The organism is Rufibacter roseus, from assembly GCF_001647285.1.
GTDB lineage: Bacteria > Bacteroidota > Bacteroidia > Cytophagales > Hymenobacteraceae > Nibribacter > Nibribacter roseus.
On record NZ_LRML01000005.1, the window covers coordinates 230,685 to 346,027 of the forward strand.

Annotated in this window: 88 protein-coding genes and 1 tRNA gene (2 of these 89 cut by a window edge); 55 read left to right on the forward strand and 34 right to left on the reverse strand. The window is 46.9% G+C overall.

Annotated features, from left to right (window positions below; all coding sequences use genetic code 11):
- Positions 1-1,050 carry the 5' portion of a M16 family metallopeptidase gene (locus tag A8O23_RS09430; protein ID WP_066620087.1) on the reverse strand. Its footprint begins 276 nt before the window's first position, so 1,050 of the gene's 1,326 nt are visible here — the first part of the coding sequence; it begins with the start codon at positions 1,048-1,050; the stop codon falls past the left edge of the window.
- A gap of 203 nt (positions 1,051-1,253) precedes the next feature.
- Between A8O23_RS09430 and A8O23_RS09435 the strand changes: the two genes are divergently transcribed.
- The 27 genes from A8O23_RS09435 (at position 1,254) to A8O23_RS09570 (ending at position 35,850) form a co-directional block, all read left to right on the forward strand.
- Positions 1,254-1,646: a hypothetical protein gene (locus A8O23_RS09435; RefSeq protein WP_066620091.1), complete on the forward strand. Its 393-nt coding sequence runs from the start codon at positions 1,254-1,256 to the stop codon at positions 1,644-1,646.
- 173 nt (positions 1,647-1,819) lie between these two features.
- Positions 1,820-4,234: a penicillin acylase family protein gene (locus A8O23_RS09440; RefSeq protein ID WP_066620449.1), complete on the forward strand. Its 2,415-nt coding sequence runs from the start codon at positions 1,820-1,822 to the stop codon at positions 4,232-4,234.
- A gap of 19 nt (positions 4,235-4,253) precedes the next feature.
- Positions 4,254-5,027 (forward strand): hypothetical protein, encoded by a 774-nt coding sequence (locus tag A8O23_RS09445; RefSeq protein ID WP_153042141.1) that lies wholly within the window; start codon positions 4,254-4,256, stop codon positions 5,025-5,027.
- Between the two features lie 54 nt (positions 5,028-5,081).
- Positions 5,082-5,414, forward strand: coding sequence for a hypothetical protein (locus A8O23_RS09450; RefSeq protein ID WP_066620097.1), 333 nt, complete (start codon positions 5,082-5,084; stop codon positions 5,412-5,414).
- A 168-nt stretch (positions 5,415-5,582) separates the two neighbouring features.
- Complete coding sequence (locus tag A8O23_RS09455) at positions 5,583-6,764, forward strand: hypothetical protein (RefSeq protein ID WP_066620099.1); 1,182 nt, start codon at positions 5,583-5,585, stop codon at positions 6,762-6,764.
- A 255-nt stretch (positions 6,765-7,019) separates the two neighbouring features.
- Positions 7,020-7,529, forward strand: coding sequence for an RNA polymerase sigma factor (locus A8O23_RS09460; protein ID WP_066620102.1), 510 nt, complete (start codon positions 7,020-7,022; stop codon positions 7,527-7,529).
- Entirely contained in the window at positions 7,519-8,460 is a 942-nt protein-coding gene (locus A8O23_RS09465; protein WP_066620105.1) for a HEAT repeat domain-containing protein, read from the forward strand. The genes A8O23_RS09460 and A8O23_RS09465 overlap by 11 nt, the downstream gene beginning before the upstream one ends.
- A gap of 19 nt (positions 8,461-8,479) precedes the next feature.
- The gene (locus A8O23_RS09470) at positions 8,480-9,316 is read left to right on the forward strand and encodes a DUF4097 family beta strand repeat-containing protein (RefSeq protein WP_074988352.1); all 837 of its coding nucleotides are present in this window, start codon (positions 8,480-8,482) and stop codon (positions 9,314-9,316) included.
- Positions 9,317-9,346: 30 nt separating this feature from the next.
- Positions 9,347-10,054 carry a hypothetical protein gene (locus A8O23_RS09475; RefSeq protein WP_066620107.1) on the forward strand — a complete coding sequence of 236 codons (708 nt, stop codon included), beginning with the start codon at positions 9,347-9,349 and terminating at the stop codon, positions 10,052-10,054.
- Positions 10,055-10,596: 542 nt separating this feature from the next.
- The gene (locus A8O23_RS09485) at positions 10,597-13,038 is read left to right on the forward strand and encodes an outer membrane beta-barrel family protein (protein WP_066620111.1); all 2,442 of its coding nucleotides are present in this window, start codon (positions 10,597-10,599) and stop codon (positions 13,036-13,038) included.
- A 206-nt stretch (positions 13,039-13,244) separates the two neighbouring features.
- On the forward strand, positions 13,245-14,390 hold the full coding sequence (gene nagA / locus A8O23_RS09490) for an N-acetylglucosamine-6-phosphate deacetylase (RefSeq protein ID WP_066620112.1): 1,146 nt from the start codon (positions 13,245-13,247) through the stop codon (positions 14,388-14,390).
- Between the two features lie 129 nt (positions 14,391-14,519).
- Positions 14,520-15,458: a 1-phosphofructokinase family hexose kinase gene (locus tag A8O23_RS09495; protein ID WP_066620113.1), complete on the forward strand. Its 939-nt coding sequence runs from the start codon at positions 14,520-14,522 to the stop codon at positions 15,456-15,458.
- 329 nt (positions 15,459-15,787) lie between these two features.
- The gene (locus tag A8O23_RS09500; RefSeq protein WP_066620114.1) at positions 15,788-17,431 is read left to right on the forward strand and encodes a TldD/PmbA family protein; all 1,644 of its coding nucleotides are present in this window, start codon (positions 15,788-15,790) and stop codon (positions 17,429-17,431) included.
- Positions 17,432-17,522: 91 nt separating this feature from the next.
- Positions 17,523-17,918, forward strand: a complete 396-nt coding sequence (locus A8O23_RS09505) for a four helix bundle protein (protein WP_066620116.1) — start codon at positions 17,523-17,525, stop codon at positions 17,916-17,918.
- 51 nt (positions 17,919-17,969) lie between these two features.
- Positions 17,970-19,286 carry a TldD/PmbA family protein gene (locus A8O23_RS09510; protein WP_066620118.1) on the forward strand — a complete coding sequence of 439 codons (1,317 nt, stop codon included), beginning with the start codon at positions 17,970-17,972 and terminating at the stop codon, positions 19,284-19,286.
- A 225-nt stretch (positions 19,287-19,511) separates the two neighbouring features.
- Entirely contained in the window at positions 19,512-20,132 is a 621-nt protein-coding gene (locus tag A8O23_RS09515) for a DUF4159 domain-containing protein (protein WP_066620120.1), read from the forward strand.
- Between the two features lie 46 nt (positions 20,133-20,178).
- Entirely contained in the window at positions 20,179-22,485 is a 2,307-nt protein-coding gene (locus A8O23_RS09520; protein WP_066620121.1) for a S41 family peptidase, read from the forward strand.
- A gap of 18 nt (positions 22,486-22,503) precedes the next feature.
- On the forward strand, positions 22,504-23,499 hold the full coding sequence (locus tag A8O23_RS09525; protein ID WP_066620128.1) for an AAA family ATPase: 996 nt from the start codon (positions 22,504-22,506) through the stop codon (positions 23,497-23,499).
- A 52-nt stretch (positions 23,500-23,551) separates the two neighbouring features.
- On the forward strand, positions 23,552-23,926 hold the full coding sequence (locus tag A8O23_RS09530) for an endonuclease domain-containing protein (protein WP_066620131.1): 375 nt from the start codon (positions 23,552-23,554) through the stop codon (positions 23,924-23,926).
- On the forward strand, positions 23,898-24,218 hold the full coding sequence (locus A8O23_RS09535; RefSeq protein ID WP_066620134.1) for a hypothetical protein: 321 nt from the start codon (positions 23,898-23,900) through the stop codon (positions 24,216-24,218). The genes A8O23_RS09530 and A8O23_RS09535 overlap by 29 nt, the downstream gene beginning before the upstream one ends.
- The gene (locus A8O23_RS09540) at positions 24,199-25,083 is read left to right on the forward strand and encodes a DUF58 domain-containing protein (RefSeq protein ID WP_066620135.1); all 885 of its coding nucleotides are present in this window, start codon (positions 24,199-24,201) and stop codon (positions 25,081-25,083) included. Before A8O23_RS09535 ends, A8O23_RS09540 begins: the two co-directional genes overlap by 20 nt.
- A gap of 441 nt (positions 25,084-25,524) precedes the next feature.
- A complete protein-coding gene (locus A8O23_RS09545; RefSeq protein ID WP_066620138.1) occupies positions 25,525-26,010 on the forward strand; it encodes an RNA methyltransferase in 486 nt (161 codons plus the stop codon).
- Between the two features lie 72 nt (positions 26,011-26,082).
- Positions 26,083-27,672: a BatA domain-containing protein gene (locus tag A8O23_RS09550; RefSeq protein WP_161486713.1), complete on the forward strand. Its 1,590-nt coding sequence runs from the start codon at positions 26,083-26,085 to the stop codon at positions 27,670-27,672.
- Positions 27,669-28,283, forward strand: a complete 615-nt coding sequence (locus tag A8O23_RS09555) for a hypothetical protein (RefSeq protein WP_066620144.1) — start codon at positions 27,669-27,671, stop codon at positions 28,281-28,283. Before A8O23_RS09550 ends, A8O23_RS09555 begins: the two co-directional genes overlap by 4 nt.
- A gap of 13 nt (positions 28,284-28,296) precedes the next feature.
- Entirely contained in the window at positions 28,297-30,522 is a 2,226-nt protein-coding gene (locus A8O23_RS09560) for a DUF4175 family protein (protein WP_153042142.1), read from the forward strand.
- A gap of 2 nt (positions 30,523-30,524) precedes the next feature.
- Positions 30,525-32,309, forward strand: a complete 1,785-nt coding sequence (locus tag A8O23_RS09565; protein ID WP_066620148.1) for a hypothetical protein — start codon at positions 30,525-30,527, stop codon at positions 32,307-32,309.
- Between the two features lie 550 nt (positions 32,310-32,859).
- A complete protein-coding gene (locus A8O23_RS09570; RefSeq protein WP_066620150.1) occupies positions 32,860-35,850 on the forward strand; it encodes a T9SS type A sorting domain-containing protein in 2,991 nt (996 codons plus the stop codon).
- A 615-nt stretch (positions 35,851-36,465) separates the two neighbouring features.
- Here the strand turns inward: A8O23_RS09570 and A8O23_RS09575 are convergent.
- From A8O23_RS09575 to A8O23_RS09625, 10 genes are all read right to left on the reverse strand, one after another.
- Entirely contained in the window at positions 36,466-38,499 is a 2,034-nt protein-coding gene (locus A8O23_RS09575; protein WP_082882976.1) for an OmpA family protein, read from the reverse strand.
- A 38-nt stretch (positions 38,500-38,537) separates the two neighbouring features.
- Positions 38,538-39,494 carry a PorP/SprF family type IX secretion system membrane protein gene (locus A8O23_RS09580; protein WP_066620153.1) on the reverse strand — a complete coding sequence of 319 codons (957 nt, stop codon included), beginning with the start codon at positions 39,492-39,494 and terminating at the stop codon, positions 38,538-38,540.
- Between the two features lie 13 nt (positions 39,495-39,507).
- Positions 39,508-46,239: a T9SS type B sorting domain-containing protein gene (locus A8O23_RS09585; RefSeq protein WP_082882977.1), complete on the reverse strand. Its 6,732-nt coding sequence runs from the start codon at positions 46,237-46,239 to the stop codon at positions 39,508-39,510.
- Between the two features lie 1,210 nt (positions 46,240-47,449).
- The gene (locus A8O23_RS09590) at positions 47,450-48,832 is read right to left on the reverse strand and encodes an ABC transporter permease (RefSeq protein ID WP_066620157.1); all 1,383 of its coding nucleotides are present in this window, start codon (positions 48,830-48,832) and stop codon (positions 47,450-47,452) included.
- A gap of 3 nt (positions 48,833-48,835) precedes the next feature.
- On the reverse strand, positions 48,836-50,257 hold the full coding sequence (locus tag A8O23_RS09595) for an ABC transporter permease (protein ID WP_066620159.1): 1,422 nt from the start codon (positions 50,255-50,257) through the stop codon (positions 48,836-48,838).
- A gap of 1 nt (position 50,258) precedes the next feature.
- On the reverse strand, positions 50,259-50,969 hold the full coding sequence (locus tag A8O23_RS09600) for an ABC transporter ATP-binding protein (RefSeq protein ID WP_066620160.1): 711 nt from the start codon (positions 50,967-50,969) through the stop codon (positions 50,259-50,261).
- A gap of 406 nt (positions 50,970-51,375) precedes the next feature.
- Positions 51,376-53,811 carry a TonB-dependent receptor gene (locus A8O23_RS09605; protein ID WP_066620162.1) on the reverse strand — a complete coding sequence of 812 codons (2,436 nt, stop codon included), beginning with the start codon at positions 53,809-53,811 and terminating at the stop codon, positions 51,376-51,378.
- An 84-nt stretch (positions 53,812-53,895) separates the two neighbouring features.
- Positions 53,896-54,933 carry a succinylglutamate desuccinylase/aspartoacylase family protein gene (locus A8O23_RS09610; RefSeq protein ID WP_066620165.1) on the reverse strand — a complete coding sequence of 346 codons (1,038 nt, stop codon included), beginning with the start codon at positions 54,931-54,933 and terminating at the stop codon, positions 53,896-53,898.
- A gap of 281 nt (positions 54,934-55,214) precedes the next feature.
- Positions 55,215-55,487 (reverse strand): hypothetical protein, encoded by a 273-nt coding sequence (locus A8O23_RS09620; RefSeq protein WP_066620170.1) that lies wholly within the window; start codon positions 55,485-55,487, stop codon positions 55,215-55,217.
- Between the two features lie 192 nt (positions 55,488-55,679).
- Complete coding sequence (locus tag A8O23_RS09625; RefSeq protein WP_066620172.1) at positions 55,680-56,129, reverse strand: hypothetical protein; 450 nt, start codon at positions 56,127-56,129, stop codon at positions 55,680-55,682.
- 349 nt (positions 56,130-56,478) lie between these two features.
- Here A8O23_RS09625 and A8O23_RS09630 point away from each other — a divergent pair, with 349 nt between their 5' ends.
- The 13 genes from A8O23_RS09630 (at position 56,479) to A8O23_RS09695 (ending at position 72,836) form a co-directional block, all read left to right on the forward strand.
- The gene (locus tag A8O23_RS09630; protein WP_066620174.1) at positions 56,479-56,895 is read left to right on the forward strand and encodes a hypothetical protein; all 417 of its coding nucleotides are present in this window, start codon (positions 56,479-56,481) and stop codon (positions 56,893-56,895) included.
- Between the two features lie 1,558 nt (positions 56,896-58,453).
- Entirely contained in the window at positions 58,454-59,350 is an 897-nt protein-coding gene (locus A8O23_RS09635) for a TolB family protein (RefSeq protein ID WP_082882978.1), read from the forward strand.
- A gap of 6 nt (positions 59,351-59,356) precedes the next feature.
- Positions 59,357-60,676, forward strand: a complete 1,320-nt coding sequence (locus A8O23_RS09640) for an N-acetylmuramoyl-L-alanine amidase (protein WP_066620179.1) — start codon at positions 59,357-59,359, stop codon at positions 60,674-60,676.
- Between the two features lie 1,066 nt (positions 60,677-61,742).
- Complete coding sequence (locus A8O23_RS09645) at positions 61,743-62,633, forward strand: TolB family protein (RefSeq protein WP_066620181.1); 891 nt, start codon at positions 61,743-61,745, stop codon at positions 62,631-62,633.
- A 6-nt stretch (positions 62,634-62,639) separates the two neighbouring features.
- Complete coding sequence (locus tag A8O23_RS09650) at positions 62,640-63,953, forward strand: N-acetylmuramoyl-L-alanine amidase (protein WP_066620182.1); 1,314 nt, start codon at positions 62,640-62,642, stop codon at positions 63,951-63,953.
- Positions 63,954-64,724: 771 nt separating this feature from the next.
- The gene (locus A8O23_RS09655) at positions 64,725-65,132 is read left to right on the forward strand and encodes a hypothetical protein (protein WP_153042143.1); all 408 of its coding nucleotides are present in this window, start codon (positions 64,725-64,727) and stop codon (positions 65,130-65,132) included.
- 383 nt (positions 65,133-65,515) lie between these two features.
- On the forward strand, positions 65,516-66,853 hold the full coding sequence (locus A8O23_RS09660; RefSeq protein WP_066620186.1) for an MFS transporter: 1,338 nt from the start codon (positions 65,516-65,518) through the stop codon (positions 66,851-66,853).
- Between the two features lie 93 nt (positions 66,854-66,946).
- Positions 66,947-67,675 carry a DedA family protein gene (locus A8O23_RS09665; RefSeq protein ID WP_239693376.1) on the forward strand — a complete coding sequence of 243 codons (729 nt, stop codon included), beginning with the start codon at positions 66,947-66,949 and terminating at the stop codon, positions 67,673-67,675.
- Positions 67,676-67,779: 104 nt separating this feature from the next.
- Entirely contained in the window at positions 67,780-68,103 is a 324-nt protein-coding gene (locus A8O23_RS09670; protein ID WP_153042144.1) for a hypothetical protein, read from the forward strand.
- 105 nt (positions 68,104-68,208) lie between these two features.
- Positions 68,209-68,709, forward strand: a complete 501-nt coding sequence (locus A8O23_RS09675; RefSeq protein WP_066620192.1) for a hypothetical protein — start codon at positions 68,209-68,211, stop codon at positions 68,707-68,709.
- Between the two features lie 491 nt (positions 68,710-69,200).
- Positions 69,201-70,157 (forward strand): calcium/sodium antiporter, encoded by a 957-nt coding sequence (locus tag A8O23_RS09680; protein ID WP_066620194.1) that lies wholly within the window; start codon positions 69,201-69,203, stop codon positions 70,155-70,157.
- Between the two features lie 834 nt (positions 70,158-70,991).
- On the forward strand, positions 70,992-72,368 hold the full coding sequence (locus A8O23_RS09690) for a site-specific integrase (RefSeq protein WP_066620200.1): 1,377 nt from the start codon (positions 70,992-70,994) through the stop codon (positions 72,366-72,368).
- A gap of 171 nt (positions 72,369-72,539) precedes the next feature.
- Positions 72,540-72,836: a hypothetical protein gene (locus tag A8O23_RS09695; RefSeq protein WP_066620202.1), complete on the forward strand. Its 297-nt coding sequence runs from the start codon at positions 72,540-72,542 to the stop codon at positions 72,834-72,836.
- 81 nt (positions 72,837-72,917) lie between these two features.
- Here the strand turns inward: A8O23_RS09695 and A8O23_RS09700 are convergent, their stop codons facing one another.
- Positions 72,918-74,312, reverse strand: coding sequence for a hypothetical protein (locus A8O23_RS09700; RefSeq protein WP_066620205.1), 1,395 nt, complete (start codon positions 74,310-74,312; stop codon positions 72,918-72,920).
- 616 nt (positions 74,313-74,928) lie between these two features.
- Between A8O23_RS09700 and A8O23_RS09705 the strand changes: the two genes are divergently transcribed.
- Positions 74,929-76,599, forward strand: a complete 1,671-nt coding sequence (locus A8O23_RS09705; protein WP_153042145.1) for a hypothetical protein — start codon at positions 74,929-74,931, stop codon at positions 76,597-76,599.
- Positions 76,600-76,946: 347 nt separating this feature from the next.
- On the opposite strand, the gene A8O23_RS09710 is transcribed toward A8O23_RS09705, so the two are convergent.
- From A8O23_RS09710 to A8O23_RS09740, 7 genes are all read right to left on the reverse strand, one after another.
- Positions 76,947-77,657 (reverse strand): hypothetical protein, encoded by a 711-nt coding sequence (locus tag A8O23_RS09710; RefSeq protein WP_066620209.1) that lies wholly within the window; start codon positions 77,655-77,657, stop codon positions 76,947-76,949.
- 18 nt (positions 77,658-77,675) lie between these two features.
- Positions 77,676-78,173, reverse strand: a complete 498-nt coding sequence (locus A8O23_RS09715) for a hypothetical protein (RefSeq protein WP_066620212.1) — start codon at positions 78,171-78,173, stop codon at positions 77,676-77,678.
- Between the two features lie 66 nt (positions 78,174-78,239).
- Positions 78,240-78,917 (reverse strand): recombinase family protein, encoded by a 678-nt coding sequence (locus A8O23_RS09720; RefSeq protein ID WP_066620214.1) that lies wholly within the window; start codon positions 78,915-78,917, stop codon positions 78,240-78,242.
- Positions 78,918-79,009: 92 nt separating this feature from the next.
- On the reverse strand, positions 79,010-79,966 hold the full coding sequence (locus A8O23_RS09725) for a restriction endonuclease subunit S domain-containing protein (RefSeq protein ID WP_066620217.1): 957 nt from the start codon (positions 79,964-79,966) through the stop codon (positions 79,010-79,012).
- Positions 79,967-79,970: 4 nt separating this feature from the next.
- Positions 79,971-81,554 carry an HsdM family class I SAM-dependent methyltransferase gene (locus tag A8O23_RS09730; protein ID WP_066620219.1) on the reverse strand — a complete coding sequence of 528 codons (1,584 nt, stop codon included), beginning with the start codon at positions 81,552-81,554 and terminating at the stop codon, positions 79,971-79,973.
- 219 nt (positions 81,555-81,773) lie between these two features.
- Positions 81,774-81,850 (reverse strand) — tRNA-Met (locus A8O23_RS09735).
- A 75-nt stretch (positions 81,851-81,925) separates the two neighbouring features.
- Positions 81,926-83,722 carry a BamA/TamA family outer membrane protein gene (locus A8O23_RS09740; protein WP_082882979.1) on the reverse strand — a complete coding sequence of 599 codons (1,797 nt, stop codon included), beginning with the start codon at positions 83,720-83,722 and terminating at the stop codon, positions 81,926-81,928.
- 80 nt (positions 83,723-83,802) lie between these two features.
- On the opposite strand from A8O23_RS09740, the gene hemW reads away from it, so the two are divergent.
- Both hemW and A8O23_RS09750 read left to right on the forward strand, forming a co-directional pair.
- Positions 83,803-84,945 (forward strand): radical SAM family heme chaperone HemW, encoded by a 1,143-nt coding sequence (gene hemW / locus A8O23_RS09745; protein WP_066620223.1) that lies wholly within the window; start codon positions 83,803-83,805, stop codon positions 84,943-84,945.
- 65 nt (positions 84,946-85,010) lie between these two features.
- Entirely contained in the window at positions 85,011-85,472 is a 462-nt protein-coding gene (locus A8O23_RS09750) for a DUF4304 domain-containing protein (protein ID WP_066620226.1), read from the forward strand.
- Between the two features lie 85 nt (positions 85,473-85,557).
- Here the strand turns inward: A8O23_RS09750 and A8O23_RS09755 are convergent, their stop codons facing one another.
- Entirely contained in the window at positions 85,558-86,073 is a 516-nt protein-coding gene (locus tag A8O23_RS09755) for a hypothetical protein (RefSeq protein ID WP_066620229.1), read from the reverse strand.
- Positions 86,074-86,212: 139 nt separating this feature from the next.
- On the opposite strand from A8O23_RS09755, the gene A8O23_RS09760 reads away from it, so the two are divergent.
- Positions 86,213-87,019 (forward strand): hypothetical protein, encoded by an 807-nt coding sequence (locus A8O23_RS09760; RefSeq protein WP_153042146.1) that lies wholly within the window; start codon positions 86,213-86,215, stop codon positions 87,017-87,019.
- Between the two features lie 138 nt (positions 87,020-87,157).
- Here the strand turns inward: A8O23_RS09760 and A8O23_RS21965 are convergent, their stop codons facing one another.
- Together A8O23_RS21965 and A8O23_RS09770 are read right to left on the reverse strand one after the other, a co-directional pair.
- On the reverse strand, positions 87,158-89,239 hold the full coding sequence (locus tag A8O23_RS21965; RefSeq protein ID WP_066620234.1) for a M56 family metallopeptidase: 2,082 nt from the start codon (positions 89,237-89,239) through the stop codon (positions 87,158-87,160).
- On the reverse strand, positions 89,214-89,621 hold the full coding sequence (locus A8O23_RS09770; protein WP_066620241.1) for a BlaI/MecI/CopY family transcriptional regulator: 408 nt from the start codon (positions 89,619-89,621) through the stop codon (positions 89,214-89,216). Before A8O23_RS09770 ends, A8O23_RS21965 begins: the two co-directional genes overlap by 26 nt.
- Positions 89,622-90,328: 707 nt before the next feature.
- Between A8O23_RS09770 and A8O23_RS09775 the strand changes: the two genes are divergently transcribed.
- Positions 90,329-90,826: a hypothetical protein gene (locus A8O23_RS09775; RefSeq protein ID WP_153042147.1), complete on the forward strand. Its 498-nt coding sequence runs from the start codon at positions 90,329-90,331 to the stop codon at positions 90,824-90,826.
- A 123-nt stretch (positions 90,827-90,949) separates the two neighbouring features.
- On the opposite strand, the gene A8O23_RS09780 is transcribed toward A8O23_RS09775, so the two are convergent.
- Entirely contained in the window at positions 90,950-91,141 is a 192-nt protein-coding gene (locus A8O23_RS09780; RefSeq protein WP_066620246.1) for a hypothetical protein, read from the reverse strand.
- 379 nt (positions 91,142-91,520) lie between these two features.
- On the opposite strand from A8O23_RS09780, the gene arfB reads away from it, so the two are divergent.
- Positions 91,521-91,931, forward strand: a complete 411-nt coding sequence (gene arfB, locus A8O23_RS09785) for an alternative ribosome rescue aminoacyl-tRNA hydrolase ArfB (RefSeq protein ID WP_066620461.1) — start codon at positions 91,521-91,523, stop codon at positions 91,929-91,931.
- Between the two features lie 138 nt (positions 91,932-92,069).
- Here arfB and A8O23_RS09790 read toward each other — a convergent pair whose 3' ends face one another.
- Together A8O23_RS09790 and A8O23_RS09795 are read right to left on the reverse strand one after the other, a co-directional pair.
- Positions 92,070-92,795, reverse strand: a complete 726-nt coding sequence (locus tag A8O23_RS09790) for a DUF481 domain-containing protein (protein ID WP_161486714.1) — start codon at positions 92,793-92,795, stop codon at positions 92,070-92,072.
- A 324-nt stretch (positions 92,796-93,119) separates the two neighbouring features.
- Positions 93,120-94,457: an MBL fold metallo-hydrolase gene (locus tag A8O23_RS09795; protein WP_066620251.1), complete on the reverse strand. Its 1,338-nt coding sequence runs from the start codon at positions 94,455-94,457 to the stop codon at positions 93,120-93,122.
- Positions 94,458-94,756: 299 nt separating this feature from the next.
- Here A8O23_RS09795 and A8O23_RS09800 point away from each other — a divergent pair, with 299 nt between their 5' ends.
- A complete protein-coding gene (locus A8O23_RS09800; RefSeq protein ID WP_066620253.1) occupies positions 94,757-95,590 on the forward strand; it encodes a cyanophycinase in 834 nt (277 codons plus the stop codon).
- Positions 95,591-95,842: 252 nt separating this feature from the next.
- Here A8O23_RS09800 and A8O23_RS09805 read toward each other — a convergent pair whose 3' ends face one another.
- A complete protein-coding gene (locus tag A8O23_RS09805; protein ID WP_066620255.1) occupies positions 95,843-96,736 on the reverse strand; it encodes an NAD(P)/FAD-dependent oxidoreductase in 894 nt (297 codons plus the stop codon).
- Positions 96,737-97,014: 278 nt separating this feature from the next.
- Here A8O23_RS09805 and A8O23_RS09810 point away from each other — a divergent pair, with 278 nt between their 5' ends.
- The 4 genes from A8O23_RS09810 to A8O23_RS09825 all read left to right on the forward strand — a co-directional run bounded on the left by A8O23_RS09810 (position 97,015) and on the right by A8O23_RS09825 (position 100,836).
- Positions 97,015-98,262 carry an OmpP1/FadL family transporter gene (locus A8O23_RS09810; RefSeq protein WP_066620258.1) on the forward strand — a complete coding sequence of 416 codons (1,248 nt, stop codon included), beginning with the start codon at positions 97,015-97,017 and terminating at the stop codon, positions 98,260-98,262.
- A gap of 22 nt (positions 98,263-98,284) precedes the next feature.
- A complete protein-coding gene (locus A8O23_RS09815) occupies positions 98,285-99,724 on the forward strand; it encodes an SGNH/GDSL hydrolase family protein (RefSeq protein ID WP_066620262.1) in 1,440 nt (479 codons plus the stop codon).
- Between the two features lie 125 nt (positions 99,725-99,849).
- On the forward strand, positions 99,850-100,305 hold the full coding sequence (locus tag A8O23_RS09820; protein WP_066620265.1) for a lipocalin-like domain-containing protein: 456 nt from the start codon (positions 99,850-99,852) through the stop codon (positions 100,303-100,305).
- Positions 100,306-100,422: 117 nt separating this feature from the next.
- A complete protein-coding gene (locus A8O23_RS09825) occupies positions 100,423-100,836 on the forward strand; it encodes a lipocalin-like domain-containing protein (RefSeq protein ID WP_161486715.1) in 414 nt (137 codons plus the stop codon).
- Positions 100,837-100,938: 102 nt separating this feature from the next.
- Here A8O23_RS09825 and polA read toward each other — a convergent pair whose 3' ends face one another.
- Positions 100,939-103,806, reverse strand: a complete 2,868-nt coding sequence (gene polA, locus A8O23_RS09830) for a DNA polymerase I (protein ID WP_066620269.1) — start codon at positions 103,804-103,806, stop codon at positions 100,939-100,941.
- A 187-nt stretch (positions 103,807-103,993) separates the two neighbouring features.
- Positions 103,994-104,137: a hypothetical protein gene (locus tag A8O23_RS21570; RefSeq protein WP_161486716.1), complete on the reverse strand. Its 144-nt coding sequence runs from the start codon at positions 104,135-104,137 to the stop codon at positions 103,994-103,996.
- A 483-nt stretch (positions 104,138-104,620) separates the two neighbouring features.
- Here A8O23_RS21570 and A8O23_RS09835 point away from each other — a divergent pair, with 483 nt between their 5' ends.
- Together A8O23_RS09835 and fbaA are read left to right on the forward strand one after the other, a co-directional pair.
- The gene (locus A8O23_RS09835) at positions 104,621-104,902 is read left to right on the forward strand and encodes a 2TM domain-containing protein (RefSeq protein WP_066620272.1); all 282 of its coding nucleotides are present in this window, start codon (positions 104,621-104,623) and stop codon (positions 104,900-104,902) included.
- Between the two features lie 52 nt (positions 104,903-104,954).
- The gene (gene fbaA, locus A8O23_RS09840; RefSeq protein WP_066620275.1) at positions 104,955-106,019 is read left to right on the forward strand and encodes a class II fructose-bisphosphate aldolase; all 1,065 of its coding nucleotides are present in this window, start codon (positions 104,955-104,957) and stop codon (positions 106,017-106,019) included.
- A 132-nt stretch (positions 106,020-106,151) separates the two neighbouring features.
- Here fbaA and A8O23_RS09845 read toward each other — a convergent pair whose 3' ends face one another.
- The 3 genes from A8O23_RS09845 to A8O23_RS09855 form a co-directional block, all read right to left on the reverse strand.
- Complete coding sequence (locus A8O23_RS09845; RefSeq protein WP_066620278.1) at positions 106,152-106,709, reverse strand: hypothetical protein; 558 nt, start codon at positions 106,707-106,709, stop codon at positions 106,152-106,154.
- A 12-nt stretch (positions 106,710-106,721) separates the two neighbouring features.
- The gene (locus A8O23_RS09850) at positions 106,722-109,115 is read right to left on the reverse strand and encodes a TonB-dependent receptor (protein WP_153042148.1); all 2,394 of its coding nucleotides are present in this window, start codon (positions 109,113-109,115) and stop codon (positions 106,722-106,724) included.
- A 173-nt stretch (positions 109,116-109,288) separates the two neighbouring features.
- A complete protein-coding gene (locus tag A8O23_RS09855) occupies positions 109,289-109,618 on the reverse strand; it encodes a hypothetical protein (protein WP_153042149.1) in 330 nt (109 codons plus the stop codon).
- Between the two features lie 519 nt (positions 109,619-110,137).
- Here A8O23_RS09855 and htpG point away from each other — a divergent pair.
- Positions 110,138-111,964 carry a molecular chaperone HtpG gene (htpG, locus tag A8O23_RS09860; RefSeq protein WP_066620289.1) on the forward strand — a complete coding sequence of 609 codons (1,827 nt, stop codon included), beginning with the start codon at positions 110,138-110,140 and terminating at the stop codon, positions 111,962-111,964.
- Positions 111,965-112,097: 133 nt separating this feature from the next.
- Here the strand turns inward: htpG and A8O23_RS09865 are convergent, their stop codons facing one another.
- The 3 genes from A8O23_RS09865 to A8O23_RS09875 form a co-directional block, all read right to left on the reverse strand.
- Positions 112,098-112,526: a hypothetical protein gene (locus A8O23_RS09865; protein WP_066620292.1), complete on the reverse strand. Its 429-nt coding sequence runs from the start codon at positions 112,524-112,526 to the stop codon at positions 112,098-112,100.
- Positions 112,527-112,783: 257 nt separating this feature from the next.
- On the reverse strand, positions 112,784-113,698 hold the full coding sequence (locus A8O23_RS09870; protein ID WP_066620295.1) for a hypothetical protein: 915 nt from the start codon (positions 113,696-113,698) through the stop codon (positions 112,784-112,786).
- An 80-nt stretch (positions 113,699-113,778) separates the two neighbouring features.
- Positions 113,779-114,855, reverse strand: coding sequence for a serine hydrolase domain-containing protein (locus A8O23_RS09875; protein WP_239693377.1), 1,077 nt, complete (start codon positions 114,853-114,855; stop codon positions 113,779-113,781).
- A 236-nt stretch (positions 114,856-115,091) separates the two neighbouring features.
- On the opposite strand from A8O23_RS09875, the gene A8O23_RS09880 reads away from it, so the two are divergent.
- Positions 115,092-115,343 carry the 5' end (the start) of an exo-beta-N-acetylmuramidase NamZ family protein gene (locus A8O23_RS09880; protein ID WP_066620301.1) on the forward strand. 1,035 nt of this gene lie beyond the right edge of the window, so 252 of the gene's 1,287 nt are visible here — the first part of the coding sequence; it begins with the start codon at positions 115,092-115,094; its stop codon lies beyond the right edge, outside the window.

Genomic DNA, 115,343 nt, shown 5'->3' on the forward strand with positions numbered 1-115,343 from the left:
CTCAATTTCGGCATCCAAAGCACGCTCCAGGTCCTCAACCGTTACGCCCATGTTCGCTACTGCCAAATTAATGAACAGCCCTGGGTCTTCCATTGACAAAGGCACGGAGGCCACCGTTACTGCTTTTTGCTGGTTGTCTACCAAAGCCTTGTTCAGGCGGGAGCTCTGCCCACCAGAAAGTAGGGTAGTGAGCATATGAATGGCGTACGAGTCTTCTGTTCCCTGCGCTGGAATGTGGTAGGCCTGAATAACAGCCGGCAACTGAATGTTATCGAAAATAACCCGACGGTTTTCTTCTATCTGCTTCGGCTCTTCTACGCTAGGGCGAATGATAGGCGTATTGCTTTTCGGGATGCCGCCAAAGTACTGTGCTACCAGTTTCTTTGTTTGCTCCACATCAAGATCACCGGCAATGGTAAGGGTGGCGTTGTTTGGCACATAGAACGTTTTGTAGAACTGCCGGAATTCCGCCATATTAGCCATGTCTATATACTGCGCCGACCCAATGGGCACCCAACGGTACGGGTGCACCGCGTATGCCGTAGAGAAGGTGTTCTCCAGCAAAGTACCGTAGGGCTGATTGTCAATGCGCTGCTTTTTCTCCTCTTTCACCACCTGGCGCTGCGTCTCAACTCCTTGTGGGTCAATTTTAGCGGCACGCAAACGGTCTGCTTCCATCCAAAGACCCAGAGCCAGTTGGTTGGAGGGCAGAATCTGATAGTAGTACGTGCGGTCAAAAGAGGTATTTGCATTTACTGCCCCGCCCGCTGATTGTATCATGTTGATATACTGCCCCCGCTCCACATTTTCAGAACCTTCAAACATGAGGTGCTCAAAAAAGTGTGCGAAACCAGTACGTTCAGGATCTTCATTTTTAGAACCCACATGGTACATCATGGTTACGGCCACGGTAGGGGTGCTTTTGTCTTGGTGCAGAATCACGTGCAGACCATTGGGCAGGTCATACTCCGTAAACTCAATCTTGTTGCTATGCGCGGCAGCGGTTAAGCTGGCACCCAACAACAGGGTACTTAGCAATTTACGTTTCATTCAAAAAGCATTAAAAAATAAAAAGGGTCGTTTGTCTAGTTCGGTTAGTTTTTAGAAAACTCCATAAAATTAAGCCATTTTTTTGGAAAACCGTTCCAATTAACTGTCTGCCAGGGCATGGTATCAAAATATTTTTAAAAGCTGATTAAACCAAACCAAATAATTCCACTCAAAAGGAAAACCCTTAAACATTAGAGATTAGAATGAAAATCCTGAAAAACATTTCTCGGCTGGCCCTCCTGTTTGTAGGCTTATTGGCTGCCACTTCCGCTTTTGCCCAGCAAGGCCAAGGCGCACGTTTAACTGCTGCAGAAAGAGCTCAGATGCAGGTTGACCGTTACCAGAAACAACTGGATCTAACTCCTGAGCAAACGGTTAAAATCAAAGAGATAGTATTGGCCGGCGCCGAAGAACTAGACAAGATGCGCGCCAGCGGTGCCCGCCCAGACCGCGAAGCCATGCAGGCTACGGCTCTGAAACGTAACGAGGAAATCAAAGCGATTCTTACTCCTGAGCAACAAGCCAAATTTGATAAACTGCTGGCTGATCAATTAGAACGCCGAGGCCAGGGTGGCCGTGGCCAAAGACGTAATTAGTAAGCATTCCCCTTGCTTGTGTTGAAGCCGGAGCCCCTCCTCCGGCTTCTTTTTTTGCCGTTTTGAGGCTGTTTTTCTAAAAACAGACCTAAAAGACATTACCAGTGGCATTTGGCTTTACTAACAGAAGATTCTATCTTTCAAAAAGAATCACACCTTCTGCTCCGCTGACTATGAAATGGCTCAAAGCTGCTCTGGCAACTGTTTTAACTCTGTTGATCATCTACGCGCTTAACCGCACCTTTGGCATAGTACCAGCTTTAGGACCTTTTCTAAGCCCTTATGAAGGGTTCTGGCGAAACGGAGAACAGGTAGGTGACTTTGAGTCTGAGGAGCTCACGTTGCACGGACTGCAGCAACCGGTGCAGGTGCGGTTAGATTCTCTCCGGATTCCGCACGTGTTCGCGCAGAACGACCACGACCTGTACTTTGCCCAAGGCTATCTCACCGCCAAAGACCGTCTCTGGCAGATGGAGTTTATGACGCACGCCGCAGCAGGACGTTTGTCTGAAGTAGTGGGTGATATGGCGCTGGAGATGGACCGCTACCAACGCCGCATGGGCATGTTAGAATCAGCAAAAGCTTCTTTGAAAAAACTGCAAGCCAACCCCAAAAGCCGATTGGCCATGGATGCCTACAGTGCTGGGGTAAATGCCTATATCAGCCAACTCTCGCCAGCAGATTATCAGGTAGAATACAAGCTGCTGCACTACAAGCCCGAGCCTTGGAGCCCACTCAAGATTTCATTGCTACTCAAAATGCTGGCCATGGATATGACGGGATATTCTGATGACCTTCGCATGACCAACGTGCTCCGGAAGTACGGCCCTGAAGTAATTAAAGACCTGTTCCCCGATTATCCCTTCCGTGAGGAGCCTATTATTCCGGAAGGTATCAAACCAGACTTCACACCTCTGCCTGTACCACCCACTCCCGCTGACTTTATGGCTCAGGCCTTGTCTCACGCACTGGAACGGCAGAAGCCCGAAAATTTAGGCAGTAACAACTGGGCAGTGGCCGGCACTAAGACGGCTAACGGATATCCTTTACTGGCGTCTGACCCGCACCTGGGCTTGAGCTTGCCTTCCATCTGGCACGCCATACAGCTGCACGCGCCTGGCGTGAACACCTTTGGCGTTACAATTCCGGGCGCACCTGGCGTAGGCATTGGCTTTAACGAACATATTGCTTGGGGCATGACCAACGTGGGCGCCGATGTGCTGGACTGGTACGAAATTACGTTCAAAGACAGCACTTTTCAGCAATACAGGCACAACGACCAATGGAAACCGGTGCGGCTGGTGGTAGAGGAAATAAAAGTGAAAGGAGGCGGCACTGTGGTCGACACAGTGCTGTACACGCACCACGGCCCTATTGCTTATCTGCCAAATGAAACTGCCTTCCGCAGCCGCAACACACCCGTTGGCCACGCCCTCCGCTGGACCGGCCACGACACCCAAAATGAGTTGCTGGCTTTATATGAGATAAACCGTTCGCAGAATTTCCCAGAGTTTAGAAAAGCTATCACGCATTGGGCCGCGCCCGCTTTCAACTTTGTGTACGCCGACAGTAGCAACATTGCCATTGTCTCCAACGGTCTGTTCCCGCTCAAATGGACTGGGCAGGGCAAATTTCTGCTGAACGGCGCCAACCCCACCCACGACTGGCAAGGCTGGGTTCCCATGGACCAGGTGCCAGCCGTGCTGAACCCCGACCGTGGCTTTGTAAGTTCTGCCAACCAGACGCCGGTGAGCCCGAAAGATTATCCTTATTACTTAGGCTCCAGCTTTGCCGGATATGAGCGCAGCGCCCGCATCAACCAGCGTCTCACCAGCATGACCCAAGCCACGCCAGACAGTTTCCGGCTGCTGCAAACCGACACCTATAGTTTTGTTCCCAAAAACGTTCTGCCCACGCTGCTGCAGCTCATAGATCAAGCCTCGCTTACAGCAGAACAGAAGAGAGTCTACCAAACCTTAGCCAGCTGGAATTATCATTATGATGCAAATAAAATAGCGCCTTCCGTTTTCGAGGAATGGTGGCAGAACTTCGCCCAAGCCGTCTGGTCAGATGAGTTCCCGGCAGACCAATTCAAAGCCCCTGCCCGCGACCGCCTGGTGCAAATGATTTTACAGGAGCCAACAGCCCGCTGGTTTGATGATGTGACCACGCCGATAAAAGAAACCATGGCAGACCTAGCCAACGCCACCTTCAGAGCCGTGGCTGATAGCGCAGCCTCTGGCGAAGAAAAAGAGTGGGAGTGGGGTCATGCTAAAAACTCCAACATACGGCACCTGGCACAGCTACCAGGTTTCGGACAGAAACTCTACAGCGGCGGCAGCGCCAACTCCATCAACGCCCTCAACGGCAGCCACGGCCCTGCTTGGCGAATGGTGGTACAGATGGGGCCAACGGTAAAAGCCTGGGGTGTGTACCCCGGCGGCCAAAGCGGAAACCCCGGCAGCCCGTTCTATGACAACCAGCTGGAAGACTGGCAAAAAGGCAACCTGCACCAGCTGCTGTTTCTAAGAAGCGCAGAGGATAGGCCAGAGCAGACGGGGGTGGTGTGGAAGTTGAAGGGAAAATAGTTTTTAGCATTACTTAATAATGAAGGCAGCATTCCGGATGATGATTTTATGCCTGTTTTTCTCCTGTTCACAACAGGAGAAAAACTCTGTTTCTCCCCAAGCTGTATCAATCAATGATGTAACTGAAGACAAAGCAGCAACAAAAAACACAGCCAAAGAAGTGGAGAAGCCAGCAACTCCTGTTTGTAATTATGACAATGATGTTTCGGACTTAGGATTGGGCCTTGTTCAAGCTCCAACCACCTTTGAGTTGTTCAATGATAGCCTCCTCACCAATTTGTTTTTACAATGGGACATGCACTCCAGTGACACGCCTCCCAAACCTTTATGCTCTAAATATTACATGCCAGAGTACGGCATTATGCACTTTATATGCCTTCAAAAGACAAGTACGTATTTTAAAGTGCTTGTAAACTTCAATGAAGTAAAATATTTCCCCGCTACTACTGAATATCAGTTCCAAACTTGGGAGAACTATATTCTCTCTTCTTATGGTATTAGGAGAACAACTAGTGAAGATGGGAGCATTGCTTATCATCAGTCTCTAAGAAGTTCTCCTTCTGAATCAGCAAAATCAATAGAAATTCCAGAGGGACTAGAGAACTTTTGCCCTAGAGAAATAAAAGGTGACTGGGTTAAAGTAACATATGATTGCTTTTACAATGTAGAGGAGCCAATGAACGAAGGAGAGCCATGTCACAATTACATTAACAAATGTAAAAACCCAACCTCAGGTTGGTTAAGGTGGCGCCAAAAGAACAAAATTTTGATAGATATATTTTTGATGCCCTAATCCTTTGCGTTTTCCGCCTCTTTTCCCAAAAACAGCTCTAAAACACCAACGTCTATGCTCTTTCTCCTCATACTGCTCCTCAGCCTGATTGCCCAGCTTTTCCTGCCTTGGTGGAGCTTGGCTGTTGTCTGCTTTTTGATAGCCGCCTGGAAAGCCCGGCACGGCGGGCACGCTTTTTTAGCGGGTTTCGGAGCAATTGCGCTTTTATGGTTGGGAGCGGCGTTGTTCTGGCACTTTGCCTCTGAAGGAATTCTGACCGAACGCGTGGCAGCCATGATGACAGCCAGTTCCACCATTTTACTGTTCGTGGCTACAGTGGCATTGGGTGGTTTGGTTGGCGGCCTAAGTGCTATGTCCGGCTTTTATGTTAGGCGGGCGCTGGGGTAGCGTTTTAGGCTTATTTTTTAAAAAACATGGCAAAAATGTAGTTAATAACTAGATCAAACCCGCTTTTATTCTACCATATATTGATAATTATCAGCGCCTTTAAGGACAAATCAAAATTATATCTGCAAAAGCAGATATTTTTATCTTGCGGTAAATCTGCCCCTAATCATGAAACTCCTGCTCGCTCTTATAGTTGTTTTCTTGCTGTCATTTTCGGTAAAAGCCCAAACAGACCAGCCGCCTTACCGGCTTTCCGCTGAGTTGCAAAGGCAAATAGAACAGGATACTGTTCCATGGAAAATGCAGAAAGCCGCCTGGGCTTATTCGTTCATGGGCGACTACCCAAAAGCGTTAGAGGCGTGGGCTACACAGTACGGTAACATGAATCGCAAAGTCACCGCCCAAGACAGCGCCACCTTCGCCGCCTACACCCCCAGAAACGCCACCGAGTATATTCTGCAACAGGCCCCTCAGGAGCAGATTCTCATCATCAATGAAGCGCACCACAACCCGTTGCACCGCACATTTACGCAATCTTTACTGGAAGATTTGCACAAGCAGGGCTACCGGTATTTAGGCTTAGAAGGACTTTACCAGCAAGACAGCCTAATTAACCAACGAAAATATCCGGTGCAGGAAAGTGGCTACTACGCCAAAGAACCGCAGTTCGGAAATTTGATCAGAGAAGCCATGCGTCTGGGCTTTACAGTGTTCGGCTACGATGCCGAGGGCAACGGCAAAGTGCGGGAAATTGGGCAGGCGCGCAACATCCAAAAAGTACTTCAGCGCGACCCGAAGGCCAAAATCATCCTCCACTGCGGGTTTGACCACATCAACGAAGGCCCTTCTCAGGCTTGGGAGAAAGCCATGGCTGGCCGTCTGAAGGAATTCACCGGCATTGATCCCTTCACAATTGACCAGGAAGCTTACACCGAAACCAGCGACAACCGTTTTGACCAGCCGTTCTTTCAGCTTTCGCGCTTAGATTACCCAGCGGTGTACGTGCATAAAGACACAGGCAAGCCCTTTGCCGGAAGCGGCCAGTACCGTACTGTAGATGCCGTAGTGGTGCACCCCAGAACCACCTACGTTTCCGGCCGACCCAATTGGCTTTGGTTTGGTGGGAAAAGAAAATCTTACCAAATTCCGCCAGCTAAAATAAAACTTGGTTTCCCTTGCCTGGTGATGGCCTACAAAGCCGGAGAGAATGAGTTAGCCGTACCTATGGATGTGGTAGAATTCAACAGCGCGCAAGACATAAAGCCGCTGGTGCTGCCCAAAGGCTCATACCGCGTAAAACTCAAAGACAGCACCGGCAAAGAACAAGAACTGCAAGTACGGGTGAAGTAGTTGTTTTCGTTATCCGTTACTCGTTGTTCGTTATTCGGTAATCCCGCTGAAGTCACCATCCTGTTTTCGGCCTCTTTTTCAGAAAACAAGCCAAAAACATTTCTCACATCCCCCCCAACTTGTAGCTAGCTCAAAAGACCTCGTAGCGTCCGGAGGACCTGCGACCTCTGCGCCAGCAACCACTGAAAATCCCACACCAGAATTTTTTTTCAAATTGCTGTAATGTTCTCTTACCGTCGCCGTCTCTGTTATTGAATGGACTTACAAGAGTTTAAAATCAAGGTACTCCCCAGCAAGCAAAAGCTGTACAGGCTGGCGCTTTTCATGCTCCAGAACAAGGAGGAGGCCGAGGATATTTTGCAGGACGTGTTCCTGAAACTCTGGACCATTAAGCACAAGCTGCACGCCTACGCCAGCATTGAGGCGCTGGCCATGAGCACTACCAAAAACCTATGCCTGGACAAACTCAGAAGCAAGCGCAACAAACACATGGTAGATGTGGTGGACCTGGAACTGGACTCTCACGAAACCAACCCCTACCAGCGCTATGAGCAGGCCGACCAGGTAAGCAAGGTGCAGGAACTACTGAAGGATTTGCCCGAGCAACAGCGGCTGGTACTGCACCTGCGCGACGTGGAGGGTTATTCTTACGAAGAAATTGAACAGGTAACGGGCATTCAGGTAAACGCGCTGCGGGTAACCTTGTCCAGAGCCAGAAAAAGTGTGCGCGACGGTCTTTTAAAGATGGAAAACTATGCCCTTTGAGCAGATAGAGACTTTACTGGAGAAATACTACAACGGCGATACGTCTTTAGAGGAAGAACGCCAGCTAAAAGATTATTTCAAACAAACCAAGCTGCTGCCAGACCACCTAAAGGTTCACGCCATCCAGTTTGAAGCTTATGACCAAGAGCAAAAGGTTGAGCTAGACAAGTTTCTGAATGACGACTGGCTGTTTGAGAAAATTGAAGGACCAGCCTTGGCGAGCCAAACAATATTGGCAAAGCCGAAGAGCAGAAACTTCTTTAGCCAATACAGCTGGCAAATAGCTGCGAGCATCAGCTTGTTGTTGGTAGCTTTCTGGGCGGGTAATTATTATAACAGCGCAACTGAAGTTGTGACTGCACCAACCCCTACCATAGCGGTTCAGGCGCCAACTCAAGAGCAAGAACCTGCTGCAGCAAACCAAATTCAGGCAGAACCTACAGAAACAGCCTCCGCGAGTACAGAAACTCAACTTCCACCGAGCGTTGAGCCAGAAGAACGCTTAACTCCTTCGCCACGGCGGCAAACAAGAACAGTACTAGCCGCCGCTACCACCGTGGCTGACGCCTCGGCCAGTGAGCGTTTGCAGATGGTGCGTCAGGAGTTGGAGACAGATGGCCTTACCCCTGAAGAGAACCAAAAAGTTATTCGGCAGCTGGTGAAAACCATGAACCAAGACAACAACGTGAACGTGCGACTAGCCGCCTGCGAAGCCTTGTACAAGTTCAGAGAGCACCCAGAGGCGCGCAAGGCTTTTATTCAGGCGCTGGGCACGCAGACAGACCCCATCATGCAAATCACGCTGATTGAAGTAGTGACCAGCCTGAAAGAGAAAACTGCGGTGCCGCAGCTGCAAAACCTTGTGGGCCGCGACGATTTATTACCCATTGTAAAATACAAAGCACAAGAGGGTCTGGGCACCCTCATATAATCTTCAAAACCTTTACAACATGAAAAAATTAGTAGTAATGGCGTGGGCCTGCCTCATGCTTACCGGAACCTCCTTTGCACAAGTAGCCGCTGGCGGCGGCGGGAGCACAAAAGAAAAAACCAACGCCAATGCTGTTAAAACTTATAAAATCAAATTAGGCAACGGCAAAGACAAAAAGGTGTTGTTCACCATGTTCAACAGCGGCGTAGATATTATTGGCTACAACGGTGACGAGGTCATTATTGAAACCAGTGACTACACCCCACCACCCAAACGCGCCGAAGGCCTGAAGCCGCTCTACAATCAAACAGAAGACAATACAGATTTAGGTCTATCCGTACAGAAGGAAGGCAACACCGTTACTATCACCAAAGCGTCTAGAACCGATGGAAATTATACAGTAAAAGTGCCAAGAAATGCTTCCATTGTGTACAAAGAAGCCAATTGGACCGGCGGCGACCTCTCCATCAAAGACTTGGACGGTGAAATTGAAGCCAAACTCAATAATGCTGAAGCTACCTTCACCAACGTCTCTGGCCCCGTGGTAGCCAACACCACCGCTGGCTCTATTAAAATTGTTTTTTCCTCACTAAGCCAAGGTAAACCCAGTAGCCTATCTGCCGTGGCCGGTGACATAGACATTACGCTCCCAAGCAATGCCAAAGCTGACTTCAAGCTCAAATCTTTGCAGGGTGAAATCTACACTGATTTTAACATGGAGGTGAAGCGGGAAACAAAAGAAGACCTGCCCCTGATTGGCGGCGGCGGCAACATAGACGGCAAAATAAACGGCGGCGGCGTAGAAATTGCCGTGCAGAGCGTTACCAGCGACATCTTCATCCGGAAAAAGAAATAATTCACCTCCCCTAAAAAACACCTACTTCTTATGAAAAATCTATTGATGGCGGCCCTGCTGCTGTGGGGCTCCCTGGCTGCGTATGCCCAAAAAAAAGTAGTAGAAAAGACTCTACCTGTTCCTGCTACTAACAAAGTAAAGTTGAATTTCAAGTTCGGAGACAACATCAAAGTCACTGCTTGGGACAAAAAAGAAGCTTACGTGAAGGTAACCTATGAGATTAACGGCGGAACGCTGAACGAGGCTCTTCAACTTACCTTCACTCCCGGAAAAGACCAACTGCAAGTGCTCGCTGACCTGAACGAGGACCTCCTGAAAAACAGCAACTTTACCGGAGACTGCCCCGAAGGCTACAGCATGACCTTCAGTACCTATGTCAAAGAAAAAATTGAGAAAGGCTCCTGTACTCGCATTGACTACGAGGTTTTCCTGCCCCGCAACACAGACTTAACATTAGAAACCATCAACGGCGACATAGAATTGCGCGGCTTCACCGGCCCCATCAACGCCAAGTCCATCAGCGGGTTTGTAGACATGGACTGGTTCCAACAGAAAGGAGCCACCGTGGCACTTAAAACCATTACCGGCGAAGTTTTCTCTGACGTCAACATTGAATTCACCGGCAAACGCGAAACCATGCCCATTGTAGGTTACCAGCTCAAAGGCAACGTCAACAAAGGCGGGCCAGCCATCAAACTAGAAACCATCAGCAACAACATCTATTTCCGGCAGAAGTAGTTGCGACTGCGGTTGAAAAGAGTAGCTGAGGCAGAAGACTTAAGTTTCAAAGCGCATAAAGCATATCCCTCTACCTCCCCGCTTATTCTAGCAGATTCCCCCTTTGAAGGGGGCAGGGGGATGTTACACAGGAGAACCCACACATTTCAGATGATTTATAATGTACGGACAGGTCGCGACCTGTCCAAAGACACTGGCCTGAAATGAAACTCTTGCTATGAAAAGAAAGGGCAAAAAATTCTTTGGCAGAGGCTGCACCCATGCATAAATGAGACTGCCAGGGCAACCGCCAAGGACAGGTCGCGACCTGTCCCTACGAGTGAATGCCATCATCTGCTTGTGTAAACATCCCCCTGCCCCTTCAAAGGGGGAGTATCTGGTAGAGTAGCAAAATCCTCCCCAGCGTTTTAGGCCCGCTTTCCAGAAAACAAGCCGGAAACAGGAAAGCACCTAGTCTCGAAGAATTCTGATAGACGTTAAGAACCAAGGCGGCAGCAGCCGTCATTTCACCACCAAATCCTACAATCTTATCCTTTATTACCATGAAAAAAAGAGCCCTCTTTTTGCTGGGTCTGCTATGCCTTTGCCTGAACGTTTCTGTTGAGGGCTGGGCCCAATCCGCCTCCCAACCCATAGCATTAGCCGAGGTGAAAGGCCCAGGCAAAATTTCCGGTGTCCTCACAGATTCATTAACTGGCAAACCAGTAGAATTTGCGACAGTGGCGCTGCTGCAAAACGGAAAGAATCTAGACGGTACCCTCACCGATAGCCGCGGCCACTTTACCTTTTCCCACCTCCGCACCGGCACTTATGAACTGAATTTCTCCTTCATCGGCTACAATGCCAAAAATTTAAAATCTATCATTATCACGGAAAAAGATCCGGAGGTAATAGTGGGCAATACCAAGCTGAGTCCGGCGGCCACTAAGCTGCAGGAGGTAACGGTGGTGGGCCAGAAGCCTCTGATTGAAGACAAAATTGACCGCCTGATCTATAATGCTGACCAAGATTTGACCAATACCGGTGGAAACGCCGCCGATGTGCTGCAGAAAGTGCCCTCGCTCACCGTTGACGCCGACGGAAACGTGCAGCTGCGGGGCTCCGGCAACGTGCGGGTGCTGCTGAATGGCAAACCGTCTCCTTTCTTGGCTAATAATCTGGCTGAAGCCCTGAAGCAAATCCCTTCGGACCAGATTAAAAGTGTAGAGGTCATCACCAGTCCATCGGCGAAATATGACGCAGAGGGCACCGCCGGCATCATCAACATCATCACTAAAAAGAGTTTTGTACCCGGCCTGAACGGGAACGTAGGCCTTACTCTTGGCAACAGGAACAGCAGCCTGAGCAGCAGCCTTTACGCCCGACGCGGCAAGTTCGGCACCAACTTGTCTTTGAGTGGCTTTCAGTATAACGTGCCCAAAGGCTTCGGCATGTACCGGAAGGAGTTTAGGGAAGGCGAAGACGTGGTGACCACCCAAACGGGCGGCGGCCGGGTGTACGGCGGCGGCGGAAACGTACAGCTGGGGCTTGAGTACGATCTGGATTCTGTGAACCTACTTTCTGCGGGCGTACAACTAAACACCGGCCGTTACAAAGGCGACGGAAGCCAGAAAACCATCACCTCAGAATCTGGACCTTACCAACAAATTGGCAATAACACCCACAATCAGTTTTCTCCCCTCAGCGCTGATATCAACTTTGGTTACACCCGCATAATCAAACCCAAGCAGGAACTAACGGTGCTGGGGCAGTTCAGCCAGTTTAAAATGGAAAGCTTTATTGACCAGAACCGGCACACGCTGGGTGACCAGCAACTGTACTACCTGCAGCACAATACCAACCAGAGCATGAACCGCGAAACCACGCTGCAAACCGATTACGTGCATCCGTTCACCGACAAATCAACGCTGGAAGTGGGTGTAAAAAGTATTTTCAGGCGGGCCTACAGCAATACGCAGTACCAGGTGCACTATCCGCTGGAAGACCGACAAGATTTGGAAGACAACAACTTTAACTATACCCAAGATGTGGCGGCGGGCTACCTCTCTTATAAAGTAACTTTGCTCAAGAACTACGCCGCCATTATCGGAGTTCGGTATGAACATACTCGCCTGAAAGGAGCGTTCACCAGTACGCAAACGAATCTGGATGAATCGTACCAGCACATTATCCCGAGCCTGGCCGTGTCACGCACGTTCAAGGAAAACCACACGCTCAAACTAAGTTACACGCAACGGCTGCAGCGCCCGCACATTTTCCTGCTCAACCCTTACCGCGACATACGCGACCCTAAAAGCGTGTTCTATGGCAACCCCAAACTAGCCCCTGAACTGTCGCACCTGTACGAAATTGGCTATAGCACTTTCTTCAAAACCAGCTCGGTTTCTACTGCTCTCTATGTTAGAAAAATCAACAACGCCATTCAGCAGGTGACGCCAGAAATTATTGATGGCATTTCGCAGAACACCTTTGCCAACGCCGGAAAACTGCTGAGCTACGGCCTCAACGTATCAGGGTCTACCAAGCCAGTGCCCGCCCTGAACCTGAACGGAAACCTGAACCTTTACTACAACCAAATTAACGGTTTGGGCATGCACAACAGCGGCTGGCAGTACAACCTCAGCTTCTCCACCGGCTATGATTTCGGGAAAGGTTTTAGCGGCCAGTTTTCCGGTGGTTTCAACTCGCCCCGGGTGCTGCTGCAGGGCCAGTCACTTTCCTGGAGCTACTACAACTTGGCTGTAAAGAAAGAGTTGTTTGACAAACGAGGCAGCGTGAGCTTGGGCGTGAACAATCCGTTCACCAAGAGCATTAACTACGGTCAACAAATCAGCACCGCCGTTTTTGAGCAAACCAACGACAACATCAACTTTAACCGCGGCATCCGCATCAGCTTCGACTTTAAGTTTGGGCAACAAAGTGGCAGCAAACCTCCTAGAAAGAAGAAGACCATTAAGAATGACGACATGAAGGAGGGGGCGTAAGTAGAGAGACTCAATACATTTACGCCAGAAGGTATTGAACAGCAATAAGATTTGGATTTTTGGTTTAATACTCAGCAGCGCACGGTTCTTTGGGCCGTGCTTCTGTTTTTAAGCCTTTTTTAGAAAACTAGCCCGCAAACAGAAATATTCTTGCCGTTTTCGGCCTCTTTTCCGCAAATTAGCCCCGAAACAAAAACTTTCCCCTCATGCGGCACGCGCTCACCAACGGCACCATTTACTCAGGCCATACCACGGCCCAAGGCTACGCGGTCTTGTTTGAAGAAGATAAAATCATTGATGTGATTCAGGCCGATGAAATTCCGGCAGACACCACCATTATTGACGTGCAGGGCGGCATTATCTGTCCGGGCTTCGTGGATTTGCAGGTGAACGGCGGCGGTGGCGTGTACTTCACCCAATACCCCACGCTGGAGAGCCTGAATACCATCCGAGATGCGCACCTGCAATTCGGTACCACCAGCTTTCTGCCTACAGTCATTTCGGCGTTTCAGGAGACTATTCTGGAAACCATTTCCGCGGTGCGCCAGGCCATGCAGCAACACCCCAGCACCTTTCTGGGCATGCATCTGGAAGGGCCATTCTTTAATCCAGAGAAACTAGGAGCACATGATCCTGCCTGCATCCGGAGCGCCACGCATGAGGAACTGGATGTGCTGTTAGAGGCGGGGAAAGATGTGATTACTTACCTTACCCTGGCCCCCGAATGCATAGAGGAAGACATTCTAAAACGCCTGGCCCAAACCGACATCGTGCTGTCAGCCGGACATAGCCTAGCCACCTATGACCAAGCCCTACACTTCTTTCAGAACGGTATTACCGCTGTTACGCACCTGTACAACGCCATGAGCGGCATAGACACCAAGGCACCCGGTCTGGCAGCTGCCACCCTAGACTACGGACATGCCTGGACGGGCATTATTGTAGACGGAGAGCACTGCCACCCGTACGCCGTGCGACTGGCCAAGAAAATGCTGGGCCAGAAACTGCTGCTCATCTCAGACTGCGCCGCCTGCGTAGGTTCTGATATTGAATTCTCTGCGTTTGGCAATTTCGTTTCATACTACCGCAACGGCCGCTGCGAAACCGAAGATGGCCGGTTGGCCGGTTCTGCCCTCACCATGCTGAAAGCCGTGCAAAATACCGTAAACATGGTGGGTCTACCCGTAGATGAGGCTATAAGAATGGCAACACTTTATCCGGCGCAGGTTCTGAAACTGGAACAGAAGGTAGGGCAGCTTATTCCTGGCGCAGCCGCCAATCTGGTGGTCATGAATCAGGAGCTGGAACTGCAACAGGTGTGGGTAGACGGGCAGCAGGTGACGTTGCATTAACCAGAGGCTGTTTTAGCCCTGTTTTCATAAAAACAGCCTTAAAACAGTTTTTCCCGTTTATGGTTTATATCTTTAAAATATAACCTGCGGCCCGAGCGGCACCCATACAAGAGAGCTAACACCCCAACTATGAAAATCATTACCATTACCATCAACCCAGCCTTAGATAAAAGTACCCGCCTTCCAAAGCTGGCTCCAGAGAAGAAACTCCGCTGTGAAACTCCCACTTATGAGCCGGGTGGCGGCGGCATCAATGTTTCCAGAGCCATTAAAAAGTTAGGCGGCGAATCAATTGCCTGGTACTTATCTGGCGGGGCGGCAGGCAAACGGATAGGGCAACTTCTTGAGGAGGAAGGGGTACAATACCGCGAATTCCAATGTGAGAACTGGACCCGTGAGAACCTGATGGTATATGAAAAATCTTCGGGCGAACAGTTTCGGTTTGGTATGCCCGGTCCGCATATCTCAGAACCAGAGTGGCGGCAAATTCTGCAGGCGCTGGAAGACCTCCAAGACATACCTGAATATGTAGTGGCCAGCGGCAGCAACGCCCCAGGCGTACCCGATGATTTCTATGGGCAAATTGCCCAAATAGCCGTCAAAAAAGGATTTAAATTAGTTGTAGACACCTCGGGCGAAGCACTTATGTCCTCGGCCGGCGAAGGCATATTCATGCTCAAGCCCAACCTGAACGAGCTGGCCGCCTTGGCAGGCAAAGATAAGATCTCGGCCAAAGAGCAGGAAGAGCTCGCCCAGCAGGTAATTGCAGAAGGCAAAAGTCAGGTACTGGTTGTTTCTCTTGGCCCTCGTGGCGCCATGCTCGCTACCAAAGACAACATTGAATACATTGTTCCGCCCACCGTAAAGCAAGATAGCGCCGTGGGTGCCGGAGATAGTATGGTAGGGGGAATGGTGCTTAAACTTACTGAAGGTTGGTCGCTTTCTGACGTAGTGCGCTACGGCGTAGCCACCGGTTCCGCCACCACCATGACTCCTGGCTCTGAGCTCTGCCGCAAACCAGACGTAGAAGAAATTTATGCCTGGATCAAACTGCACGGCTCTTTGTAAAAGTCACTGCTGCTTCCCTGGCGCTAAACATAAGATTATAATCTCGCTGCAACTCTTCACCATAAACAGGCACGCCAGATAAGTTATTTTCCATCCCTGTTTTAGGGCTGTTTTCATAAAAGCAGCCCTAAAACAGGGATTCTTTTTTGTACAGGTGGTGAAGCTTTCCTACTACCCATGAACCTCAACAACTGGGTTAAAAAATACCACTGTTTGGAGATTCTGCTAGGCTCGCGCCCATTCATTTTTTGCTTTCCAGCCCCATTATTAGTAAACTTAAGGTGGCAAAATAATTTGCTTCTTACCCAACCACTAAACAAACCAAACCATTGAAGAGACGTGACTTTATAGGATTGACCGCCATGGGCGTAGGAGGGCTGATGCTCGCCAACGTGCCTACGTTCGGTCATGAGATTGATCCGGCCCGCGCCTTGGAGCCGGTAAATACGGCCTTGCACAAACGCTTGGCTGATGTGGCACTTAACACCGCCAAAAGCAAAGGTGCCTCTTACGCCGATGTGCGCATTGGACGTTATCTGTCGCAGAACCTGTTCACCCGCGAGAAGCAGGTGCAGGGCATCAGTACAACTGAGAGCTACGGTGTGGGCGTGCGTGTAATTGCGAACGGCACCTGGGGCTTTGCCGCCACTTCTGATGTAAGCGACAAAGGCATCGCCAAGGCCGCCGAACAAGCCGTAGCCATTGCCAAAGCAAATTCCAAGTTGCAGAAAGAGCCGGTACAACTGGCCCCAGTGAAAGGCTACGGCGAAGAAAGCTGGAAAACACCCATCAAGCAGAATGCCTTTGCCGTACCGGTTTCTGAGAAAGCCGATTTGCTATTAGCAGCCAACGCTGCCGCCTTGGCCGCCGGTGCCAACTTTGTGAACTCGGCGCTGTTCCAGGTAAACGAGCAGAAATATTTTGCTTCAACCGAAGGCTCCTACATTGACCAGGACATTCACCGCATCTGGCCAAACTTTACAGTAACCGCCGTTGACAAAGCCTCTGGCAAGTTCAAAACCCGCGATGCCCTGAGCGCACCAATGGGAATGGGCTACGAATACCTTACCGTAAAAGCCCCTACCATGAAAGGCCCTGAAGGCACTGGCTTAGTGGGCTATGACAAGTATTTTAACATGGTAGCCGATGCCAGCTTAGCGGCCAAACAGGCCCGTGAGAAGCTCACGGCTAAATCAGTACTGGCAGGTAAATACGATCTGGTGCTGGACCCGAACCACCTGGGCCTCACCATTCACGAAAGTGTGGGTCACCCGCTCGAACTTGACCGTGTATTGGGCTACGAAGCCAACTACGCCGGCACTAGCTTCGCTACGCTGGATAAATGGCAGACCAAGAACTTCCCGTACGGCAGTAAGATCGTGAACATCTTCGCTGATAAAACCCAAGAGGGATCTTTAGGAGCAGTAGGTTTTGACGATGAAGGCGTAAAAACAAAGAAGTGGGATCTAATTAAAGACGGAATGCTGGTGAACTACCAAGCCACTCGCGACCAAGCCCACATCATTAACGAGAAAGAATCGCACGGCTGCTCATACGCCGATAACTGGAGCTCAGTGCAGTTCCAGCGGATGCCAAACGTGTCATTGGCGCCGGGCAAAGAGAAGCTGAACGTAGACCAAATGATCAGCGGCGTGGACAAAGGCATTTACATTGCCGGCCGCGGCTCCTACTCCATTGACCAGCAGCGCTACAACTTCCAGTTCGGGGGCCAGACGTTCTACGAGATCAAAGGCGGTAAAATTGTGGGGCCTCTGGAAGACGTGGCCTACCAAAGCAACACCCAAGAATTCTGGAACTCCTGCGCCGCCATCTGCGACGAAAGCGACTACCGCCTCTTCGGCTCGTTCTTCGACGGCAAAGGCCAACCCAGCCAAGTAAGCGCCGTTTCGCACGGTTCGGCGCATACGCGCTTTAACGGCGTCAATGTGATCAATACAGGTAGAAAAATCTAAGATTTTCTACCTGTATTGATCACATTGACGCCGTTAGTCCTGAGTTCTGAGTCTTGAGTCCTGAGTTTGAAAATAGTAAATCTGGTTTGTTATGGCGGAGAGTATCATTGCTTCTAAGTCTTACAGTTTTGCTCTGCGGATGATTATATTATATAAGCATCTGCAGAAAGAACAGCGGGAATTTTATGTGCTCACAAAGCAAGTATTGCGCAGTGGTACGTCTATAGGAGCAAATGTAGAGGAAGCCTTAGGTAGTCCCTCAAGTGCAGATTTTAGAAATAAACTGACTATTGCACTAAAGGAAGCCCGGGAAACAAGCTACTGGCTCAGACTTTTGAAAGACTCTGAAATGATCTCAGTTACTTCTTTTGAGAGTGTGCATGAAGAATGTCAGGAACTCATAAAAATCCTGAAGAGCATTATCCTCACTTCAAAAAAGAACGAAAAGAAAGGCCAAATACCACCCACTCAGGACTCAGAACTCTAGACTCAGAACTAAAAACTTGCAGTTTCAATCAACATCAGACGTATCCCAACAATGGCAATACTAAGTAAAGAACAAGCGCAGGCGCTGCTGAAAAAGGCGCTAAGCTATTCAAAAGCCGATGAGTGTGAGGTGAACCTCAGCGGTTATAAGGGCGGAAACATCCGCTACGCACGCAGCACCGTCTCTACCAGCGGTGAAGAAGAAAACATGTCGCTGGCCGTGGAGTCGCGGTTTGGCAAACGCAGCGGTGTGGCCACCATCAATGAATTTGATGATGCCTCGCTGGAGAAAGTAATCAGACGCTCAGAGGAAGTGGCGCGCATTGCCCCGGAAAGTCCGGAGTACGTGCCCATGCTGGGGCCGCAGAATTACCTGCCCAGCAACGCCTGGTTTAAAACTACGCATGACATCAACCCCGAATACCGGGCCGAGGCAGCCGCCAAAAGCATGCAGCTCGCTGACAGCAAGAAACTGACGGCCGCTGGTTTCTGGGAAGACCGCAGCGGGTTCAACGCCAAAATGAACTCCAAAGGCTTATTCGCCTACAACCAAAGTTCTGGGGTAGATTTCTCGGTGACTATGCGTACCGAAGACGGTACCGGCTCTGGCTACGTAACCCGCGATGTGAGCGATGTGACCCGATTAGACACTGGCACTGCCTCTGAAATTGCGGCGCAAAAAGCATTGGGTTCCAGAAACGCCAAAGCCATTGAGCCCGGCAAGTACACCGTCATTCTGGAACCTACCGCTGCAGTAGACTTACTGCAGAACATGTTCCGCAGCATGGATGCCCGTAATGCAGAGGAGGGCCGGAGCTTCCTGAGTAAACCAGGTGGCAAGACCAAGTTAGGCGAGAAAATGTTTGACGAGCGCATCATCATTACCTCTGACCCAACCAACCCAGAGATCCCAACCTCAACCTGGGCCGGAGATGGCCGTCCGCACGAGAAAGTAACCTGGATTGACAAAGGCGTGATCAAAAATATGCCGTACTCCCGCTTCTGGGCTGAGAAAAAAGGAGTGAAAGGATTACCCTCGCCAGGGGGCTTCATCATGGCGGGCGGCAACCAGAGCCTTGATGACCTCATCAAAGGCACCAAAAAAGGCATACTGGTCACTCGCTTGTGGTACATCAGAGCCGTGGATCCGCAAACCCTGCTCTACACCGGCCTCACCCGCGACGGAACCTTCTACATTGAGAACGGCAAGATTAAGCACCCCGTGAAGAACTTCCGCTTTAACGAGAGCCCAGTCATTATGCTCAATAACTTGGAAGCCTTGGGCAAACCACAGCGCGTAAACGGCAATCTGGTGCCGCCTATGAAGATAAGAGACTTTACCTTTACCAGCCTGTCTGACGCTGTATAAGCCTCACCCCAACCCCTCTCCATTATTGGAGAGGGGCTTTATTGTTTTAGGTCTTTTTTTGGAAAATGAGGCCGAAAACAAAGGTAAATTGCCTTTTATTACTCCCTTTCTATCATCCTGAAAGACCTTGAGGAAGAACTGAGAAAGCGTTTACTTAAGCTTCTTTACAGCTTGCCCACAAGATCTTTCCAAGATGACAAATAAGTAATGTAGGAGCTTTTTTTCATGCCCGCACCGTTTACCTTCGTACGCTTGCAATACCGCTCCGGCAACTGGGACACCGACCAGCGCATGCCTTCTAACCTGCTGCATTCGCTGGTAGAGTACACCACCGTGCCCGTGGTAGAGCAGGAGAAAGTGGTAAGCTTAGAAAGCCCTGAGTTATTTAGATACCCATTCTGTTACCTCAGTGGCCACAAACTGGTGCAGTTCAATGCCAAGGAGAAAGCCAACTTTGAGCGGTATGTGCAGAACGGTGGCTTCGTGTTTGTAGACGACTGCAATCATGACATTGACGGCCTCTTCGCGCGGTCGTTTGAAGAGCAGATGCGGGTGTGCTTCGGCCCGAAAGCTCTGAAGAAACTCCCCAATAACCACCAATTGTACCGCTCCTTTTTTAAGTTTGAAGAGGGCCCGCCTACTACGTCGTTTGAATTGAATGGCTGGGGCGATGATCTGGTGCACGACTACCTCAAAGCCTATGAGGTAAACGGCCGCATTGCCGTGCTCTACAGCAACAAAGACTACGGCTGCGAGTGGGACTATGATTTCCGGAACAAGCGCTGGCTCGCCGAGGACAACACGAAGTTTGGGGTGAACATACTAATGTACGCGCTTACGAGTTAACATATAAGATACTTAATATTCTATTTAATGAAAGGCATCTATATCTATGAAATCACTCAAAATCATACTCATTCTCATAGCTCTTGCAGCAGTAATTGCCCCGTCTTACGGACAGCAGCAAAACAGCAAAGTTGAAAATGTAGCCGCTTTTGCCAAACTGTACGGCTACGTGCGGTACTTCCACCCAAGCGATGAAGCGGCAGCGGTAGATTGGGATCGGTTTGCCATTTACGGTACCCAAAAAGTAGAAAGCAGCCGTACCCCACAAGAACTGCAAGCCACCCTCACATCCTTATTTCAACCTATTGCCCCCACTGTAAAAGTCCTTCTTGAGGCAGAGGAAAATAACTTCAGTAAGCAGCAACTTATTCCAGCCAATTCTAAAAAATTCAAAACTGTGGCCTGGCAACACCAAGGGCTTGGTTTTGGAGATAAAAGAAGCCCCTATAGAAGTACCCGCACGAACCGACCTGTTATCTACAAAGAGGCATCGGCGGGGTTTGGCTCTGTTGTGAAGCAGTTTGATGCAACTGGTTATCAAGGCAAAGACTTTATTCTAAAAGGCAGAATCAAACTAGATGGCCAAGCTAGCGGGTCAGGGCATCTGTGGGCCCGGATAGACAAAGCCGACAAAACCATGGGCTTCTTTGACAACATGGGAGACCGACCTGTTACTTCAGGCACGTGGGCCTATTATGAGATCAAAGGAAAAATAGACGCTGGGGCCGAAAAAATTAATGTCGGCGCGATGCTCATTGGCTTTGGCCAGATGTCTTTAGATGATTTTAGCCTGCAGATTAATGACAACGGCACCTGGAAAGAAATATTCGTAGAGCAATTCACCCAAGATAAAAATGGCAAAGCTCCTGCCTCTTTTGCAGCCGGCATTAGTAAAAACTCCTCGTCCGGAAAGTCGAATTACTCTTACACCGTCCATCAGGAAAAAGATAACAAGTGGCTGCACATTAAAAGTCAGACAGCTTCTTCAGGCAAAGAGCACAAGCCCCAGCTCTTGTTTCCTACGCACCCCCAGATTGGCGAATACGTCCAAAAGTCTATTGGCGGAGGCTTGAAAGTAGTCGTTCCCTTGGCTTTGTATGGAACAGAAGAACAAACATATCCGGCTGCTGACCAGACTGCTTTCACAGCACTTCAAAACAAGCTAAAAGCTATACCGTTTTCAGATTTAAACGGGAGCAACCTGTACACCAGACTCGGTGACGTTACTATTGCCTGGAATATCTTCCAGCACTTTTACCCTTATTTTGATATAGCCAAAACCAACTGGCAGCAAGAACTACATGATGCCTTAACGAAAGCCTATTCAGACAAAACTGCCGTAGACTTTCAACAGACTTTGCAACTATTAACGGCTAAGCTACAAGACGGACACGTAGGAGTAGGTCAACCAGCTAATAAAGCAAATTACCAACCTCCGTTTCTGTGGGAGTGGGTGGAGAACAAATTGGTCATTACCGGCGTCCTGGCTCCGTCACTGCCCTTTGCCAAAGGCGACATAGTAACCCAGATAAACGGAGAAAGTCCAGAGGATTATTTCGCTGAGGTGCATCGGTACATATCGGCGGCCACACCCGGTTGGAGGAACTATAGAGCCCAAAGCGCTTCCCTCTTAGGAGAAAAAGATTCTGAGTTCTCTTTAACGGTGCTGAAAGCTGACAATTCTTCTGTTCAGGCCAACGTGAAGCGAACCCTTTCCAGATCTCAAGCTTTCAGCGCTTTACCCAAGCCAGACACCATCAAGACCATTGCCGATGGCATCATGTACATAAACCTTGATGCCGCCCCGATGGCAGCTATAGACAAAGCAATGCCGCAGCTACAGAAAAGCAAAATCATTATTTGCGATCTCAGAGGTTACCCTAAAGGCAATCATGAACTGATCTCCTATTTACTCACCAGCCGCGACACCTCCAGCCAATGGATGCAGGTACCCCAGTACATTTATCCGGATCAGGAAAATTTAGTAGGTTACAAGAAGCATAGCTGGCTCATCAAACCCAAAACTCCGCATTTAACCGCTAAGATAATTTTCTTAACCGACGGCAGCGCCATAAGTTACGCAGAAAGCTACATGGGCATGATTGATCACTACAATCTGGCCACCGTTATAGGCCAACCTACCGCGGGCACCAACGGAAATGTTAATCCCTTTTCCCTCCCTGGCGGTTACTCCATCTCCTGGACGGGCATGAAAGTGCTCAAACATGACGGTTCGCAGCACCATGGCGTAGGCATCATTCCGGATGTACTGGTAGAGAAAACTATAAAAGGCGTACGCGAGGGTCGTGACGAGTTTCTGGAGAAGGCACTGGAAATAGCCCAGACGTTTTAATAACACCGTTAATTTATAATGACTGAAAAAGAGGTAACTCACCTGTTAAATAAACTCCCTGCCCTTCGGCAGGAAATCCATAAAGTTATTGTTGGCCAGCAGGAAGTACTGGACGAAGTATTGATTACTCTCCTGGCAGGCGGCCACGGACTGCTGGAAGGCGTACCTGGTTTGGCGAAGACGCTTTTGGTGCGCACCTTGGCTAGTGCCGTAGAATTGCCCTTCCGCCGCATTCAGTTCACCCCAGACCTCATGCCCACCGACATTCTCGGCACCGAAGTGCTGGAGGAAGACCACACCACCGGTAAGCGCTTTTTCCAGTTCAATGAGGGGCCCATCTTCGCCAGTATTGTGCTAGCAGATGAGATCAACCGGACTCCGCCCAAAACCCAGGCAGCAATGCTGGAGGCCATGCAGGAGTTTGAGGTAACGTACGCCGGGAAAACGTACCCATTGCCGCGCCCGTTTTTCCTTCTAGCCACCCAAAACCCAATTGAGCAGAGCGGCACCTATCCTCTGCCTGAGGCGCAGTTAGATCGTTTCCTGCTCTACATCAAAATAAAGTATCCAACTGAGCTGGAGGAAATTTCAGTATTAAAAAATACTACCGGCAACCGAGGTGAAGCAGTACGACCTGTACTTTCAGGAGCAGATGTTCTTGCCTTGCAGAACCTGGTGCGTGAGGTAACAATTTCAGATGACTTAGTAGCCTACTCCGCTAAACTGATTAGAGTCACCCGTCCTGAAGAGAGCAGCATTCCGTTCGTACAGGCCTTTGTGCGTTGGGGAGCAGGCCCAAGAGCCGGGCAGGCACTCATTCTCACCGCCAAAGCCCGCGCCCTGCTGCAAGGCCGCTTCGCCGTGACCTTTCCAGATTTACAGGCAATGGCTTATCCTGTGTTGCGCCACCGTGTGTTATTGAATTTCACTGCCGAGGCTGATAATATCAGTACAGATAAAGTGGTGGAAGAGCTTCTGAAGGGAGTGGAGTTGCCGCGGGAGGTACTGCGGTAGAGTTAATGGTTTGTAGATGCGTAAAAAGAACTAGAAACAGCTTATTTACTTTATGCCATCGAATCAACACTACAACAAAAAACTGAAGCCCTTCGCAAAGGCCAACAGAGCAGATTCTACCAAGGCAGAAGTCAGGTTGTGGTGTGAGTTGCTGAGCAAAAGGCAAATGGGAGTACCTTTCCTCCGGCAGCGCCCGATTGGCAATTACATCGCAGACTTTTTATGTAAAGAGCTAAAGCTGATTATAGAAGTAGATGGATATTCTCACCAGTTCAAAACAGAAGAAGACGCTAAAAGAGACAAAGCTTTGGCGGAATTAGGCTATACAACGCTTAGATTCACAGACGAGGAAGCAATGAATGATTTACCCAATGTGCAGCGAACGATAGAAGCTTTCATTGAAGAACGGAAGAATACCCATTCATAAACAGGAGCTTCTTCGTCAAAATCTGGAGCTCATCTTACCTCAGCGATTTTTTGAAGGTATTTCGTCCCCCTTTGAAGGGGGTAGGGGGATGATGAGGACATTTGAAGAAGTAGTAGCTATAACTAAACGATGTTTAAATGATTTCCTCGGAAATGCTATGTCCAGCATGAGTAACTCAGCACGAGTAATCATCCCCCTACCCCCTTCAAAGGGGGACGAAAAAGCTCCTGACAAAATAATAACAGACTATCTATTTAACAACAAACTACCTCATGCCCCACCGACTGCTTAACCCACAGACATTCGCCGCCATTAAAGACCTGCGCCTGGTGGCCAAGGCCGTGGTAGATGGTTTTTTGCTGGGGCAGAACCAGAGCATCAGGCCGGGAGCAGGCATTGAGTTCAGCCAGTACCGCAGCTACCAACCCGGCGATGATCTCCGGCAGTTGGACTGGAAAATGTTTGCGCGCTCAGACCGATACTACATTAGAGAATCTGAGGTGGACAGCAGCGTAGCCGTAAGATTTGTGTTAGATGCCAGCGGCTCTATGGCGCACCAAGACGAGACCCTGACAAAATTAGACTACGCTCGTTTTTTAGTGGCGGCATTGGCTTATCTGGCCGTGCAGCAGGGAGATACTGTGGGGCTGTTTGTGCTTCAGGAAGAGCAATTGGTACAGCTGTCGCCGCAAAATTCCACCCAGCACCTTCAGCAATTTTTCCACCTATTAGACAAGATAAAAGCTGGAGGTCAATTTCCAGCATCCGATCGTTTATCGCCTGTTTTTCAGAAAAGACGGCAAAAGGAGATAACCGTGCTGGTGACCGATATGTACGAGCAATCTTCTGAGATATCAGATACGCTGCGCAAGCTTGGGGCGAGGGAGAAAGACACGCTGCTGTTTCATCTCATGGGCAAAAACGAGCTGGATTTCACCTACCAAGGGCAGCTTTCGTTTCAGGATTTAGAGACAGGTCAAACGGTACAGGTGCTAGCAGATGAACAACGTAAAAGTTATCTGGCCTCGCTACAGTTGTGGCTTAAAGGTATTGAGACCGAGACACGCAAAAAGCAAATCCATTATGAGCGATTTCACCTGCATGAACCGCTTGATAAAGCCCTGCGGGCGTTTCTGCTGAATAGAGCAAGACAATAAGTGCAAGTTCTGTGTCTTGAGCTGGAACGGGCAAAAAAATTTAGGCTAATTCCCCGCCTCGGTGGGGCAGGGGTGGGTAACCTTGTACCGGGGTAGATATCTGTGGCGCGGAAGTTACTTCCGTGACTTACCAAGGAGTTATGCGTAGAGTTAGCGGCAGCGCTCTACGTATGGTCGGAAAGCCAATCTCCTGATTGGCATTAGTGCATCCCCAGTTACCCTCAGGAGCGGCTGTTGGCACAGACACTCGCAGGTCTTTTGAGCGGGCGGCTGACTTTTATCATGCCATGGTTAGTTGAGCTAGCTCCGTTTTTGGCTTAATTTCTCAAAAACAGGCCAAAAACAAGACACGTTATCTAATCTTGTAAATTAAATACATTCTTTAAATCCTGCTCCTATCTTTGCATCATTCACACATTCACTCCATCTCTCCTTCACTCAATGACAAAAGGCGGCTACTTCGGGATAGGTATTTTTGAGCCGAAGAACGAAACCAACATGGGCACATTGTGGCGGTCGGCGTCTATTCTGGGGGCTAGCTTTATCTTTACCATTGGCAAGCGGTACAAGAAACAATCTACCGACACCCAAAAAAGCTGGCAGCAGATTCCGCTGTTCCATTACGCTGATTTCGAGGACTTTTACCGGCATCTGCCCTACAGCTGCCAAGTCGTGGGTATTGAGATGGATGCCCGCTCCGTTCCGGTAGAGCAGTTTAGGCACCCGGAGCGTTGTGTGTATTTGCTGGGCGCCGAAGACCACGGCCTCACCAACGCGGTGCGGGCCAAATGCCACCACCTGGTGCAGTTGCCTGGTGATACATCTTTGAATGTGGCCTCTGCGGGCTCCATTATGCTGTATGACCGTTATCTGAAGCAGCAATTGCCGCTATCGGCCGCACCAACTCCTGATTTGCCAACGGCGTAACAGCGACACCTGTAGGAAATTCCGAGCGCTACCCGTAACTTGAAGCTTTGGGCGCCGCTTGGCCAGCGTCTTGTGTCTTACCTCCTTGTCTTTCTAAACGCATTGTTTCAGTTTCTGCATCCGGTTTTGTTATGGGCGTTGGCCGGAGTGGCAGTGCCTGTTGCTATCCATCTATGGAACAAGAGGCCACCGAAGGTGGTGGAGGTGGGAAGCATTAAATGGCTGCAGCCTTCCAAAAGCCAGCGTCTTAGCAGATTGCAGCTCACCAACCTTTGGTTGCTGCTGTTGCGTTCCCTTTTGGTGGCCCTGTTGGCGCTGATATTGGCAGAACCCCAGTGGAAAAGGCAAGTTTCGGTACTACCTGAGCGGAATGTGTATCTACACCCGGCTCTTTTACTTCCTGCTTATGCCGCACAAATTGTTTCGCATGTAGATTCACTGGTCACCAGAGGTTGGCAAGTGCATCTACTTCAGCCTGGCTTTCCGGAGTTATCTTTTACAGCTGAAGAATCTCTTTCAAAATACCAAACTGATTCTGTAAAGGCAGACAGCGTAAATGCTTGGGCTATGCTGCGGGTCTTGAGCCGAAGTTTACCTCCACACGCCCATGCCACTGTTTTCTCCACAGATTTGTTGCGTCATCATCAAGGTGAGTACCCAGTCATGCATGACAATTTCAACTGGGTACCTGTGAGTTCTCCGCAGACAGCGGTGTGGCTGCAAGAGGCTTTTTACACTACTTCTGGCCAATTACTTGTAAAGTTTGGCAGGAGCGAAGCCAACAGAGTTGAGTTCATAGAACATAGGTTCACGAAAACGAAGGCTAACGAGGCGCTATCAGCTTCAGGCTTTCCTACTGTGCGGTTCATTTCTCATTCCTCCGCAGATTCACTCGCTCTGGTAGAGAGCACTAAAAATAAAATAGAAATTCAGAAGCTCCCTCTACAGGTCATCATAAGGCACGACAAGGCAAGGCAGCAAGACGTAAAATATATAAGAGCAGCCCTGCAGACTGCGCTTGAGCATAAAGGCATCTCTCACACATTAACAGTCTCTTCCTCCTCCGCACCTTTACCCAACGCCGCCCCTGACTGGATTTTTTGGCTCACTGATGAACCACTGGCTCCGTTTTTGGCCCGTTTTCCGGAAAAGAGGCTAAAAACGTTGCAAGACGCCCGTACTAGCACGAAAGCACATCAATTGAACAGTTGGCTGCAAATACCTGGCATTGTCCAGCAGGTGCCGCTTCACAAAAGAACTAGCTCCGGAGAAAAAGAAGCTACTGCTAAAGTGCTCTGGCAAGACGGTTACGGAAACCCGATGCTCACCCAAACCCTAACGCAAAATCATACGCAATACCAGTTCTTCAGCCGCTTTCACCCCAGTTGGAATGACTTGCCCGACAGTGGTCATTTTCCTGAACTGCTTTACCAACTGCTCTTTCCCGCCAATGAAGCTTGGTTGACTAAATTTGACACCCGCACGCTTCCCCCTCAACTACAACAACCCCAGCTGTTTCCTGCCTCTTTTTCTAAAAACAGCCCAAAAACAGTAGAGGAAGTGATCGATTTGAAACTTTGGTTAGTGGCGTTGGCGGCGTTGCTTTTAGCGTTAGAGAGATGGTTGGCGGGGCAGAGTTTTAAACAAGCTAGACAGCCATGAAAAAACGCATTTTATTTCTGCTAACGCTCCTTGGTTTTGGCATACTAACAGAGGCACAGGCGTGTATGTGTTCGTTTAAACCTTGGTCTCCTGCATTAGTAGAGGAATACTTCTACTTTCATGATTTGATTATTATTGGTGAGCCAATATTTAATAAGGCTACAAAGAATTCAGGAGAAAATTATTCTCTTAAAGTCTTAGAAGTTATTAAAGGTCAAGTAAAGAATGATACTATCTATGGCAAACTAAGAACAAGTTGCTCCGGTTTTCCACATTCTAAAGGGTCATGGATAATTTACTCCCCTTCAAAGCATGAAAACAATGATACAATTGATTTTTCTGAATGTGGCTTATCCAGAAACATAACTACCTTCATTAATTTTCCTCCGCGGATCAATATCAAACTAGACAGTGTCACCTTGGCAACCAAAAAACAGGAGTGGCAGGAAGAGTATCGAATTATAAAACAATTAGTCCACGATGAAGAGGAGAGGATCGCTTCTGCTAAATCAGTAAGTCTATTAACCTGTTCAGCGGCGGGTTTGGTTCTGCTTATAAGTATTCTTTTGCTGATTAATAATCATTTTAAGAAACTAAAACGCACATTGTAAAGCGCCATTTACCTTGCTTAATCCCACCACACATAACGCCCCCACAGCCTCGCCACTCGCACAGGCACGCACGCTGTACCTCCGTCGGAAGGCATGGCTATACGTGCTGCAGGCATTAGGGCTTTTGCTTCCATTGGCGGTATTCGCCTTCCGAGGCTGGGGTGGCGCTGTGGGTCAGGTATTGGCTTTCACCATTTGCGTATTGCTGGCAGGTTTGCAACTGTGGCGGTGGCAGCAACTTCAGAAAAGAACCACACAAACCGCCGTAGCCCGTCACCTAAACCGTAAATACCCAAGCTTAGAAGAAAGTGCGGAGCTGTTGCTGCAGCCTGAAGAAGAATTGTCCCTGCTGGCAAAGCTCCAGAAACAGCGAACTGAAGAACAACTTGGTCAAATATCTATACCAGAAGCCGCCGCAGTTTCTTTCTTGAGTGGCTGGACTGTCTTTGCCGCTGGTGTTGGTTTAGCGGCAATTCTTTGGACTCTGCCTGACTTCGGATTGGCAGAGTCCAACTCTGCCTCAACTATTTCAACCGTTTCTTCTGATGTAAATAAACCTGTAGCTGCTCCCAAGGCAGTCTTGCCTGCCATAGAACAAATGCACCTGCGCATTTCGCCGCCGCAGTACACTCGTAAAGCCCGCTATGCTGTAACTACTCCTTCGTTTAAAGTGGAGGCTGGGGCTAAGGTTTCCTGGACCATCCAAACTAGTCAACCTGTTACCTCTCCTCAATTAGAATTGGCGGGTCAGAAGGCGGTTCAACTACAACCTGTACAGGGGCAGGTTAACACCTACACCGCCTCCATTACAGCTACCCAATCTGCCTTGTATCAAATCAAACTAAACGGACAAGCTTCGGAGTTTTATTCTATAGAAGTAATACCAGATGAGGCACCGGCCATTAGCGTGCAAACACCTAAACAGTACACCGAAGTATTGTTCGGGGAGCCGCAGCGGGTACGGGTGCAGGCGGTTTTGCAAGATGACTACGGATTGAAAGCGGCAGATTTAGTAGCTACCGTGGCCAAGGGCGAAGGCGAAGCCGTGAAGTTTCGGGAACAGCGCATTCCGCTCAAGCTCTCCTTTACTGGTCAGCCGAAGCAGCTCCAGCTCAACCAGACGCTAGATCTACAAGCTTTGGGCATGACCTACGGAGATGAGCTGTACTTCTACCTACAGGCCTGGGACAATCACCGCGGCTACACCCGCACCGAAGCCTATTTTGTGCAGCTGGAAGACACTACCGTGGTGGAATTGATGGATGATTTATCGTTGGGCGTGAACCCTAACCCAGAATATTTCCGGAGCCAGCGCCAAATTATCATTGACACTGAAAAACTGATAAAAGAACAGCCAAAACAATCGAAAGCCGATTTAATGGAGCGCTCCAACAATATCGGTGTAGACCAGAAGTTGCTCAGGCTGCGATACGGCAAGTTTCTGGGCGAAGAGTTTGAATCAAACTTAGGCACGGCAGGCTTACCCGAGGAACTAACCGGACATCACGCTGATGATGGCCACGATCATTCGCAGGACCAGCTGCCCAGCCAGAGTGAATATGAGGCCAGAATGAATGCCCTGCTGGACCCGTACCTGCACAAGCACGATCAGGAAGAGGCAGCCACTTTCTTTGAACCCGCCATAAAAGCGCAGCTAAAAGGAGCGCTGGCGCAGATGTGGGAAGCAGAGCTTCGTCTCAGAACCGGTAAACCTAAAGAGGCACTGCCGTTTGAACTAAAGGCCCTGCGCCTCCTGAAGGAAGTGCAGCAGAAATCGAGGGTGTACGTGAAGAAAACCGGCTTTGAGCCGCCGCCCCTCAAAATACCTGAAAAACGCCTCACCGGCGATTTAAGCAAAGTGCATGCTCCTGCACTTCGGCGGGAAGAGATGCCTATTACCAGTTATCCGGCAGTTCGGCAGGCAATGCAGCGGGTAGCGCAGTTAAGGCAGGGGCAAAGAACAACTCAAGCTGATGCCGCTTTGCTGGAGCAGGCCGGACAGACGCTGGGCAAAGCAGCTGTTGAGCAGCCAGTGGTGTATCTTCGGGCGTTGCAAGACCTAAAGCAAGTGGTGGAGGCCATTCGTAGAAATAAAAAACATCTTTGCGCCGACTGCCTTACACGCATAGAAGCGGCCTTTCACCGTTTTTTGCCTGTTTCTGAAAAAACAGCCCGAAAACAGCCAGCATCGGGCACTGAGAATACTTTAGCCAAAGACTATTTTAACCGCATCAACTGATTTTGAACCTCCCGCTGCCCCTTTTGCTCACTTTGGCGCTGCTATTAGACGCGTGGCTTACCTGGCTGACCGTTCGCCGAGACAACCGCCGCTGGCTACTGGGGCGGTTGCTGACCTGTTGGGGAATAGTGGCTTGCCTGGTTTTTTTGGTGCATCCGCCAAAAGTAGATCGCACCTATAGCGCCTCAGAAGCTGTTCTGCTTACCCAAGGCTTCAGCCCAGATACTCTAAAAGCACTTTTGGCAGATCAGTCGCCGGCTCCTCAGGTTTTCTCTTTTGAAGCAGAGCATCCAAAAGCAATCTCTATCAAAGATTTTTCTGCTTTTCAGCAGGAGCAACCTAGTGTAAAAATACTTCATGTATTGGGCTATGGCCTTGAGTTAGAGGAGTTGCAGGCACTTAAGCAGATGAGAATGATTCCACATCTGTCGGCTTTGCCAGCCGGTGTTCTTTCTGCAGGTTGGCCGCAGGAAGTAGCTTTAGGTGAGGAACTACGGGTGCAAGGGCGCTTCCATAGCGCAGATAAACCCGTTCAACTGTATTTAAATGCTAACGGCGTCAACAGAGATTCAGTTGAATTCCAGCAGCGTGGGGAGCATGAATTCACGCTTCAGTTCACGCCAAAGGCTGTAGGCCAGTATGTTTATCACCTGCAATGGAAAGAAGCAAACGATTCTATTTTCCAGGAGGAAGTTCCGGTTTCCGTGCTGCCTCCACGTCGGCTAAATGTATTGTTACTTTCTTCGGCACCATCCTTTGAAACACGCTTTCTAAAGAACGAGCTGGCGCGCCAAGGACACGGGGTAGCCGTCCGGAACCAAGTCAGCAAAGGCATTTATCAGACCGAAAGCATTAATTTACCTTCACGTTCTCTTAACAGGCTTTCAGATCAACTGTTACAGAAATTTGATCTAGTGCTGCTGGACGCCTCTACTTTACAAAGCTTATCGACTAATGAAACCAAGGCTCTGCAACATGCTGCTCGGGAACAGGGTTTAGGTATTTTAACTTCTTTTTCTGATAACAATCCCAAAACAATATCCTTCTTTGCCGAAGCTAGTTTTGACCGTTTTTCAAAGAAGGAGCTCAGAAACAGATCATTGCAATGGAAGAACAGTACAGGAGGCACCGCAGAATTGACTGTTCCGGCTTTCACCATACAACCTAAAGAAGGACATAAGGTATTGGTGTGGGAGAATCAACAGCAGAACCGGGTTGTGGCGGCGCAGTACCGAAAAGGATTAGGCATGGTGGGCATTAGCTTAGCGACGGAGACTTTTCCGTTGGCTTTGGCCGGTAAAGAACATGTATATCGTCAGTTCTGGAGTGATATTTTGAGTTCGCTTGCCAAACCAGCTGCAAAACTCCGATTTCTCACGGCAGGCTCACTGGCTCCTGTTCAAGTACATGAGCCTGCATATTTTTTTTCTTCTAAGCCTGTAGACTCTGTTTCTTTGGTTGGTCAAGCCACCACAAGCTCGCTACCTGCACCATATCCTTCTTCTTTACCCAAGCAACTCATTCAACAACACTGGCCAAATCCAGCTGGTTGGAACATTGCTTATTCTAGGGCTGATTCAATTGGTACCTTCTATACTTCTTCCCCTTCTAACTGGCCTCTCCTAAAGATACAGCAAAAGAAGGCTAGATTCTTAGCCTCAGCTACCAATAATGCTTCCCCTTTAGATGAAGAAGCTATTGTAAAACAAGAGGCAATAAATTTATGGCCAGTTTACTTCCTGCTGCTCTTCTTTCTGGCTTTTCTTTGGCTGGAGGAAAAGCTTTAATAATTCTTTAAGTAGCGGCTATAGCTAGTAAACCTAGTCTTCTAAAAACTTTAGCAAGTGTATAACAAATAGCTAATACTATATTTATATCTTCTATTTGAATGAAATAATTTCAGGAATAAACACAAGCAAAACCACATGAGCTTCTAATTTTCATATTCAGCGTGTATTTTATTCTATTGGTCGAAAATTTAACCAGAACCTTCTAATTATGAGTAAGTTTGAGGCAAAATTCGATCTTGCATTTCACCATTGCCACAACCACTAATTAAGAATTTTCTACTTCTACCCCTGCTTTATGAGAAACCATTTACTCTTCCTGTTTTTTTGCTGCTGCTTACTAACTGCTTTATCTAGCAGTGAAGCAAAAGCAAGCACAATTCTCGCCGCAGATACTGATACTCTTCGCACACTTCCACTTAGCAGTTCAACATACTGTGTGGGTAGTTCTTTGACCGTTTCTTACTACTCTAGCCTCACCCTTGCTAGTGACAATGTTTTTACTATTCAGCTATCAAACAGTAGTGGTAGTTTTTCTAACCCCGTAGTTTTGGGAACTGTTGCAGGAACCACATCTGGTTCAGCTCAAGTAAGCATACCTACCTCACAATCTGCCGGCACACGGTATAGAATAAGAGTAGTTGCCTCAAGAGCCACTCCAAACATGGTAGTTGAAAACAATGGCACTGATTTCAGAATTGCTGTTCCTCCTGCGGCCCCAGTCATAACTTATAATGAAGGTCTCTGCGAAGGGGGCACTTTATCTTTAAGCGCGAACAATGTTACCGGTGCTACCTATACCTGGGCGGGACCAAACAACTTCTCTGCTTCTGGTCGAGTGGTTAGCATTCCTAATGCCTTAGCCAATGCTGCCGGAACATATACCGTCACTATGGTTTTGAACGGCTGCTCAGTTATCGGCAGCAAAGAAATTTCTATCAAACCAGCCATGGCGAATGCAGGCCCTGACCTTGTTATTTGCCTTGGCCAGTCGGTTCAGTTACAGGCTACTGGTGGTGTGTCGTACACCTGGAGCCCTAGCAACACGTTAAGCAATGCGAATATTTCTAATCCTGTTGCCACTCCGTCTGCCACTACTACTTATACTGTGTCTGTTACAAATGAAAATGGCTGTGTCAGAACAGATCAGGTTGTGGTGACAGTAAGTCCCCTACCTGTTATCACGCTTACTCCTACAGCTGCTTCTATTTGCAAAGGTTCCTCTGTGCAGTTGCAGGCAAGTGGTGCTGTTTCTTACTCTTGGAGCCCTGCCACTGGTCTAGATGATCCTACAAGCGCCACGCCAATTGCTTCGCCTGACATCACGACCACCTATACCGTTACCGGAACCTCTGCCGCGGGGTGTATTAGCAGTAAGACGATAACTGTTACTGTAAGACCTTTACCTGTAGCCAACGCTGGCTTTGACCGTACCCTCTGCTCGGGTCAGGCTTTATCAATGGGAGGCACTAATACATCATCAGGCACTTATTTGTGGGAGCCGGCTACTGGTTTATCTAGTGCTACTGTCAGAAACCCTATTCTAAACATCCAGAATACATCGGATGAACCAATCACTACCGTTTACAAGCTAACTGTTACCTCTAACGGCTGTGTTTCAACCGATGAAGTAGCCATTACGGTGAACCCAGCAGTTCCAGCAAATGCCGGCCCAGATGCTGCTATTTGCGCAGGAGGAAGCACCCAATTAAACGCCAGTGGGGGAGTGTTATATAAATGGGCACCTACTACTAACTTAAGTGACCCAAACATTGCCAACCCTGTTGCTTTTCCAACTGCTACTACCCGTTATATTGTCACTGTTACTAACGCTGAAGGCTGCAGCCGGAATGATACTGTATTTGTTAATGTAAATCCGAATCCAGTAGTAAACATTACGCCTACTGCTCCGGCTATTTGCGTAGGAAGCTCAGTGCAACTGACTGCCTCTGGCGCCGCCACCTACCTGTGGAGCCCTGCTACTGGCTTAGATGATCCTACTAGCGCTACCCCAGTTGCTTCCCCAACCGAAACGACTACTTATACTGTAATTGGATATTCTGCAGCTGGTTGCCCCAGTGTGGCAAGAACAGTAACGGTAAGGGTAAATCCTTATCCGGTTGCGAATGCTGGCCCTGACAAAGTAGTTTGTGCCTATCAGCCTACTGTATTAGGAGCTCCTGCAGTGGCTGGCTATTCTTATCAGTGGTCACCTGCCATTGGTTTAAACAATCCTAGAGCTGCAAACCCTACGCTCACTTATCCTGGAGATAATTTAACTCCTATGAAAGTGCAATACACCTTAACAGTGACTGCCAATGGTTGCGTTTCTACTGATGTAGTAGAAATAACAGTGAATCCAACTGCCTATGCAGGACCGGCTGTTTCAATTTGCAAAGGCGAAAGTACCCAACTGCAGGCCTCTGGTGGTATTTCTTATAGCTGGAGCCCCGCTACAGGTTTAAGTGATCCTAACATTGCTAATCCTATCGCCACGCCAACAGCCACCACTACGTACACTGTAACCGTCACAGGTCAGGACAGGTTATGCAGTAGCACTGCCTCAGTGCGGGTAACGGTTAACCCTATTCCTACGGTTACGGCTACAGCATCAACCGACTCACCTGTTTGCCCGGGCTCACCAGTAACGCTCACCGCCTCAGGCGCTGACACCTATTTGTGGTCGCCAGCTACGGGGCTAGACAATCCTACAAGTGCTACTCCTGTCGCTACACCAAAAACTACTACCACCTACACCGTTACGGGCAGAACCAGAGCGGGCTGTACCAGCACGGCACAAGTGACCATTACTGTAAATCCAGCAGAGGCCACTATAACAGCAACCGGACCTACTGCACTTTGTACTGGTGATAAGATTACTTTAATAGCTTCAGAGGGAGCAGCCTATGAGTGGAGCACAGGATCTGTTAAGTCTTCAATTGTGGTGTCCTCTGCCGGAACTTATACTGTTAAGGTGACACAGGCCAATGGCTGCTCATCTGTTTCTGAGCCTATAGAGATAACGGTTTCCCCTTCTCCTACTACTACCCTGAATCCTTTTGCTACTGTTTGCAAAGATGCCAGTGCTTTTGCTCTTGAAGGCGGATCACCGGCGGGCGGTACGTACAGTGGCAAAGGCGTGTTTGAAGGGCAGTTTAATCCCGCAACAGCTGGTGTAGGTACTCATAACATTACCTTCACTTATATTAATGAAAGTGGATGCTCTGCTTCAGCTACACAGCAAATTACGGTGAGTACCTGTTTAAGTACTGCTGATGTACTACAAGCCAGTACACTGAAAGTTTACCCTAACCCTGCCCAGGATAAATTATTCACTGAAGTAAGGCTTCTGAAGAAAGAATCTATTACACTAACATTAACAAACCTGAAAGGGCAAGTTGTCTATAAAACGACTGCCTCTGCACCTGCAGGAGAATTTAAGCACGTAGTTCCGGTGCAAGATCTCCCTAAAGGTGTATATGTGTTGCAGTACCATACCTCAGGAGCTGTGATGAACCATAAAATAGTGATCGGCAACTAGAGGTTACCAACCCTTAAAATAAAAAAGCCCTGGCATGATCAGGGCTTTTTTATTTTAAGGGTTGTCAACCTCATAGACTCTAATATACTTTTTTGTCTACACCTTTAAAGGGAACAAAGCATTTACTTAAAAAATAATTGTCTAAACATCTTTTCATGTATAAATGACTACAGTGGCTATGATACCAACTGCCATATATAGGCAGAGGAGCTGACATTAATAATCTTTCAGCACCTACCTTTTTAAGTTAGGAACGCCACCACAAGCTCCTGCGCTCTTCATTTATGGGTAAATTAGCCAAAAAGCTTTCTTTATCTTATAAGGTAAGGTTTCCGACTCATATTCAACTACCTACAATAATTACCTGTTCAGGCTCAAAGCATATTCTACGGGCTGGAGAAATGAATAAGTTTTAAGATTATTCTTGGCCGCGATAACAAAAAGCGCGGGAGTTACGCTGGTTTATAAAGACCAGCATAACTCCCGCATTTATTATTCTTCTTTATAAGAGGCAAGTGGCCTACATGATCACGTCTTATCAAATAAGAGATTGGAATGAAGACCAAATTGTTTTTAAGCCATTTTTACAAAAACAGGCCAAAAACGAGGGAAGATTTACTTCTTCAGGATTTTGAACTCTGTCCGACGGTTAAGCTGATGTTCTTCTTCTGAACAGGAAACTCCGTCTTTGCAATGGTTCAGTAGCTTTGTTTCTCCGTATCCTTTGTCTACAACTCTTTTAGGATCTATACCCTGAGAAATTATGTATTTCACTGCAACCGAGGCTCTCATATCAGAAAGTATTTGATTATAGCGGTGCGATTCACGGCTATCGGTATGAGAACTCAATTCTATTTTAACAGTAGGGTTGTCCCTTAGCATAGCCACTACTTTATCTAGTTCAACTATTGCCTCGGGGCGTAGATCATACTTGTCAAGATCATAGTATATGTTTTCAATTACTATGGGCCTATTAGGTGTATCTCGCTCCATCACCATTTCAACTTGTACAGTGTCTGTTACCTTACGGCAATCTGGCGTCACCTGATAGGTCCTGTTCAAAAAGCCTTTCTTGCTTCCTTTGATCATGTATGATCTGTTGGTTTGCACCTCAAACAGAAAATGGCCATTCTCATCAGACATCAATTTAAATGGGGCAGCCCCTTCCTCTCCAACCACTGTTACTTCTAACTGTACATCTTCTACGGGTTCTACCTGATACTGCCCATTACGGCTTCTAGTTCGCATGTAAGTAACACCAGCAAGTTTACAGGGTATTTCCAGAGGCTTGAATCTGTAAATGTTATCAGAGCCTCCGCCTTCTTCCCGGTTAGAAGAAAGATAGCCACTCCTGCCGTCACTTTCATAAATCAAACCAAAATCATCACGAGGCGAGTTAAAGGGGTGCTGTAGATTCTTCAGATTACTCCAGTTACTCAGGCTACCTTCGGCAGAAAAGATATCTAAACCTCCCATACCTAAATGCCCATCAGAAGAGAAGTATAGCGCGCCATTGGCATGCACTACCGGAAACACCTCTTTTCCTGGAGTATTAATGGCAGGACCCGCATTTTTGGGCGTGGACCAAGTCCCATCTTTCTGTCTTTCACTAAAATAAATATCTGTTTGACCAAAACCGCCTGGCATGTCAGACGCAAAGTAAAGAACCTGCCCATCTGGAGAAAGAGCAGGATGCCCTACTGAGTAAGAATCACCCTTGTTGAAGGTAAAGGGCTTAACATCTTGCCACTTGTCATTCTTGTAGGTGGCACTGTAAATTTCAAGTCTATTAATGAACTTGTCATTTTTAGAATACCGCTGCCAACTGTCGCCCGCAGCTAGCGCTTCGGGTAAAACTTTGTTATGCACCTGCTTCGTTCTGGTAAAGAAAATCTCGTTTTGGTTTGGCGAGAATGTAGCTGTAGCGTTGTGGTATTGGGTATTAATTGATTTCTCTAATGCTTTGATATTGCCCCAGGTGTTACCTTTACGTTCTGCGAAATAAAGCTGAATATAAGCAGTACCCGTCCAGCCATACACTCTCTGATCAGCTGTGCTCTGTGCGCGTAAACGGTCTGAAGAGAAAACCAATCCATTCCGGAAGAAGACTGGGCTAAAGTCAGCAAACTCTGTATTAAGAGCACTATCTAAATAAACTTCTACTGGCTCAGGCCGTGCCAATGTTTGCATAGCCCAATCGCAGCTGGCTATGAGTTTCTCTACTTCAGTTTGTTTGCCAGGCTCACGTTGGGCAAAAAGTTTATAAATCTGTTTTGCTTCAGCATACTTACCATTCTGGCGGCAGGCGTTGGCAAAGTAGAGTAAGTTCTCTGAAGAAGAATTAGGAAAGCTGATAGTTTGACGATACCAAAACTCTGCTTCTTCGGGCAGGTTCATGTGCCGGTAACAATGGGCAATATTTTCTATTATATGAAGGGAAGGCTCATTTTGTGTCAGGAGCTTTTTGTACTCTTCCAGTGCTAAGGCATAATCAAAATCATTGTAATGCTTATCTGCTTTAGCGGTAGGAGTTTGTGCCTGTACCGTACCTACCCCAACACCTATCGTCAAGAACAGACACAGAAAAGCCTGAAACAAGAAGAAAAGCTTTGCTCCTGAAAACAATTTACTGATAATACTTTTATCCATTCTAAGTACTAGACTAAATGCCTGATGTGGTCTCCTGCTTAAAAATAACGAGGGGTAAGCATACGGCCATATTGCTTCTTCAGGAAAAAGTATCCTACTGAAATTTCGTGGCTTGAATAATTTTGGAAGACGTTTAATGAGTAGTCATATGAATAGCCGAATCGGAGCCTTGGTGAGGCATAAAATTCTACCATGGCAGCCATGGCATTTCCAAGCCTGGTATTCATGGCATATGTTTCATCATTGAAAATGTTGAGGGTTGTCCGGAAAGAGGCTCCTAACCAAATCTGCTCCTTGAATAGCATAAAGGCATTTAAATCTAAAGCTGCTGGTCCACTGAAATCTTCTTTCAACAATACACTTGGTTTAAACTTCATGTTTCGCCCAAGATCAATAATACCGCCAGTGGTTAAATAAAAGTGTGGTCTGGGATCTGTGGGAAGCCCCTCCTTGAACAGCACTAAATTACCCACTGACGCCCCTGCATAAAAGATGTCACTGAAAAGATAAGCCCCCAGCTTCGCATTTGGCCTGATGGCTCTTTCAACTCCCATAGGAATTGCATAATCGTCGCGTTCCGCGGGAGTAAGCATGGTACCATCCATTACTTGTTGCGTAGCACCCAAGGAAATACCTACCGCTAATTTAGTTTTCCTGCTTAAGTCTATTCTTACCGCGCTACTTACCGTTGCCTCAGTAAAGCGTTGAGGCCCTAACCTATCATGCATAATGGTTACGCCGGCCCCCAACTTCTTGTTAAGATTTCCGTCTATGCCTACAGTTTGGCTAAGGGGTGCTCCGGGTAACCCAGTCCATTGAGTACGCACCGAAGTACTTAAGCTTGTATAGCCTTTACTACCTGCATAAGCCGGATTCAAAAACAAACCATTGAACATGTACTGTGAGAATTGAGGATTTTGCTGTGCATGCGCAGCAAGAGGAATTCCCATGTAAATGCCAAGTACTGTACTCAATAAAAGTAAAACTCTTTTCATTAATTTCTTTTACCTAACGTACCAACACCACATAGCCTTTTAAAGTCACTTCCTCACCTTCACATAGACGAACCTTCAATACATAATAATAGGTTCCTTCTGCCAAGCCACCGCCGTTCCAAGTATTCTTATATCCTCTTTGACGGAATACTTCACTTCCCCATCTGTTTATAACCACCAACTCATTGGCTGGGTAGTTTAACAGATGCTTAATTTCCCAAAGATCATTCTTTCCGTCATTATTTGGAGAGAAAGTATTAGGCACCTCTACTTTTGGAGCTAACGGAACTGGCACAATATCATATACATCTGTCAAGATGCTACAACCATTGTTACTGATTTCCAACTGAACCTGTCCTGGCACCTGACGGCCATCTTCCGGACCTTTCACTTTGATAAGGTTAGTTCCCTGCCCGCTTACTATGCTATAGTTAGATCCTCCTGAAATTATCTTCCAGGTGTAGTTCACTCCAGGCACTGAAGGTACTGAGAACTGGTAACCTATACAGGCAGTGCTTTCATCTTTTATTGTTGGCTTATCTCCAAGAGTTGGGGCAACAGTAACCTGCACAGTAGAGGTTTTACTTTCGCCACAAGGAGAAACTGCAGTTAATTTCAATTCTACTGCACCTTCTTTCTCTGCTGTTAAAGTTACGGAATTTGTTCCTGCACCACTAATTACTTTCCAACCTGTTGGCACCTGCCAGGTGTAAGTTACGCCAGCAACTGAAGCTACTTTATATTCTTGTGCAATGTTTCCTAAGCAGAATTTCTTTGGTCCTTCAATCGCCATAGAAGGAAGAGGTCCTGTTGGCACCGCAATAACGTCTATGCTTCTTGAGACAATGCCTCCACAGCTATTGGTTGCAGTAAACTCAAGCTTACCTGAAGAAGTAGGAGTTACCGTAAGAGTAGTAGTACCCTGACCTGAAACCAGTGTCCAATCAGTAGGATAAGTCCATTTGTAGACATCTGCCCCTGTCACGCCACTGATGCTATAAGTAACGGTGCCTCCATTAGTACAAACTGCATTTGAACCAACTATTTCACCAGCAATTTCAGGCTTGCTTAGCTGAGGCGCTACTGCTACTTTTTGGACTGCACTGGTACCACAGCTATTTTTGGCCACTACGCTTACTTCCCCGGCTAATTTACCCGCCGTCAGTGTAATACTTGTAGTTCCTTGGCCTGACTGTATTTTCCAATCGGCTGGGAAGCTCCAAACGTATGAAGATGCACCAGCCACTGGGTTAATATTAAACACCAACGCATTCTGTCCCTCACAAGGAGTTAAGTGATCGGCATTTACTTGAATGGCACCAGGAGTAGCCAAATTACCGTCTACCACTTGTACTTGCTTAGTACCTGCACTTGAGCTATTTCCACAGGCATTTTTAGCAACTACTCTAACGGTTCCAGTAGATACTGCCTTAAGAGTAATGGTAGTAGTACCTTGCCCACTAACATATTCCCAATTTGTAGGATAAGTCCATTCATAAGAGCCTGCCCCTGTTACTGCACCTATAGCATAAGTAACAGTGGTGTTAGAACAAACCTCCGCAGGGCCTGTGATCTCACCAACAGCATCTGGAACAGAATTAGATATTTGCACATCTACGCCTGATTCATTGCTTCTACTACAATCGTTTTTGGCCAGAACTGAAACTCTACCTGCCGCAGATCCAGGTTTAACTGTTATAGAAGAAGTACCTTCTCCATTTACTATTGTCCAACCAGTTGGCAGTTTCCACTCATAACCGGTAGCTCCGGCTACTGGTGAAACAGAATATTTAGCCTGTGTACTTGTAGCACATAACACCATTTCACCGGCAATTGCTCCTGGAGCGGCCAGAGTACCTGGATTCACCGTAACAGCCAGTGCTTTTTTAGCACTTGCTCCGCATCCGTTCACAGCCGTTACAGCCACTTCTCCAGAATTGGCTCCAGCTTTCACCTGTATTGTCAAGGTGTTATGACCGCTTACTATTGTCCAGCCAGCTGGCAGACTCCATTGGCAAGATACATAACCTGCAATAGGGTCAATAGAATAAGTCTGTACAGAGCCTTCACAAATTGCTCCTGCCCCCTTCACTGCACTTAGCACAGGCACACCAGTAGAAATGCTCACAGACTTTGTTTTGGCCTCACTAACGCCGCAGTTATTTTCAGCTTTAACAGAGATGGTTCCTGGAGTAGACCCTACTTTTACAACTATTGAACTAGAACCACTTCCAGAGACAACAGCCCAGCCAGCAGGAAGCTCCCACCGATAAGTAATACCTGCCACCGGATTTTCTACCTGATATGTTTCCTGTGACCCAGCACAAACACTTGCTGTACCAATTATAGAGGCTGGAACAACCGGACCGGTGAGATTTGGCGCAGCAGAAAAAGTAACTGTTTTACTAGTCACACATGCATTAGAGGCATATACACTGATGTTACCACTCGCTTTACCAGTTCTTACTACGATTTTGTTTGTACCCTGACCTGAGGTAATACTCCAGTCTGAAGGAAGTGACCAGGTATATTTATCTACGCCAGCTATAGGATCAACTGAATACTCAATGCCGCCAATTTCCTGGCATGGGTTCTGTTCTCCTTTAATAGCGCCCAATGCAATTTCTGCTGTAGTACTTACACTAACCAAAGTAGAATCTGCGGTTGTGCTGCAGTAATTGCCAGCCACTACTTTGATATATCCTCCTGCATTGCCCGGCTTTACTCTTATCTCTCTACTTCTTTGACCAGAGAGAATTGACCAACCAGCAGGTACTGTCCAGATATAGTCTTTAGTACCGGCAGCCTCCGGAACAGAGTAAGTACGAGCCTGATCAGATACACAGAATGCTTTGTCACCACTAATTGGCCCTACTTGCGCAGGAGCACCCAGTGACATATTTATTTCTTTGAAGGATGCCGCACTGGTGCCACAGCTATTTTTTGCACTTACGCGCACCTGAGCAGTGCTTTGTCCTGCTTTTACCACAATAGAAGTAGAGCCTTGCCCACTAATAATTGACCAACCAGTAGGAACCTCCCAAACATACTCAGACGCACCTGATACTGCCGCAATGGAATATGTCTGGGTAGCATTAGCACAAATGTCAGCTGATCCGGAAATGTCTCCCGGCTTAGCAGGGGCATTAGAAGACATTGCCACTGCTATTTGTTGAGAAGAACTCTGACCACAGCTATTTACCGCTGACACTCTTACAGCGCCAGCTGTTGACCCAGGTCTTACCGAAATAGACAAAGAGCCTTGCCCTGAAACAATGGTCCAACCGGCAGGAACCTCCCACCTGTAGCTTGTAGCACCAGATGCGGCGGCAACAGTATATTGAACATTAGGTCCTGCATTGGCACAAAGAGCATCTGGTCCCGTAATATTACTAGAGAATACAGGCACTCCATTATTAGGCGCAACTGAATAAGCTGCCTCAGCACTAGTACCACAGCTATTGTTTGGCCTTACTTTTATAGAACCTGCAGCTGTACCTACTACTACCGTTATCTTTGGTGATCCTTGTCCTTTTACAAAGCTCCATCCGTTGGGAAGGGTCCAGTTATAGCCGTATCCTTTTACTGAATCTTTCACAGCATAGACTTCTTGCCTACCGACACATGGCGCCGCCTCCCCTATAATGGTAGTTGGAGTTGTTGGAATACCATCTGAAGGAGTGACCGACAAAGTTACAGCAGCACTCTGTCCGCAATTATTTTTTGTGAAAACGGATATTTGCCCAGTTGTGCGGCCAGGTTTTACAGAAATTTCCCGGGTTCCCTGACCACTGTTGATGGTCCATCCTGAAGGCACTGTCCAAACGTATTCATCGGCGCCAGTCACGGCCGCAACAGAATAAATAATTTCACCCTGACCTGCGCACGGATTAGTACCATTGCCAGTAAAAGTGATAGCAGAAGGAGTAGCCGGCTGTTGCAAGCTGAAAGTCACAGCCAAAGTCTGCTCAGGCCCAACCCCGCAGGCACTATTAATTTTCACCCGTATTACACCTGCAGAGCCAACTTTAACCCGAACGCTTCTGGTGTTTTGCCCAGATAAAATAACCCAATCATTTGGAACAGCCCACTGATAAGCAGTAGCCCCCTGAACCGCCGCAACAGAAAATACTTGTTCTGCATTGGCAGCACATAATTTAGTTTCACCTGATATTGCACCTGCAGCTAAAGCACTTGTTAGAACAGTCACTGTTTTACTAACAGCCGGACCATCTCCACAACCATTATTAGCCTTCACAGAAACCACACCTGATGCCCCTACTTTCACCACCAGCGTTGTGGTACCCTGACCACTCACTACAGTCCAGCTAGAAGGGAAAGACCATTGGTAAGACAAAGCACCGTTCACGGCTGCCACACTAAAAGTAGCCTCAGATTGAGCACATACGAAATTCAAACCATTTATGGAAGCAGGAGCTGCCGCTAAGCCAGAAGAGACAACTACTGCCAAAGACTTTTCTGAACTCAACCCACAGCCATTCTTTGCAGTCAACGTCACGTTACCAGATGAACTACCTGGACGCACGGTAAGTGTGGTGCCCTGCGCAGAAAGAATGGTCCAGCCAGATGGCACCTTCCACAGGTATTCAGAGGCTCCCTGAACAGCACCTTCTATAGTATACGTTACGGAAGCTGTATTTCCGGCACATAAAGTTTGAGGGCCTTTTAGCTCAAAATTAGCAATTGGCACACCATTAGATGGCGTTACAGACAATACTCCTGCCTCGCTAACACCACAGCCATTAGAGGCTCTAACTCTGATTTCACCAGCAACCGTGCCAACCAATACTTTTACAGTATTGGTTCCTTGCCCGCTAATGAAGCTCCAACCATTAGGCAACTCCCAGTCATAGCTTGAAACAAAATCAGAACCTGTTGCCACAAACGTAGCTTCCTTTCCAATACAAGGAAAAGTTTCACCCTGAACCGTAGGGACAGCAGGCGCAAGAGATGTTGGACTTACAGATAGAAAAACAGTAGTACTAATTCCACAAGCGTTCTCAGCGAACACTGTTACTCTACCGGCGTTTTTGCCTACAACTACCGAAATAGAGTTGGTACCCTGTCCGCTGCTAATCACCCATCCTGAAGGCACATTCCAAGTATATTCAGTGGCTCCTGCTACTGCATCAATAGAATAAACTACACCTTCTTTTCCAATACAAGGAATGGCAACCCCTTTTATGGCAGATGGGGAGTCTGGCACTTTAGAGTTTACCTCTACTCTAAGAGAGGCTTTAGCTTCTGTATTACAAACTCCTACAGCCGTTACGCTAACTTCGCCATTTCCAGCGCCAGCAGTAACTCTAATCTCTCTTGTTCCCTGCCCAGACACAATTGACCAGCCTGCAGGAACACTCCACCTGTATTCTTTTATACCCAGTACTTCTTTTACAGAATAAACGTGTGCAGCACCAGAGGCACAAAGGGAAGCGTTACCAGTTATCTCCCCAAGCACAGGAGCTTCATTTATTCCCTGCACATTCAAAGAAACAGACTGGCTAACTCCACAGGCATTTTGCGCCTGCACAGTAATTACTCCGGCCCCGGCAGCAGGTCTCACTACTATTTCAGTGGTACCCTGTCCACTTATGATACTCCAACCAGCGGAAGTTGTCCATTGGTAGTTTCTAGCATTTGGTACTGCATCTACCTTGTAAGTAACTGTACCAGCGGTTGCGCAAACTATGGCATCACCATTGATTCTGGCTGGAGCAGCCGGCGTGCTAGGCGAAACCAAAACTTCCAGATCTCTGTTTGCACTTCCCCCGCAACCATTATCAGCAGTTACTTTAATGGTGCCACTGGCTGAACCTGCATTTACTTTTATGGCATTGGTTCCAGCTCCTTCAACTATGGCCCAACCGTCAGGCAAAGTCCAAGTATAAGCAATTGCCCCTGGCACTTTTTCAATGGAATAAGATAGACCTTGTTGGCCTGCACACACCTCAGAACTACCGGTAATGCTCTTAGGCATGGGCGGAGGAACTGCCACCGTTGTCACCTTATAGGCACTGTACTCCCTGCTATCTCCACAGAAGTTAATAGAATACAATTTGATTTCCCAATCTGCCTGCACTCCATTAGTGGTAAATTCAATTCGATTGGTTTCAAAGCCAGACGTAATTTCCCAACCCTCCGGCAGAACCCATTTATACCTACTGATATGCTCGTGCTCATCTACCTCTAATACGTTACGAGTAGAATTAATACAGAGCGAAGTATTTCCCCTAATTGCCCCTGGCTTTGGTGGTGTCGCGCAGAGGGATCTTTCAATAGAATTATTTTTTAAATTTAAATCTATATTAGCCCCCAATGTGTAGGTATTAAAATAATACGTTACAAATTGGGGCCATATAATAATACCTCGCACCGTATATACAGCACTGTCCCCGGCAGGAAAAACCCGCGGGGCGTATGACCACGTAATGCTAGTCAGAGCTCTAAGACTTTCGTTTTGAGGCGTTCCTCCAGAGAAGTGGTAAATAGTTTTGGGATCTTCAAAAAACCTCACTCCATTTCCATAGAAGAACATAGTAACTAATGGATTGTCATCAGGTCCTAAATTTTTGATTGTAATCCTATAAGTAATGGTATCTCCTATACTGTATGGACCTGGGCTGACACTATGCACCAGTTCCATATCAGAAAACTTAAGGATTTGCGCATTAGCCTTTACCCCCAACAGCAATGTAAGCAAAAACAATAGTACGCGTAATCTCATGATAGCTTAATTAACACCTTAAAGCATTCAATTCTACAGGCAGTTCTATTCAAGCAACTTGTCAGCTACGCTCTCAATAAGAAGGAACCATAATTCATATAAACTCATTCACCTCTGATGCAGAGGCACAACCTAAGAGCATTTTAACCATGGCTTTGGCTTGGGGGAGGGGCAAACCGCGGTTGTTTCTATTATTATTGTCCAAAAAACGACAACAACACAAATTTATTAAATTCTATGAGCAAATAGCAAGCAAAATATAAACTTATTTCTATAAACCTATTCTTTTTCAAAGAAATACCTAAAAGTGAGTAGTCAGTTGGGCTAAATCAGCGTTAGAAATTATTTAAACCCACACTACTAATTTTCCCCTAACAATAGTATTTCTCTCGCCAAACCCTCTTGAATAGATTTTAATTCCCATGGCATGGTTAATTTGATAACTAAATTAAAGTGTGCAATAAAAGCAATTAGAAATGCAATAACTTCAATTGAAAAACTAAGCCAACTATGTCAAAAAAGCCATCCTGCTCATAATAGAAGGGATTAATCTTTAACTTTACGTGCCCATAGGTTATCTTTTTCGGCAACAAAGAGTAAGTCATTCATTAATAAGCCCTTTCAAATATTCTCTTTTTACCCTTCTTGTCATCATACTTTTGATGCAGCTTTTTTTGATATGACAGATGCAGCGCCAATGGCTTAGATGCCCATCATGACAATTCATAAGCCAAAGTTTAATTACCTACAGAAGAGATTTTCTTGAGGGAAGTTTGACAGGTTCTTAAATCAGGCGCCTGCAGGCATAAAGAAACCAGAAACTAATAATTACTACACTTTAGCCACAACCTTTTTTTCTTACGCCTATAAGATGCAACACCTATGCTCGTGCCACTTTTTAGGAACTTCTTCGCCTGCTTCAGAGAAAAAAGAATAAAAAAGAAAACGGCTCTCGCCCACACCCAATTTTAACAGGAGTTTAAAGATGCATATTTCTGATGTTAAATAGATGATTCTTAGCACATAAATATGCGCTATGGGAATTGTCCGCAAGTAAAAAAAGCCCTTGAAAGATTTCTCTTACAAGGGCTTGCTCCCTATAGCACATCTTTCGACATCCGCTATAAGTTAATTATTCATGACCACAGTAGACAGCATTCGTTCATTTTAAGCCTGTTTCTAGAAAATGAGGTCTAAAACAGAAGAAGCCTTACTTTACTGAAGCCACTCTCCACCTAAACAGCAACAGCGCTACCCCAAACACCAGCAATACACTCACCAGCAGCTTCACCAGCCCCGCTACCGCCGAGGCTGTGTCAGGCACGCTGGCAAAATGGTGCCTGGGCTCTTTGGCGAAGTCAGCGTGGGTGAAGGTGACCTGATTAAAAAGGTACGGGTAATAAAACTCCCGCAATCCATCATGGTATTGGGTGGCGCTTTGCAGGAACTGCACGTAAGACGGTAAATCTGAACCCGCCACCGCGTTGAAGATGCCCTGCACATTCACGGGCACGCTCAGTACATTCATCTTCTGTACCAGCTCATGCCGCGCCAGCAGGCTTTCTTTGTACTGGCGGGCCAAATCTGCCAAGGCCACGTCGCCTAAATGGTGAAAGGCGTAGTACCAGCGCCAGACAAAATGCACTTTAATCTCAGTTGTATCGCGGTACTGCGGGTATAGGGTGAAGAATTGCTCCATGGTTTCGCGCTTGGGTTTGTCCCAGCCGCCGTGCACCACCTCGCGCTGTTGGGTGGTGAGCGCCAGCGCCTGCGGCACGGGCTGTTTCATAGAGACGTACACGTTCAGCAAAGCAGGAATCACAATGGTGAGCAGGAGCCACACGCCCAGCAAAGTCACCGCGTTGAATGCCGAGTTCTTCTGCAAGGCCGCCACCAGAAAAGTCACGGCAAACCAGAACAGGCAGTATAGCACCACCACGCCCAGCCACAGCGCCACCCGCCCGTCAGGCACCACGCCACCCCAGACCATGGCTACCACCGAGAGCAGCAGCCCCAGGCTCAGCACCACTAGCATCCTGAAGGTGAGTTTGGCCCCCACCACCAGCGGCAGACTGATGGGCTGCGACAACAGCAGCGGCAGCGTGCCTTGCTCTTTTTCTATGGATAGAATGTTAAAGCACAATCCAATGATGAGCAGCGGAAACAGGTACACCAGGACAAACGACAAATCGAAATTTCCCGCCAGCACCTTTTGCGGATTAATGTTCTCGGTGTCATACAACTGCGACTGCAGGTTGAGTAGGCGTAGCTTGATGTAGTACGTGTTCACATCGCGCTGCCCCAGCGCCAGAGCTGCCCAGGAATCGGGGTGGTGTACCGCGAAGGTGGAGTGGTAATACCCGATGTCGCCTGCGTCGGTGCCCTCAGGGTACTTAGCTTTCAGCTCTTCCACGTTTTGCTCCGTCAATTTCTCCAGCCCCGCAATGTTCTGCCGCTGGCGCTCTACTTCAGTAGTGCCGTAGTAGATGCCGTACAACCCCGCCAGCAAGGCAAGCGTGACCAGAATCAATAGGCCTTTATCGGCTCTGAAACTGAGCCACTCGTATTTTATCAGAATCCAGAATTTCTTCATCTTTTACACAATTTGCGTTTTATCAATCACCCGCAGGCCCACGGTACACACCAGCAACAGCCACAATACCAGCGCCGCCAAAGACAGCACATGATGGCGCAGCGCCCATTGCACAGGCGGCGTTTCATAAGTGAAAGGTTTGAACTCTTTCCAGGTATCTGAGCGGAGACGGGTGGTTTTGTCGCCGTATTTCAGGCGGGTGGCCTGAATGTTATTCAAGCCTTGGGCCATGTTGTAACGGTACTCCTCAGCCTCATGCTGGAAATGGAGGTAGTGCGGAAAATCTGAGCCCGCCATGCCCATAGACAGGTGTCGCACCGCCAGGTAAGGGTTCAGGAAGGCGGCCAGCTCAGAGATGCGGTTTTGTTTCTGAAAGGTGTCTGTCAGCTTCTCAAAATGTTCTCGGTACACCTTTGTGCTTTGCTCCTCGCTCACGGCCATGATAATTCCGTCCACGTTCACGGGCAACTGGCTCAGGGAATCTTTCCCGTATTTCTGGAGCAGCTCTTGCTTCAGGGCTTCGGCACGGGCATCCTGCGAGTTGTGCCCGTCAATGCCTTTGGCTACCTCCTCGTGTACATCGGCATCCATCTGGGCTTTGGTGGGCGTGGTGTAGAGTATGTTGCCTAAGTTGGCCGAGGCTTTGGGTACCAAGACGCAAAACAGAATCCAGATACCCAGCAGGGTCACCAAAGCCGTACTGGACCGCTGGTGTACCGCAGACACCACCACCGCCAGCACAATAAAAATAAAGAAGTACACCAGGTAAAAGGCCACGAACAGTAACAGGCGCCACAGTGTGTCAGGCTGTAGGTCCAAACCGTTCTGCCCGAAAAGCAGCAACCCCGCCAGGATTAGCGCAGGCGCCACCACCAGCGCCACCGTTTTGCTGTAGCCTCTAATCTTGGCCCAGGCAATTTGCCGCAAAGACACGCCCTGGCTCAGCAGAATCTTGAGCGTACCCGTCTCCTTCTCCTGCGTGAACGCCCCGAAGCACAGGAAAATAATAAGCAACGGCAACAGCATCTGCAGCACAAAGGCCACCGTCATTTCCCCGAACCTGATGAGCGAGGTAGATTGCTGCGCCTGACTGAAGTTAGCGCTGTTCTGTTTATGCGCCTCCATGAACACCGAGGTCCCCGTGAACGAGTCCAGCCCAAAGTCCAAGAAACTCAAACTGGACTTGGGCCGAAACGCATAGGAACCGTAATGCGCCATGCGGTGCGGGTGCCTTTCCTGGGAGTTATGGAACTGGTGGTTTACTTCTTCCTGCGCCGCCTCGCGCTCCTCTTGCAGGGTATGCGCGCTGTACAGCCCCACCACCGTGGCCGCCAGCAAAAGCAGCAGCACCAGCACGCTCAAGACCACAAAGCGTCTGTCGCGGAGCGTACTGATGAATTCTTTTTGGGCTATGCTTCTCACCATCTTAGTTGTGCATGTAGTTGAGGTACAATCGTTCCAATTCGTTCGCGTCCAGTTCGGCGGTGCTCAGCACATCCACCAACTCACCTTCGCGCATAATGCCCACGCGGGTACCCACTTCCTTGGCCCTGAAAATGTCATGGGTGGCCATGAAAATGGCGGTACCCTGGCGGCTCAGTTTCAGGAGCAAATCAGAAAACTCATTGCTGGCTTTAGGGTCGAGTCCCGAGGTGGGTTCATCCAGCAGCAGCACCTTGGCGTGTTTGGCCACCGCAATGGCAATGCCCACCTTCTGCCGCATTCCCTTAGAATAAGCACCCAGCTTGCGTGCAGCTGCCTCAGCAGGCAACCCCGCCTCTACCAGGTACTGCAACAGTTCTTCGTTCTTGTAGTCAAACCCCGCCAGGCTACTGAACAAGGCCAGGTTCTCCAGCCCCGTCAGGTTGGGATACAGCATCACGTTCTCAGGAATATAGGCCAGGTACTCCTTCACCTTCAGTTGGTTCGTGGCCACCTCCAGCCCGTTGATATAAGCCGCCCCAGCCGTGGGCGTAATGAAACCTAAAAACAGATTGATGGTGGTGGACTTCCCCGCCCCGTTCTGACCCAGCAGGCAGAAAATCTCGCCAGGTTGTATCTGCAGGTCCAATCCTTTCAGCGCCAGCTTGTCCTGATACTGTTTCTTCAGTTGTCTTGCTTCTAAGGCAAATTCCATATTAGTTAATTGTCGATTGATGATTGTTTTGGGCTTGTTTTTGCCAAAATAAGCCCAAAACGGGTTCTTTTTAGTCCCCCTTTGAAGGGGGCAGGGGGATGATTACTCGTGCTGATGACGCATTCCTGAGAATCCTTCTGCATCTTCCTTTGTAGATTTTGCTGTTGGCACTTCTACTGTCCTTGACATCCCCCTACCCCCTTCAAAGGGGGACGAAATGCGTCTGATTAATCATCCGGATTTACTGGACTTCAACTAAATCTAACTCCTCCTTGCTGTTGCCTCGAGCAGATTCTCCCCTCAAGGGGAGAATCTGCATTTAGCTGAGGCTGTAGGGGAAATGTAACTTTCTGTTTTAGGCCTACTTTTGTGAAAACGGCCCTGAAACAGAATTCTCCTCTCCCCCTTAAATGGTGTACCCCAGCGTTACCAGGAAATTTCTGGGGGCGGCGGGGCTGGCTCTGAAGTAGTCGTAGCCGCCCACGAAGTAGCGTTTGTCCAGCACGTTGTTCAGGTTCAGGCTGAGCTTGAACTTGTTGACTTCATAGAACAGGGCGGCATTGGCTACGGTGTAGCTGGGCCAGTAGTCCCAGATAAGTTCGCCTGTGTTCACGGCGGTTACCTGCAGCTCCATGCGGCGGCGACTCACGTAATTGCCGCCTATGGCAAAGCCCAGGCCGTGGAGAATGGGAGCCGTAATGGTGTATTTGGCCCATAGCCCCGCGCTGTGTTTGGGGGCGTTGGCGGCCACCATGCCGTTTTCGGCGGCTACGGAGGCGTTCAGAATCTCGGAGTGGTTAAAGGCATAGTTGGCGTTCAGGCTCAGGTTGGGCAGTAGATTCCCCGCCATCTCCAACTCCACGCCACGAGAGCGGGCTTTGCCGTTCTGGCGGTACACGGGGTTTCCTGCATCGTCTACCACGCCTGTGTTCACCAGCGTATTGCGCTTCTCTATCTGGTACAAAGAAATAGTGGCAAATAGGGCTTTCTGGAAAAACTCGCCTTTCAGGCCTGTCTCCACCTGATAGCTTTCTTCGTGGCGGAAAGGTGTTTCACTTCCGTAGCGCTCAGGGAACTTGATAAACTGCGGGTTCACAGGTTTAAAGCCCTGGCTGTAACTGGCGAAGTAATTCAGGTTGTCCAGTAACGAATACGTCAGGCCCGCGCGCGGCAACAGCACGTTCTGTTGCACACGTTCCTCGCCGTTTCCGTAGTCGCGCTCATCACGGAACATCTCGTACCGAAGCCCCAACAGCACGCCCAGACGGGAGGTTACATCTATCTGGTCTTGCACGTACAGGCCCGTGGTGTGGTACAATGAGTTGATGTAGTCAATGAAGAACTGCGGCAGCGGCCGACGGATGTAGTTGCTGGTTTCCTTTATCTCGTACACGGGGTTCTTCAGGTCCAGCGTCAGCGGTTGGGCCTGCCCGTTCACCAGGCGCTGGCGGGCCTCAAACATGGTGCTGTTCTTGTCGGTGTCAAATTTCACGTAGTCCAGCCCCGCCACCAGCTTATGGCTCAGGCGGCCCGTTTTGGTGGTGTAGGCGAAGTAGCCCGACACATTATCGGTGTACTCCTTGGCCAGCCGCTCAAAGTAGCGCAGGTTCATAACCGTATTTAAAGGTGCATCAGCGAAGGTGTTGAGGGTGCGGTGCTCTTTCAGGTCCTCGGCGTAAGAGAATTTCATGTAGGCCAGGTTGAAGGAAAAGCGGTCGTTGAATTTGTGGTTTAATAAGGCGTTCAACGACAAATCAGTTACCCGAAAATGGTCGTTGGGCTGGCTCACGTTGAACGAGAACGGTAGCGCGAACAAATCGCCGCCCTGAATGGGCAGGCCACGGTCCAGGTACCCGTTGAAATGGCTGAACACCACCTCGGCGTTCAGCGTGGTGTTTTGGGTGGGCCTGAAGGTGACGGTGGGCGCGATGATGAAGGAGGCCTTGTCGTTTACTTCCCTGAACGTTTTGGTGTTCTCGTAGCCCACGTTAAGGCGGTAGAGCAAGGTCTTCTCTGCGTTCAGCGGGCCTGTAAAGTCAAGGGTGGTGCGCATGGTCTGAAAACTACCCACGGTAAAGCTGAGGGCTTTTCGGTCTTCCTCCAGCGGCTTCTTTGTCACCATGTTGATGGTACCGCCAGGGTTGATGTCTCCGAACAGAGCTGCCCCTGGCCCTTTCAACACCTCCACACGCTCCAGGTTCACCGTAAGCGGCACCCTGAAGAACCCGTTGCCAAAGCTGTACCCCGACCGCAGGCCGTTCACCAGCCTGAAACCGCTTTCATAGCCGTTCCTGAACCCACGCACCGTGAGGTCGTCATAGCTGGAATACTGGTTCACGCCCGCCACATTTTTTACCACGTCATTGAGAGTAAAGGCCTGTTGGTCTTCCATGAGCTCTTTGGTAACCGTGGAAATAGTCTGCGGCACGTCCATGACCAGGGTGGCGGTTTTGGTACCAATAAAGCTGTACTCGCTTTTGTAGGTGGTCTCTTTTCGGCCCAGCACCTCCACTTCCTGCAGCGCCTGGGAGTTTTGCCGTAGGGTGAACTGTACCACCACTTCTGGGTTAGTAGGAGAAAGGGTAATGGTGCGGGATTCGGTGACATAGCCCAGGCCCAAAGCCATCAAGGTGTAGGTGCCCGCGGGCACGTGGTGCAGGTGGAACGAACCGTCGGCCGCCGTCACCGCCGCGAAGGCGTTGTTTTCTTTCAGGGTGAGGGTGAGGCCCTCCAAAGGTTCTCCTTTGCTGTTTTTCACAAAACCCGTCACGTGCCCATCTATTTGGGCGAAAGCTGTTATCTGCGTCAGCACGAAGACAATCAGCAACATGTATCTTTTCATAAAAATGAAGGAGCCATCATCTGCAAGGGAATGGATTTCCCCTACCGATTCCTGCGGATGAAAATCGTTTTTAAGTAATAAGGGTTATTGGATGTGGCCGATGTTAAAAAGCCCGTCGCCTTGCTTCACGGGCGGATTGAAGGTCTTGTAGAGAATCACTCCGTCCACGGGGCAGAACACATCGGCCAGGTGGTTGCCGAAGAGGTCGGTGGTGTAGCCCAGTTTCATGCCTTTCTTCACATAGTCGCCGCTGGTGAGGTCGCTGAAGAAGAAGCCCGTTTGCTCGCTGATGACGTTGGTGCGCTGGCCTACCATGACAGGGTTGACCACATTGTTCGGTTGCCCTTTAAGAATGGCCAGGTGGCGCATGAGGCTTTTCAGGGCTTCCACAATCTGCAGCACAGGCTTCTCCTCCACTATGCCCATGCGGCCGCACTCAATGTCCACGGCGGGAATGTTGCGTTTGGTGGCCTCGCGGGAGCAATAGACACTTGCCTCGTTCAGCGCTGGCTCGTTCCCGAACTGCACAATAAAGTCAAACCCCAGAGCCACCGCCATCTGCCGCGCTTTCTCTGAGACCTCAGGCATGTTAAAGTAGTTGTAGTAGCCTGAGTAAGGACGCAGGTCATTGTTGGCATCGCCTGCGTGCACGTCAATAAAATAGTCGCAGCGGGAGATGATGTCATTGGAAATAATCCAGGCCAGACGCTCGGTGCTGGTGCCGTCTTTCTTGCCTGGGAACACGCGGTTCAGGTTCTTGTTATCAAACGGGTTCACTCTAAAGCTGCGGTTCAGGAAAGCGGGCACGTTGGCCTGGTGCACCAGAATGACCGTGCCACTCATCTGGGCAGGGTCCAGCTCTTTGCTGAGCGCCTGCGCCGCCATGATAGGCGCGTACTCCAGCCCGTGCACTCCTGCCGTTATGCCCAGCACTGGGCCTTTCTTGGCACCATGGAATACGGTGACGGGTATTACTGTGCTGTCTTGCGCGGTAACCACAGGAATAAGAAAGGACTGTTTGGTGCCAGGTTTGATTTGGCGGTTCTGGAAAGAAAAAGGTTTTACCTGGGCCTGGGCTACGTACCCAAGCAACATGAAAAAGAGAACAATACGGGTTTTCATAATAGACCTGAATGGATGCTTCCAGCCTAAGAAATGGCAGACGGAAGCTCTTTAACTTGTGATAGAATGGCATACCTGTTCTCAGCCCTGTTAGGGCCTGAAAAGGGGAATGCGAAAAATAAGGGAGGCGCTACTTGCTTGAAAAAACTGGAGGGAGGGCAGGAACAATCACTAAGCTTAGCTATAAGGCAAAGCATGGAAAGCCCCAATGCGAATGGCGCACGGTTCTGTTTTTGCCCCACCTGGCGCAAAAACCTGTTCAAACAAGAAGCAAAAAGGATTTAAGAAAGGCTGGGAGGCCCTCTCAGGTCTATGTTATTGGGGAAGGTGAATTTCCAGACGAACTGGAAATAGGGCACTAAGGTACTTAATTGGGGGGTACTTACTTTTATGGTAAAGGGGGTTTGCAGAATGAATTCTGAAAACGAAAATTCGTGCGAGTCACAGTGCAGGTGGACGTTATCTACCATGTGCTCCGCCTCAGGGAGCGGTGCCTCATGTGCCTCTGTATGCTCATGTTCATGCAGCGCCACCAGTACTGACTCTGGTACCATTACCTGGCAAAAGAGCAGCAGAAAAACAATTGCGATATAGTGGGCAAACCTCTGCACGACGAGACAAAGGTAAGGCTGAAATTTGAAAAACAAGGCTGTCCCTAATTTTAGTATCTACGCTGCATAAGATGACACTCTATAATTAGCTCCCTATTATTGATCAGCATCTTGCCTTTGTAGAGTCTTTTATCCCTACATGATTTTACTAATCACAAAGTTGGTATTCTTGATAAAGGTAACCCCGTCTTTTTCTTCCAACTCAATCTTTTTCTGCGACTCTTCCTCCTTGGTAAGTTGCTTGGCCTTTTCTCTCTCATTGTGCTGCTTAATGACGGCCATTGCTTTCAAGTGTTTCTCCTTTAGGAGTTCGTCATAGAATTCAAGATAGGCTAGCACTTGTAGAAAATTCAGTGCCCTTACCCGTATACCCATGGGGTGAATTATTTTCCAGATGAAAAGATACATGCCGTCTTTTACTTCCAAAAAGCCCCCTTTCTGCACATACTTTTCATATAACTGGCTTGAATAGCTAGTAGCCTCGAAAGGATCAGCCCCTTCTTTTATGAAAATTTTTGATTCACTGTTCTTAAACTGCCTGTTGTAGGCCTCCACACGCAGAGGAATATTATTGTGCTTTTCCATATAAGGCCTTATTAAAATAACATACTTACGAGTATGGATTACTTCAATTTTTCTTCCTCAATTAACGCTTGCTCCTTATCAAGAAACTTAATTTAGTCAGCTCAAAAGACAGGAAAATATGAAGTTAATGAAATAGACTTTGGACTGCAAGCCGGCAAAGACCAAATATCCAGCTTTAGTATGCCTAAAGAGCTCCTGCCGTGTCTTCTTTTACTTTGGAGCGGGGGAAACTGGTGTTTCAGCTTCTGATGAGGGAGATTATTTCAAATTTTAGCTTAAACTTATCATTATCCGTAGGAGAAAGGAAATTATATTTGTTAGTTTCTTATAAACTCAAGATTTCCATTTAATGGCAACAGTTTACTACCAGAATGAAGTAGTTACTATCACTTACGAGGAGGAGTTGCAGCTAGGCATAGCTGTGTGGGACGGTTTTCTAAACAGCCAGGAGTTTAGGGAAGCTATCACAAATTGCGTCCAGTTGATAGAAGAACATAAGGTTCTAAGATGGCTCGGCGATAACCGAAAAATGAAAGCCATTCGTCAGGCAGACCAGGAGTGGTTTGCAGAAGAAATCCTGCCTAGACTTCAGCAGTCTTCATTAAGGCGTAATGCCGTTTTGATGTCAGAAGATTTTTTTAACCGCACTGCGGTAGAACAGATATACAAAAGAGCAGAAGGCCAAGGTGAAATGACCACTAAAGAGTTTGATAATAGAATACTGGCTTTAGCCTGGCTGAAAGAACCTTTCACTACTTCAGAGTAGGGCTTCTTTTATTCAAGGAACATTACTCGTTCTGCTGAGAATAGAAGGATTAAATAACTGTATTGGCAAACAATTCACTTACGAACTTTCAAAGCTAAGAGTATAGTAAAGCTTTTATTAGACTATGCTACTTAATAAGAAGAAAGACACCAAGAAAGTTACTTGCATAAAGCAAAAGGCCTTGTAAGTTCTAACTAACAAGGCCTTTCTCATTCTAGGTAGACCTAAGGAATGAGTCATCTAACTTTCTGATGACAAACCTACTACGCATCTTTAACAAATTTTAGAGCATGTTTAAGTTTTGGGGTCATAATTAAAAATTGGCCAAAGAAAGGTTCTGCCAAAGCACTTTTGGGTCTAGTTAGGGAGCTGCGAAGGCGAGGAAAGGGCAATGCCAGGTTCTTGCTATGGCCGCCCCAAAAGGCTGCGGGATTTGATATTAGCACCATGAAAGCCAATATTTAAACATGATCTAAACCTTAATCTCAGGCCTTACCCATCCTTGTGAATTCGCTCGCACTTTCTAAAAACCTCTCCTATTCCTGCCAATTAGAAAAAAGCTTTCTTTCTTAGGCTGCACATATATATGCAGAGAATGATGCCTAAAAAAGAACAAGGGCTTAATAATTTTTATTAAAAAAATTAACCTACTTGATTATACAATTATGTTACAATCAGGATCTAAAATGAATTTTATTTAAAACACCCCCAGCCTATGAGTATATTTCATAGAAAATGGCAGAATACATAATATTGGCTATTGATCAGCTCTAATAATAACTACCGAACTTTCTATTACTTCTATCAATACTATAAGATACTTCATACATTTTCTTTATCATCTCACAAGCAAGAATAATCAAATGCTTTAACGAAATAGTTACAGTTATTAGATATTGAAAAATTTCCTTTTTAAAAGATCATATTCCGCTGACATTTAGCCATGATCTATATAAAAGCTGAGTTTACAAGCGCAGGATAAATTTATTTTAACAATATAGCTTTAAAAAAATATTATAAAAGCTATACAATTGTGCTAAGATTAATACAGCAAATTTTTAACATGTAACTGTCTCTTTGAGCTAAACATTATTTTAAGCATGAAGCCATTTAAGTTTAAAGTAGACAGGTTTATCTTACCAAGCTCCTTATTTTCACTACCTACCCTTTCTTACCACAGCCTTCCATTACAGAAGAACTGCCAAACCCAATCTCTATTTACTTTAACGCTTCGTCACCCAAGATATTCGATGAGATCCTAATTGGGAAGCAATCACATGTCTTGAATTTTCATTAATCATTCTAATCAATTTTACTAAATAGTTTTTCTCTGCTAACCACCCTTCTTATAACAGTTCTGGGGTAAGATGGTGAAGGTAGAGGAGAGCACTAGCTGGGGTAATGCATTGGCATTAGCAATGCTAAACCTGTGTCCCTAAAAGGAGCACAAACAAATAGTCCTTCTGTTACCTTTTCAGCGAAGCGGAGCACTGGAGAGGGTGGATAACTCCGCCATTACTTTATCAATATTTAAACTTTAACCTAACTAACAACCCCCATGAATTTAAAAAGAACACTATGCTGTTTCACCTACCTGAGTCTTTCAATAGGAAGTGTGAACCTTCAGGCACAAACCCTGCAGCCTGCACTACAAAACATCCGAGAAGTAACCTCGGGTAACATGGAATACAGCAGTCCGGTATGGTCACCAGATGGCCAGAAACTTTTGTTTACTGACCACCATAACGATGCCCTGTACATAACAGAAATTGCCGGAAATGGCAGTGTGCAAAAAATAAAAGAAGGGCAGGGAATTGGATACAAAGCCAGGTGGACACCAGACAGCAAGAGCGTAATCTTTTATGAACAGCAAACTACTGTTACTGGCTCCAGGGCACTTGTAGAAAAAAGTATTGACGTGAAGGGCGGCAGGGAGCGCGTCTTATCTGAAGATAAATCCGCAACAGCCAATCGCTCTTTTTCGGCAAGGAAAAGCCCCTCTCTGAAAGTGTACATCAACCCCGAGACACTTAAACTAGAGGCCAGAGTAGGCAACGGTACGCCTTGGGTCATCACCCCAGAAGAGGGCCAGTTTTACAGCCCACTGATTTCGCCTGACGGCAAGAAGGTAGTAGTAAGCGAGGGCGCCAATATGTACTTGTACTCCATTGACGGAAAAGGAAAGCGCAAGAATCTGGGGGTTGGTTTGCCTAGCAGTTGGCTACCTGATGGCAGCGGAATACTCACGTTTGAAGATGAGTCCAAGGACGGCCATGAAATTTCTGGCTCTGAGCTATACCATATCGCCATCAGCAATAGCGCTAAAACTAAACTTACCAACACCCTTGATAGAATTGAGATGTGGGCGGATGTGTCTCCTGACGGGAAGAAGATTGCTTTCTCTGATGAGAAAACAGGCAAAATATACGTAGCGGATTTAAAAATAAAAAAGTAACCTATCATGACTAAACATATACAAAACATCTGTTTCAAAGCAGCTTTAGCTGTTTGCCTGGTTTTCTTAACGCTTACGGTACAAGGGCAGGTAATAGTCATAGACCCAGGACATGGGTACAAAGCAGATGGAAGTAATCCAGACGGCCGTACCGATACTGAGATAGCGACAGCACTGTCTGTTGGGCTTAAGCTCAGAGATCAACTAAACAGCCAGTGCTCTAACTATAAAGTACATATGACAAGAACCACCAGAAACGGGTGGATTTCAATATCCCAGCGCAGAGACATGTCAAACAGCTGGGGCGCAAACCGATTCATAAGCATACACTGTAATGCAGGGGGAGGAACCGGAACGGAAACCTTCTGGTGCAACAGGAGCACTTCAGGCACAACCGCCAACAGCAATTTTTCGCAGGAGGTTCAGAACCGCATGGCGGCAGGCGGCAGTTGGACTAACCGGCGTTCAGTGGAAGATGCTACCTATATATACCATTTAGGGGTTTTGAATAGCAACAATGCCGTTGGCGTATTAAATGAAATTGGTTTTGTTGATTCAAACGATAAGACTAAGCTACTAGACGACAGCTGGAGAAATAAATTTGCCGCCGCTTACGTAACTGCGCTTAAAAACAGCCTTGGCACCTCAACCTGCTCCCCATCAACCACCTCTATTCTCATACAGGGAGAGAGTTACTCTTCTGCGCCTTATGTGCAAACTGAGGCCTGCTCTGACACCGGCGGCGGTCTGAATGTGAGTCATATAGATACCGGCGACCAGATATCTTACAGCAACGTCACCTTCCCAAGCTCAGGTAGCTACAAGATTGAGTACCGGGTAGCCAGCCTGCCTGGAGGGGGCACCATAGAGGCTATTCTCACCGGCGTGGTGATACTTGGACGCGTGAATGTACCCGCCACAGGGGGTTGGCAGACGGGCTGGACTACCATTTCCCACACTGTTAACATCAACCAAGCCGGCACCTACACGTTGCGCCTAAGTGCGATCTCGGGCGGCTGGAACCTGAACTGGTTAAGAATTAGCAAGGTATCAACAGCAAGAATGGCTACCGCAAATATGGAAGTTGCCGAAGTGGCCGAAGCCCCTGTTCCTTACCCTAACCCAGCTGATAACGAGCTTTCCGTCCGCTTTGCCGGAACGGCCGCCAGCGGAAAAGTTCTTAACTCGGTAGGACAGACCGTGCTCACCTTGCCTACTCTGGCAAGCGATACGCCAATCGACATTTCCTCCCTCAAAAGCGGGGTCTACATCTTGGATATGGTCATCGACGGGAAGAAAGTAACCAAGAGGTTCATAAAGAGATAATGTTTCAGGGCAGTCTTTGGTGTACCACGGCGCACCTAAGGCTGCCTTTTTATCTTCAAACACGTTGCACCCAAGCCTATAGATTGATTAGAAAGACCACATCATTTATTGCTGTCCCTTATTCTCTGACCCAGTAAACACTCCTAGCCTCAATGTTTACATGGCTAGATAAAATCAACTACTTAGAAAGCATCTTAAAACACCTAATAAGGTGCTAATCTAGCATTTTAAGCTATTGCCCATTCAGGCGATTTCCTGAACCCTTAATAGCAAAAGCCCCTGTAAGCTTCCGCCTACAAGGGCTTTTGCTATTTCAGGAAGACCACACAGTACATGTTTCTAACCTTAATATTTGGTATTAGGGTTCATAACTAAGTTTCAATCCTACACCAGTTATAACTTGTCCGAATTGCTCCCTTTTTAAATTACAATTTAATAAAATCTAGTCAAACCTAAATTTGAAACTGTTTAGGGTTTTCCATATTACTGTTGCTGAATGAGTTTTTTGAGTTTGTTTTCCTAAAAACAGGTCAAAAACAAAACTCAGGGATGGTGCTATTCTGCTTAAATTCTAATCCTAAAATTAACTTTTCTCAAAGAAACACTTTCGAAAAGTTAATTTCCAAAGGGTTATTAACTTTCTGTCTATAAGCACATAGCATCAAAATTTAACAACATACATTCATTGTGTATAATAAAAATTATACATATCATTGCTTAGATAAAAAAAAATAATAAGTCCTCTGTAAGTCAGCGCCTCTTTGCACTGAACACATTTTAGGCATGATGTTTATGAAGTCTAGAGTTGACACCTGACCAAACTTCTTTGGCTTACCACAGCTTTTTATCACGGAAGAACTACCAAATCTGGTATCTATTCTTTTTAACACTCCGTCACTCTTTAAATTCAATGAGATCTAAATTGGGGAGTAAAACAAGGCAACCTGCCATCAAAACCTTATTATAACAGGTGTAGGCTAAAATTAGCGGAAGCAGAAAATAGCACTGGAGAGAGCAGGCAACTCCACCATAACTTTAATAATATTCTAACTTTCACCAAACCAGTATGATTTTTAAAACTACGCTATGTTATTTCACCTGCCTGAGTTTATCACTAGGCAGTGCAAACCTGCAAACCCAAGAACCGGTTTTGCAGAACGTCCGGGAGGTGACCAATGGCAAGATAGAGTACAGTAGCCCGGTATGGTCGCCAGACGGCCGAAAGCTGCTGTTCACCGACCACCACAATGACGCCCTGTACATAACAGAAATGGCCGGAAACGGCAGTGTGCAAAAGATAAAGACTGGGCAAGGAATTGGATACAAAGCTAGGTGGGCACCGGACAGCAAGAGCGTAATTTTTTACGAAAAGCAAACCACCCCTACTGGCTCCAGAAAACTTGTGGAAAAAAGCATTGATGTAAAGGGCGGCAGAGAACGCACCTTATCAGTAGACGGATCTCCAAAAGCCAACCGCACCTTCTCAGCAAAGAAAAGCCCCTCACTGAAAGTGTACATTAATCCCGAGACACTCAAACTGGAGGCCCGAAACGGAGAAGGCGAGCCTTGGGTTATCACCCAAGAGGAAGGTCAGTTCTACAGCCCATTGGTTTCGCCCGACGGAAAGAAGGTGATAGTGAACGAAGGCGCCAACATGTATTTGTACTCCATTGACGGAAAAGGAAAGCGCAAGAACCTGGGTGCCGGAATGCCCAACAGTTGGCTTCCCGACGGCAGCGGAATACTCACATTTGAGGATGAGTCTAAAGACGGCCATCATATCTCGGGCTCTGAGCTCTATTACATCTCCATTAGCACCAGCGCTAAAACCAAACTCACCAACACCCCCGACAGAATAGAGATGTGGGCGGATGTGTCTCCCGACGGAAAGAAAATTGCTTTTTCTGATGAAAAATCAGGCAAAATATATGTAGCCGATTTAAAAATCAAAAAGTAACACCTCATGACGAAGCATATACAAAACTATTCTTTGAAAGTAGCATTGGCTGTTTGCCTAGCTTTCTTTACGCTTACGGTACAGGGGCAGGTAATAGTCATAGACCCGGGGCATGGGTATAATGCAACTGGCGGTAACCCTGATGGGCGTACTGAGACGGAGATAGTAACAGCCCTAGAAGTTGGGCTAAAGCTGAGAGACCAGCTGAACAGCCAGTGCTCCAACTGGACAGTGCGAATGACAAGGAGCACCAGAGACGGGTGGGTTTCCTTGGCTCAGCGCAGAGACATGTCTAACAGCTGGGGAGCGGACAGGTTCCTGAGCATACACTGCAATGCAGGAGGAGGCACCGGAACGGAAACTTTCTGGTGCAACAGGACTACGCCAAACCAGACAACCAGCAGCACTTTTTCAAGAGAAGTTCAGGACCGAATGGCGGCAGGGGGCAGCTGGATAAGCCGGCGCTCTGTGGAAGATCAAAGCTACCTTACGTATCATTTAGGTGTTTTAAATGGCAACAATTCAGTAGGCGTACTAAGCGAGATTGGCTTCGTTGACAGAGCCACCGATGCAGCAAAGCTCTTGGACGATGCCTGGCGAGACAAATTTGCTGCCGCCTACGTGACGGCGCTTAAAAACAGCCTTGGGGTCACTTGTACGCCTTTAGCTACTCATACGCACATAGAGGCGGAGGACTACGCTTCTATGTCGGGCGTGGACAAAGAGACCTGCTCTGACACCGGTGGGGGCCAGAACATATACAACGTCGAAACCGGCGACTGGACCACCTACACCAACGTTCATTTCCCCACCACAGGAAACTACCTTATTGAGTACCGCGTGGCCAGCATCGTCAGCACCGGCATCATCAAGGCTGATCTTAACAACGGAGAGACCGAGTTGGGCAATGTGAATGTGCCTTCCACTGGCGGGTTGCAGACCTGGACCACCATTTCCCAGACCGCTAACGTGACTGCGGGTACTTATACTTTTAGGGTAAATGCGGTAGAAGGTGGTTGGAACCTGAACTGGATCAGAATAACGAAGCAGGGCGACGAGGTATTGTCAGTAACACCTGATGCTGAGTCAGCCAACGGCTTTGACCTTTACCCTAACCCAGCCGACAATACATTGTCCATCCGTTTCACTGGGAAAGTGGCTAGTGCCAGGGTGCTCAACTTAGTAGGCCAGACAGTTCTCACTCTGCCTACACTAACGAGCGGGGAACCAATTAATATCTCCTCGCTCAAAAGTGGCGTCTACATCTTGAACATGAACATCGATGGCAGGGAAGTAGTCAGAAGGTTCATAAAGAGGTAACAAGTTCAAGGCAGTCTTTGAGGTACCCGGTGCACCAAAGGCTGCCTTATTTTCATAAACGCTGCCTAATCCTCTGAATCTAATATTTCTTGATTTTTTTTGTTGCCTATTGTTCTTTGGCTTTGTAAGAAGACAACAATAGTACATTCGGCTCATTTACTGAGCCCATAAAAGCAAAAGCCCTTGTAAGTTAATACTTACAAGGGCTTTCTCATTCTAGGTAGACCCTACAATACAGATTTCGCACCATTTTATGAAGTCCATAGAGTTTCTAGCTATGTTGTAAACAAGAGAAATACACTATTCCTAGATCAGATTTGAGCTGCGGGAGCAGGGTAGACAGGCTTCTCGCACCGGAGTGACCTGCCTGATGCGCAAAACATCTGATACAGAAGAAACACCATAGGCAGATCATCTACTCCAACCATAAGATGACCTTGTCCGGTAAACTTTTCCGTAGAGGGGGCCGGCTTTGGATTGGGTCTCTGATCTGACCTACTACCAAATAGGAGAAGGTTAGCTCTACCTGAAGGCGGTGCTCGGCTTGGCAGACAGGAAAATGGCAGACTTGGCCATAAACAAGACCATGTAAGCGGAGGCTACCTCTGTGGCAGCTTGGTAATAGCAGTAAAAAAACAGGTATATAACTAATCAATTCCCTGCTTTTTCACACTTTTAAGGCACAGCATAGAAGCAGCATCAGAAAAACCTCTAGACACCAAAGTTTACATTAGTAATTCTTCCTTTCTAAGCTGTACATTTGCATTTAGTATGCTAGAATTTTCACTTTACAGCCGCTGGTTAAGACTTTTAGGTCTACCCCTGTTTATACTTTGCGCTATCATGCTGCAAAGTATGCCTGCCGCTGCTGTCCATTGTGAACATGACATAGCATTCAGCCTGCCGCTGCGGCCTATGACAGAAAAGCTGGTTACCCATACGGCGCCTGAGTATTCTGCCATGTCAGAGCAAAGCGTTTTAGAACAGAGTGAAAATGTAACCATAGAGGCTAACATTTCTTTTGGCGGCATTTTTCTTCCCTTAGGCATCTTTGGTCCAGTTTACCATTCTTTCTCTTTCCCGGTAAACGAAAACATACCTCCGTTTGCAGCCCGGGCACCAGGCAAAAGCTTTATCTCCCTTATTGCCCCTCTTATCATCCAACCGAACGCTCCGTAGGTTTCCGTCCATTCCGTGTCATTTGCATGATGGTTACCTTAAGTTTTGCTAGCCGCATATACTGGAGATAATCATTTTCCATTTCTGTAAAAGGGGCAAGCCGCTTCTTCAACGTTTAGCCTGGCCGTCAAAGGTGACATCAGAGGGTTTTTCCTATGGTCATTTGTTGTGCAGCGCTAATACATATGGACATGCAATTCGTATGGCAATCTTTACTTGCGCATGCTTAAGCTAAAGCTAATTACCTCTAACGGCACATTACAAGTCTTCACCTCCTTCCATCCACAGCTTTAACGGCAAATTCAAGTGCTTTATACAATTGTGTTTATGCATAAGCACTCAGCTCCATTTATACCTCATCTGAACAAAATAATTAACGAATAATGCTTCAATTAAAAGAAACGCCACTGGCAACTGCTGGTCAGGCCAAGATGAGCAAGTACCGCTGGACTATCTGCTCGCTGGTCTTTTTTGCCACCACCATTAACTATCTGGATAGGGCTGTAATTTCTTTACTAAAACCCTATCTAGAGACCGAACTTAACTGGACCTCCGCTGACTACGCCAACATTGAGATTGCGTTCAAAGTGGCTTATGCTTTGGGCATGGTGGGCGCCGGAAGGGTAATTGACAAGCTAGGCACCAAGATCGGCTACGCTCTTTCCACTTTTCTTTGGAGCGTGGCTGCCGTTTGCCACGCATTTGTATCCGGCACCTTCGGTTTCGGGGTAGCCCGGGCTTTTCTGGGAGTCACGGAGGCCGGAAATTTTCCGGCAGCCATAAAGACCACAGCTGAGTGGTTTCCGCAGAAAGAAAGGGCTCTTGCTACGGGTATTTTTAATTCTGGCTCAAATGTGGGGGCTATCATGGCACCACTTTCCGTACCTTTTATTGCTGAGACACTGGGCTGGGAATGGGCGTTCATTATTACCGGCGCCCTGGGTTTTGTGTGGCTTATCTTTTGGTTTCTTCTTTATGAAGTTCCTGCCCGCCACAAACGCCTGTCCACCGCCGAATTTGACTATATACATAGCGACGTAGACGATATGGCCGCGGTAGCGGTAGAATCAGAGCCTAAAATTTCCTGGGGTAAGCTATTGAACTTCAGGCAAACGTGGGCCTTTGTGATAGGCAAATTCCTAACTGACCCCATTTGGTGGTTTTACCTTTTCTGGCTCCCTGACTTCCTCAACAAACAATATGGCCTTAGCGGTACTGACATAGCCCTGCCCGTAGCCATGGTCTACACTATGTCTAGTGTTGGCAGCATTGGCGGAGGTTGGATTCCGTTGAGCTTTATCAGAAGAGGTTGGCCAGCCTTTAAAGCGCGTAAAACGTCAATGCTGCTGATAGCCTTTTTTGTATTGTCAATTGTTTTTGCGCAAGATTTAGGTAGAATGAACATGTGGCTGGCAGTACTGGTGATAGGGGTTGCCGCGGCGGCTCATCAGGCCTGGAGCGCCAATATTTTCACCACCGTTTCTGATATGTTTCCTAAAAGGGCCGTTGCTTCAGTTACCGGAATTGGGGGTATGGCGGGAGGCTTAGGAGGCATTTTGCTTTCTGCTTTGGTTCAGAAACGCATGTTTGTTTACTATGAGAGTATTAACCAGTTAGAAACCGCTTATTTCATCATGTTCCTGATTTGCGGCGCCAGTTACCTGCTTGCCTGGTTTATCATGCACTTAATGGTACCCAGAATGAAGCCCATCCAACTCTAGCACTCTACTGCCTTTGTCTTTTTCACTTTCTCATAAAGAGGAGGCTTCTATAAGTTTAGAATTGAAAATCATACGAATACTAAGTTGTAGAGCATGCCACAAGCTGCTCTGCAACTCAGTATTCAAATATCTGCGTTTCTATTTACGTATTCTATGGAGTTGCTACATCAACTGGTTGATTTTATCCTGCACGTAGACCACCACCTTGTTACATTAATCAGCAACTATGAAAGCTGGGTGTACCTGGTCCTTTTCCTGATAATCTTTTGCGAAACAGGTTTGGTGGTGTTCCCTTTTTTGCCTGGCGATTCTCTTTTGTTCGCCTTAGGAGCACTGGCAGCCGTTCCCTCTTCAGAGTTAAGTCTTCCTTTGTTACTGATCTTACTCTTTGTAGCGGCTGTTTTAGGAGATTCATTCAACTATTACACCGGCAGCAAAATAGGGGCCCGTGTTTACCTGAAAAACTATTGGTTTCTTAAAAGCAGTTACATAGACCAAACTCAGCATTTCTTTGCCAAGCACGGAGGAAAAACGATTATTTACGCTCGCTTTATTCCCATTATCCGAACCTTCGCGCCATTTGTGGCGGGCATTGGCAAGATGAACTTCCGCAGGTTTGCCATTTACAACGTAGTGGGTGCGGTGCTTTGGGTAGGTTTGTTTCTATTGGCCGGATATGCCTTTGGCAATATTCCGGTAATCAAAAGAAACTTCTCGCTCCTAATTCTGGGCATTATGGTTCTTTCTGTTGCTCCTCCGCTTTTTGCACTCGGCAGGAAGGCCCTTGCCTCCACCCCAATTAACCACAATAGCAGGAAGTAGTTTTTCCTAAAAACAAACACAAAAATTTACCATTATCAAACCCAATGAAGGGGAATAACGCAATTTGGAGGTTCCTTATATTTACCACAGCTGTTTTGTACAGCTTGGTTACTGGCTTTCAAGAAGGCCAAGTATTTGGTAGCTTCTCAGACCTGCCAAAGAGCGCTGATTTTGATGCCCAATATTATAGTCCGGTGGAATCGTGGGGCATCCCATGCCACATCGCCCAGACGGAAAGCCAGTTCACCGTCAGCACCAACTTTACCGGCCCATTCCTGAAGAACACCGGTAACGCCCTATCAGCTTCCAAGGTTAATTTGGAAGTGATTTGCTGCAGCGGCTTTATACAATATAGATCCTACGCAAGGAGCTTATTGATTTTGCTGAAGCAAGCCGACTTGATTTATCCTTTCCATGATTTCTGGTGATTAGTTTTTACGACTGTCCACATAAGCTCCTAAGGACCTTAACCAGCCTTTGGCCATACAACCAGGCTACATTAATTTTTTCGCAAAAAACTAAATTGAAATTTCATGGATTTATCATCATTTGCCATAGGGATGGCACTACTTATTGCCTGCATCCTTCCTTTCTACCTAATGAGTGCAAAAAATAAAAGAAGGGAGCAAGAGCAACTACAGGATCTTCTTAAACTAGCTGAAGAAAGCGGGTGCCAAATCACTCAGCATGACCTCTGGAATAATTCTTTAATTGGAATAGACAGCACCGCCAACATACTTTTCTTCCTAAGAAAGGTAAATGGCCAGGCAGCCTCTGAGAAGGTGAACCTGGCCCAGGTGCAGCATTGCCGGGTTGAAGATGTCAGCAGAACCATAACTAGCAAAGATGGCAACTACAGCAAAACTGACCAATCTGGCCTGGTGCTTACCTACCGGGACAAGGGAAGAAAGGAAACCAAGCTTGAGTTTTACAATGTGGAGTACGACAGTTTGACCATGCAAGGGGAACTTCTATTAGCCAAAAAATGGGCCGGAATCATAGCGCAAGCCATTTCAGCGAATAACAAATTATAGACTAAGCTTTGGGAAAGCACTGTGGCAGGAGTCTGGTGCTTTCCATTTAGTGCCCAGTCCTTAAAGCCTGTTTACTTTTATCAAATCTGTATGGGCAGGTTTGTCACACCAAACGGCTCCACCGTGCTGGAGGTACAGGATAAGTTCATGGTAGGTACTATGAGAATGTTTTCTTTTGTTGCTTAGGCAGCGCATAACAGCCTCCGCAATATTGCACAAAATTAAAAGGGGCTCTGGGCAAAGGGAAAGTAAAACCAGGAAGAGGAGATACCTTTATAAATTCCGTGCTTACACTTTCCATTCTTACACTAAATGGTTCATTATTTATAAAGCAAACAGAACAACTCTATCAACCGGCAGCGGCCTTGGATAATCTTGTGTTACTTGATCTATTGAGAGGCAATCTTTGAACCGAAAAATAAGTATCAAAGCATTAGCGACTGTAATGAATACATTCAAAAAAATTTTATGCTACCCTAACTAATAGAAAGATGTTAAACATTGTAATTCTTGCGGCAGGGTTTATCTGCCTTATACTTGGGGCAGATAAACTTGTAGACGCCTCTTCCAGCTTGGCCTCGAGATTAGGAATCCCCAATATAGTCATAGGACTCACTATCGTGGCTTTCGGCACCTCGGCACCTGAGCTGGTGGTAAACCTCTTTGCTGCCGTTGAAAACAATACGGAGATGGTACTAGGGAATGTCTTAGGCAGCAATATTTTCAATATTCTGGCCATTCTGGGGATATCTTCCCTCATATACCCATTGTCAGTCAAAACGAATACTACGTGGTTGGAGATTCCACTGAGCCTGCTTGCCGCCGTCGCCGTTTTGGCCGTAGCAAGTGATGTATATCTTGACAATTTGCCGACAGGCTATATTTCCAGAACTGAAGGCTCTCTTTTGCTTTTATTCTTCTGCATCTTTTTAGTCTATAACCTAAAAATAGCCCAAAATAGCCCGGCAGATGAAACGACGGAGACAAAGAACTACACCTATCTTAAAGCCATATTGTTCATTGGACTTGGTCTTGCCGGACTAATTCTAGGTGGCCGACTGATTGTGACTAGTGCCGTGGGTATTGCCCAGGCATTTGGGTTGTCGGAGAGGATCATTGGGTTGACGGTGGTATCCATAGGCACTTCTTTGCCTGAACTGGCGACATCAGTGGTTGCCGTACGGAAAAGGAATGTGGACATTGCCATAGGTAATGTGGTGGGCTCCAATATCTTCAACATATTCCTGATCCTGGGTGTCTCAACGGTTGTTACTCCACTAAAGGTCAATGCGAGTTCATTCCTGGACATAGGAGTGAATATTGCCGCCGGCCTTCTTCTGTTTATTTTCATCTTCACGGGCAGGGGCAGGCAGCTGGCAAGGTGGGAAGGAGCTACACTCCTGACCCTCTATCTAGCGTACCTTGCCGTGCTGGTCAGCCAGGGGTAGTTCAATATTTTAAAAGTTAAAATCCGGCTTTAAGGGTTGAGAGAGCGACAAATTGTGGATCGTTGATTTGATTTAGACGACTATAAATTAAGCCTCATTGGTGGGGAAAGAAAAATTTGCATACCCGCGGCTTTCAAAGTTACTTGACCGACAACCGATAATAATGTTTAGAAAAGACACTTTAGAAGAGAGAAATACTTTTAATAATGCAGAAATAGCCTTTGCGCACCATTCATAATTTGATCTTCTATGTGGGCAAAGGTAATATTCAGTCGCACAGGATGCCTCTGAACTTTCTGCCCCGATAGAACATCCACTATGTTTACCGCAATTGTCGGCGGGACTGTGACTGCCTCTAGGAACTGCTGCTCGAGTACCTCTGTAAGGGCTCTAGACACACTCACGGCAAGCAATACTTGCCAAGTGTTGGCAATTTGTGAAGATCGTTAAGCAAGGAGGGCAGCGGGGTTTTTAACGCGGCCAACCGGTAACGGGTATAAGAGGCGCCAGGTGGTGACAAACTGGGGGATGATTATGTTCATCGCACTTCGTGCCGATATAGATAAGCGGCAAGAACTCCTGTCGATTGTCTATAGAATAATGAAGTGGACTATGATAGGCTCAGATTTGGTCACCTGTAAAACGATAAAAGCCTTGCAAGCAGTTAACTTACAAGGCTTTATCTTACTGTTGGGTAGCGGGAACAGGACTACGAGTCCTTTATCTAGCTTTTACCAATCTTACCCAAAATCGCCCTAGAACGGCCTCATTCCATCATTTCACATAATCTAGGTAAACTTGACTAAAAGTGGTTAATGCATTTTTGTCACCTTTTTGTCACCTGTTTATCCTTACAGGAAGAAGGTAGAAAATAGTTCAGAAAACCTTCTTCCACTTGTAAGCAACCAATTTACCTTTGTTTCAAAGCTAAGTGAAGTAGATAAAAAAATGAAAGAGAACGCTGCAAGCTATTATTTAAAAGACAGCAAAAACGAAAAATCAAAAGTAGAAACCCTAATATTTCTTGATTTCTCCTATTACAGGAAAAGGCTAAGAATGTCTACCAAATTAAGTATCGCTCCTTGCAACTGGGATTCTAAGGCTAAGTTACCTAAAAAGAGCTTCATGAAATACATGGAACTCAAAGAGGAGCTAAGCCAATGTGAAAAAGAGGCAATAGAATCTTTGAACTTTTACCTTGAGCAAGGAACAATCCCAGAACCACGAACTTTAAAAGCACGCATTTTGGGCAAGACAAACCTCAAGCATGAGGCAGAAATCCTTGACTTCAAAGAGCGCTATATTGAGTTTATTGAAGAAAAAGGCATAGAGGTTAAAGAACTTACACTAAAGAAGTATAGAACACTCCTACTATTAATAAAGGAGTATGAGGTTAAGCTTACTTCAAGTGTTAGGTTTGACACTATAGATTCAACATTTGAAAAGAAGTTCAAGCACTTCCTTACTACTACAAGAAAACAGAAGACAGACACTGTAAGTAAGTACCTAGAGTGCTTGAAAGTTTATATGGAGTGGGCTTTAAACAAAGGCTATCATAAATTAATTGCTTTTAAAGGCTTTAAAACGCCCAAAACAAAGCCAGACGTCATTTATCTTACCTATAACGAACTAACAAAGCTCATAGATTTAAACCTACAAGACAATCAAAGGTTAGCAAAAGTGCGTGATATGTTCTGCTTCCAATGTCTTACAGGGCAACGGTTCTCTGATTTGGCAAGATTACGTTGGAATGAGTTAATAAAGAATACGTCAGGTCAAAAAGAATGGCACCTATTCCAACAAAAAGGGAATAAGCCTAAAAAATTGGAAATACTACTTGTTCCAGACGCACTTTCAATATTAAATAGGTATAGCAATGACAGCATGAACTCATTAGTTTTTGAGGAAATAAGCAACCAAAAGTTTAATGTGTATTTGAAGGAGCTGGGAAAGTTAGCAGGCATTAATGATAATGTAGTAGATAGAAGATACTGTGGAAAAGAGGCGGTAATTAGGTCTGGACCAAAATATCAGTTCATGACCAGTCATACTGCTAGAAGGACGTACGTGACCATTTCTCATCAAAGAGGCATGGATACTAAATCAATCATGAATGTGACAGGCCATGAAGATGCACGAACCATGCACAGATATCTTGGAAGCCATAAGGCACATACAAATAATCAAGCCCTTAAGGCTTGGATGAGGTAATAAAAGAGGGCTTTCAGCCCTCTTTTATTTTTCCACTTTGCATAAAATCTTTACAAAAACTTCTTTCACTTGTAAGCAACGGAATAATTTTGCATTACTAAATTACAGATACTCTTATTTATATATGCAAAGTAGAGAGTATTGGGAAATCAAACATTTTTTTATTTATTCATGGATTCAATTAACTTATTCAACAAATCTTTCATCCAAGGCATTGCAGAATCAATACTAAAGCTTCTTTTGCCAACTCTTAAAAACTTCATTGAAGAAACTTATTTAGCCAACAAAGAACCAAAGGACCTTATGCGCCCAGAAGAGGTGTGTAATTGGTTAGGTATTTCAATCCCTACGCTAGACAAGGCAGTCAAGAAAGGAGTTGTAAAGAAACACCAGCTAAAAGGCACCAAAGGGATTTACTATAGCGGACCTGAAATAAAGAAAGCTATACTAAGCAATCCTATCAAATAGGAATTATTTCTAATTCGCCCTTCCATACTCCCCTTTACTAGGAGCATGTGAAGGGCGTTTTCATTGTAAGAAATTTTGCAGTTAAGCAGTCACTAATTTCAACATCATGTCATAAATTAAGCTCTTCATGCCTATATTATATGCTCTCACATCTTCATTTGGCAGTTTACCATGGTAAATATTATTTCTAGTTTGAATTAGTTTCTTAAAATTCAGGTCATATTTTTCAGGTGATAAACTTAAGTAAACTAACAAGTTGTCAAATTGGTCAATTAATCCAGTTTTTTTAATAAAGTTCACTTTGTCACTAGCTTTAGACACAAAAGTTTCAGCTTCCGCTTCATCTACAATCTCTTTTATTTCTTTTATCTTCTCTTTGATAAACCTATCAGTGGCATTTACCCCTCTTTTAAAAGTATACTCTTCTTTTATTTTAAGACTATTACCAGCTATTGGAACTTCCATGCAATAATTCCTTATTTTTTCAATTATATTATACAAAATCATAAATGCAGAAGTATCATCTACATCTTTTGATTTTATTATCCTATTAGTACACTCTCTAAATAGGCTTAGATTATGAATAAAAAGATTAAAGTCTACAACTGCAATAAAATCATAAAAATTTGGGTATCTTTCTTTTAATAAATAGTCTTGAGATTCATCAATAGAATGATTTGAAAACTTTAATATTTGCCTTGTTCTATAGTTTTCCATCCTATTAGCTCTTATTCTAGCGTTAAAATAATCAATATTCTTCTGCCAGTAGAAAGACATTATCAGACATATATGCTCTCCAATTGCAATGATTTCATTATCTAAAAGATTATCAGAATCATCCGTTATTATCAAATACGCATCCCTTGATATAGTTATATCATACTTTGAAATATTGTCAAAATTATGTTCAAATGATAAAATAAAATTTATTGGACCAAAGTTTGTTTGTTTATTAGAATCCGAATAAATAAATGGCTCATAAAGGCTATCCCGACCTAAAAGGCCATAACGGATATGTTCATGCATATGTTGGAACACATTTTCAGTTAGTTGAAAACGACCATCACCTTCATAACTACTGTTAATAAGTATATGCATATTATCAATTGTTAAAACGACTGGCTTTTTGTCATGCTCCCAATAATTACTTCCTTCAATAAGAATCAAATTACTTTCAGAAAAATCAAATATTTCATGTATTTGCCATTTGTTTTCAACTGGTTTTGGACCTAAAAACTGCAGTACTTTAACGCCATTTTCTTTTAAATATGACAATTTTTCATACAAATACTCAGATGGTGAATAATAAATTGTTAAATAAAGAACTTCAGGCTTCTTTTGATTATATATTAACCTAGAATTATAAACTGAGTTTGTATATGGCTCTACTGGTTTTATGGCATCATCTAAGACATCGTAAGCGTCTTTAAGGTTTAAACTTATTAGGTTATCCCTTTGAAAATAATCTTTCATCATATTATAAAACTTGTTTAGGTATAGTGGGCTACGTTAATTGCTTAAAACATCTACCTTATTAATAATAAAGACTATGCTATGATTTTCAAATACGAATGTTTCCATTTAAATAATTTAAATTTAAAAGATCATATCAAACACCATCGCTCGATGTATAGTGTATATTCTCCTACATCTTATGAAACGCCGTTATAGACATTTATATAGTAATCCCGATGCGCCACAAGGTAAAAAGCCAAATTAAACACCTATCAAAACACCTGTTCCAGCAAACCTGCGCATGTTTACACTCATAAGCAAACCCTAGGTAAAAGATTTAAACATAATACCAAAACATTATATAAAATAACATTTTATATATCTAAACACTACTGTAAACGAATCACTTTGTTCACACCTAAATTTACTTTTCATTGCAATGCCTTTGGGATAAAATATTTTTAAATACTTTATAAAAATTCCCGCCACTTGTAACACATGGAGGTATCTTTGTAAAAGGCAATTTTGAAACTTTCAGAATGACATTTTAAAAGAGGCAAAAACCTCTGCTGGTATTGTATTGCCAAAACTTTACCAATTAAACAATTTAATAAAACATCAAATCAATTATCAAAAAGTGGAAGAGAACATTTCGGAACCGCTGGTAGCCGTTCCAACCAATTTTGACATCAATGGATTCATTGAAAAGCACAGCACGGAAGGCATAGGCAACTTCAACAAGGACATCCTGCTCTATTACATTGGCCTTATAACCTCTGTTCCCTCACGTGACTTTGACCTCATCACAGAGAGCGGGTACGTGCCCCTTTCATCAAAGCTTTTGCAGGGCATCGCGCACAACTACCTACAGTACATCAAATATCTTGAGAAATACCGCGTGATTGAGCGTCTGGAGCAGTACCAGAAGGCAGGGATGATGACCATGAGGGAAGGGAAGCTGGTGGCTTTGCCTGGGAAGTGCATGGGCTACAGGTTCAGGCCCAAGTACCAGACAGAGGTGAGATACGTGCCCTTGACAGACACAAGGTTTATCAAACGCCTCTCCAAAATGGCAAATGTGAAGACTGACGCAAAGGACGTTTACCCCTTCCTTCACAGGTGGTTCAGGGACAAGAGGCTGAATATTGACATAAAGGGTGCGGAAAACTTCTTCAGGAAGTATCTGGGGATAGAGGGCAACGCTTACCCAGAGCCAAGCGCAAGGTTGAAGTTCAACGCCTACATGCACCCCCTGCGGATGCTAAAAGAGGGTAACGGCAACTTCACCTTCACCATAGACGGTACGGGCAGGAGGCTGCACAACCCCTTCACCTACATGAAGCGCGAGGCCAAGCAGTTCATCACGTGGGGAAAGGACAATAAGAAACTGGTGAGCATAGACATAAAGAACTCACAGCCCTACCTTCTTCTGGGGCTTCTAAGCGGTGAACTGTACGGGCTGGATGAAGAGTTTGTGGGGGCGTTAAATAATTTAAGGGCAAACGGCACGGGGAATCTTACGATAACGGAGCGGAAATTAAATTTAAAATCATTCAATGCTTCCGTTGTAGGGCTGCTGGACCGATTATCTATATTGGATAACACTTCTTCCCCTAAAAGGCCTTCTACTAAGGCGGTATCTATGTCCTTTAATACACCTTATTCCCTTAAATGCCTTTACAATGAGCATCTATGTATCATTGAACATATCTTCCTTAGAAGTTCTTCTTCTATGTCTTCCAGAATATCTTCTTCCATAATGTTAGTAGATATATTCAACAGAAACATAAAAAACAATGATTACAGCTTACCAGAGGACACTTTAAGGTACAGGCAGGGGGTCATAGACAGTACTTTCTACCCCTTCATGAAGGACAGGTTTGAAGAGGAACTTGGGGTAAGGTACATTGATATGAAAGCCCTTAAGAAAGACGTGTTGGCCGTGTTCTACTCAAAGGTGAACGGTGGCCCTTACCTCAACGCAAGGAAGAAGGTGTTCGCAAAGTATTTCCCGACCGTCGTGGCGTTTCTGGACCTGCTGAAGGGGAAGAACTTCCTTGGGGATAAAAGTTATACCCTGCCCGTAACTCTATTGCAGAGGCTGGAATCCCACCTTATGCTGGACAGGATAGCCAAGCGCATTGCCTCAAGGAACCCAAACCTTCCCCTGTTCACCATCCATGACAATCTTGTGACCTTAGAGGGCTATGAAGATTTCGTGGAGGGCATCATCAAAGAGGAAATGGAAAAGTGCATAGGCGTTGCCCCTATGGTAGCCGTTGAACCTTGGGTAGAGAAGACAGCGTAGGTTTCCTGAAAAAGCTTCAAATCAGGCCGTTTTAGCCTCTCTTTTGCTGAAAGCCTACCCACAGAGTAGGTCAAAGGCAGAAGTAGGCTACAACGGTCTGAAAAAGGCTAAAAAGTATATGCAAGTAAGGTTGTTGCTGCCTGTTCCAAGGCCTAGGAAAGGAAAGATTTCAGCCTTCACAGCAGAGGAAGTGAAGGCCATTTCCCTTTCAGGAATATGTTAAAAAAAGGCCATTTTAGGCGTTGTGATTCTTACACCCTAGATGTACATTGTTTCACAAAGATATTCGCTTCACGGGGCTAAAAAAGGCCAAAAACCATTATATCCTAAGCCTTATTCATGCATGTTTATTCTGCGTTGGATTCAGCCCGCAGTTCCTCATACCTTGCGCCCTTGCACCTGAAACACACACCCCCATTCACATGGCGGTATCTGGGGAAATAACCAGCCCCGTTGCACCTATCACAATTGTGGTATTCACCTATCACCCTACCGTCGGCACCCCTCACAGGTGTCTTCCCCGCCTTGTGGGTCTGTTCATGGCAAATGTAGCACAGCGTTTGCAATGCTTCGTCTGGGTATTCCCACGCCAACAAGCCATGCTGGTAGTAGGTGTGGTGTATGTGAAGACCGCCTATATAACCCCATTTGACAGTTTCCAAGTCAAAACTTTTCAACTCATCAATGTTTGCCTCAAATTTGTCTTGCCTGTCATAGAGTCCTTCTGTATGGTTTTCAACCGCAAGAAATACAACCGCCTCTTTTTCAATATTCTCAAGTTCCCTCTTAGACTGCCTGCTTATGACAACAAGAAGACCATTATCTACTTTCGGCATAACACCTCTAGGGATGAATGCATAGATTTCCCTGCTATCAGATAATTTCAAATCTACAGCCGTACCTGTTTTTGATGGCATGAAACCATTTATGTATGCAATTTCCCCATAACTGAAGAGGTTTCCATTCCTGCACAGTAGGCACCTTTTATTATCTCGCTTCAGAATGGCTACCCGCTTGGCCTGCCAGTTGTCTGAACTTAGCTGTTCCTGATAGTTCATGGATTCAAATAGACAAGCTTAAAGTATTTTAGAGATAACGAAAGTGGTGTTCTTGATGAAGGTCACCCCGTCCTTCTCTTCCAGTTCAAACCCCTTGGAACTAGGCTCTTCACTGGCTTCCTCTTCGGGTTCATCGCTGCTTATCCCGTACTTGGCCTCAAATTCCTCAAGGGTCAGGTGAGAATCCTTGTTGCCCTCTTCATTCAGGTCATCCAACCACTTGTCACACTTCGCCTGCGCTCTTTTCTCAAGGTAGAATAAGATGTGCAAGTAGCTTTGCCCCTGTACAATCACCTTCTTCTTCTTACTGTTCTTGTAAAGGGTATACCACCCGTTCTTCTCTTCCAGTACACGGCCCTTAGCCAATGCCCTCTTATAAAGGTCGGTAAAGTAGTCATTTGGGTTATTGGGGTCCGCGAACAGATAAGATTCATCAAACAGGATGAGAGCGTCCTTGTCTACTATCTGGTTATTGAAGTGCTTTACCCTTAGAGGCACGTTTAATGGCTTTTTCATACAGCTAATAAAACAATTTAATGGAAGTGAAACTGGAAGCAGTGGGAGGGGATTTTAAATTTAAAATTAGAGGGCATCACCAGAGACAGTTGCCCTTGTGTAAAGCTTGTGGACTGAACTGAGGCCGAACTTCTTGCCCCTGCTGGTCAGGTAGCCAAGCTCATTCAGCTTAGCCACTATCTGCGGGAAGGACTTACCCTCTGCCTTGGCGCTCAGGATAAGGTGGATTGCCTGCTTGTTCTCTTTGCTGTTGGCGGCGTTGGCCCTGCGTACAGCCAAACCCTTCAACCTTGCAGCCTCGGATAGGTTCTCTGGCGTTCCCAACTTGAACCCCTGCGCCTTCTTAGCCTCCAACGCTGCCTTGGTTCTGCTGCTTATCAATTCACGCTCATGCTGCGCCAGCACTGCAAAGATACCAATGGTCAAAGTGTTTGCGTCTGGCATGTCTGCGCAGATGAAATCCACGCCAGAGTCCTTCAGGGAAAAGATGAAGCCAGCGTTGCGGGATAGCCTGTCAAGCTTGGCAATAACCAAAGTGCTGCCTGTGGCCTTAGCATGTGCAATGGCAGCTTTCAACTGCGGTCTGTGGTCTTTCTTCCCGCTTTCAACCTCTGTGAACTCCGCTTTGATGCAGTCCGTGCATTTCAGGAAAGAAAGCACCGCGTTTTTCTGCGCCTCAAGTCCAAGACCACTTTCCCCTTGCTTCTGGGTGGATACTCTATAATATGCTACGTAGGTTTTCATTGCACCTTTTGCTTTTAACACACTAAAGGTACATTATGCCTTTCACTTTTATAAACGTCCGTTTAAAAAAGTATACATCTTAAGATTACAACTTACCCTTCTTCCCCAGATTCAGCATTTTCTTTAGGCTCTACTTCCATCTCTCCCCAATGAATAAAATGGTTAAATGAAGATTGATCTAGTGACTTCATAAAAATTTTGCGTGCAGCCTCTAAGCTCTCAAAATATTTTTTAAATGGCTCTGCATACTTAGCAGCAACAATTTTGTCATTTGGATAGGGGATGGATATTTCTAAAACTCTTTTGCCAACATCTTCTCTATTGGTTTGCATAAAGATAATTCTCTCCCATTGCTCTCGCACCTCTTTTAAAGAGAGTGCCCACATCAAATAAAATTGATCAATGGCAGTTCCTTCGCAAGCTCTAACAATAATAACCTCTTTTGTTAAAACGACTCTCTCCTGCCCAGGCATGAGGACACAAAATTCTCCAATGTTCTTAGAAGCACGCTCAGGAGAAATTAAATCATATGGTTTTAACTTTGACTCTCCTCCTCTCCAAAAGACCTTAGCCAATGCTTCAGGAATCATATTTGTTGGATTGATATTTACCAGACCAGCCCTCAAATCTGAAACTTTAATATAGGGTATTGTACCTACTCTCTGGTCTGAACTTGGACTCCCATGGCCTCCAAACACATATATTTTTCCCTCTTCTACAAGTTCCCCTAAAGTCTTTAGTGTGAACTCCCCGTTGTCCTCCACAAGACTGTTAATCCCCTTATAAACAGAAGCATCATAATACTTTGGAACGAAAACATCAAGCATAAAAATCTCACTTTGAGATCTAAAACTAACATCATCCCTACTAAAGCTACCTTTGCTTATTTCATCACAAGCTTCAGCTAATTGATCATTGATAGTTTCATTTGAGCGAATCCCTGTCTCTGGATTTACTATGTATTGCTCATGACCATCCTTATTGATCCCACAAGTTTTAGCATTAACAACTAATACTTGTCCATCCGAATACCAACTTGGCTTATGCATACCTTTATTTTTTCTCTAAAATGTAAAAGTTAGTTTTTGCACGACAAAAGCCTTGAAAAGCCTCCATTGGAATATTCAGTATTGCACGCATATTAAAATGATCCTTAATCCACTGTCTGAGCCATGCATAAGAGGAAGAAAACATATAGGTTTCTGGTAGTATAATACCTAATCTGCCGCCTTTTACAAGAAGCTCATGGCACCTTTCCAAAAACAGGATTCCCAACTCTCGCTCTTCAAATTTGTTCACTTCAAACTTGAAACCAGAAACTTCCTTTTTTGCTTTTTGTGCTATTACAATACCAGCAGCCTTTGCATCTACTTTGCTCATTTTTAAATCTTTCCCAAAAGGCGGATTTGTAACTATACATGTAAAAGAGGCTGGAATCAATGAAGATCTTAAATCTGGGTAATAAGCGTTCCAAAGGTGCTTTCGAAGTGAGTCACCTAAAAACGTGTGTGTTGAACCGTCACCTATTGTTAACATTATTGCTTTAGTGAGTTTAACATTTATTCGGTCTTTATCCACTCCAAATAAATGTCTCTGAGCCCATCCTTTTGCATCCCCATCACTCATTGCTGGATATCTCTCTCTTAGTTGCCTATAGCTTTCTAAAAGAAATCCTCCAGTTCCGCAAGCGGGATCTAAAACCTTATCCTCAGGTGCTATCTCCATTAATTTTATTGCGCTTCTTATTACAGGATAAGGGGTATAATATTGACCTTCCTCTGATTTTAAGCTAGCCGTGCGGAATACTTGAAACGCTTCAGAGACAGCACTAATTGAGGCATCTCGGAGCCTAAATTTAGAAAGTTCATATGCACATAAAGTAATGGTATGGTCATCTAAATTGATATCACTATCAGCATCCGTCATAAAAATATCACTATGAGCAATTCTCATACCTTGGAACAAATCCCTTATTCTCCTTGCCGTTTCCCCTTCTGTGTCCCAAACTTGAAATGGCACAGACTTAGAAGGAGAATATTTAGCGATCTTGTCTCCTTCTAATTTTGCCAGAATAACATTACATAAGTTATTTAGCCTTTCATCACTTCTAGTACTCCGTGTGTCTCCTGAAACAGCAACGCTCAAAAGACGGCTAAAAACTTTTTTTAATCTTGCAGTAGAAGGCTCTTCTAAATCACTCCATGTCAATTTATTTTCACCAGCTTTAATAATTGCATCGCCAAATTTTGGTAAACTGCCATTAAGAGCAACTTCAAATTTTCCTTCAGGAGTTTTATAAACTAAAGTTATTTCATCTCCATTCGTCCAAATTCCTAATACTACATGAGGCTCTAGCCCCATATAGATTTTCAATTGGTTTACACCTTCACTTTTATTAGGAGCCTTTGTTTCAATAATTATTTGAATATGTTCATAATCTCCTAAGTGCGAAGGGCTATCAAAAATTGCTACATCTACTGGGTAACCTTTAAAGCTTTGGCCAGCCTCTCTTCTACTTGCCTCACTAGGACTTTGGGGCACCCTCCATTCAGGGGAATATTGAATTTGATTTTTATCCCACCCAAGTTTAATTAGTTCTTCTACTAAAGGTAGTCGTGTATGTGTATGCTCAGACATTGGACTATTTAAAATTTCTTATTTATTAGGTAAACCTAAATTTATTGAATCTAGACAACAGTAATCATAAGGCATTTTTTTAATTGCTAAATTTTGCCTTATTTAATGGTACATATTTGTTAGATGAACAACGAAATGAGATTTTGGTCACCTTTTTGGACACCTGTAAAACGACAAAAGCCTTGTAAGTGGTTAACTTACAAGGCTTTGTCTTACTATTGGGTAGCGGGAACAGGACTCGAACCTGTGACCTTTGGGTTATGAGCCCAACGAGCTACCAACTGCTCCATCCCGCACTGTTTTTGTGATACAAAGGTAAGGCGTTTTGTTTTAACCTCCAAACGTTTTTAATAAGTTTTTAGGAAAACAGGCTAAAAACGGCCAGTTATCCCGAAGTGAATTTTGCCCCGCTGCAGGCTAAAGCCCTCCTGTTCGTTCCGCCCCACGGAGTAAACTAACTGAAACACACCGGCTCCCGTTGAAAAGCTAATGCCGCCGCCCACACCGCTGGCCCACTGAATATTTTTTTCTTCCGGCAGGTCTCTTCTTAGATATCCTTGATCATAGAGCAGGAAAAGGTAGGAGTCTTCGCCGGTGTATTGCCTGAACTCAAGGGTACTGATGGCGTAGGAGCTGGCATAGAAAGAATAATCATCGAACCCCCTGATACTGTTCAGCCCACCAAGCCGGAAAAGCTCGTTCAAGTAAAGCCGCTGGTTCAGGAGTGCCTCCGCCTTTAGCCGGGTCAGCACCACGCCGTTTTTAGTCACAGGCCAGTAGCGCTCCAAACGGCTTGCCACCGACAGCTGCGTGGTTTTCATTTGCAGGGTATCATAATAGCTGGCCTCTACGCGGGCGTTCCGCTGAATACGCTTGTTGCCCACCGCACCCTGAAAAAAGGCATGGGAGCCGCGGCGCGGGAAGTACAAATCATCCAGGTTGCCCCAGGCATAGGCCACGCCGTACGAGGTGAAGTTGGCGTCAATAGCCGAGGAGTCGGCGGTGCGCTGGCGCAGTGCCTCCGGCGACAGCAATTGGGAACTCAACACTTCGGCAAAGAAAGTGACGCGACTGGTGGTGGAAAGCGGATAGGCAATCTCCAGGCGCGGACGCAGGTTCAGGAAAGACGTGTCTTGCTTGTAGAGGTGAAACATGGCTGCTACCTCAAACGGCGAGGAGAACAGGTGTGGGTGCCGGTACTCCACGTCCAGCAGCTGCGAATTTCGCTCTACCTTCCGCCAGTGCAGCCCAATTTGCTTGCCGCTGCCCCGAAGGTTGCGCACCTGCAGGTTCACTTCACCGGTAATCAATAATTTGGCCTCTCGGCTATTTGGGTCGGGCAAGAAACCGATGATGCCGTCAAACTGGTTCGCTTTTTTCTCTTCCAGAAAGAAATAAATACGGGCTTGGTTTTTGGCGAACAGCACCTGCGGAGCGCCTACCACCTTCAAAAACGGAAGCTGCCGAAGCGCTCGGTTTGCTTCTTCCATGCGCTGCTGCGAGAAAGGCTGCCCTTTCTCCAGGTGCGTGTATCTGGTAAGCGCTGTGGGTTGAATGCGGCCAGTGCCTACCACTACAATAGAGTCTATGGTCATAAGCGGTCCCCGAACCAGTCGCACCACGCCCTGCAGGGAATCTTGCCGGAGCTGCAAGGAATCTATGACCACCTGCGCGTACGGATAGCCAGTATTCTCGGCCTCGCGCAGCAAGGCCTGCTGCAAACGGGCAAACTCTGACGGCCTGAAAGGAGTGCCTCTGTACAACTTCTCCCGAAACCCCACCCGCTGCAGAAGCGCTTCGCCAATGTTGCCGTTCTGCAAAGAAGCCCACACAATGGGCCTGCCGGTGTACACATGCACCCTTAGCGAATCGTTTTGCCGCACCAGACTATCAATAGAAGCGGCCAGATACCCCTGTTCCCGCACATTCCCCAGCCATGCCTGCAGCCCTTGATGTAGATTGACAGAATCAAGCGGAATATTTTTGGGCTGATTACGTTTCCAGACATCAGCGGCCTCAGCGCCTTCCGGAGTCACCACCTGTACCACGGTTTTGTTCTGCGCCTGCGCGAAACCACCGCAAAGCCACAACACCAGGAGCAAACCCAGAATTCTGTACCTTTGCAGGGAAAACATGTAACGCACAGCGGAACTTAGCCTCAGATTCATTGTTTGTAATTTACGGCTTGCCTCTCAATTTTGAGCAGCCGCACTTTTTCTTTTAACGCAATTCCTTTACTTAACGCATTTTGGCCGGAATTTATCTTCATATCCCTTTTTGTAAACAAGCCTGCCATTACTGCGATTTCCATTTCAGTACGTCACTAGGCCTGAAAGAGCAGGTACTGAACGCTATGCAGCAGGAGCTGGCGCTGCAGCAAAGTTACCTCAACGGCGCCACCATTGATACCATTTATTTTGGCGGCGGCACTCCTTCTATTCTATCAGTGCAGGAGTTGCAGGGGCTGTTTGAGACGATTTACCGGTTGTTCCCCGTGAATCCTTCGGCGGAAATTTCGCTGGAGGCCAACCCCGACGACCTGACGCCGGAGAAGTTGTTGGCGCTGAGCCAGACACCGGTGAACCGCCTGAGCATTGGTGTGCAGTCTTTCCACAACCCGCACCTGCAGCTCATGAACCGTCCGCACTCAGCGGCTGAGGCCGAAGCCTGTATTAAACTGGCGCAGGATTTGGGCTTCGGCAATATCTCCTTGGATTTGATTTACGGCATTCCGGCCGAAAACCCGGCGCTGTGGGAAGAAGATTTGGCCAAAGCTTTTGCGTTGAACGTGCAACACCTATCGTGCTACGCCCTTACCATTGAACCCAATACCGTTTTTGGCCACCGCGTGCGCAAGGGCAAGTTCTCTCCCGCCGACGAGGAACGCGTAGCCCAGCAATTTGAGCTGTTGATGAGTCAAGCTGCTGCCCATGGTTTCCTTCATTACGAGATTTCCAACTTCTGCCAGCCTAGGTTTGAGAGTAAGCACAACAGCAGCTATTGGAAACAAGTGCCATATTTAGGCATTGGCCCTAGCGCCCACTCCTTCAACGGCACCAGTCGTCAGTACAACTTGCCCAACAACCCAAAATACGTGCAGAGCCTGCAGCAGAACGAACTGCCGTGTACCGTAGAGGAACTGACCGTGGAAGACCGCGTGAATGAGTATGTCATGACCACCCTCCGCACCAGCTGGGGCTGCGACACCAACTACATTCAGGAGAAGTGGGGCATCCAGCTACTAGACCTACACGCAGAATACCTGCAGCAAATAAAAGACAAAGGTTTACTGCGTGAAGAAAACGGAGTTTTGATTCTAACTGAAGCCGGCAAACTATTGGCCGATGAAATAGCCTTGGACTTGTTTCTGCTGAACGAAGAATCTGTTTAGGCGTTTCAGGGCTGTTTTTGGAAAAAGAGGCCAAAAACACCTTATTGCATGGTAAGTAATTTTGTATGAAAACAATTGCAGAAACCAAGTTTAACAGAATTCTTAAAGAAGGATTTCAAGAAGTCCTAAAACCTTTAGGTTTTAAAAAGAAGGGAAACAACTTCTATCTTCAGCTGGAGGAGCTGGGGCAGGCTATTAATGCTCAGAAAAGCCGGTGGAATACCAAAGATGATATAAGTTTCACCATTAATGTGGGTGTTTTTCTGCCCGATTACTGGCAAAGCATGGTTTACAATCAAGGAAAACCGCTTCCTACGTTCCCTTCTGTTTATGATTGTTATTCACATAAGAGGATTGGGCAACTTAGGAACCAGCTCGATACCTGGTATGACGTTGATGCAAGCACAGATGAAGAAAAGTTGATTGTTGAGATGAAGGACAATCTTGTTAACTACGTCCTTCCATACCTTAATCGCGTGAAAACAAAAGAAGATTTTTTCTATTTGTTCAAAAAAGAAAGAGAGTAAATATTTTGTACTTGAAACTCTTCTTGGTTATCAATTATCATTTCAAGCGCACACTTGAGCCATTCAATAATAACGGTTAGTTAAATCAGCCCCGTTCTACGCCATTTGCCCCAAACCCAACCACTTCCTCAGAAACGTTGCTGAATAGCCGCCAAAAAAGCTGGGCTTCGGGCAAAACGCCTTGCGTGGGCTGCACCTGCAGTACGCGATTTCCTTCTAAAGAAATGGTCAAATCGCCGTCTTCAGAAGCGGTTACCTGCCACACCTTCAGCCCCTCGGGCTGGGCACGCACCAGCTCCTGCAGTTTACGGTCTCTGAGGCTGTTACCAGGCACCTGTACATCAAACTCGGGGTTGGCGAAAGACTGGCTGTCGCGGGGAATTTCGGCTTCCTGGAAGCTGATTTTCACCTGACCCGCCTCTTCCAGCTGCCAAAAGCAAGATACCTCCAGTGTCCAGGCACCTACATCCAGTATGAGTCCGTGGGCATTGGTGATACTGGCCTTGCCGAAATGGAAATACTGCACCTGCCCTATGCGGGTAGCTTTGGTGAGCGGCAGCCCCAACAGGTGCTTCAGCTCCGGAAAATTATTTTCAGCCATACACTACAATAACAGAATGCCAAAGGTACGGATTAAGCCGGAAGGAGACAGGGCGCGTTTTAGGTCTATTTTTGGAAAATCAGGGTAAAAACAGGTGCCTTATGATTTGAAAGCTAAATGGAAACAGTATTTTAGAAGCATGGATAAACTGACCCAATACAACCGCAAACTACTGGCAATTTTTGGCACAATGCTTCTAGCCGCTTTTGGGCTAGCCGTAATTATTGCATTAGGTCTTTTTATTGACTCTCTTTTTGACAGCCCCAGACATGTTTATGACCAAGGCGTACAAATAAGGGAAACTACTGCCAACGGCACCGATACCACCATTTTCAGAACGCAACAGGCATCGTTTCAGGAGCCCATACAGCTAGACACCGCCAAAGCGCAATTTGTGATCCCGGTAGGGCAGGTGGACCTGGAGGAAAAGGAAAGAGTAAATGCCTTGGCAAGTTCTGGCAGCTTTGAATACGAGCCCAGAAAGTCAAGATTTGACTCCTACTCTGGAATCTTCAACAACTTCATCTTTTATGATTATGCCAGCGGAACTAAGACTAAAATATTCTCAAAAAAAGTAGCCGTTACCAACTGGTCAAATGCGCTGGTAAACGGCACCGAGCTGCTTCTGTTCATGGGCACCGACACTGACTCAAACCAAGACAAGAAGCTTGATTCTGATGATTACCAAAGCCTCTTCGCCTTTTACCTTAAAGACAGAAAACTAGTAGAGTATAAATTAGACCGCCGCTCCGTATTAAGCTACGAGCCTATGGAAAAGACTTCCTTGGTGTCTGTGCAGGTGGGCATAGACAAAAACAAGGACTTCAAATTTGACAGATACAGAGAGCCGGTAGAAGTGGTGGTGCTAGATGTGGCGTCAAGGAAATTAAGCGACTTGGTTTCGCCAGCCATGAAGGCCGAAATCCAGAGCATCATTGACAAATAGCCTTTACCTACTTTTTCAGCCACCTAAACTTGGGTGCAAAAAGAAGCCCCTTGGCGACTGTTTTAGCTGTATTTTCTGAAAAACAGCCTAAAAACAGACAGCCAAGGGACTTACAATAATGGAAAGCTGTACACGGTTTTATTTAGTTGTGGTACTGCTCTTGTTGTTGATAATGAAATTGGCACCGTCTTTCTTCAATATCAGTTCCACGTCATCACCGGTGGCTTTCTGCATGAGCTTCTTGTACTTCTCAAACAAGGCGTCTGGCTGCTTTTTATCGTTGATGTACAGCCCGGTTTTATCCATTTTGAAAAGATAGTCATCGTCAGCAGATTTGATAAAGCCGTCGGCTAGCAGTTCCGCTTTCAAGGCCTTCATCATGGCTTCGTGTTTCTTCATGCGCTCCTCATGCTCTTTCAAACGCACCTTGTGCTCTGCCATGCGCTTTTCATGGTCTTTCATGCGTTCACCGTGTTCGGCCACTCTAACCTTATGCTCCTCCATGCGGCGGCTGTGGTCTTCCATGCGTCCTGCGTGGTTGGCTTCTAAACGAGCATTAAACTCCTGCTGGCGCGCCTCAAACTCTCTTACTCTGGCTTCATAGGCTTTCATGCGGGCTTCGTAATCTTTCATGGCACGCTTGTAGCGTGCTAGGCCTTCCTCATCATCGGGCAGTGGGGCCACAGGCGGAACCGGGGGCACTGGCGGAACAGGCGCCACGCCTAGTGCACCTGGGGCTCGAGGAGCAAGAGGCGCTCTTGGGCTGCTGGGTGCCGGTGGGGCTGGAGGTGCTGGTGCATAGAATTCGTCTTCTTCCTCTAACCTCTCCAGAGCAGCCTCTGCCTTTTCCATGGCTCTTTCTACATCTTCCTCGTTACGCAGAACGGTGGCTTCTTTGGCCGCGGCCAACTGGCGCTGAATACGCTCCTGGTACTTGCCCAGCTCGCTCTTGGGCACGCGCTGGCCATTCACATACACTTCTATTACTTTGCCTTTCTTGTTCTGCACAATGATAATTCCATCCTCCAGCTGTTGCAGAGAATAGCCGTCTTCGGTATGGTCTAGCACCGCTTTTAATTCTTCTGCGGCCGTACTGGTTCTGGCAGATGGCTCCTTCTCAGTAGCTACGTTCTTTTCTGCCATTGTTTCTTCAGAACTGTTTGCCCAGGCACTGACTGAAAGTACCAGTACCGCTGCCATTACTGTGCAACTGGCTAAAAAACCCTCAGAGAAAGAAGGGCGAAGGGTAGATTTATGCACCAGGCGACTGATGCGGCCCAGCAAGGTCCGGCGGCGGCCCGAGAAGGCCATGGCCAGACGGGGAGAGGTTTCATTCTTTTTCATGTTCATTTCTTCTAAAGAGGTTAAAGCATAGGCATAGGTGAGGGAATCTCCGCAGAGGGCAAGCGCCAGGTCATCGCAGGCATGTTCGCGCTCGGTGCGGATGCAGTCTGAGATCCACCACACGCCCGGGTGGAAAAAGAACAGCGTCTCCACCACACTCTGCAACAGGTTCATCAGGTAATCGCGGCGATAGACGTGCGCCAGCTCATGCGCCAGAATAGCTTCTACCTGCGCCGTGGAAAGCCCGGACAGCGCGCCAAGCGGCAGCAATACCAGCGGCTTGAAATGCCCCACCACCATAGGCACCTGCACCAACGCCGACTCAGCCACTTTCACGGCCTGCTTCAGCCCCAGCCTCTGGCCTAACTGTACGGCCTTCTGCTGCCAAGCCTCTGCCACTAGTTGAGTACGGTAAGATTTTAGGCGCTGCACATACACCCAACCGCCTAACAATCGTAGCGTCATGAGCAACATGCCCAGCAGCCAGAGAGTGACTACCGCCGGTAAATGCTGATTGAAATAGGCCTGCCCTTGGCTTGTGACTTTCTGCCATAGGCTAGGAGCTGGTTCTTCCGCCAAACCTTGGGCAGTGGTCACATTATGTTGTGTAGCTACGGTAGTGATTTCAGTACCACCAGTAGCGGCTGGTTCATATACCTGATAGAAAGTGACAGCCGCCAGCAGCAGCATGGCCAAAAGTCCGGCGCCTGCTACTTTGTAGCGGATAGCGGCAGAGTGGCGGTGCATGAGGCCCAGCAATGCTGCCAGCAATAGCGCCACAAGCGCCCCTTGCCAGAGCGAGTGCAAAAGCGTCCAGCCCAGCGCGTGCATGACGGCCTCGGGCAAGAAATCATGGAGTAGGTTTTGAGGAGTCATCTTCCAGTTTCTTTAAAAGTTGCTTAATCTGATCTAGTTCATCTTGAGAGGTGCGGCGGTTGCCTAATGCCTGCATCACCAGCTTCATGGCCGAACCCCGGAAGGTGGTATCCAAGAACCGGTCTAGCAGGCGTTTCTGGGTGTCTTCTTCGGTAACGGCGGCCTGGTACAGGTGCGAGCGACTTTCTTCAGAGCGGGTCACCAAACCTTTTTCATGCATAATCTGCAGCAGCTTGAGGGTGGTGGTGTAGCCGGTTTCCTTTACTTTGTTCTGTTCGTCGTTTACCACGCGCACGGTGCAGGGCCCGTGCTGCCAGAGAATCTGCAATATCTCCAGTTCGGTGTCCGTTGGTTTCTGAGGAGGTGTAGGGGCGTCTGTCATTCGAGCTGATTTCTATCTACGACTTGTTTCGTATGACAATTATACGAACAGTTTCGTAAAAGGAAAATATTTTACACGAAATTTTTCGTAGATGCAAAAATAATTTCTCACCTCCGTTATGAATGCGGTAAGAGATTCTTAAGTAGATGTTGAAAACATCTGTTCCTTTGCTGTTTTCTCCCTTTCAAAAGGAATGGCACCAGGGTCACTAATTCGTAAGTATACTTAGGCGTTATGGTAATTGGTATTCTAGTAACTTAGACTTAAGGAAAACAGTCCAGCCAGCCCTTGTTGGTATTATCACCAATAAGAAAAACTACGGGTCAAACTGTAATCTTAGCTTCCCCTTCAACAGCATAAATGATACATATAAAGTAGCGCTGTCCACCGTTTGAGAAGCCATCGTGCTTGTTGGTGATAACACCAACAAGGGCGGCAGGTGAAGCTTGGAGTTAATACAATGAACTTGTTTACTAGAGTCTGAGCCACAACTGTAGATTTTTGCTGTGCGTTTTCAGCAGTAAGCAGAAAGGCTCCTGAGGTGGCTGATTAGCAAGAACACCAAGAAGGCAGCGGCTATTTTTTAAATTTAAGGGCTATGCCTTACTTCCTCAATTCTCAGTTCAATTTTAAGCAGGTTTGGTAACCAATAAAGCCTTTGCCAACTTTGGGGTAGCTGTTTCGCTTTTGCCTTCGTACCACTTTCTATGATGAACAAGACAGTACTCACTTTTTTGCTAGGCTTCATGAGCCTGCTGCCAGCAGCGGCTCAACGATACAAAACGGCAGCCGGAATTAGAATAGGCACAGAGGAATTTGGGCTCACCCTGCAGCAGAAAGTATATGAGAAAACAACCGTGGAAGGTATGGTGGTTTTTGCCCCGCGTGAAGTCACTGTCACTGTATTAGGACAGCGGCACTTTCCGTTGTTAGGGCAGCGCTTTAATTATTATTTGGGCGGCGGTGTACACGGTGGCCACCTCAAAGATTTCGGAGCCATTTACGGCTTAGATGCCATTGCCGGCATTGAGTACAAAATTAACGGCTTGCCCTTTTTACTCTCTACAGACATAAAACCAGCTTTTCACTTAAGGCATGAGAGTTGGTTTAACTTTGGTGGCGCCTTCTCCATCAGGTACGTGCTTATAAAAGAAAAGCCACCAACTCCGGGCGAGATCATTAGGGGCATTTTCAAGAAGAAGTAAATCATAGGCGGCATCTCATCTGGCAGCTGTTTTGGAGCTGTTTTTCAGAAAAGAGGCCTAAAAGAGCTTCGTCTTAGTATTACCAACTCCTTTATATCTCAGGAATTTGGCAAAACGGGTTCTTTATGCTTTTACTTTAGCTTGAGGAGCACGTTTGGCTGCAGTCTCTGCCGCTAGGGCGTACGGTGCCGGTAGGCGCTCACCATACTGGTTTACATAAATTACTTCTTGCGGATAACGCACATGGCTCAAAGAATCTGCTAAGGCAAACATGAATCCGGCAAACATCAGGCAGATAAGTACAATCATTTTCATGGCAATAGTTTTTTAAGTTTTAGATTAAAGTCTTTTAAAAATTGAAAAGGCTGCACCAGCGTTTTTGATTATTTGAACAGTTGCATCTCCCAGCTTTCAATTACAAGATGCAGCCCTTGTGTTCAGCGTTGCTTCAATTCTGAACTTTCTTTTCCAATTGGTGTGCCAAAACTATTACATACTGATTATCAACATTTTGAAAGATTAAAAAGACTTACCAACCTGTTCGGCTTTGGACGGAACCTGTTCAGAAGCGCACAGCAGTGCGCACTGCCATAAAGTGTGGATTTACTTCTCGTCTTACCTAGAAGAGATAAAAGGCCAAGCCAAATTGTTTAGAAAGAGCACTTGCTTTGGGCGGCATCCGTACATTAGTACCATGTTACCAGATTTAACCCCTGAACTTACTTTTCAGACATCGCGCAGCAGCGGGCCGGGCGGGCAGAACGTGAACAAAGTGGCCAGCCGGGTAGAGGTGTGGTTTTCTATTGAAAACTCAGCATTGCTCACAGATGAGCAGAAGGCTTTGTTACTGGAAAAGCTGGCGCCGCGGCTGAACAAAGATGGCTACCTCCACCTGGCCAGCCAGGAAGACCGCAGCCAGTTAGTGAACAAAGAGCTGGTGGTGCAGAAACTATGTGAGGTGCTGGAACAGGCTATGCACCGCCCCAAGCCCCGAAAAAAAACCAGACCCTCCAAAGCCGCTGTTCAGAAACGAATTGAAGCCAAAAAGAAGACAGGCCAGAAAAAGGCGAACCGACGCGGCGCAGGGCATAGCCCTGAGTTCTGAGTCTTGAGTCGTGAGCCAAAAACAAGGAGAAACAGCACTGCGTTTTGGGGCTACTTTTTAAAAATTGAGCCGAAAACAACAAAAAAAATTAAATTTCACTTTTGACTCGAGACTCAGGACCCGCGACTCAAAACTAATTTAAAAGCTCACCTGAATGCCGTTGGTCAAATTGTACAAGTACCTGGGAATAGGAACAATGGGACGGGTTTCATAGGTGTGATTGAAGCTGGTGATGAGCTGAAACCGGTTATTTATTTTCATGGTAAATGAGAAATCGCCGCTGAAACGGTGCCGCCACATCTCACTGGGCTGATCATAGCCAAACTGGTAGTAGTGAATGGAACTGAGCTCCAGGTATGGGTTCAGGGGCAGCCGAATGCTCACGTAATTTGACATCTTTGGGATGTGCTTTTCAATATATCTTGCTTCCTGAAAATTGCGCCAGCGCTCGTGCTCGTACATGATACCGGTACCCAGGTTCAAACGCACATCATCGCTATGCACAAGCCTGAACCTAACACCGGCTCCCACCAATGACCTCAGCTCCAGACCTCGGTTATAGTCATACTGCAGCTGCCCGTAGGTTTCATAAGATAGGCGCTGCTTTCTTTTAAACGTTACTCTGCCATGCACATAGCCGGTTTCTATCTGTGTTTCTCCCCTAAGGCGCACATAATTGTAAGACCCCATCAGCAGGTAAGTAGTGTTCTCAGAAACGTAGCCAATGTTACCGTTTCCTGTTATGCCCACAAAGTGATCTGTTCTACCCTCGGTGCCCACAGGCCGGTTAAACAGATTAAGATTCACTCCCAGTTTGCCGGTAAAGTAGTTAGAGGAATCGCGCTCTACTCTGGTCTTTTCCACATTCAATATCTGTGAGAATGCCGGCAAATGACCAATTACAAAAAAGAAAAAAACAAGGAGAGCACGTGGAGAAAAAGGCATAAACAATAAGCGACCAGTTTTTTTGCAAAGCCGGTGTCAGTTGATGAAAGGCAGAAAAGACGATCTGCCTGATCAGGTTACAGAAGCTTAAAATTACGGCATTTTGGGTAAGCGGACAAAAGCATGACCCAACAGGGGGAGTTCTCCCATGCCAGCTTGCCACATGAAAAGAGCCGTTTTTGCCCTGATTTCCTGAAAACAAGGCAAAAACGGCTCTTGGCACAAATTTTTATTCCTCCAGGTTTAGCCAAAGGTTTTGACGGCTTCGCTTAAATCATACACTGGCACCTCTTGCACCGTTACGGAGATGATGCTGGCTCCGGCCGCTGAGCGGTAGCCGCTGGCGCAGTGTACTACAATGGGTTTGTCTAACGGAATTTCCGGCACCCGCTCCCGCAGCTCGGGCAGGGGAATATTGATAGCGTGGGCAAAAATCTGCTTATCCCGCACCTCGTTGGCATTCCGAATGTCTACAATGGTAAAATCATCTGGGTTAGCTCTGAAACTGGCCAGATCTAACGTAGGTTCTTGTTTGGTAGGGGTAGGCAGCTCTGAGAAAGCACCCACTATGTTTTGGTCATAACCAATGCTAGCCGATCTGGCTATCAATGTGTCTATGGTTTCTTCGCCTTCGGCCAGTAAGTAAAATTTCTCTTCAGGCTCTAAAATAGTGCCCAGCCAGGTTTCAAACTTGGCTCCTTCCTGTATGTTGAAAGATCCTTCCAGGTGCCCCTGCTTAAACTGCTCTTGCGGACGTGCGTCTATGACAACGTACTTGTCTTCCAAAGGATGGTCAGGAGCTAGCTTAGGCACTTTTTTCACCAATGAGTCGAACTTTTCAGGACTTCCTTCTCTATTCAACTGAACGGTTCTGGCAAAATATTTCGGCACAAATGGTTGGTCTTTGGTGAGCCAGGCCACAAAGTCATCTTCAGTCATGGGCTGAAGTGAAGGATTGCTCCTCTTTTCATCACCAATTGTACTGCTTTTGGCATCTGAAGAGCTTTTTGAGCAAAGGCTGCCGGCGCCATGGGCGGGGTACACCACTACATGATCGGGCAATTTCATTAACACTTCCCGGGTGGTATGGTACATCTGGCGGGCCAAGGCTTCTCTGGAGGTATTCACATCATCCGGGTCTTCTCGCAAATCGGGCCTCCCAACATCACCAATCAACAGAGAATCACCGGTAAAGACAGCATTTTCTTTTCCGTCTTCGTCTAACAAAAGTACAGATATACTGTCTGGCGAGTGACCTGGAGTGTTTAAGGCACGCAAGGTTACTTTGCCCACTTTTATTTCGTCTCCTTGATCAAAAGGAGTGTGTTTATATTTGGCCTCAACCTGTGCACTCACATAAATGGGCGTCTGCTTTGCCTGCGACAGCTCCAGGTGGCCGCTCACAAAATCGGCGTGTGGGTGCGTTTCTATAATGGCTACAATTTTAGCGTCGTGCATCATGGCAAACTCCTCGTACTGCCTGGGGTCGCGGGCAGGATCTATGACCACTATCTCCGCATCACTCATGATGGTGTAAGAGAAATGGGCTAGTCCTTTATCTTCAAACTGATGGATTTTCATACCAGATCGGTTAAGTAGCAATTCACACTTTTTCTAACGCGGTAAATTTACAGCGCCAGATAAGCTTTTGCCTCTTTTAACGTGAACGGGCCAAAGTAGATACTTCCCACATCAAGCTTTAGCACCACACCTACCGAGCATACTCCTCTTCTAAAAAAGCAAAAGAATTAGGGTAGATAAGCCATTGGCTCTGTGTACTCATTCCGTCAAAACCTGTAGCTTTGAGAAGCAAGCCTTTAACCTTACCGTGCCTTTGCCACGTAGTTGGTCTGTTTGCTTCTCAACTTATTGCTCTACTTATGCAGGAACCTAAAGGAACTCTGATAGCCCTTGGCGGCGGCGACGATGATGGTCTTATCTCTCTTATTCGGTCTGAAATCTGCAGCACCGACTCCCATATAGAGGTGATTACCACTGCTACGTTAGAACCAATGGAGTCTGGCCAGGCATACAAAGAGGCCTTTGAGGAACTGGGTTGCAACAGCGTTAGGTTTATGCACATTGATGAAGAAAACGAGCCAGACAAGCCTCAAAACCTGGAGCGAATTAAACAGGCGGAAGTCATTTTCTTTACCGGTGGCAACCAACTTCGCCTGAAAGAATTTTTGGCCGGCAGCAAGTTGCACCATCTCATGCAGCAGCGGTTCCAGCACGAGGAGATTACCATTGCCGGCACCAGTGCCGGTGCCGCAGCCATGTCTAATCGCATGATCTATGAAGGCTACGGCTCTTATTCGCTCATGAAAGGCGAAGTAAAAACCACCGACGGCCTCTCGTTTATCAACAATCTGTTTATTGACACGCATTTCACCGAGCGCGGCCGATTTGGCAGACTTGCCCACGCCGTCACGAAACGTCCTGAATTTGTTGGTATTGGTTTGGGCGAAGAGACGGGCATCATCATAAAAAGTGCGAACCACGTAGAGGTGTTTGGCACCGGAGTAGTTACCATCATGGATGGCTCAAAGGTACGCTATACCAACATTCCAGATGTGAAAGAGGGCGACCCGATTGCCATAGAAAACCTGACCATGCACCTGTTGGTAGAAGGCCACGAATACTGCCTCACAGACCGTACGTTCCGGCCACTGTCGCAGCAGAAACGCAGCGCAGACGCGGCAACTGCCAAATAAGGTGTTTGTTTTTAGCTCTCTTTTGTAAAAGCAGCCTAAAAACATGTTGCCCTTGTAAAGAAGGCACCGCCTTGCCTCTCATGCGATGCAAATAGTGCGTTAGCAGCGGCTTTTGGCACAGACACTCGCAGGCTTTGGAGACACAGTGAGGTTTTAGGAACAACCAGTTTAGTGTTTTTGGCCTACTTTTTAGTAAACAAGACTAAAACACGACTTGTGTCACTCCTGAATTCAGATTTTCGTTCGGCTCCACTATTTCCTGAATTCCTTTTGCAGCTCAATGTTGATGGCTACGGCCGCCTTGGTACCCTCTGCGGCGGCAACTATGACCAACTGCATATCGCGGGCGGCATCTCCGGCTACGTATAACCCAGAAAGATTGGTCTGCTGGTGTTTATAGGTTTTCACCACGCCCCGGCTGGTAAAATCGCAGTTCAGTTGGCGGGGCAGGTCTGACCGCTGATCAGAACCGGTTGAGAAAAAAAGCGCTTCCCGCTGCTCTACTTTGCCGCCTTTCAAGACTATACGCTGTAGTTGTCCGCCTTCTCCTTCCAGCATTTCAATGGCCTCGGTAGACACTTTTACTCCATTTCTTTCCAGCAGCTCCCGGTCTTCGCGCTTAAGTTTATTGGTGCCGTCGGTAAAGAGCATGACATCACTGCTCCAGGTTTTCAATGAGAGCGAAAGACCAATGCCGTCGCGGTTTTTGCCGTAAGCTGCCAACGGCTTGTTTTTAGACTCATAGCCATCGCAGTATGGGCAGTGGTGTATGCTGGAGCCATAAAAAGGTTCGGCGCCCGGTAGTTTCGGCCACCGGTCCACCAGCCCCGTGGCTAGCAGCACTTTTCTGGAAAGGTACACCTGATCGTCTTCATCGGTGGCCTGAAAAATTCCGTCTTCTTTTATGATCTTGACTATTCGTTTGTCTTTGAACGCCACCTCGTACTTTTCAAGGTCTTGGCGACCTAGCTGCAGAAATTCCCGCGGCGCGGTGCCATCGCGGGTAATAAAGCCGTTCATGGCGTTAGAGTAGGAATTACGGTATTCACCAGTATCAAATAAAGCCACTTTGCGCATACAGCGCCCCAGCAACATGGCAGCGCTCAAACCAGCCGGGCCGCCGCCCACTATCAGTACATCATACATAGGTCAATCTCTTTATCCGAAATGGCTAAACGTAAGCCACAGAAAAGAGATGACTTCTGCCAACATAATCTTAAGCCGTCAGTAAGAAAAAACAATCAAAATGAACTGCCGCCGGTGCAACCAACCTTTAGGCAAATGGGTCGTTTGGGTAGAAGATTTATTTATTTAAAAAAAAGATAGTGCCTATGCATAACATTATGAAAATATCTCTTCTATTTTTCTATATTTGATTACAAAATCCACAACAAGCACATACTTTTATTTTAAACAGAAGACGCATGAAGAGTAAATTTTTAGCCTTTCTGGGCGGAGCCGTGCTTTCGGCAGGGATAGCAAACGCAGGTGGCTTTCAGGCTAACCTTCAAGGGCAAAAGCAGATAGGCATGGGCCATGCGGGTACTGGCCTGGCGTTAGACCATAGCAGCATCTTTTTCAACCCTGGCGCATTGGCTCATTTACGCCAGAACGGCATACAGTTAGGAGTAAGTGCTCTGAATGCAAGAATAGTATACCGTGAGCCCGCTCCGGGAATTTCTGAATCTAGAACAAATAACCCGCTGAGCACGCCTTTTCAAGTGTATGCTTCATACGGAAAAGAAGAAAGCCCTCTTCGCTTTGGTATTGGTGTGTACACCCCGTACGGCAGCTCCGTTAACTGGGGCAATACCTGGCAGGGCCGCTTTGGGTTAAATGAACTTAGTTTAACCGCTATTTTTATTCAGCCTACCGTCAGCTACCGCGTTTCTGAGAAATTTGGCATTGGCGCTGGCTTTGTATTTGCCACCGGTAGCGTGAACCTGCAACGCAGCATTCCGTTGGTATCTACCTTTGGCTATGAAAGCGGTTTAGAGTTAGACGGCGGAGCTACCGGTTTCGGGTACAACGTAGGCCTGTACTTTGCTCCTACCGAGCAGCTTTCGTTTGGTTTAACCTACCGCTCGCGTGTAGACATGAAAGTAGATGAAGGCGATGTTACCTATAGATTACCTGGCTCTCCGCTTATTGGGGCCAACTTCAGCGCCAATCGTTTTAATGCTGAATTGCCTCTGCCGGCCAACATTACGCTGGGTATAGGCTTCAAACCTACTGAAAAACTGACCCTTGCCGCTGACCTTCAACGCATACAGTGGAGCGCCTACGAATCTTTAAAATTTGACTTTAACGGCAACGTTGGTGGCCCTGGCATGACAACGAGTGAGAGCCCCCGCAATTATAAAGATGTGTTTATCTATCGCTTAGGTGCTCAGTATGAAGTAAGTGAAAGCTTCACCATCCGCGCCGGTGCGTATTATGATGAGTCTCCGGTACAAAATGGTTACCTGACTCCTGAGACCCCTGATGCCGATTCAAGAGGAATTTCTGCTGGCCTTACCATTGCTCTGAGCGAGAAAGTAGACCTGGATGCATCCTTCCTGTACCTGAACAAAAAACAACGCACCGATGATGCCAGCAAATCTGGCGGCGTACCAGGCACATTTAAATCTGTGGCCTATGTACCAGGAATAGGCATCAACTACAAATTCTAATTTTTCTTTGAGACATATTACCATGAAGAATATAGTACACAAACTTGGTCTGGCGGCTTTCTTTTCTGCCTCTTTCCTTTTTGCCGGCTGTGACCCAGAAATAGAAGACGACACGGTTTTTACCCGCGCCGATCTTGACTTAAGTAAATATGTGGCCGTTGGAAATTCGCTAACAGCCGGATTTCAAGACGGTGGCCTTTACCTGGAAGGCCAAATCAGTTCTTACCCTAACATTCTGGCTTACCAGTTCTCTCAAGTAGGCGGAGGCGGTTTCAACCAGCCTTTGTTCCCCTATGAGCAAAGAAATGGCTCTGGCTATCTGAAGCTTAGCGGCTTTACCTCATCTGGCTCACCGATCATCCAGAGTGAACAGAATGCTTTGGCCGTTAGAACAAACGTAGCGCCTCTACCTGGAGGGCCTATGCTAACCAAATACACCGGCGACTTCCAAAACTGGGGAGTGCCTGGCATGTCTGTGCTTTCCAGCGCAGTGACGCAATATGGTGGCATCAACCCGTATTTTGAACGGTTGCTACCAGATGGTGAAGTGGGTCAGCGGAGCTACATCCAGAAAGTAGTGGCAACGCAGCCAACCTTTTTCTCCTTATGGCTAGGGAACAACGATGTATTGAGCTACGCCACCAACGGCGGTGTGGTAGAGCAGACAAATCCGTTTGGTGGAATCACGCCTGTACCGCAGTTTGAAGCAATTTATTCTCAACTGGTGGCTGGCTTATCTAGAAACCAAGCCGCCGAAGGTATTTTGGCTACCATTCCGGATGTACGTTCTATTCCTTACTTCACCACGGTTGGCCCTACCTTCAAAGCTAGTTTACCGGCTCAGGTCACCCAGTTGGTCGTATTGACCAAAAGCGGAGCGCAGCGTAAAGTTATTGCCCGTGATGATATCAAAGTAGGTGCTTCCGGTACCGCTTTGTTTACACTCACCTCAAGCGGATACTTAGGGCTAATAGGAACTCAAACTGGTAAATACTGGCGCGATCAGGCTAGAGCCAAATTCCCAACTGATGCCGCTGCCAGAGAGCAGCAGGTGAAAGACTATATTCAGAACCACGGATTAGATACCACCCAACTATTTGGTGTGAGCGGGGGCAATCCTATCCCTAGCCAATTGGTGTTAGATGCTGATGAGCAGAATGAAATTACTACCGCCACTAATGCTTACAATGCCTTTATCAAGGCTCAGGCCAATACACACAACCTGGCACTGTTTGACGCACATGAGTTCTTCAACAGCGTACAAAATGGCTTGATGTTGAACGGCGTGAGATATTCTCCAGCTTTCATTACCGGTAATATCTTCTCATTAGACGGGGTGCACCCAACTCCTGCCGGCTATGCCATCATCGCCAACCAAATGATCAAAGAAATCAACAGAAAGTATGGTTCTTTGATCCCAACCATTGATGTAACTCAATTTCGGGCAGTATTGATACCTTAATCAACCCCTGCCAGCACAAGCTAATAAAGGCCCAGCCATTGCGCTGGGCCTTTTTATTTCAACTTTCGTATAGTTGTACCTATAGATTAAGTAGATTTACCGCCAAGGCCACAACTAATTATTTTATGAAAAACCTTATCACATCTTTTTTTGCAGTGATGCTGCTTTGCTTGTCTGCCTGCAGCAACGACGACGACAACCAATTAGACGCTCAGGCCAAATTACCCAACAAGCGCTGGGCAATCACTGAACTAAAAATTGAAACTTTCTTAGGCGAATCAGATGCTTATGCTGATTTTGAGGATTGTGAAAAAGATAATTACTTTGAATTTAGAGAGAACGGCGTATTGATTGTAGATGAAGGCGCCACTAAGTGCTCTTCAGATGATCCACAGCAAACCCAAGGCACCTGGAGTGTGCAAGGCAACGTCATGACCATTTCCGGACTGAATTTAGGGTTACCCTCTAATACAGTAAAACTAAATATCACAGAATTAACCGACGCTTCTTTAAGAGGCACTTTCAAAGAAGATTATCAGGGCGTGCCAGTAAGCGGAAAATTAGCCATGCGTGCTCAGTAAAATAAATCAGCCATTGCCCTCCGTTTAGATTTCATTATGTATAATACCTTAAAACATTTTTACACAAGCCATCAGAATTCTTTAGCACAGAAGATTTTCCGATTACTCTTTCTGCTATTGGCGACTCTAATTTTTTTCTCATGCCAAGATGATGAAGAAAGTGTTACAGATCTGAACAGCTTCATAGCTAACCGTGACTGGCAAATTTCCGGTTTGGTTGCCAATGCTGAAAACGGCCAATCTATGGATTACTATGGCAATTTAGACGAGTGCGACCAAGATGATGTGTGGCGCTTTGTAGGCAACGGCTACTATGAAAAAACTGAAGGTGCTTTAAAGTGCGAGGAAAATGAACCTCAGGTATATGAAACCGGCTCCTGGAGCTTGACCGGTGATCAGTTAGTGATGCGTCAGCCTACTGAAACCAGAACTTATACAGTGCTTGAGGCCACTACCACTACACTGCGGCTGCAGCACATAAGACAAATAGACAACAGAAACTTATTTTTCGTCTATACTTTAACAAGATAAAGCCTCAGCCTTACGGGGCAAAATCTTTCAAAAACAGAAGCGGGAGCCCAAGGGCTCCCGCTTCTGTTTTTGGTCCCTTTTAGCCAAAACAGGTTAAAAACATTAATGCGCCTCCAGCCAGTTTTCGCCGGTGCCCAAGCCAATTTCCATAGGCACGCTGAGCGGTAGAGCCGTTTTCATGAGCTCTTCAATTTTGGGCTGCACCACGGCCAGTTCTTCACGGGGCACGTCAAATACCAATTCGTCATGCACCTGCAGAATCATACGGGTGGCTAATTTCTCCTCGCGTAGCCATTGGTCAATGTTGATCATGGCAATCTTAATAATGTCTGCCGCCGTGCCCTGAATTGGTGCGTTGATGGCGTTGCGTTCAGCGTAGCCGCGTATGTTCTGGTTACGTGAGTTTATGTCTCTGAGGTAGCGTCTCCTGCCCAACAGCGTTTCTACGTATTCCTGCTCCCGGGCTACGTTAATGGCGCTGTCCATGTACTGCTTCACCGCCGGGAACTCCTGAAAATAGGCTTCAATAATCTCTGCGGCTTCTCTACGCGGAATAGCCAGTCTTTCGGCTAGGCCGAAGGCGGAGATTCCGTAGATGATCCCGAAGTTGATGGTTTTGGCCTTCCGGCGCATGTCTGACGTCACCTCTTCCACGGGCACGTGGAACACTTTGGCAGCGGTAGAAGCGTGAATATCCTGCCCCTTCTGGAAGGCCTCTTTCATGGTGGCATCATTGCTGAAATGCGCCATGATTCTGAGCTCAATTTGTGAATAATCCGCGGAGAGCAGCACATGGTTCGCATCACGCGGCACGAATGCCTTCCGGATTTCACGGCCTTTCTCCGTACGGATGGGTATGTTCTGCAGGTTGGGGTTAGTAGAGCTCAAACGTCCGGTGGCTGCTACGGCTTGGTTGTAAGACGTGTGCAGGCGGTTGTCTTCCGCGCAAACCAGCTGCGGAAGCGCGTCTACATAGGTGCTCTTGAGTTTTGTCAGCTGTCGGTGGTCCAGTATGAGCTGCACTATCTCGTGCTCAAAGGCTAGTTTAGAAAGAATCTCTTCGCCCGTGGCGTACTGGCCGGTTTTGGTTTTCTTGATTTTGCTGCCGCCCAGCTGCATTTTGTCAAACAACACCTCGCCCAGTTGCTTAGGCGAGCCTATGTTAAACTCCATGCCCGCGTGCTCAAATATCTTCTGCTCTATCTCCTGAATATTCTGCTGCAGGTCAATGGAAGACTCGGCCAGGGCTTCGGCATCAATGCTCACGCCTTCGCGCTCCATATGCCCTAACACAGCCAGTAACGGATTCTCTACCTCATTGAACAGGCGTTTTAGGCCTTGTTTTTCCAAAAGAGGGTCAAAATAGTTTTTAAGCTGCAGCGTGATGTCAGCGTCTTCACAGGCATACTCATACACTTGCAGCGGCGGCAATTTGTCCATGGTGAGCTGGTGCTTGCCTTTGCCCAGCAGCGTTTCTATGGAAATAGGCGAGTAGTTCAGGTATGTTTCGGCCAGCAGGTCCATGTTATGGCGCATATCAGGCTCCAGCAGGTAGTGCGCTAGCATGGTGTCATATAATGGCCCCTGCACATCAACACCGTAGCGCTGCAGCACCACCAAATCATATTTAATGTTCTGACCTATTTTGACAATGCTGGGGCTTTCCAGCACCTCTTTGAACTCCTGCACTAGATCATAGGCGGCTTCCTCGTCTTGCGGCGGAACCGGTATATAATAAGCCTCGCCGGGCAGATAACAGAACGAGATGCCTACCAAACGTGCGGTGATAGGGTCAATGCTGGTGGTCTCGGTGTCGAAGGAGATTTCTTTCTGCAGCTTAAGGTATTTCAAAAGCTGTTGCCGTTGCTCGGACGTATTCAGCAAATGGTATTCGTGCAGCGTGGTGTCAATGGTCTTTCTTACCCGTGGGGTGAGCTCATCAAAAGCTGTTTCAGAGGCCTCCCCAACTTCAGGCGCCACCGTATCTTCAGCTCCTCCAAACAACGAGGTTTGCCCCGTGGGCACACTTGATTTTACCCCCTTGCCCACGGTTGGTTTGTTGCTCACAGGTTTGGGAACGGCCGGTGAGGCGGTACCCAGCACACGCGTGGCCAATTGCCGGAATTCCAGCTCGTCAAACAGCGCCGCCAGTTTCTCCGTGTCTGGTCCGTCATAACGCAGCCCCTCCTCGTCAAAGTCAATGGGCACGTCCAGGTGAATGGTGGCCAATTCTTTTGACATGAGGCCCTGCTCCGCGAATTTCTCCACGTTCTCCTTCTGCTTGCCTTTCAGCTCGTGCACGTTGGCAATGAGGTTCTCCACGCTCCCGAACCGTTGAATCAGCGTCTTCGCGGTTTTCTCACCAATGCCCGGAATACCTGGTATGTTATCCACGGCATCGCCCATGAGGCCCAGAATGTCAATGACCTGCTTCACGTTCTCAATCTCCCAGCGCTCCAGCACCTTGGGCGTATCAATTACTTCTATGGCGTTGCCCAAGAATGCGGGCTTGTAGACAAACACATGGTCGGTCACCAGTTGGTAGTAATCTTTGTCGGGCGTCATCATGAACACGTCATACCCTGCTTTTTCGGCTTTGCAGGAGAGGGTGCCAATAATGTCATCGGCCTCGTAGCCGTCCAGCATCATGCCGGGTATGCCAAAGGCCTCCACAATTTTCTTCACGTAAGGTATGGCAATGGCAATGTCTTCAGGCATGGCCTGACGGTTGGCCTTGTATTCTACAAATGACTCGTGCCGGAAGGTTTTGGAAGGCGCATCATAGCACACGCCAATGTGCGTAGGCTTTTCGCGGTTGAGCAGGTCTACCAAGGTGTTGGTGAAACCCAACGCGGCACCGGTATTCATGCCTTTGGAGTTGATTCTGGGGTTCTTGCTGAACGCGAAGTGGGCGCGGTAAATGAGCGCCATGGCGTCTAGGAGAAACAGGCGTTTATCTGGTGTACTCATAGTATAGCGAAGGTACGGGCAATGCTGCGGTGTTGCAACGGTTCTTTTATCTTTAACTGCCGCGGAAGTGGAAAGTTTTGTTTCTGTTTTAGAACTCTTTTTTTTAAAAATAGGCTGAAACCGCAACACATATTTTAAACATACGCATTTTTGACACTCCCCCTTTGAAGGGGGCGAAGGGGGATGTTTACACCAGCCGGTCCACGCATTCCAAATCCTTCTCTTTTTGCCGGTCATCCTGAGCGCTAGCCGAAGGATCTAACGAAGACGCATTTCTTCTACCAGCACTTTTACTCCCGCTGTACCCTCCGCCGTTGTTGTGTGTTCTCATCAACAACTTAATGAGCATTTGCTCCCATTGCCTCTCTTGCTAAATTTCTAGCTGCTTCTCTCCCTGCTGGGGTTTGTCACTTTTCTCCTTGATGAGAAAAGTAACCAAAAGAATCAAGAAGCCCTTAAACTCGCTGCCGCTCAAACAGTAAGGGCTTCAGTTAATTTACCACCTGGCCCATGTGCGCTGTTCCATAGCTGCAGTGGCTACTGCTAAATTGAACCTGCGTCTCGTGCTCCCGCTAAGCGCCTGCGTGCCCTTGGCACTGCGTTGCCCGCTCCCGCAGGAGGCGCTAAGGAGGAAAGTTGGTACAGATTAGGCAATACCGATGGTATTGCATGCCCACTCAAAAGAAAAATTTGTTGCGCCTAAAGGTTCTGCCACAGTCTAAACCAACGGCACAACCTATTGATTTTCCCTTTCTTGAGCACGTTTAACAAATTTTTTATATATTTAATATTAACTATATAATACCTTTCAACTATGGAAGCTGAAAAAGATAAAGCCTTATGGAAAATCGCCAAGAAGCGGGTAGCGTTCCGGCGGCATTTTTTCACTTACTTAATCGTCAATGGCTTTTTATGGACGCTATGGTATTATAACGGTACCGGCACCTCTATGTATGAGGGCTTACCTTGGCCTGCCTGGGTAAGCTTTGGCTGGGGCATTGGCGTGGCTTTCAATTACTATGATGCCTTCCATGGCAACCATGATTATGCCGCTGAGCGGGAATACGAGAAGTTAGCTAACAAGAAGAAACGCTAGAACTAACCAATTATTTAATTAGTTTTGCTTGTAGACCAAACAAAACTAACCCATGGCTAAATTTAGATCTGGGGTTCTGTACGGAGATGAAGTACAGGACTTATATAAGTACGCTAACGAAAATAACTTCGCGTTGCCAGCCGTAAACGTTATTGGCACCAACTCTATCAATGCGGTACTAGAAACAGCCAAGGCTGTCAATTCACCAGTTATCATTCAGTTCTCTAACAGTGGTGCTCAGTTTTATGCTGGCAAAAGCCTGAAAAACGAAGGCCAGGCCTCTGCCATTGCTGGTGCTATCTCTGGTGCACACCACGTGCATTTAATGGCTGAAGCGTATGGCGTACCTGTGGTTCTGCACACTGACCACGCCGCCCGCAAACTTCTTCCTTGGATTGACGGCCTGTTAGATGCCGGCGAGAAATACCATGCACAGCACGGCAAGCCTTTGTTCAGCTCACACATGTTAGATCTTTCAGAAGAAGAACTGGAAGAAAACGTAAGAACCTGCTCTAGCTACCTGCAACGCATGGAGAAGCTGGGCATGATGATTGAAATTGAATTAGGCGTAACCGGTGGCGAGGAAGACGGCGTTGACAACTCTGACGTGGACAGCGAGCACCTGTACACCCAGCCTGAGCACGTGGCTCACGCCTACGAAGAACTGAAGAAAATCAGTGACCGCTTTACCATTGCTGCGGCCTTCGGAAACGTACACGGCGTGTACAAGCCAGGTAACGTTGAGCTTCGTCCAGAGATCTTGAAAAACTCTCAGGAATACATCCAGCAGAAATACGGCACTGGTCCTAACCCAGTGAACTTTGTATTCCACGGTGGTTCTGGCTCTGAGAAAGAGAAAATTACTGAAGCTATTGAGTACGGCGCCATTAAAATGAACATTGACACTGACATGCAATGGGCGTTCTGGGACGGCATCAAAAACTTCTACGAAGACAAAAAAGATTATTTGCAAGGCCAGATCGGAAACCCTGAAGGCGAAGACAGCCCTAACAAAAAATACTATGACCCGCGCGTTTGGCTACGCAAAGGCGAAGAAACTTTCATTGCCCGTTTGAAAGAGGCTTTTGAAGATTTGAACGCATTAGACCGTAACTAATCTATATTTTATAACGCTACACAGGCGTCTAAACAAAAAGAGCTGGCTCATTAATTTGAGCCAGCTCTTTTTATTAGTGCGTTTTCGGCTTGTTTTTCAAAAAAAAGGCCGAAAACAGATCACAAGTGCACCTTAGTTTACTACCTGCGCCTCAAAGTTAACTTCAATATCAGTTGCTCCGGTGCTGGAAGTACTGGTGGTAGATTTAGTGCCCGGCTGGTGCTTCAGCGTAACGATAAACCGGCCATTACTAACAGAATTGGCAGTAATAATGGTTTCAAGCCCAATAGGCAGGTTGTTTCGGTCGTAATCTAGGTACTGCACGCTAACATCCAACCCATTCATGGGTAAAAAGAAGAACATGTGCTCATGGCCCTCGCTTTCAATCTCAGAAGTTAAGTCTTCTGCCGGAGTTTTAGATTCATTCAGTACTTCTATGGTGGTGTTGTAAGACACGCCCTGCTTCAGCACGATTTTGTCTTGTGTAGGAGCCTGTCCGCCGGGGCCATCAATATCACGGAAAGTGGCAACCACAGGGGTACCGCCGTCTGCCGGCACCATGTTCAGGCGCAGGGTAGTGATCAGTTCACCTTCGTGGTCGTGATCATGGTCGTCGTCATGACCGCAAGAAGTAAAAAGCAAGGCTACAGAAGCAAAAAGGGCAAGGGGAAATTTCAAATATGATTTCATTTCTTTCGAAGTTTAAAGGTTAAAAGGAATACTGACTCTTAAAGTAATGTTCCGGCCTACCTCATCGGCGTAGTACCGGAAACGGTTTAAATAATCTCGGTAAGAAGTGTTGAGGAGATTTCGGCCTATGAGCCCGATTTCTACCTGATGGTTACCCACCTGCAGCGTTGTTCCCGCCTCAGCGTGCAGCAGGAAGTAACCTGCCGGTGGCATGGCATAATCGCGGAGCAGGTAATTGTCTGGCACAAAGCGCTGCCTGGCCACGTAGGTGCCGCCTACGGCGAAGAAGTTCTGGCTGAATTGCCCCCGCTGCCCCAGCTTATCCAACTCATAGCGCAGGCTGTTGGTGAAGCGGTCAGCAGGAATCCAGATCAGGTACTCATTAGCCGTACGGTTAAAGCCCCGCACCAAAGAGGTCTTGCTTTCCAGCATTAACCGATCAGTGAACTGATATGTCGCATTTAAGTCAAGGCCCGTCATGGTGGCGTTTGTTTGCCGCTGCCGGGCTGTCAAAAATGCACCTCTAATGGTAAGCGTAGGCTCTGGGTCAGGCTCCAGGTAAATGTAGTTGTCTATGTAGTTGCGGTACACACTTACCTCGCCGTTCAGGCGCTTGTTTTGCACATAGCCCACCGTAGCCATAAAGTTGTAGCCCCGTTCTACACCCAAGGCGGCATTTCCATACTCATACGTTCCGGTGCCGTGGTGAATACCGTTGCTGTATAACTCACTAGCTGTTGGTGATCGCCAGGCTGAGCCTGCATTCAGGCGTATGTGAAAATGGGGACCAAAATCATAAATAGCGCCTAGGGTTCCGGTCAGGTTCTGGAAGGTGTGCCGTGGGGTAAGCAATTCATTATCCAGGTCATAGTCTCCGGTGCGTTGCGGGGTGTTGCGGCGCAGCATACTGGCCTCCAGCACCCGGTAGTCGTACCGTAGCCCCGCTTCTAACTGTAAGCGGTTTTTCTGCCAGCGCTCAATCAGAAACAAGCCACCGGTGTAGGTGTCATATTCCGGAATAAAGAAACGCCCGCTAAACTGGTTGAACTGGTACAAATAGCTAGCCCCAATGCTCCCGGTTAAATTCAGGAACGGGGCATGCTCCCATAGCACCTCGCCGGTGTGCGTCTGAATGCTGAACCGAAGCTCAGGGCGGTTAGCGTCTGAGTGATTATCATATTCTTCACGGCGGTTTAACTGCCCCGAATACATAAAGCTCAGCTTGCCCATTGTACCAGTGCGCCTGAACCCGTTTAGCTTTAACAGATTATGCGTCACCAGCTGGTAAGGCCGCTCTATGGCATAGGTGAAGTCACCGGGGTTTTCAGGCTCACCGCGTTCAATAGCGTTCTTGATATCCGTGAGGTTACCCACGTGCGAGGCCGAGAACACCCCCAGCTTAGTATGAAACTGACTGAAGAATACCTCAGTACCGTACCGCTCTTTTCGCCAACCAGCTGCCGCCGAGAAGTTACGCTCGGTGTAGCCGGTGTTGTCCAGGAAATAATCTGGGGCTTTGCTGTTGCCGGCTTTCTTGAGTGAGCCTTGCAGTCGCCAGCTGAAAGGTGGCAAAGCAGCGGTATTGCCTTCTACCATGGCACTCATTACGCCCTGCCGGTTGTTGCTTACGCCTACCAGGTTAAGCTCACCGCCTATGCCCGCTGAGTCACGGAGTGGTTTAGGCTGCACCAGAATAACTCCGCCAATGGCATCGGCGCCGTAGCGCACGCCAGCGGCACCCTTTACCACGGTAAGCTGGTTGGCCACAAATGGGTCAATTTCGGGAGCATGCTCAGAACCCCATTGCTGGGCCTCGTGACGCACGCCATTGTTCATGACCAATATGCGGTTGCTGTGCAAACCGTGAATAACGGGTTTGGCAATGCTTGGCCCAGTCTGCAGGCTGGAAAGCCCCGTGAGCCGCTCCAGGCTCTGCGCCAGCGACTGGCCATGGGTCTGGGCTAGTTCACGGCCACTCAGTTCATTGCTGGCCTGGGTTGTTTCTTCGGGCAGCTTGGCGCCACGCACCTCCACGCTCCGTAACAGCAAAATGTCTGGGTGCAGCCGGAAATTAACTACCTCCGGTCCCCGGAAGTTTTTCTCCAGCCGCTCCGTGTTATATCCCACGTACCGCACCTCTAGCCGGTACGGACCCGGGCACAGGTCATGGAAATGATAATGCCCGTTGGCATCAGAAACGCTGATGTGCTGCACGTTCTCACGCCCTTCTAGCACCACGGTAGCGCCTACAATGGAACTTCGGTTCTCATGGTCGGTGATGGTGCCGGAAAGTGTAATGCCGCAGTCAGCGTCTGACAGCACCTCCGTTAAAGCCGGAGGAACGGGTCCACTCTGAGCCCAGCTGTTTCCTGTAGGCCAAAAGCCAACGCACAGCAGTAGCAGCACAATATATTTAAAGTTTTTGCGCAACTCAGTAAGAAAATAGGAAATGGAAAAACAGGAGGAAATCCTCCAAACAGTTCCTCAGGTACAGACTTCCGTTTCAGCCTGTTTTTCAGAAAACAGCCCTAAAACAGGAGTTTACAGAACGGCAGAGCCATTCGTTCCTGAGGAAAAAACTAGGAAAGTTGCGCTGCGGGCGGACCGCGAAGGTGCTGCTGAGAAGTAGAAGTAATATATCCGGATTGGGGCGCAGCGGCACCAAAAGGAGTTTCAAAGGTTAACGGAGCAGGAAGGCTTACCGCTTCAGCTGGCTGGAACGGCGCATGAAAAAGGTTATCGGTTTCGCAGTGCGTGTGCTTTACCCCAACGTGCGTCTGCGACTCATCAAGGGCAATTTCCTCGGTATGTTCGTGCGCGTGCAATTGCAGCAGCAGTTCGTTCGGGGTCATGACCCGCGCAAACAGCAGCAGCAGAAAAAGGGCGCTATACCTAGTGAAATTTCGCACGTCTTATCCAAAGATTCAGGCAAATATACGAAACGTTTGTAGCTACAGCTAAAATCCTGCCGCTTTTGCTTTATCAGAAGCTGACATCCTGTCATTTTAATGACTGATGGAACAGCTTTTGCCTACTGGAGAATTGTTAGTTGCTGATTGTTTTAAAATTGTTGATTGTTCATTGTTGTTTGTTTTCAGCAATGGCGTGGAAATTACTTCCGTGACATAGAAAGAAAAACTAGCCATTCCTGATATGTCTCCCTTTGAAGGCCCGGGATGATGAAGACTGGAGAAGAACCATCAGCAACAGCAATGAAACGGGAGGGAATGAATTTCTGGAATGAAGATTCTGCTTGAGTAATTCAGCACGAGTAATCATCCCCCTACCCCCTTCAAAGGGGGACGAAGAAGTAGCTAATTTTCTGTTTCTGGCCTGTTTTCTGAAAAATAAGCTAAAAACAGAGCATCGGCGCAGCCGAAAAAGAGAGAGAAAACAAAGTTTTTAACACACATCGATATAAAGTAGAAATGGAAGAAAAAGGCACGATTTCGATTCACACCGAGAACATTTTCCCCATCATCAAGAAGTTCTTGTACTCAGACCACGAGATTTTCTTGCGTGAGTTGGTTTCTAACGCGGTTGACGCGAGCCAGAAAGCCAAAAGCCTCAGCAGCATTGGAGAGCTGAAAGGCGACTTGGGCGAGCTGAAGGTGACCGTGAAGGTAGACAAGGAGAAGAAGCAGATCATCATCTCGGACAACGGGATAGGAATGACCGCTGAGGAGATCAAGAAATATATCAACCAGATTGCCTTCTCTGGCGCTACCGAGTTTGTAGAGCGCTACAAAGATTCCAACGCCGACAAGAGCCAAATCATCGGTCAGTTCGGCCTTGGTTTCTACTCGGCGTTTATGGTGGCCAGCACAGTGGAGATTGACACTTTGTCGCACCAAGACGGAGCGGAGCCTGCGCACTGGACCTGTGACGGTTCTACCGAATTCACCATCACTTCTGGCTCTAGGACTGAGCGTGGAACGGATGTTATTCTGAACATTGCTGAAGATTCTGAAGAATTCTTGGAAGAGGCGCGTCTGCAGACCATCCTGAACAAATACTGCAAGTTCTTGCCTATTCCGGTGGAGTTCAATGGTGAGACCATCAATAACCCGAACCCGATCTGGACCAAATCTCCGTCTGACCTGACTGACGAGGATTACAAGAACTTCTACAAAGAACTGTATCCGTTCTCAGAGGACCCGCTGTTCTGGATTCACCTAAATGTGGACTATCCGTTTAACCTCACGGGTATTCTTTACTTCCCGAAGGTGAAGAATGAGTTTGATTTCCAGAAAAACAAAATCCAGCTCTACAGCCGCCAGGTGTTCATCACCGACGAGGTGAAAGATGTGGTGCCGGAGTTCCTGATGCTGTTGCACGGCGTGATTGACTCACCGGACATTCCGCTGAACGTGAGCCGCTCGTTCTTGCAGGCCGATGCCAACGTGAAGAAAATCAACACCTACATCACCCGTAAGGTGGCTGACAAGCTGAACGAAATCTACAAAAAAGACCGCGCCGCCTATGAAGAGAAGTGGAACGACATTGCGGTGTTTGTGAAGTACGGCATGCTCTCAGACGACAAGTTCTACGAGAAAGCCAAAGACTTCGCGCTGCTGCAAAGCACCGACGAGAAATTCTACACTTTAGAAGAGTACCGCAACTATGTACAGGCGAACCAAACCGACAAAAACGGCAACCTGGTAATTCTGTATACCAATGACGCTGAGAAGCAGCACGCTTTCATTGAAACCGCCAAGAACCGCAACTATGACGTGGTGAAGCTGGATCACATGATTGACCCGCACTTCATAGGTCAGCTGGAGCAGAAGCTGGAGAAAACCACTCTAAAACGTGTGGACGCTGATACCATTGACAAGCTTATTGAGACCGATGCCAAGCCAGAGAGCGTGCTGTCTGAAGACGAAAGCAAACGCCTGAAAGAGCTCTTCGAAAAGGCTATCTCTAACCAGAACATGACTGTGGCAGTAGATGCTTTGAGTCCAGATGACCAGCCAGTGATCATTACGCTGCCTGAGTTCATGCGCCGCATGAAAGACATGAACCGCATGGGCGGCGGCGGCATGATGATGATGGGCGACCTGCCAGACATGTACACCGTCACCGTAAACGCCAACCACCCCATCAACCACCGCATCCTGAAAAACTCTGATGAGCGCGGCGAGAAAATTGCCAAGCAGGCTTATGACCTAGCCCTGCTATCGCAGAACATGCTGACGGGTGCTGCCTTAACGGCCTTCGTGAAACGCAGCGTGGAACTGATTGACAAAGAATAGAAGTTGTTTTAGCGTTGTTTTTATGAAAAGAGGCCGGAAACGTAAGTTTACCGGCCTCTTTTGGTTACTGAAACTATGATCTTTCTTGCCTTAACTTGTGACCTTTAGCTCATTTCCAGTTCTGGAAAGAGAATTAGACAGTAGCTACACTTTGTCTTTTTCTTCTCATTCTGTTTATGCCATATCCAATTAATGCAGTTATTAGTCCCATAGCTGCCATGATAAGATACTCAGTAGATGTTTCAAGCCCACTTTCTACTCTTGGCAAACCTTGTGAGTCTGCTATTTTTATGGTTAAATTTTCAGAAATAAGAGTATCAACCAATAAAAGCAGTAGCATTAACAGAATGGTAACGCCTAGGTTTACATGGTTTGCCAGGAAATAAGCAACTCCCACATAAACGGCTAAACTTAGTACTAAGAAAACAAGGCCGACAATATCATTTTTTGTAAAATCACTACCATTAGCTGGAAGGGAAGGATCTGTTAAAAAATACTCTAATACCTCTACGACCTGACTCAAAAGAAGGCCAATCAGTAAGATGGGTAAGACTTTTTTCATAAAATTAGTTTAGGTTAACTCCAAATAAATAGAATAATTTAAATATAAACAATACCTATAAATGTGTAGAATCGAATAATTTTAGCTGAAGTTTAGGCGTATTTATGCTTTGCACAACGCGAGGAAAGTGCTTAACTGGCAACTCTTAGAATATGTGTGGCTAAGATGGGAGAATTGTTTTGGCGCTGTTTTTATAAAAAGAGGCCGGAAACGCAAGTTTACCGGCCTCTTTTGGTTTATTACTAATTAGCCATTAACTAATCAATGATTCCTAATTCCTGATACTGCTTCAATAAAACATTCGCCCTAAGTGTATCAGCGTTCTGGAGCGCCTGGAAGTAAGGCTTGACAGCTTTGGCTGCTTTTGAATTTGGCCTTTCCTTTAGTAGATAATGATAGGCTTCTGCGTAATATGAATTCAACCTATTATCTCCATGCTCAAGCACAGGGGTATTATCCATTCCTACTAAAAGCGTGGTTAAGTAATCCTGTACATTTTCCTTGGCTTCTTCCACAAGAATAAATTCAGGATTTGCTTTTACAAAATCTTCCCACCAAATAACACGATCTGCTAACTGCCTTGGCGCTATGGTTAAACTGGCATCATCGGCAAAACCTTCTATGTTTTCTTTATTTAATTTGGAAAGGTAGACCTTTAAAACAGGACTTAGAAAGGTGTAAAAATGCTTCTTTACAAAATTCCTGTCCTGCTTTAAATAAGTAATCCCTTCAGTCATAGCGAGCTTAAAACCGTTCTTATTCAAATGTCTATCATAGGTTCTCAACTCCTTTGACTTTTGAAGTGATTTAGACAGACCTTGATGTATTACCAGAGAATCATATTTCTCCTCGTTATAATTTTCATTAATAGTATTGTCCACACGGTTATAAAACTTTTCAAACAGCACGTAGCCAGAATCAGCTAAAGAGGTATTTTGCCCCTTAAACAGCTCCTTATATTTCTCAGCGGCAACAGACATGTTCTCTACTTTGCCACTGTCTAATCTAGTTAAAAACTGCCCATATTCGGCCAGTAATGGATGTAGAATACTTTGCTCCTCTTGACGCACTTGGGCAGGAGCTTGGGTACCTTGTTCGGTATTTTTTGACTTCTGCTGACAGCTTCCAAAAATTAGAAGTGCGGTTAATAGTATATAAAAGGAATCTTTCATCTGATAGTTAAGCTAGCTGAAAACTGCCTGAAATTTGACTGTTTTACTCCCGTTTTTCTTAAAACAAGCCTAAAACATACCTACTTCTTCATCACCACATTCAAGCGCTTCCAAATCTCATTCAGAAATACCACCGGCACTTCTTCGTCACCAGGAGCCTCGCCCATGCGCACCAAAACCAATCCTTGGCTGGGCACCACGTTCAGGAACTGGCCGTTTTTGCCCATGGCGGCATACATTTCGGCGGGAGCATCAGGTACCGAGCTACCAGGGAAAACAGTAGGCACGGAGGGCAGCATGAACGAAGGCTTGCCGTTGAGCCACCAGAGGTAGCCGTAAGACAGATTCAGGCTCTGCGAGGTGTTCACCATGGCATTTATATAAGCGGCATCATTCAGAACAGCGGTATTTTCCCATTTGCCTTTGTTGAGCATGAGCAACCCGAAACGGGCCATAGAGCGGGCAGTGCTGAAGTACACATGGTTGTCTCCAACATGTTGCCAAAGGCCATTCATCCCAATTTTATCAGCTAGCCGACTCTTGAAGTAAGCGTTATAGTTTTGGTTGGTGCTGCTCTCAATTACTTTGCTCAATAAGGTGTAAGGGGCATTGTGGTAGGCCCAGCGGGTGCCAGGAGCAGCGCGGTAAGTAAGGCAGGCAGGAGTGGTGCAGTCGCGGTTGGGCACCCGTTCATCCAGGCCAGTCGTCATGGTGAGTTGGTGCCGTATGGTAATCTGATCTTCCTGCGCAGCTGAAAGGCTCGTCCAGTTGGCACCTAGGTATTTGCTGGTTTTGTCATTAATGGAGAGAAGCCCTTCTTCCTGCGCTTTGCCTACCATAAACGCAGTCAATGTTTTCCCCGCCGAAGCCCAATACCAGTTACTACCTACGTTAAATGCACCACCGTTGGCAGCGGTGCCGCTGTAATGCTCCAGCACTATCTTCCCATCTTTTAATAACAAGAAGGCTCTGGTGTTATTCTGCTCCAGATACGAAACCAGCTCCGGCAGTGCATCGGTATTCCACCCTAAACTTTGAGGTGAGGTCGTTTCCCACATGGAAGAACCTATGGCCGGAAAGTACAAGGCTGCCCCTGATGGGGCCGGCACCTCTTTTTTGCTGCAGCCAATAAACATGAGTGCAGAAAAGACAGACATAACAAGGCTAAAAAAACTTCTTAACATGAAATCTGAATTCTTCCTTTTGATGATACTGATAATGAAAGGTTTAATATATTACAAATAAACAATATTCAGCGAAAGACACTGGCAAACAATCCACTGAGCTTACCTGAACAAACCGCCTTTTTAATTTTTATTAAAAACGATTCATCCCCACCAGAATCCTTCTTACATTAGCCTTTCATTGCCTGTCACATTAAATTTCCCCTTCTATGCTCAAACGGTTCATATCTTATTTATCTTGTGGTCTGCTCATACTGGCGGTAAGTTGTTCCTCGTGTTCTAAAACCAGCTCCCCGTCAACAGCTACCACCACACAAAGTGCTCCTCCGTCATCGGCGAAGCAGAACGCCAATGCTAAACCCGGCCTGATCACCGGTGCCGACCAAACCGAAAAATACGTGCCTTACCTGAAAGGCAAGCGGGTGGGCATGGTGGTGAACCCGTCTTCTACTATCGGCAAC

Excerpts from the sequence above, each read along its gene's own strand:
- A8O23_RS09575 (WP_082882976.1), bottom strand. The coding sequence starts at position 38,499 with ATGGATAAAAGTATTATCAGTAAATTGTTTTCAGGAGCAAAGCTTTTC.
- A8O23_RS09675 (WP_066620192.1), top strand. The coding sequence starts at position 68,209 with ATGGATTTATCATCATTTGCCATAGGGATGGCACTACTTATTGCCTGC.
- A8O23_RS09870 (WP_066620295.1), bottom strand. The coding sequence starts at position 113,698 with ATGAAAGATTCCTTTTATATACTATTAACCGCACTTCTAATTTTTGGA.
- A8O23_RS09515 (WP_066620120.1), top strand. The coding sequence starts at position 19,512 with ATGCCCGCACCGTTTACCTTCGTACGCTTGCAATACCGCTCCGGCAAC.
- A8O23_RS09455 (WP_066620099.1), top strand. The coding sequence starts at position 5,583 with ATGAAACTCCTGCTCGCTCTTATAGTTGTTTTCTTGCTGTCATTTTCG.
- A8O23_RS09725 (WP_066620217.1), bottom strand. The coding sequence starts at position 79,966 with ATGCATAAGCCAAGTTGGTATTCGGATGGACAAGTATTAGTTGTTAAT.
- polA (WP_066620269.1), bottom strand. The coding sequence starts at position 103,806 with ATGAGTACACCAGATAAACGCCTGTTTCTCCTAGACGCCATGGCGCTC.
- fbaA (WP_066620275.1), top strand. The coding sequence starts at position 104,955 with ATGGCTAAATTTAGATCTGGGGTTCTGTACGGAGATGAAGTACAGGAC.
- A8O23_RS09865 (WP_066620292.1), bottom strand. The coding sequence starts at position 112,526 with ATGAAAAAAGTCTTACCCATCTTACTGATTGGCCTTCTTTTGAGTCAG.
- A8O23_RS09505 (WP_066620116.1), top strand. The coding sequence starts at position 17,523 with ATGGCGGAGAGTATCATTGCTTCTAAGTCTTACAGTTTTGCTCTGCGG.
- nagA (WP_066620112.1), top strand. The coding sequence starts at position 13,245 with ATGCGGCACGCGCTCACCAACGGCACCATTTACTCAGGCCATACCACG.
- A8O23_RS09780 (WP_066620246.1), bottom strand. The coding sequence starts at position 91,141 with ATGAAAATGATTGTACTTATCTGCCTGATGTTTGCCGGATTCATGTTT.
- A8O23_RS09475 (WP_066620107.1), top strand. The coding sequence starts at position 9,347 with ATGAAAAATCTATTGATGGCGGCCCTGCTGCTGTGGGGCTCCCTGGCT.
- A8O23_RS09700 (WP_066620205.1), bottom strand. The coding sequence starts at position 74,312 with ATGATGAAAGATTATTTTCAAAGGGATAACCTAATAAGTTTAAACCTT.
- A8O23_RS09740 (WP_082882979.1), bottom strand. The coding sequence starts at position 83,722 with ATGAATCTGAGGCTAAGTTCCGCTGTGCGTTACATGTTTTCCCTGCAA.
- A8O23_RS09445 (WP_153042141.1), top strand. The coding sequence starts at position 4,254 with ATGAAGGCAGCATTCCGGATGATGATTTTATGCCTGTTTTTCTCCTGT.
- A8O23_RS09795 (WP_066620251.1), bottom strand. The coding sequence starts at position 94,457 with ATGAAAATCCATCAGTTTGAAGATAAAGGACTAGCCCATTTCTCTTAC.
- A8O23_RS09630 (WP_066620174.1), top strand. The coding sequence starts at position 56,479 with ATGGCAACAGTTTACTACCAGAATGAAGTAGTTACTATCACTTACGAG.
- A8O23_RS09660 (WP_066620186.1), top strand. The coding sequence starts at position 65,516 with ATGCTTCAATTAAAAGAAACGCCACTGGCAACTGCTGGTCAGGCCAAG.
- A8O23_RS09495 (WP_066620113.1), top strand. The coding sequence starts at position 14,520 with ATGAAAATCATTACCATTACCATCAACCCAGCCTTAGATAAAAGTACC.
- A8O23_RS09605 (WP_066620162.1), bottom strand. The coding sequence starts at position 53,811 with ATGAAAAGATACATGTTGCTGATTGTCTTCGTGCTGACGCAGATAACA.
- A8O23_RS09650 (WP_066620182.1), top strand. The coding sequence starts at position 62,640 with ATGACGAAGCATATACAAAACTATTCTTTGAAAGTAGCATTGGCTGTT.
- A8O23_RS09435 (WP_066620091.1), top strand. The coding sequence starts at position 1,254 with ATGAAAATCCTGAAAAACATTTCTCGGCTGGCCCTCCTGTTTGTAGGC.
- A8O23_RS09620 (WP_066620170.1), bottom strand. The coding sequence starts at position 55,487 with ATGGTACCAGAGTCAGTACTGGTGGCGCTGCATGAACATGAGCATACA.
- A8O23_RS09460 (WP_066620102.1), top strand. The coding sequence starts at position 7,020 with ATGGACTTACAAGAGTTTAAAATCAAGGTACTCCCCAGCAAGCAAAAG.
- A8O23_RS09770 (WP_066620241.1), bottom strand. The coding sequence starts at position 89,621 with ATGACAGACGCCCCTACACCTCCTCAGAAACCAACGGACACCGAACTG.
- A8O23_RS09640 (WP_066620179.1), top strand. The coding sequence starts at position 59,357 with ATGACTAAACATATACAAAACATCTGTTTCAAAGCAGCTTTAGCTGTT.
- A8O23_RS09715 (WP_066620212.1), bottom strand. The coding sequence starts at position 78,173 with ATGAAAAAGCCATTAAACGTGCCTCTAAGGGTAAAGCACTTCAATAAC.
- arfB (WP_066620461.1), top strand. The coding sequence starts at position 91,521 with ATGTTACCAGATTTAACCCCTGAACTTACTTTTCAGACATCGCGCAGC.
- A8O23_RS09695 (WP_066620202.1), top strand. The coding sequence starts at position 72,540 with ATGGATTCAATTAACTTATTCAACAAATCTTTCATCCAAGGCATTGCA.
- A8O23_RS09750 (WP_066620226.1), top strand. The coding sequence starts at position 85,011 with ATGAAAACAATTGCAGAAACCAAGTTTAACAGAATTCTTAAAGAAGGA.
- A8O23_RS09545 (WP_066620138.1), top strand. The coding sequence starts at position 25,525 with ATGACAAAAGGCGGCTACTTCGGGATAGGTATTTTTGAGCCGAAGAAC.
- A8O23_RS09470 (WP_074988352.1), top strand. The coding sequence starts at position 8,480 with ATGAAAAAATTAGTAGTAATGGCGTGGGCCTGCCTCATGCTTACCGGA.
- A8O23_RS09530 (WP_066620131.1), top strand. The coding sequence starts at position 23,552 with ATGCCATCGAATCAACACTACAACAAAAAACTGAAGCCCTTCGCAAAG.
- A8O23_RS09875 (WP_239693377.1), bottom strand. The coding sequence starts at position 114,855 with ATGTCTGTCTTTTCTGCACTCATGTTTATTGGCTGCAGCAAAAAAGAG.
- A8O23_RS09730 (WP_066620219.1), bottom strand. The coding sequence starts at position 81,554 with ATGTCTGAGCATACACATACACGACTACCTTTAGTAGAAGAACTAATT.
- A8O23_RS09810 (WP_066620258.1), top strand. The coding sequence starts at position 97,015 with ATGAAGAGTAAATTTTTAGCCTTTCTGGGCGGAGCCGTGCTTTCGGCA.
- A8O23_RS09580 (WP_066620153.1), bottom strand. The coding sequence starts at position 39,494 with ATGAAAAGAGTTTTACTTTTATTGAGTACAGTACTTGGCATTTACATG.
- A8O23_RS09465 (WP_066620105.1), top strand. The coding sequence starts at position 7,519 with ATGCCCTTTGAGCAGATAGAGACTTTACTGGAGAAATACTACAACGGC.
- A8O23_RS09635 (WP_082882978.1), top strand. The coding sequence starts at position 58,454 with ATGAATTTAAAAAGAACACTATGCTGTTTCACCTACCTGAGTCTTTCA.
- A8O23_RS09610 (WP_066620165.1), bottom strand. The coding sequence starts at position 54,933 with ATGAAAACCCGTATTGTTCTCTTTTTCATGTTGCTTGGGTACGTAGCC.
- A8O23_RS09585 (WP_082882977.1), bottom strand. The coding sequence starts at position 46,239 with ATGAGATTACGCGTACTATTGTTTTTGCTTACATTGCTGTTGGGGGTA.
- A8O23_RS21965 (WP_066620234.1), bottom strand. The coding sequence starts at position 89,239 with ATGACTCCTCAAAACCTACTCCATGATTTCTTGCCCGAGGCCGTCATG.
- A8O23_RS09440 (WP_066620449.1), top strand. The coding sequence starts at position 1,820 with ATGAAATGGCTCAAAGCTGCTCTGGCAACTGTTTTAACTCTGTTGATC.
- A8O23_RS09525 (WP_066620128.1), top strand. The coding sequence starts at position 22,504 with ATGACTGAAAAAGAGGTAACTCACCTGTTAAATAAACTCCCTGCCCTT.
- A8O23_RS09540 (WP_066620135.1), top strand. The coding sequence starts at position 24,199 with ATGCCCCACCGACTGCTTAACCCACAGACATTCGCCGCCATTAAAGAC.
- A8O23_RS09820 (WP_066620265.1), top strand. The coding sequence starts at position 99,850 with ATGAAAAACCTTATCACATCTTTTTTTGCAGTGATGCTGCTTTGCTTG.
- A8O23_RS09645 (WP_066620181.1), top strand. The coding sequence starts at position 61,743 with ATGATTTTTAAAACTACGCTATGTTATTTCACCTGCCTGAGTTTATCA.
- A8O23_RS09595 (WP_066620159.1), bottom strand. The coding sequence starts at position 50,257 with ATGGTGAGAAGCATAGCCCAAAAAGAATTCATCAGTACGCTCCGCGAC.
- A8O23_RS09485 (WP_066620111.1), top strand. The coding sequence starts at position 10,597 with ATGAAAAAAAGAGCCCTCTTTTTGCTGGGTCTGCTATGCCTTTGCCTG.
- A8O23_RS09600 (WP_066620160.1), bottom strand. The coding sequence starts at position 50,969 with ATGGAATTTGCCTTAGAAGCAAGACAACTGAAGAAACAGTATCAGGAC.
- A8O23_RS09845 (WP_066620278.1), bottom strand. The coding sequence starts at position 106,709 with ATGAAATCATATTTGAAATTTCCCCTTGCCCTTTTTGCTTCTGTAGCC.
- A8O23_RS09625 (WP_066620172.1), bottom strand. The coding sequence starts at position 56,129 with ATGGAAAAGCACAATAATATTCCTCTGCGTGTGGAGGCCTACAACAGG.
- A8O23_RS09760 (WP_153042146.1), top strand. The coding sequence starts at position 86,213 with ATGGATAAACTGACCCAATACAACCGCAAACTACTGGCAATTTTTGGC.
- A8O23_RS09805 (WP_066620255.1), bottom strand. The coding sequence starts at position 96,736 with ATGTATGATGTACTGATAGTGGGCGGCGGCCCGGCTGGTTTGAGCGCT.
- A8O23_RS09450 (WP_066620097.1), top strand. The coding sequence starts at position 5,082 with ATGCTCTTTCTCCTCATACTGCTCCTCAGCCTGATTGCCCAGCTTTTC.
- A8O23_RS09680 (WP_066620194.1), top strand. The coding sequence starts at position 69,201 with ATGTTAAACATTGTAATTCTTGCGGCAGGGTTTATCTGCCTTATACTT.
- htpG (WP_066620289.1), top strand. The coding sequence starts at position 110,138 with ATGGAAGAAAAAGGCACGATTTCGATTCACACCGAGAACATTTTCCCC.
- A8O23_RS21570 (WP_161486716.1), bottom strand. The coding sequence starts at position 104,137 with ATGAGAACACACAACAACGGCGGAGGGTACAGCGGGAGTAAAAGTGCT.
- A8O23_RS09590 (WP_066620157.1), bottom strand. The coding sequence starts at position 48,832 with ATGAAGAAATTCTGGATTCTGATAAAATACGAGTGGCTCAGTTTCAGA.
- A8O23_RS09835 (WP_066620272.1), top strand. The coding sequence starts at position 104,621 with ATGGAAGCTGAAAAAGATAAAGCCTTATGGAAAATCGCCAAGAAGCGG.
- A8O23_RS09710 (WP_066620209.1), bottom strand. The coding sequence starts at position 77,657 with ATGAACTATCAGGAACAGCTAAGTTCAGACAACTGGCAGGCCAAGCGG.
- A8O23_RS09800 (WP_066620253.1), top strand. The coding sequence starts at position 94,757 with ATGCAGGAACCTAAAGGAACTCTGATAGCCCTTGGCGGCGGCGACGAT.
- A8O23_RS09720 (WP_066620214.1), bottom strand. The coding sequence starts at position 78,917 with ATGAAAACCTACGTAGCATATTATAGAGTATCCACCCAGAAGCAAGGG.
- A8O23_RS09815 (WP_066620262.1), top strand. The coding sequence starts at position 98,285 with ATGAAGAATATAGTACACAAACTTGGTCTGGCGGCTTTCTTTTCTGCC.
- A8O23_RS09775 (WP_153042147.1), top strand. The coding sequence starts at position 90,329 with ATGATGAACAAGACAGTACTCACTTTTTTGCTAGGCTTCATGAGCCTG.
- A8O23_RS09665 (WP_239693376.1), top strand. The coding sequence starts at position 66,947 with ATGCCACAAGCTGCTCTGCAACTCAGTATTCAAATATCTGCGTTTCTA.
- A8O23_RS09510 (WP_066620118.1), top strand. The coding sequence starts at position 17,970 with ATGGCAATACTAAGTAAAGAACAAGCGCAGGCGCTGCTGAAAAAGGCG.
- A8O23_RS09655 (WP_153042143.1), top strand. The coding sequence starts at position 64,725 with ATGCTAGAATTTTCACTTTACAGCCGCTGGTTAAGACTTTTAGGTCTA.
- A8O23_RS09520 (WP_066620121.1), top strand. The coding sequence starts at position 20,179 with ATGAAATCACTCAAAATCATACTCATTCTCATAGCTCTTGCAGCAGTA.
- A8O23_RS09755 (WP_066620229.1), bottom strand. The coding sequence starts at position 86,073 with ATGGCTGAAAATAATTTTCCGGAGCTGAAGCACCTGTTGGGGCTGCCG.
- A8O23_RS09555 (WP_066620144.1), top strand. The coding sequence starts at position 27,669 with ATGAAAAAACGCATTTTATTTCTGCTAACGCTCCTTGGTTTTGGCATA.